66 protein-coding genes and 4 pseudogenes (1 of these 70 running past the window's edge) are annotated in these 83,076 nt (G+C 62.9%); 40 read left to right on the forward strand and 30 right to left on the reverse strand.

Annotation, left to right across the window (positions count from 1 at the left end; genetic code table 11):
• On the forward strand, positions 1 to 457 hold the 3' portion of the coding sequence (locus tag AC5RT3_RS06210) for a GntR family transcriptional regulator (protein WP_494123760.1). Its footprint begins 311 nt before the window's first position; only the last 457 of its 768 coding nucleotides appear in the window; its start codon lies beyond the left edge, outside the window; the stop codon is at positions 455 to 457.
• Positions 458 to 961: 504 nt separating this feature from the next.
• On the opposite strand, the gene AC5RT3_RS06215 is transcribed toward AC5RT3_RS06210, so the two are convergent.
• The 8 genes from AC5RT3_RS06215 to AC5RT3_RS06250 all read right to left on the reverse strand — a co-directional run bounded on the left by AC5RT3_RS06215 (position 962) and on the right by AC5RT3_RS06250 (position 11,175).
• Positions 962 to 1,774, reverse strand: a complete 813-nt coding sequence (locus tag AC5RT3_RS06215; protein ID WP_494053214.1) for an ABC transporter ATP-binding protein — start codon at positions 1,772 to 1,774, stop codon at positions 962 to 964.
• 36 nt (positions 1,775 to 1,810) lie between these two features.
• Positions 1,811 to 2,572, reverse strand: coding sequence for an ABC transporter permease (locus AC5RT3_RS06220; RefSeq protein WP_494011136.1), 762 nt, complete (start codon positions 2,570 to 2,572; stop codon positions 1,811 to 1,813).
• 72 nt (positions 2,573 to 2,644) lie between these two features.
• Positions 2,645 to 3,451, reverse strand: a complete 807-nt coding sequence (locus AC5RT3_RS06225; protein ID WP_494053213.1) for an ABC transporter permease — start codon at positions 3,449 to 3,451, stop codon at positions 2,645 to 2,647.
• Positions 3,452 to 3,466: 15 nt separating this feature from the next.
• On the reverse strand, positions 3,467 to 4,450 hold the full coding sequence (locus AC5RT3_RS06230; RefSeq protein ID WP_494123761.1) for an ABC transporter substrate-binding protein: 984 nt from the start codon (positions 4,448 to 4,450) through the stop codon (positions 3,467 to 3,469).
• A gap of 1,021 nt (positions 4,451 to 5,471) precedes the next feature.
• Positions 5,472 to 6,764 carry an NtaA/DmoA family FMN-dependent monooxygenase gene (locus AC5RT3_RS06235; RefSeq protein ID WP_494011139.1) on the reverse strand — a complete coding sequence of 431 codons (1,293 nt, stop codon included), beginning with the start codon at positions 6,762 to 6,764 and terminating at the stop codon, positions 5,472 to 5,474.
• Positions 6,765 to 6,931: 167 nt separating this feature from the next.
• Positions 6,932 to 8,329, reverse strand: coding sequence for an MmgE/PrpD family protein (locus tag AC5RT3_RS06240; RefSeq protein WP_494053212.1), 1,398 nt, complete (start codon positions 8,327 to 8,329; stop codon positions 6,932 to 6,934).
• A gap of 9 nt (positions 8,330 to 8,338) precedes the next feature.
• The gene (locus tag AC5RT3_RS06245) at positions 8,339 to 9,799 is read right to left on the reverse strand and encodes a 4-hydroxyphenylacetate 3-hydroxylase N-terminal domain-containing protein (protein ID WP_494123762.1); all 1,461 of its coding nucleotides are present in this window, start codon (positions 9,797 to 9,799) and stop codon (positions 8,339 to 8,341) included.
• Positions 9,800 to 9,927: 128 nt separating this feature from the next.
• Positions 9,928 to 11,175 carry a flavin reductase gene (locus AC5RT3_RS06250; RefSeq protein WP_494011142.1) on the reverse strand — a complete coding sequence of 416 codons (1,248 nt, stop codon included), beginning with the start codon at positions 11,173 to 11,175 and terminating at the stop codon, positions 9,928 to 9,930.
• Positions 11,176 to 11,759: 584 nt separating this feature from the next.
• On the opposite strand from AC5RT3_RS06250, the gene AC5RT3_RS06255 reads away from it, so the two are divergent.
• A complete protein-coding gene (locus AC5RT3_RS06255; RefSeq protein ID WP_494011143.1) occupies positions 11,760 to 13,742 on the forward strand; it encodes a flavin-containing monooxygenase in 1,983 nt (660 codons plus the stop codon).
• Positions 13,739 to 15,142, forward strand: a complete 1,404-nt coding sequence (locus AC5RT3_RS06260; RefSeq protein ID WP_494123763.1) for a carboxylesterase family protein — start codon at positions 13,739 to 13,741, stop codon at positions 15,140 to 15,142. Before AC5RT3_RS06255 ends, AC5RT3_RS06260 begins: the two co-directional genes overlap by 4 nt.
• A gap of 437 nt (positions 15,143 to 15,579) precedes the next feature.
• Here AC5RT3_RS06260 and AC5RT3_RS06265 read toward each other — a convergent pair whose 3' ends face one another.
• Positions 15,580 to 16,656 carry an NAD(P)H-quinone oxidoreductase gene (locus AC5RT3_RS06265; RefSeq protein ID WP_494123764.1) on the reverse strand — a complete coding sequence of 359 codons (1,077 nt, stop codon included), beginning with the start codon at positions 16,654 to 16,656 and terminating at the stop codon, positions 15,580 to 15,582.
• Between the two features lie 201 nt (positions 16,657 to 16,857).
• Positions 16,858 to 17,106 (reverse strand): annotated as a pseudogene (locus tag AC5RT3_RS06270) (aldehyde dehydrogenase family protein); the annotation flags it as partial.
• Positions 17,107 to 17,479: 373 nt separating this feature from the next.
• Between AC5RT3_RS06270 and AC5RT3_RS06275 the strand changes: the two are divergent.
• The 3 genes from AC5RT3_RS06275 to AC5RT3_RS06285 all read left to right on the forward strand — a co-directional run bounded on the left by AC5RT3_RS06275 (position 17,480) and on the right by AC5RT3_RS06285 (position 21,408).
• Complete coding sequence (locus AC5RT3_RS06275; RefSeq protein WP_494123765.1) at positions 17,480 to 18,373, forward strand: VOC family protein; 894 nt, start codon at positions 17,480 to 17,482, stop codon at positions 18,371 to 18,373.
• A gap of 180 nt (positions 18,374 to 18,553) precedes the next feature.
• On the forward strand, positions 18,554 to 19,915 hold the full coding sequence (locus tag AC5RT3_RS06280; protein WP_494123766.1) for an MFS transporter: 1,362 nt from the start codon (positions 18,554 to 18,556) through the stop codon (positions 19,913 to 19,915).
• 185 nt (positions 19,916 to 20,100) lie between these two features.
• The gene (locus tag AC5RT3_RS06285) at positions 20,101 to 21,408 is read left to right on the forward strand and encodes an NtaA/DmoA family FMN-dependent monooxygenase (protein WP_494011148.1); all 1,308 of its coding nucleotides are present in this window, start codon (positions 20,101 to 20,103) and stop codon (positions 21,406 to 21,408) included.
• Positions 21,409 to 21,431: 23 nt separating this feature from the next.
• Here the strand turns inward: AC5RT3_RS06285 and AC5RT3_RS06290 are convergent, their stop codons facing one another.
• Positions 21,432 to 22,367 (reverse strand): LysR family transcriptional regulator, encoded by a 936-nt coding sequence (locus AC5RT3_RS06290; RefSeq protein ID WP_494123767.1) that lies wholly within the window; start codon positions 22,365 to 22,367, stop codon positions 21,432 to 21,434.
• A 147-nt stretch (positions 22,368 to 22,514) separates the two neighbouring features.
• Between AC5RT3_RS06290 and AC5RT3_RS06295 the strand changes: the two genes are divergently transcribed.
• The 4 genes from AC5RT3_RS06295 (at position 22,515) to AC5RT3_RS06310 (ending at position 26,728) form a co-directional block, all read left to right on the forward strand.
• The gene (locus tag AC5RT3_RS06295) at positions 22,515 to 24,107 is read left to right on the forward strand and encodes an FAD-binding oxidoreductase (RefSeq protein ID WP_494011151.1); all 1,593 of its coding nucleotides are present in this window, start codon (positions 22,515 to 22,517) and stop codon (positions 24,105 to 24,107) included.
• A 417-nt stretch (positions 24,108 to 24,524) separates the two neighbouring features.
• Complete coding sequence (locus tag AC5RT3_RS06300; protein ID WP_494123768.1) at positions 24,525 to 26,033, forward strand: 4-hydroxyphenylacetate 3-hydroxylase N-terminal domain-containing protein; 1,509 nt, start codon at positions 24,525 to 24,527, stop codon at positions 26,031 to 26,033.
• A gap of 8 nt (positions 26,034 to 26,041) precedes the next feature.
• Positions 26,042 to 26,485 carry a hypothetical protein gene (locus AC5RT3_RS06305; RefSeq protein ID WP_494123769.1) on the forward strand — a complete coding sequence of 148 codons (444 nt, stop codon included), beginning with the start codon at positions 26,042 to 26,044 and terminating at the stop codon, positions 26,483 to 26,485.
• Between the two features lie 93 nt (positions 26,486 to 26,578).
• Positions 26,579 to 26,728 (forward strand): hypothetical protein, encoded by a 150-nt coding sequence (locus tag AC5RT3_RS06310; protein WP_494011154.1) that lies wholly within the window; start codon positions 26,579 to 26,581, stop codon positions 26,726 to 26,728.
• A 566-nt stretch (positions 26,729 to 27,294) separates the two neighbouring features.
• Here AC5RT3_RS06310 and AC5RT3_RS06315 read toward each other — a convergent pair.
• Complete coding sequence (locus AC5RT3_RS06315) at positions 27,295 to 29,949, reverse strand: trehalase-like domain-containing protein (RefSeq protein ID WP_494123770.1); 2,655 nt, start codon at positions 29,947 to 29,949, stop codon at positions 27,295 to 27,297.
• Between the two features lie 557 nt (positions 29,950 to 30,506).
• Positions 30,507 to 31,046, reverse strand: a complete 540-nt coding sequence (locus AC5RT3_RS06320; RefSeq protein WP_494123771.1) for an NUDIX domain-containing protein — start codon at positions 31,044 to 31,046, stop codon at positions 30,507 to 30,509.
• A gap of 340 nt (positions 31,047 to 31,386) precedes the next feature.
• Here AC5RT3_RS06320 and AC5RT3_RS06325 point away from each other — a divergent pair, with 340 nt between their 5' ends.
• From AC5RT3_RS06325 to AC5RT3_RS06405, 17 genes and pseudogenes are all read left to right on the forward strand, one after another.
• On the forward strand, positions 31,387 to 32,238 hold the full coding sequence (locus AC5RT3_RS06325; RefSeq protein WP_494011157.1) for a fumarylacetoacetate hydrolase family protein: 852 nt from the start codon (positions 31,387 to 31,389) through the stop codon (positions 32,236 to 32,238).
• A gap of 54 nt (positions 32,239 to 32,292) precedes the next feature.
• Complete coding sequence (locus AC5RT3_RS06330; protein ID WP_494053205.1) at positions 32,293 to 33,909, forward strand: FAD-dependent monooxygenase; 1,617 nt, start codon at positions 32,293 to 32,295, stop codon at positions 33,907 to 33,909.
• A 38-nt stretch (positions 33,910 to 33,947) separates the two neighbouring features.
• Positions 33,948 to 34,184 (forward strand): annotated as a pseudogene (locus AC5RT3_RS06335) (carboxymuconolactone decarboxylase family protein); the annotation flags it as partial.
• A pseudogene (locus AC5RT3_RS06340) lies at positions 34,144 to 34,393 on the forward strand (thiolase family protein); the annotation flags it as partial. The pseudogenes AC5RT3_RS06335 and AC5RT3_RS06340, both read left to right, overlap by 41 nt.
• Positions 34,394 to 34,634: 241 nt before the next feature.
• The gene (locus AC5RT3_RS06345; protein ID WP_494011159.1) at positions 34,635 to 35,321 is read left to right on the forward strand and encodes an HD domain-containing protein; all 687 of its coding nucleotides are present in this window, start codon (positions 34,635 to 34,637) and stop codon (positions 35,319 to 35,321) included.
• Positions 35,322 to 35,381: 60 nt separating this feature from the next.
• Positions 35,382 to 36,176, forward strand: coding sequence for an IclR family transcriptional regulator (locus AC5RT3_RS06350; protein WP_494123772.1), 795 nt, complete (start codon positions 35,382 to 35,384; stop codon positions 36,174 to 36,176).
• A 156-nt stretch (positions 36,177 to 36,332) separates the two neighbouring features.
• The gene (locus tag AC5RT3_RS06355; protein ID WP_494123773.1) at positions 36,333 to 37,610 is read left to right on the forward strand and encodes a cytochrome P450; all 1,278 of its coding nucleotides are present in this window, start codon (positions 36,333 to 36,335) and stop codon (positions 37,608 to 37,610) included.
• A 4-nt stretch (positions 37,611 to 37,614) separates the two neighbouring features.
• A complete protein-coding gene (locus AC5RT3_RS06360) occupies positions 37,615 to 38,730 on the forward strand; it encodes a PEP/pyruvate-binding domain-containing protein (RefSeq protein WP_494123774.1) in 1,116 nt (371 codons plus the stop codon).
• 93 nt (positions 38,731 to 38,823) lie between these two features.
• Entirely contained in the window at positions 38,824 to 40,695 is a 1,872-nt protein-coding gene (locus AC5RT3_RS06365) for a PEP-utilizing enzyme (protein ID WP_494053202.1), read from the forward strand.
• Positions 40,688 to 41,464: an SDR family NAD(P)-dependent oxidoreductase gene (locus AC5RT3_RS06370; RefSeq protein ID WP_494053201.1), complete on the forward strand. Its 777-nt coding sequence runs from the start codon at positions 40,688 to 40,690 to the stop codon at positions 41,462 to 41,464. Before AC5RT3_RS06365 ends, AC5RT3_RS06370 begins: the two co-directional genes overlap by 8 nt.
• Positions 41,465 to 41,509: 45 nt before the next feature.
• Complete coding sequence (locus AC5RT3_RS06375; RefSeq protein ID WP_494053200.1) at positions 41,510 to 41,830, forward strand: 2Fe-2S iron-sulfur cluster-binding protein; 321 nt, start codon at positions 41,510 to 41,512, stop codon at positions 41,828 to 41,830.
• Positions 41,831 to 41,832: 2 nt separating this feature from the next.
• Entirely contained in the window at positions 41,833 to 43,137 is a 1,305-nt protein-coding gene (locus AC5RT3_RS06380; RefSeq protein WP_494123775.1) for an NAD(P)/FAD-dependent oxidoreductase, read from the forward strand.
• A gap of 30 nt (positions 43,138 to 43,167) precedes the next feature.
• Positions 43,168 to 43,905, forward strand: coding sequence for an HD domain-containing protein (locus AC5RT3_RS06385; RefSeq protein WP_494123776.1), 738 nt, complete (start codon positions 43,168 to 43,170; stop codon positions 43,903 to 43,905).
• Positions 43,902 to 45,407: an aldehyde dehydrogenase family protein gene (locus AC5RT3_RS06390; protein ID WP_494053197.1), complete on the forward strand. Its 1,506-nt coding sequence runs from the start codon at positions 43,902 to 43,904 to the stop codon at positions 45,405 to 45,407. The genes AC5RT3_RS06385 and AC5RT3_RS06390 overlap by 4 nt, the downstream gene beginning before the upstream one ends.
• A gap of 139 nt (positions 45,408 to 45,546) precedes the next feature.
• Positions 45,547 to 46,767 (forward strand): 4-hydroxybenzoate 3-monooxygenase, encoded by a 1,221-nt coding sequence (locus AC5RT3_RS06395; protein ID WP_494123777.1) that lies wholly within the window; start codon positions 45,547 to 45,549, stop codon positions 46,765 to 46,767.
• A gap of 344 nt (positions 46,768 to 47,111) precedes the next feature.
• Positions 47,112 to 47,732, forward strand: a complete 621-nt coding sequence (locus AC5RT3_RS06400; RefSeq protein ID WP_494123778.1) for a TetR/AcrR family transcriptional regulator — start codon at positions 47,112 to 47,114, stop codon at positions 47,730 to 47,732.
• 120 nt (positions 47,733 to 47,852) lie between these two features.
• Positions 47,853 to 49,058, forward strand: coding sequence for a fatty acid desaturase family protein (locus tag AC5RT3_RS06405; protein WP_494123779.1), 1,206 nt, complete (start codon positions 47,853 to 47,855; stop codon positions 49,056 to 49,058).
• Between the two features lie 654 nt (positions 49,059 to 49,712).
• On the opposite strand, the gene AC5RT3_RS06410 is transcribed toward AC5RT3_RS06405, so the two are convergent.
• Complete coding sequence (locus AC5RT3_RS06410) at positions 49,713 to 50,744, reverse strand: aldo/keto reductase (protein ID WP_494123780.1); 1,032 nt, start codon at positions 50,742 to 50,744, stop codon at positions 49,713 to 49,715.
• A 406-nt stretch (positions 50,745 to 51,150) separates the two neighbouring features.
• The gene (locus tag AC5RT3_RS06415) at positions 51,151 to 52,131 is read right to left on the reverse strand and encodes a Gfo/Idh/MocA family protein (protein WP_494123781.1); all 981 of its coding nucleotides are present in this window, start codon (positions 52,129 to 52,131) and stop codon (positions 51,151 to 51,153) included.
• Between the two features lie 329 nt (positions 52,132 to 52,460).
• On the opposite strand from AC5RT3_RS06415, the gene AC5RT3_RS06420 reads away from it, so the two are divergent.
• Positions 52,461 to 53,210, forward strand: coding sequence for an NAD-dependent epimerase/dehydratase family protein (locus tag AC5RT3_RS06420; protein WP_494123798.1), 750 nt, complete (start codon positions 52,461 to 52,463; stop codon positions 53,208 to 53,210).
• 151 nt (positions 53,211 to 53,361) lie between these two features.
• On the opposite strand, the gene AC5RT3_RS06425 is transcribed toward AC5RT3_RS06420, so the two are convergent.
• Positions 53,362 to 54,297: an AraC family transcriptional regulator gene (locus AC5RT3_RS06425; protein ID WP_494123782.1), complete on the reverse strand. Its 936-nt coding sequence runs from the start codon at positions 54,295 to 54,297 to the stop codon at positions 53,362 to 53,364.
• A 276-nt stretch (positions 54,298 to 54,573) separates the two neighbouring features.
• Here AC5RT3_RS06425 and AC5RT3_RS06430 point away from each other — a divergent pair, with 276 nt between their 5' ends.
• From AC5RT3_RS06430 to AC5RT3_RS06450, 5 genes are read left to right on the forward strand one after another with little or no spacing between them, the layout of a single operon-like run.
• The gene (locus tag AC5RT3_RS06430) at positions 54,574 to 55,926 is read left to right on the forward strand and encodes an ABC transporter substrate-binding protein (RefSeq protein ID WP_494123783.1); all 1,353 of its coding nucleotides are present in this window, start codon (positions 54,574 to 54,576) and stop codon (positions 55,924 to 55,926) included.
• A 20-nt stretch (positions 55,927 to 55,946) separates the two neighbouring features.
• Complete coding sequence (locus AC5RT3_RS06435) at positions 55,947 to 56,915, forward strand: carbohydrate ABC transporter permease (protein WP_494123784.1); 969 nt, start codon at positions 55,947 to 55,949, stop codon at positions 56,913 to 56,915.
• Positions 56,912 to 57,832, forward strand: a complete 921-nt coding sequence (locus AC5RT3_RS06440; protein ID WP_494123785.1) for a carbohydrate ABC transporter permease — start codon at positions 56,912 to 56,914, stop codon at positions 57,830 to 57,832. The genes AC5RT3_RS06435 and AC5RT3_RS06440 overlap by 4 nt, the downstream gene beginning before the upstream one ends.
• Positions 57,833 to 57,871: 39 nt before the next feature.
• On the forward strand, positions 57,872 to 58,930 hold the full coding sequence (locus AC5RT3_RS06445; protein WP_494123786.1) for an NAD(P)-dependent alcohol dehydrogenase: 1,059 nt from the start codon (positions 57,872 to 57,874) through the stop codon (positions 58,928 to 58,930).
• Between the two features lie 45 nt (positions 58,931 to 58,975).
• Positions 58,976 to 59,965, forward strand: a complete 990-nt coding sequence (locus tag AC5RT3_RS06450; RefSeq protein ID WP_494123787.1) for a carbohydrate kinase family protein — start codon at positions 58,976 to 58,978, stop codon at positions 59,963 to 59,965.
• 477 nt (positions 59,966 to 60,442) lie between these two features.
• Here AC5RT3_RS06450 and AC5RT3_RS06455 read toward each other — a convergent pair whose 3' ends face one another.
• Positions 60,443 to 60,775, reverse strand: a complete 333-nt coding sequence (locus tag AC5RT3_RS06455) for a CBU_0592 family membrane protein (RefSeq protein WP_494053185.1) — start codon at positions 60,773 to 60,775, stop codon at positions 60,443 to 60,445.
• A gap of 129 nt (positions 60,776 to 60,904) precedes the next feature.
• Between AC5RT3_RS06455 and AC5RT3_RS06460 the strand changes: the two genes are divergently transcribed.
• From AC5RT3_RS06460 to AC5RT3_RS06475, 4 genes are all read left to right on the forward strand, one after another.
• Entirely contained in the window at positions 60,905 to 61,837 is a 933-nt protein-coding gene (locus AC5RT3_RS06460) for a LysR family transcriptional regulator (RefSeq protein ID WP_494053184.1), read from the forward strand.
• A gap of 384 nt (positions 61,838 to 62,221) precedes the next feature.
• Positions 62,222 to 62,581, forward strand: coding sequence for a BatC protein (locus tag AC5RT3_RS06465; protein WP_494123788.1), 360 nt, complete (start codon positions 62,222 to 62,224; stop codon positions 62,579 to 62,581).
• Between the two features lie 3 nt (positions 62,582 to 62,584).
• The gene (locus AC5RT3_RS06470) at positions 62,585 to 63,790 is read left to right on the forward strand and encodes a cupin domain-containing protein (protein WP_494053182.1); all 1,206 of its coding nucleotides are present in this window, start codon (positions 62,585 to 62,587) and stop codon (positions 63,788 to 63,790) included.
• Positions 63,780 to 64,709, forward strand: a complete 930-nt coding sequence (locus tag AC5RT3_RS06475) for a ferredoxin family protein (protein WP_494053181.1) — start codon at positions 63,780 to 63,782, stop codon at positions 64,707 to 64,709. The genes AC5RT3_RS06470 and AC5RT3_RS06475 overlap by 11 nt, the downstream gene beginning before the upstream one ends.
• Positions 64,710 to 65,275: 566 nt before the next feature.
• Here the strand turns inward: AC5RT3_RS06475 and AC5RT3_RS06480 are convergent.
• From AC5RT3_RS06480 to AC5RT3_RS06500, 5 genes are read right to left on the reverse strand one after another with little or no spacing between them, the layout of a single operon-like run.
• Positions 65,276 to 65,737: a DUF4383 domain-containing protein gene (locus AC5RT3_RS06480; protein ID WP_494053180.1), complete on the reverse strand. Its 462-nt coding sequence runs from the start codon at positions 65,735 to 65,737 to the stop codon at positions 65,276 to 65,278.
• A complete protein-coding gene (locus AC5RT3_RS06485) occupies positions 65,734 to 66,312 on the reverse strand; it encodes a MarR family winged helix-turn-helix transcriptional regulator (protein ID WP_494123789.1) in 579 nt (192 codons plus the stop codon). Before AC5RT3_RS06485 ends, AC5RT3_RS06480 begins: the two co-directional genes overlap by 4 nt.
• Before the next feature lie 50 nt (positions 66,313 to 66,362).
• Positions 66,363 to 67,058 (reverse strand): DUF3618 domain-containing protein, encoded by a 696-nt coding sequence (locus AC5RT3_RS06490; protein WP_494123790.1) that lies wholly within the window; start codon positions 67,056 to 67,058, stop codon positions 66,363 to 66,365.
• Positions 67,055 to 67,465 carry a phage holin family protein gene (locus AC5RT3_RS06495; RefSeq protein WP_494011191.1) on the reverse strand — a complete coding sequence of 137 codons (411 nt, stop codon included), beginning with the start codon at positions 67,463 to 67,465 and terminating at the stop codon, positions 67,055 to 67,057. The genes AC5RT3_RS06490 and AC5RT3_RS06495 overlap by 4 nt, the downstream gene beginning before the upstream one ends.
• A 17-nt stretch (positions 67,466 to 67,482) precedes the next feature.
• Complete coding sequence (locus AC5RT3_RS06500) at positions 67,483 to 68,283, reverse strand: hypothetical protein (protein ID WP_494011192.1); 801 nt, start codon at positions 68,281 to 68,283, stop codon at positions 67,483 to 67,485.
• Positions 68,284 to 68,725: 442 nt separating this feature from the next.
• On the opposite strand from AC5RT3_RS06500, the gene AC5RT3_RS06505 reads away from it, so the two are divergent.
• On the forward strand, positions 68,726 to 69,187 hold the full coding sequence (locus AC5RT3_RS06505) for a hypothetical protein (RefSeq protein ID WP_494011193.1): 462 nt from the start codon (positions 68,726 to 68,728) through the stop codon (positions 69,185 to 69,187).
• Positions 69,188 to 69,238: 51 nt separating this feature from the next.
• On the opposite strand, the pseudogene AC5RT3_RS06510 reads toward AC5RT3_RS06505, so the two are convergent.
• Positions 69,239 to 69,424 (reverse strand): annotated as a pseudogene (locus AC5RT3_RS06510) (DUF2382 domain-containing protein); the annotation flags it as partial.
• 222 nt (positions 69,425 to 69,646) lie between these two features.
• Here AC5RT3_RS06510 and AC5RT3_RS06515 point away from each other — a divergent pair.
• On the forward strand, positions 69,647 to 70,096 hold the full coding sequence (locus AC5RT3_RS06515; protein WP_494011194.1) for an SRPBCC family protein: 450 nt from the start codon (positions 69,647 to 69,649) through the stop codon (positions 70,094 to 70,096).
• A gap of 960 nt (positions 70,097 to 71,056) precedes the next feature.
• Here AC5RT3_RS06515 and AC5RT3_RS06520 read toward each other — a convergent pair.
• On the reverse strand, positions 71,057 to 71,605 hold the full coding sequence (locus tag AC5RT3_RS06520; protein WP_494011195.1) for an AMIN-like domain-containing (lipo)protein: 549 nt from the start codon (positions 71,603 to 71,605) through the stop codon (positions 71,057 to 71,059).
• Positions 71,606 to 72,645: 1,040 nt separating this feature from the next.
• Between AC5RT3_RS06520 and AC5RT3_RS06525 the strand changes: the two genes are divergently transcribed.
• Positions 72,646 to 73,416: a hypothetical protein gene (locus tag AC5RT3_RS06525; RefSeq protein WP_494123791.1), complete on the forward strand. Its 771-nt coding sequence runs from the start codon at positions 72,646 to 72,648 to the stop codon at positions 73,414 to 73,416.
• A gap of 288 nt (positions 73,417 to 73,704) precedes the next feature.
• Here AC5RT3_RS06525 and pntB read toward each other — a convergent pair whose 3' ends face one another.
• From pntB to AC5RT3_RS06555, 6 genes are all read right to left on the reverse strand, one after another.
• Entirely contained in the window at positions 73,705 to 75,177 is a 1,473-nt protein-coding gene (gene pntB, locus AC5RT3_RS06530; RefSeq protein ID WP_494011197.1) for a Re/Si-specific NAD(P)(+) transhydrogenase subunit beta, read from the reverse strand.
• Positions 75,174 to 76,739 carry a Re/Si-specific NAD(P)(+) transhydrogenase subunit alpha gene (locus AC5RT3_RS06535; protein ID WP_494053173.1) on the reverse strand — a complete coding sequence of 522 codons (1,566 nt, stop codon included), beginning with the start codon at positions 76,737 to 76,739 and terminating at the stop codon, positions 75,174 to 75,176. Before AC5RT3_RS06535 ends, pntB begins: the two co-directional genes overlap by 4 nt.
• A gap of 794 nt (positions 76,740 to 77,533) precedes the next feature.
• Complete coding sequence (locus tag AC5RT3_RS06540; protein ID WP_494053172.1) at positions 77,534 to 78,574, reverse strand: AAA family ATPase; 1,041 nt, start codon at positions 78,572 to 78,574, stop codon at positions 77,534 to 77,536.
• A 193-nt stretch (positions 78,575 to 78,767) separates the two neighbouring features.
• Positions 78,768 to 79,985: a formaldehyde dehydrogenase, glutathione-independent gene (gene fdhA / locus AC5RT3_RS06545; RefSeq protein ID WP_494011200.1), complete on the reverse strand. Its 1,218-nt coding sequence runs from the start codon at positions 79,983 to 79,985 to the stop codon at positions 78,768 to 78,770.
• A 50-nt stretch (positions 79,986 to 80,035) separates the two neighbouring features.
• The gene (locus AC5RT3_RS06550; protein ID WP_494123792.1) at positions 80,036 to 82,354 is read right to left on the reverse strand and encodes an FdhF/YdeP family oxidoreductase; all 2,319 of its coding nucleotides are present in this window, start codon (positions 82,352 to 82,354) and stop codon (positions 80,036 to 80,038) included.
• Between the two features lie 145 nt (positions 82,355 to 82,499).
• A partial coding sequence (locus AC5RT3_RS06555) for an aminomethyl transferase family protein (protein WP_494123793.1) occupies positions 82,500 to 83,076 on the reverse strand: 577 nt, incomplete at its 5' end.

Genomic DNA, 83,076 nt, shown 5'->3' on the forward strand with positions numbered 1-83,076 from the left:
GTTCGGCATCCAGCTCGCCATCGAGCGGGGCGACCTGCACTGGGAGTCTGAAGTCTTCGCCGCCCATCATATGTTGGAGCGCATTCCACGCTTCTTGGAGGGGAGCCTGGAGCTAAACCCTGACTGGGTCGAGGCCCATGACAATTTCCACAAGAAGATGCTCTCGGCGTGTGGGCTGCCCGTACTGATCGACCTGACCTCCGTGCTGGCCGATGAGAACTCCCTGCATCGACGCTGGTCGGCGCCTTCGCAGAAGTCTGTGAGCCGCGACATGGACCAGGAGCACCGAGAAATTCTGCAGGCAGTGGTGGATCGAGACGCCCAGTTAGCAGGACGGTTACTGCGAGAGCACTACACGAAGTCCATGAATAACATCCTCGAGGTGGGGTTCCTTCCGGAGGCACAGCGAATCGCCCAGGCTGAAAGTCTGTTGGATGAGGCGCAGACCCCAGCTTGATTGTGCATCCTCATCCTCATGCTCCAGAGGTACCGTCCGTGCCCCGAACCCGTGATTAGCGGAAGGGCTTGCAGCCCAATGTTTTCTTTCGCAGATACGTTGGACCCCAGGATCCGGACATCATCGGGGATGATCTTCATATTTTTCCTGCCTGCCACGTAGGCATTAAGGGGTCACACTAATCAGGGCAAGGGCACAACATCGCCGCCCACAGTGTGTCGAGCGCACCGGAGCTTTCGTGGAGTCCCCACACGGACCTGGAGCAGATCTATGACGAGGAGCCCCTGCCCATCTATCTGGCCGGGCGACGACCGGGCCTTAGCCAGGAAGGGATCGATCTATGATTTCAGTGAGTATCGCTCGCATGGCATCGGCCCGGTCGAGGAGGCCATCACGGTCAGGTGAAACGGCTGCGAACACTGTCGCAACCTCCTCACCTGCGCACATCGCACCTGTTCCGACGGCCGACCTCACGCCCCCACGTAAGCGTTTGGACGCCCGGCGCTACTTGCGGAGTCGGGTCAGGATGCGCCCGCGGGCGTCCTGGAACCGCGGGTCCGCCTTGGTGGCAACTTGATCACGGTGCGTGCCGAATCCGGTCTCGATCACGTCCACGACGGTCGCTGGCTTCTCGGCGATGACGATCACCCTGTCAGCTAGATAGATGGCCTCGTCCACGTCGTGAGTGACGAGCATAATCGTCACTCCGAGCTTCTCCCGGAGGTCGATCACCAGGTCTTCGAGGTCGAAGCGTGTTTGCGCATCGACGGAGGCGAACGGCTCGTCCATCAGCAACACTTTGGCGTTGTACGCCAGTGCACGGGCTATGGCCACACGCTGCTGCATGCCACCGGACATCTCCCACGGGTACTTGTCCCCTTGGCCTCCCAGCCCTACGGCATCGAGGGCCTCGTCTGCGGCCTTGTTGCGCACGGGCTTCTTCTGGCCGCGCCCTTGCAGCGGGAAGGCGATGTTCTCGCGGGTGGTCATCCACGGCATCAGGGATCGTGAGTAGTCCTGGAAGACTACTGCCACATCACGGTGCGGTCCATCGAGGATACCCCCACTCACCATGACTTGGCCGGCCTTGGGCTTGAGCAGACCGGACAGGCCTTTAAGCAGAGTCGTTTTGCCGACGCCGGACGGGCCGACGATCGAGACGAACTCCCCGTTGCCGACAGTGAGGCTCAGGTCCTCGATGATGCACTTCTCATCAGCACCCTCCCCGTAGCCCAGCGAGAGGTCTGTGACGCGCAGCAGGACATCTCCGCTGATGCTTGTCAGCGTACCGGCGGAGACGCTTTCGGTGTTAGACATGGTTCAAACTCCTTGTAAAAGACGTGTCGTGGCCCATCAGCGGGCGCCGGATTTGTAGTACCAGGCCAGGATCTGCCTGTCGATAAAACTGAAGCCGATCACGAGGATGTAGCCGATGACACCCACCAGCAGTGCCCCACTCCAAGTCTCCGGGATCTGGAAAGTGCTGGAGGAGTTCAGGATGTAGAAGCCCAATCCGACGTTCGAGGCGAAAAGCTCGCTGACTACCATGACGACGATGCCGATTGGTAGGGCTACGCGGATGCCGGCGATGATCTGGGGCATGGCCCCGGGCAGCACCACACGACGGTAGTAGAGCATCCGCGGGATACCGAAGACGCGGGACACTCGTCGCGCCCCGACCTCCACGCCCAGACTTCCATCGATCGCGTTCAGCAGGATCGGCCAGACGCAGGCGAGGGCCACGGCGTAGATCTTCGAGGTCGAGCCCAATCCGAAGATGCCGATGATCAGCGGAACCAAGGCCGACTGTGGCACGGAGCGCACGAAGTGTATATAGGGGTCGAGAACCAGCCGCAGTCGTTTTGTCTCGCCCAGGATGAGCCCCAGGGCCACGCCCACCACGCTCGCGATCAGCAGACCTATCGCCAGGTTGAAGAGACTCGCGCTCATGGCCTCGAGCAGTACGCCGTTGGTAAGGTCCCGGACCATAACGTGGAGGATCCGCGAGAGCGGGGGAACGAACAGGTTGGTGCTGTTCGCCGAGGCGAACCACCAGAGGACGATTAGTAGGACGGGCAGCCAGAGCCACCACAGCACGTTTGTCAAAGTTCTCATAGGATGCTCCCGGACGGTTCGGGGTTGATGCACTGGAGGTTATCGGAGGGGGAGGTGCTGATCGTGGAAGGGTCAGTCATCACTCTGCCTGTTCCATCGGAGCAGCCGGCCCTCGGCCCGGCCCAGTAGAGAGGCCACAAGCCAGCCGAAGATGCCCGCGAAGAACAAGTAGGCGAACGCGTTGTCCCAACGCTCTGCTTCCTGGGCCAGTGTGATCAGTCGTCCCAGCCCTGGCACCTGGGTCAGGACCTCGACTCCGACTGCGGCCAGGATCGCGATGGACGCTGAGATCCGCACGCCGGTAGCGATGAACGGCATGGCTGCCGGCAACAACACTCTGCGGAACCACAGGCCCCTCGGGATCTGAAAGACCTTCGCGGTGGATACGATGCCCGGATCCAGTCTCCGCGATCCGAGGATCGACTGCACCAGCACGGGCCAGACCGCGGCCAGCACCACCATTGTGATCTTCATGTTCGTGGTGGCACCCAGCACCAGCATCATCACCGGCATAAGCGCGATGGTCGGGAAGGCGCGGCCAAACTCAACGATCGACGCGGTTGAGCGGTCCAGCGGACGGATCGTCCCGATCAGCAGCCCCAGGACGACGCCGATTGCACAGGAGAGCAGCCAGCCCGCCGAGGCGGCGAAGAGCGTGTGGCCGAAGCCGTCCCAAAAGTTCGACGTAGTGACCACGGTAGAGATGGAGGTCAGGATCTCGGGGATGCCGGGGGTGATCTTGGGTAGGATCCCGCTCATCACGGCCAGTTGCCAGATGAGCAGGATCGCTGCCAGGGCAGTCATTCGCTGGAGGGTCAGCGTCCAGTCAATGCTCGGCTGGCGGCTGAACGCCATTGGGGTGGTTGTAGTTGTAGCCATAGGTCACATCTCCGCTCAGGCGCGGGGAGTTCCTTCCCACAAGATCTCGTCAACGCTCTTGGGGCTGGAGATCATGCCGAACTCCTCCAAAGCGTCAGTTGTTTTCTGTGACACCTCGGGATCGACTGCCACCTGCTGCTCAACCAGCGGGCCCTTGGAATCCTCGATGGAGTTTCCGGTCACCTCGCTGCGCACCTCGTAGACGGCGTCCACGTTGGCCTCGTCGTTGTAAAAGTCAACGGCCTTGGCCATGGCTTCATTGAACTTCTTGGCCGTCTCTCCATTCTGCTGTAGCCATGGGTCCGTGGCGGCCCACAAAGTGATGCCGAGCCCGGAGCGATACTCACGGGAAGGATTGGCAATTACGTGAAACGAGTCATCGGAGATGACCTGGTTGTAGAAGCTGTCCGACGGGAAGATGGCATCCACCTGGGAACTCGACAGCGAGGTACGCATCGAGGCATAGGGCAGTGCGACCTGCTTGACGCTGTCCAGGTTCACGCCAGCGTCAGTCAGAGCCTGCAATACCGGGACGTTGCCTCCGGAGCCGAGAGAGTTGAAGGCGATCGTCTTGCCTTCCAATCCGGACAGGTCGGTGATGCCGCTGTCCTTGCGTACAACGACTCCGGAGGTGTCGACCACCTTCGAGATGAGACCCGCGCCGGAGATCAGCTTGATGGGGAGGTCCTGAGCAGTAGCGGTCACGGCGGCGTCCCAAGAAACCGTGCTGATGTCAGCCGATCCTCCTACAAGCTGGCTCAGGTTGTCCTGGGCCGTGCCGCCAGGGCGGATCTCCACATCCAAGCCGACCTCATCGAAGAACCCTTTTTGTTCGGCGATGTACAGCGGCTCGTAGTTAATGGGTGCATGCAACACGGTGATCGTCTTCCCCGCGGCGGACTCAGCGGCGTCGCCTCCACAGGCCGTGACCGCCATGACACCTGCACACGCCATGGCAAGAGCAGTCCAACGGGGCACCATACGGTTCATCTTCTTCATGCGCCTATTTCTCCTGATTCCAATATGACTGGATATAACACTCTCGTGGAAAGAATGCATAACCCACACCATAACGTAAAAGCGAGCTACTGCACAGCACTTTTCGTGAGGCACGTCATAGTGGTCCAGCAGCGACAGCAAAAGTGCGTGTAGAAGGGCGTGCTGGCCAGTCGGTTTCGGCGAGGTTGTTGCCCCATAGCGACAGGATTGCAACCAAGTCCAGCGGATTAGATGTCCCGGCCGCGCACCGGGCCGTGGCGATGCCCGGACCCTGGGAGCCTCCACAACCTGGTAGTCGGATGTATGACGGTTCCGGTGAGCAGCGCGCCGTAACTGCCGGCCCCTTTAATGGCCCAGAGAGGCCCCGACGTCTCCTCCGTGCGGTTAGCTACCCGCGTTTGTACTTGATCTGCCCGTGCGCGTGTCCGTGAACCGCTCCGTGCCCAGATGCTCAGCGGCGGCGGCATGCACAGCATAGGTGTGGGTGAGGGCGTGCGTGTCCACGCCGATGACGAAGGGGACAACAGGCCACAGTGGTCATTGTGATGCGGGGTTCATTCCTCGCAAACGGGTAGATATTCCTGGTTGCGGTACGGCCGGCGCCGCCCGGACGAAGTTCAGTCCGAGGCATTCCTGTATGGGTCACAGTCCTGAATCAGGGCTGGGCAGCCTTCTGATCAAGCGGTCGGTGTGACCCGAGCAGGCCGCCGGTCGCCATCCCCAAAGCAGGGGAATTCGGAGCCAGCCCTCCAAGCCACCGGGTCCGGCCCGGCGGGAGTTGATCGCTGATTAAGGCACGGCTTGCGGGGCCATGAATAACGTCGATGCCGTGAGGAAAACGAAGGTCGCAGGCCTTGCACCGGCGTGGCTCAAGTCGGCCGACCCTGGTGGTACACGCACTAACGGCTGCAGCGCTTATCTGCTGCTGGAGAGACTGCTTATCTGCCCATAAGCCCACCCGGGCACAGACAAAGTCCGAGCCCAGCGGCTGGAGCGCGGCGGCAGTTTCGATTAGAGCAGATCAGGCAGCAGGACGAGGTAGGCCGAAATGCTCGCGCAAGGTAGTTCCCTCGTACTCTGTCCGGACGTAGCCGCGGTCCTGCAGCTCCGGAATCAGCAGGTCGCACATCTGACGCATACCGCCCGGATTGTAGGGCGAGTTTAGATTGAAGCCGTCACAGGCTCCGGACTCGAACCAGTCCACCATGTTGTCCGCAATCGTCTGGGGCGTGCCGATGATCCATTGGTGACCGGCTGAACGTGCCATGTCAATGATCAGTTCGCGCAGGGTCATATTCTGGTCGATGACCTTGCGCCGGTACACGTGGTAACGGCTTCCCAGTTCCGGCTCATCTCTTAGCCACTCGGAAGGGATCGTGTCGTCATAGTCCAACAAGGACAGGTCCAGTCCGGCGAGGCCGGAGGAGACCTGCTGTCGCCCGTACTCCAGATTGACGTAGCTGCCCAGCTCTTCGGCCAGCTCCTCTGCCTCCTTCATGGTGTTTCCGATGATCGGAAGGATGCCGGGCAGTATTTTGGTGTGGTCAGGATCCCGCCCCTTGTCCGCCAGCATCTTCTTGAACTGGGTATAGAACTCGACCGAGCGTTCCTTGACTGGTTGGGCGGTGTAGATCGCATCGGCCACCGAGCTTCCCAGCTCCAACCCAGGGCCCGAGGATCCCGCCTGGACGATCACCGGGTGGCCTTGGGGGGATCGTGGGCCAGGGGCCGGACCCTCCACCTGGAAGTACTCGCCCTTGTGATTGATTCGACGTACGTTGGTGGGATCGATGAAGTTGCCAGAGGCCCGGTCGCTGATGACGGCGTCATCACCCCAGGAGTCCCACAGCGCTTTCACAACGTCCGCGAACTCTCGGGCCCGGCGGTAGCGTTCGGCCGGTTCGGGGATCGCGTCGAATCCATAGTTCTGGAATCCGTCGAAGGAGGTGACCAGGTTCCACCCGGCACGTCCCCCGGACATGTGGTCGACGCCTGCGATCTGGCGGGCCACCGTGTACGGGCTTTCGAAGGAAGTCGACATGGTGCCAATCAGCCCGATGTCGGTGGTCCGGGCGGCAATGGCGGATAACGTGGAGATCGGCTCGAAGTAGCCGTTGGTCTTGATGTCGCCGCGCAGTGTGGGGTTGGCATTGGCGATGTCACCCAAGAAGACGGCATCAATCTTGGCCTTCTCGGCCATCTGTGCAAGCTCGACGATGAAGTCCAGATTTGGGACCTCCTCGATTCGGCTACCGTCCCGGCGCCACGAGTCTTTGTGGTGGCCTGCCGGGATGAGGAATGTTGTCAGCGCCATGCGGCGAGTGGGCTTCGCAGTCATTGTGCGGTAGGCCTTTCCCTTGACGTCGGTGGTGTCTGCCAGGAGCGGACACCCTGGATAGGTGCTCAATTTGGGCTGGGCCGCCAACGGTCCTGCAGACCCTCAGATCAGTGGACACCGTGGTGTGTCTGGTTCGTTCGTGGTCAGCGGTGTCCGGCCGGCTCCGCCAGCAGCGCGACCAACTCGGACAGGTCCTCCAGCTGTTCCAAATGGTGGACCAGCTCCAGCACACGGTCAGCAATGGAGTCCTCCAGAGTTCCGTTCCACGCGATGTTGTTACGGAACTTCGCCTCGATGCGCTCACGGCCCAACGGGGCGAAGTGGATGTCCCCAAGGACCTGGTCGACACGAATTCGGTGGCGATCACCGGAGACGAGCCGCGCCTCGACCTCGGCCGTTCGAGCCTGTTCCCGGGGCAGCGAACCGACGATCTCAATCTTGTCCAGCGTCCTCTGCAGCGCTGGATCGCGCATGTGCGCCTCGTTCATGTGCTGCAGTCCAACGGTTCCGTACATCAGCGCCGTGGCGACAGCGAACCTGATACTGAAGGCGCCGGAGACCTCCGGGCAGCTTCCAACGGTAAACTCCTGCCCGACGAACCCGGCCTTGGTCTGCGGATTCACATGGATCTCGATGCTCTCCACGTCGTCGGGAGTGAGTCGATGCGCCTCGACCAGTTGCACCGTGGCATCCAGCGATGCCTGGCTCGCCCGGCAGGTCGGCCACGGCTTAATGACGGCGTCGGCGTAGAACTCCTGACCCAGACCATCGGTGATCTTCTCGGGTTGCGGCGCGGCGCTCCACTGGGCAAGGAAGCCGAAACGTCCCCCGATTGGGTCTTCTGGCCCCCCGAACCCCGTCCCGGCCAGCTCAGCGGAGAACACGGCGTTGCGAGCGGACAGGGAGATCGGCAGCTTGAACGCCAGGGTCTTGTCATTGATGTTGTCGATGGTCCCGGAGACCTGGTTGATGGCCAGACCGAGTCCGTGGTGCAAGGTGGCAGCGTCCTGCTTCATAAGCAGTCCGGCCGTGGCCACGCCGCCGAGAGCATTGATCGTCCCGGTGTTGTCTCCGCCGCCGTAGACGTCGAAGCCGGTGGCATGACCGAGCCTGGCGGCCAGATCGTCCCCGTAAATCAGCGCGGTGAGCAGGTCCCGGCCACCGCGTCCGCGTGCCTCGGCCATGGCAAGCGCCACCGAGACGGTAGTGCCGGTGATGTGCGAGGGGATCTGCACTCCCTCGGCGTGGTCAGCCCCGACCGGCTCGAAATCGTATGACCTCATCAGCGCCGCATTGGACAGTGCGGCATGCATCGCGGGCACCTTGGCGCCTGTGGTCAGCACGGTCGCCTCTGGACGGCCACCCCAGCCGGTGACCAGGTCGATCAATGAGGAGCTGCCCTCAGCCTGAGTCCCGGCGGCAATCAGCCCCAGAGCATCCAGGACGCGCGTCTTGGCCCGGTCTACCGCTTCCGAGGGCAGCGATTCAAAGTCCGCTGCCGCCAGATGGTCGGTCAGGACCGCCGTAAGTGTCTTGTCCATGGCTTTGGATCACGCCTGGCCTGCGGTCGGAAGCTTCTGACGATCGAGGAACTCCCACACGGTTCCCTTGTCTCCGTTGCGCTGTCCCTTGATGTGCTCAAGCATGCGCGCGCGTCCGACCGAACCGAGGTAGAACCGCTCATACAGCTCGATACGCGAGCCCAGGGCCGAACCGGCGAAATCCCAGGCAGTTCGGAAGATCCGGGAACGTTCCTGGGCGCTGATGTCCCCCGCTCCCGGAAGGTACTTCTCGAGCATCGAAGCCAGCTCCGGATTATCGAACGCCGCTAGGGAGGGGGTGGCCAGCAGATTGTGCGACCCGACAGTTTTGATGATGTCGTTCACCCGGATCATCCACTCCGGCATGATCGTGCGCACCACCCCGATGTCATCGTGCACAAAGTAGGCACCACCGCCCCAGTTATGGGCTCGGCGCTCAGCGGAGTCGATGATCGCCCGGGTCATCACCAGGAAGCTGTGGACCTCACCGAGCATAGTGATCACGTCCTGACGCGCATTTGACCCAGTGACCCGAACCATCTCGGTGAGCAAATCATAGGCAAACTCCAGCTTCACCGCGGCACGGATGGCCGTCTGCTGCTGTGTACATCCTGTAGCGGTTCCCTGATTTACCGAGTTGTAGAGATCCAGCTCGCCATCAATGAAGATGCGGTCATGCGGGATGAGCACGTCGTTGAATATGACCACCCCGTCCTGCTCGTCAAACCGGGACGAGAACGGCCGGTCCTCGCGGGAGGCATCCACACCGTAGTGATCACGGCAGATAATTGCGATGCCCTCGGCCTCCACGGGGATGGCGAAAGACAGGGCGTACTTCTCGTATCCGGGCTTGATGGGAGTTGCCGGGTAAACATAGATCTCATCGGCTATCGGGCCAAGGGTCGCCAGAACCTTCGCGCCGCGCACGATCACGCCCTCATCGGTGCGGTCCACTACCTGAAGAGTGAGGTCGGCGTTTTCCCCGTCCAGCTCACCGATCGATTTGTCGATGTTGGCGTGGACGATGGTGTGCGTCAGGGCCAGATCGTTCTCGGCCACGTACTTCTGGTACGCCTTGATACGCTCGAAGTACACCGTGGCGGAGGCGGCCTTCTCCCACAGATCTGTGCGTGAGACGTGTCCAGCCAAGACCACATTCACGTAGTCGGGAGTGCGGCCGAGCATGCCCATGGAATAGCGGGCGAACCGGTCAAAGGCACGGTGCCGGCGCTCGATGTCCTCTTGGTTGGCGGGACGCAGGTGAGATACAGAGATCAGGTCGCCGGTGTCGGGACTCTCGAACAGGCAGTCGTCCCAATGCTCCCACTGGTAGTCGAAGTACTCGGCCATTCCCGCAAGGGAGCCGGCGAAGTCCGGATGTTCAGTGACATCGATCTGCTCGCTTCCGTACCAGACCTTGCGTCCGTCCTTCAGTCCCGCTAGGTATTCATATCCACGTCGTGCTCCCACTGAGCTCTCCTTTATCTCTGACGTTGGCTGAGACACAGATCGCATAAGCGAGCCCCCGATCGTTCTCATGTGTGGTTGTTCTGTTGCTGACGGCATCCGGCCGGCTGCTCCGCCGGCCTTGCGATGGCTCAGGCCGAGCGCAGGCCGGCTGCGGCGTACCGCCGATAGTCCCTGGCAGCCGGACCCGCCAAGGTGCGACTGACTTCTGCTGCTGCCTCCTGAAGGGCCGACGCCCATCCCCGGACCGTGGCTACATCCACACCAGAGGGCAGGTTGCCGAGCCGAATAACAAGTCCGGAGTTGGTAGGTTGGTCAGCCTCGGGGGCGAAGACCGGTACGACCACGGATGCCAGGTCGATATCGGTCTCCCCCTCGTCCAGCGAGCATCCGAAGTACTGGCGGCTCTGTGCGATGGTGGTGCGGACCGCGCGATCACGGGCGGGCGTCAGCTCAGCGTCGGCCCACTCGGCCAGGGCCTCACTGAGTGCGTCATAGCCGGCCGGATCCTGGTCGATGCGGGAGATGGCGTATCCCTGTTCGCGCACGCGGGTGAGAGCCTGCCGATAAAAGGTGATGACATCCTCGTCCTGCGGGAAGATCCGGCCCAGCCAGGCATCGACCTGGTCTGGGCTCCATGCCACCGCCGCCTCGCCCAACGGCGGGATCAAAGGAATCCGGACGCCGATGCGTTCGTCAGCGTCGGTGTTGCCGCCGTACGACGTGGCACCGATCGTTTGGTCCAAGGAACTGATCTGGACCAGGGCTGCGGCGGAGCAGCCGAACCTCTGGGCAAGTGCGTCGAGCTGCGGGCGAGTGGCCTCGGCCAGCCGGACCGCCGAAATCAGCGACTCGTCCACGTGAGCGGACAGGCCGGTGGTCGAGAAGCCGCCGTAGCCGCCTTGGAAGAACAGCAGCGGGGTCACGCCTCGGTCGATGGCCATGTCGTCAACCGAGACCAGGGTGATGTAGTGGTCACCGGCCTCCACCTCCTCGGTGATACGCCCATGGATATGCGCGACGGCGCCGTCGATCATGGGGGCGCCTGAGGGCGAGAGAGTCCATCCGACCTTGTCGAACTTCTCCGGATCCTTGGAAGCCAGAGTGCGGCAGGCCTGCATCTGGTCGTGGGCGAACACGGAGATGCAGACGTGGTCTGCTCCACGCAGTTTCGGGTAGGTCGATGACGTGGTCATGGGCATGAACGAAACCAGCGGCGGCTCCAGGGAGACTGAGCTGAAAGTGCCCACCACCATACCCACGGGGGCGTCGTTGACCATGGCTGAGACCACGACGACGCCGGTCGGGTAATGGCCCATGACATCGCGGAATGCGCGGGGGTCGAATTGTGGCGTCTGGTCCACCCTAGCAATGCTCATGGTGTGCTCCTGGGAGAGTGTTCGTGTGTTGTCGGCTTCCCGGGCAGTTTGCAATATCTGACCAAGAATATATTTGAGACACTCATGAGGATAGTCCGTTCGCCCCTCGGAGTCCACCACCAGTTTTTTCGATATGGGTTCGCGTTCATGGAGATTGGGATAATACATTATTGCTTGCAGTATGCATCCTGGGTGGCATACTGTTCACCAGGTGTGATGTGCAGGACTAGGGCTCGGGCGCGCTGGCGTTCCGTCCCATGTGGCGCCTACGGATTTTCGACGCAAGGAGAACTGTGAACAGCATCCAGGCTGTCCAGCGAGATGAGAGCGTGATCGGCACCCGACCGATCGCCTCACGGAGCCCCTGCGGCAAACCTCTGCCGGCATCCGGGCAACAACGTTTAAAGCCACCGCCCCGGCGGATCTTCAACCGGATCGCAATGTCCCTGCCGCGTTCTGACGAGTAAGAGCAGACTGTCCGGGGACGACGCACCTTCCTCGACGAACGGCTCCCCGGTCGACGGCTTAGCGCCGTCCGACCGCGCTTCGACCACCCTAACCACGTTTCATCTCGAGGAGATCTAATGGCAAGCAAGCCCACCAACGGTGATTTGTACTGGACCGAGGAGTACCCGGCGATCACCGAGTCAGATAAATCGCTGCAGGAGTACGCCGCAAGGGCTGAAGCTCCCGTGCTGCTGGCCGCGTTGGCCACAACCCTCCAGGACCTGTCCTATGTGCCGGCTGAACTATCCCCGCCGCTTCCCCCGCTGGGCACGGCGCTGCTGCCCCACGGAGGAATGTCGCCCGAACAGGTCAAACGTGCCCAGGACCTGGCGCTGACCGGACTAAAGCGGCTTAGAGATGAGGGAATCCGCAGCGTGCAGCAGCTGAGCGCCGAAGACGCGTCCGCGATCCTGGACTGGTTCACCGGCGGCCGCGCCGCCCGGGACCGGTCGTGGATGGGACAAATGAAGCATGAATTCGCCCCTGCTGCGGATCGCAACGGCTCCGCAAAGTGGAACTATGCTGACTACCCCGACCACCGGGCCGAGGCACCATTCACGACCCTGATCGTTGGCGCAGGAATCTCCGGCATCGCCGCCGCCTATCGCCTGCAGGAGGCTGGGCTGCCGTACCGCTGGATCGAGGCTTCCCACCGGTTCGGCGGCACCTGGTGGAAGAACCACTACCCGGGTGTGCGTTTGGACACCCCCACCTACGGCTACAGCTTCTCCTTCGCACAGCGGGTCGACTGGCCAAACCAGTTCGCCACCGGCGCGGAGGTTCTGGATTACTTGGAGTCCCTGGCGGACAAAGCCGACTTCACAGAGGCGATCGAGCTGAACACGTCCCTGACGCGCGCCGTGTGGGATGAGGAATCAGCCACTTGGAAGGCCACCACGCGCACCAAGGCAGGCCATGAGACCACCGAGAGCTACAACGCGATCATCACCGGTGTGGGGCAGCTGGACCATCCCTTCATTCCGGTATGGCCCGGGCAGGCTGACTTCAAGGGAGTCCAGATGCACTCCCAGGAGTGGGACCACTCGGTGGACCTGAAGGGCAAGAAGGTGGCCGTGATCGGCACAGGCGCCTCCGCCTACCAAATCGTCCCAGCCGTCATCGGGGACGTGGACAAGATGTACCTGTTCCAGCGCAGTGCTCCCTGGATGCTGCCGGCACCGACCTACCACGAGCGAATGTCCGACGCTGCCCAGTGGCTGCACGAGAAGGTCCCGGCATACGGACAGCTGTTCCGCCTCTTCGTCACAGCCGGCGGTATTGAAGGGCGCATCCACATCGCAACGGCTGAAGAGGGCTGGGACGGTGCGCCACTGAGCGTCTCAAAGGCCAACGAGGAATTCCGGCAGGCCATCATTGAACGGATGCGCGAGCAGTATGAAGGCCGCCCTGACTTGCTGGAGAAGGCCATCCCGAATTACCCACCCTCGGCCAAGCGCATGCTCCGCGACAACGGCGTATGGGCCGCAGCCCTGCGCGAGCCGCAAACGGAGGTCATCACAGAAGGTTTAAAATCCTTCACAGAGAGCGGAGTGGTCACCGACGACGGACGAGAGCTCGATGTCGATGTCGTCATCTACGCGACCGGGTTCCGTCCGTCCGATTACTTGGACCCCATCAAGATCGTAGGCCGCAACGGCTTGGAGATCCATGACTACTGGGGCGGAGACGCCAAGGGCTTCGCGGGCATCACTGTTCCCAACTTCCCGAACCTGTTCATGCTGCTCGGCCCCAACACCGGCGGAGTGGTCGCCGGTGGACTGCACTTCATGATCGAACGTGCGGCGGAGTACGCCGTCGAGGCCATCCATCAAATCCTGGAACGCGACGTGCGTGCCCTGGACCTGAAGCAGGAAGCCCTCGACGAGCACATGGCCTGGGTCGACGCGGAGAGCGAGAAGATGACTTGGGGTCAGCCGTACGTCAAGACCTGGTATAAGAACAGGTTCAATCGGGTATCTCAAGTGTGGCCGTTCCACACCACTGAGTACTGGCGTATTACCGAGAATGTGAACAGTGCTGACTACGAGTTCCTGAAATGACTGCTCTCGATGTGACAGTCCAGTATGCCCGGCTCTCCGACCCGGATTACAGGTTCTCCGAGGCCGAGCCTGTCCCGGTAACGGCGGAAGGGCTACAGGCTTCCGTCGAGCCTCTGGCCTTCCTGCAACTGCCAGGCGCCCTGAACGCCCTGCTGGGGGCAGCAAACACCGAGCCCGCACAGTCGCACGATGCCTTCCAGTTGCGCGTGCAGGCACCGGAGATGGCGGAGGGGCTGCCTGTGGTGGTGTTTATTCCCGGCGGCGGGTTCACCACGGGGACGGGCAACGCCCGCTGGTTCACTGCCCCTTCCCTGGTCCACAATGACCGGTGCGTGTTGGTAACCGTCAACTACCGGATCGGCATCCTGGGACATCTGGGAATCGATGGAAACCCGCTTGACTCCCAGCGGCCGCTGCGTGACCTGACCGTGGCACTGCGTTGGGTGAAGAAAAACATCATCCTGTGCGGCGGGGATCCAGAAAAGATCACTCTCGCCGGCGACTCTGCCGGCGCATGGTATGCGTATGCGCTGTCCACTCTCGAGGAGACCCGGGGCTTGTTCCGTCGCACCGCACTGATCAGTCTCCCATGGGAGCCAGCATTGACAGCCGAACAGTACCGGGACAGGTGGGCACTGGCGACCAGCTCGCTGTCCGACTGCGGCGGACTCGCTGAGGCCTCGTGGGAATCGGTCCTTGGTGCCCAAGCTAGCCTCGCTCAAGCTTACGCCGGTCGCGGGATGCCATTGATGCCGGCGGTCGGCGGCGAACTGGATGAGGATCTGCATAATTACGCCACCACTGCACCGAAGCTACACGTGGAGTCCCTGGCGCTTCTCTCGACGTCCGAGGAATCCGCAGCTTTCCTGCTCTCTGCCCCTGAGACGGCCTTCTCGGATGAAGCCGCCGATGGCTTCACCCAGACCCGGTTCGAGGACCCGGAGGCGGTGCGCGCCTGGATCGACCTCAAAGTCCCGGGGGCGTCCGGCAAGGCCCGGATGGTGGAACTGATGACCCTACACCAGTTCCGGCTAGCGCACCTGGAGCTGGCCAAGGCCGCTGCAGTTGCCGGCATCACCGTGTATCTGGCTGGGTTCTCCGTGCAGAGCCCGCTGCCAGGCGCAGGCAGTCCCCACTGCATGCCGATGCCATTCCTGTTCGATTGTCTCCAGCAATGGAAGGATGCACCCATGCTGGAGGGGCTGGACCCGGAGAAATTTGCCACCACCTCGGAAGCCTTGAGGGGCTGGTTCGCCGGGTTCGTCCAAGAAGGCCGCATCCGGGTGGCCAACGGATATGGGAATCCCTTCACTGCCTCCAACCCCCTCCGTCTGGAGTTCGACGGCGGCCGACCCCACTACGAGATTCCCTCCGAGCTGGGGCTGGTCGCTCGGCGCTGAAAGAGAGCCCCGCCGCCTGGTTCGTGAGCCGGAAACCCGGCAAGGCCCAGGACCACGCTTCTTGTTCCACAATCCAAGGGGAGAGCCGTGGGGATGTCCCTATGACTTTTCTATGTCTGCCAGAGCACTGTCCGGTTCGGTGGCGGCTGTCGTGGGTCCTGTAAAGGCGCGGGCGAGGTAGCGAGTGAGAAAGTCCTGGTCACAAGGCGTCGACCTTTTGCCGCGAGGCAAACATGCGCAAAATCTGGTCCGCCAACGTCGAGGTCAACGGCGGCGGAGTCGCCGCAGAAGGCTTCCTCCGCGCAGTCTCGGACCTGATCCGGACCACAGCTACACCAACGTCTCCACCTCCTCCGGCAATTCCGGATCCAGCCGATCCCGCCAAGAGGCCAAGGAAAGAGTCTTCGACGTCTCCAACATCGCCGAAGTCGGAATCTTCACGTCGCTTTCCGCCGCCGAAAAAGATCGCCGGCGGCAGAGACAAGCAACGGGTGCCGCCTTCGAATACCCAATACATGCGACACCCTCCACTGCTCTAGTCGGTGTCGGCAATCCAGCAGAATCTTGCCAATGTGGGCCTTGGTTTCGAAATGGGCGTGCGCCCTGGCTGCTTCAGAAAGTGGGTACACCTTTTCTGTTACCGGTCTGATGGCCCCGGCTGTCAGGAACGGGAGGACAAGACGTTTCACGCTTGCCATAATGGCTGTCTTCTGTTCGGGGGAGCGGTCCCGCAGCAGGGTCCCTGACACGGACGCCTTCTTCTTCATCAGGGCCGCTAAGTTCAAAGTGCCTTCGGGCCCGCCCTGCATGCCGATGGTCACGATCCGTCCGAATGGCGCAAGGGCCTCAACATTTCTCGGCAGATACTGTCCTCCGACAGTATCGAGGACGATGTCTGCGCCGCCTTCAGCGAGCATCCTTTTGGCAAAGTCCTCCTTCTCGTAATTAATCAAGACGTCCGCGCCGAGACGACGGGCCACCTCGAGCTTCTCCTCGCTGGATGCGGTGACTGCTACCCGCCCTCCCAGGGCCTTGATGAGTTGGATGCCGAAGACTCCGATACCCCCTGTGGCTCCGTGGATCAGAACAGTCTCACCGGGAGCGAAACGGCCTGTGTCACAAATATTCGAAACCAGTGTGGCTGCAACCTCTGGTACGCCCGCCGCTTCGATCAACTCGATACCCCTCGGGATCGCGAGGACATGGCCCGCGTTCACGGCGACGTATTCTGCGTATCCGCCGGAGGCGAGAAGCGCCATGACTTGGTCGCCTTGGACGAAGCCGTCGATACCCGTGCCCCCTTCTGCAATGGTTCCAGAAACTTCCATTCCAAAAATTTCCGAGGCGCCTGGAGGAAGGTTGTATCGTCCGAGCCGCTGCAGTGAGTCGGCCCGGTTCAAACCTGCTCCTGCTACGCGAATGAGAACCTCTCCGTCCTGTGGAACCGGGTCCGGGAGCTCCTCCACAACGAGGGTTTCCGGGCCGCCGGGTGACCTAAATCGAACAGCTTTCATGATTCGTATTCCTAGTGCCTAAGAAGCTTCGGTAGTCATCACCAACGGGCTCGAACACGTCGAATGGTGGGCGCATTCTGATCCGGCTGCCGCCTTTTGCATGGAGGCCGCGGCAACTCCGACAACGCAGATTATTCGAACATTAGTTGGTGCTGCCTTAATGAGGTCAAACAGTTCCCCGTTGCGGGCCAGCATCCGCAGTTACCGTTGCGGCGGGCCGGTGCCGACTTCGCGGCTGAGGCCGGATTGTTTGACGCCGCCGAAGGCTGCTGCGGCGTTGGAGACGACGCCGGCGTTGAAGCCGACCATGCCGAACTCGATCTGTTCCGCGGCGGTGCAGGCTTCGCCCATGTTGCGCATCTTGGCAGCCATGGCTCCTTCCACGGCTTTGTCCAGGTCTGCGTCTTCGAAGACGATGAACGGTGCGTTGCCGCCAAGTTCCATCGAACTGTACGCGTCCTCCCGCTGCAGGTCATCAACTGTGGGCCCGGCACCAAAGCATGCGAACGGCGTCGTGCCTTCCACGTGGTGGTGGCCAGTCGGCCCGTGGTGAGGTTCCCGGCGGAACCTTCCACCCCGAGCACATCGCCGGGCTTGACCACGGACGCGCCGGCGGGGGTGCCGGTGAGGATGAGGTCGAGTCCGAATCGTATACGAAACTCTGCAGGACGTTAGGGCCCTAGTCAAGCGGGGACTTGCACCGTTCTTCGACGTTTTGTTTTTTTCCTGGATTATCTATTCTGACTACGATAGTGTTTTATATTGATGATGAAGCGGGTATCACGCTATCCGTAAGGGCTGTGCGAACGAGTAGGAGACAAGGATGTCTTGGGGATTGATAAGTGCCATGGGGCACGTAAGCATTCAGACGACGGACCTCGCTAACTCGGTATTTGACGCGACCCAGATCCTTGGACTCCGGGAAACGGAACGGACCTCCGATGCCGTGTACCTCGCCGCCGGCAACGTCCACCATGAACTGGTTTATGTCGAGTCTGATGTCAACGGCGTTGATGGTTTCGGCCTGCTCGCGGCCAATGGCGATGCGTTGCGGGAGATCCGGCGGCGCGTGGAGGACGAGAACTTGACGATCCTCAGCAACAAGCCCCGCGGGGCTGGTATTGAGGACGGTTTTTCTTTCATCGGGCCCGAGGGCTTCCTGTTCGAAATTTACGTAGGCATGCAGGAGAACATCGCCCTCCAGCAGTCCTTCGGCCCGGACCGGTACGGCCACTTCAACTTCCACCCCCGGGACGTCGGCGGCATGATGCGTTTCCTGCAGCGGGTGCTGGATTTTCGCCTTTCGGACGTCATCGGTGACGACTTCGCCTATTTCATGCGCTGCAACCCTGACCACCACGGTATTGCCCTGGTCCGCGGCGAGGGAACCCTGCACCACCACGCATGGCAGACGCAAAGCATTTCCGATCTCGGAAAGCTCGGTGACCGGCTGAACAAACTGGGCCGGGAGCTGATTTGGGGCCCGGTACGACACGGTGCCGGCCATAACATCGCCGCATACTACGTCGAGACCTCCGGGGCTGTCGTCGAGCTTTACACGGATCTGGAACAGATCTACGACGACTCCCGCCCTCCGGTCGTGTGGGGCGAGGACGAAAATTGGTACAACATGTGGAGTTCCTACCGCCCTTTGGACTTCCGCAATTTCGGCCTCTCACCCGTAGATCGCCGGTCCCTCAGCAGCCTCCACCGCTGAGTATTTCGTCATTCCGGCTGTGCCGGCCCCTCCTCCTGCCCGCTTAAGCACTTTGGCCAGCGTTATGCTTTCTTGAGTAGCCTCGCCCTGTGATCTGCATCATGCGTACGGGGGATGAAGGTTCGGGACGTAACCAACAATGCCGTCGGAACGAACTCTCACAGCTTTCGAAAAGAGATCATGTTGAACCCGAAAACCACCCGGAAAAGCCAGATGCTGGTGGACGTTGACTCAGGCAGGAAAGTACCTGCCGTCGACTCACTGAACACTAAGGACATGCGCCGCATCCTGGGTTCCAGCCTCATTGGCAGCATTATCGAGTACTACGACTTCATTCTTTACGCTACTGCTGCTTCCCTGGTGTTTGACCGGGTTTTCTTTGCCAACTTGGGCCCCGGCCTATCCCTGTTTGCCTCCTTTGCGACCCTTGCGGCCGGATACGTTGCCCGGCCTCTCGGCGGTATCGTCTTTGGCCACTTCGGCGATCGCCTGGGCCGGAAAAAGATGCTGGTGCTGTCGATGCTCATGATGGGCGGCGCCACCGTCCTTATCGGGCTCCTGCCCACCACGGCGCAAATCGGCGTTGCGGCGCCTATCATGCTTGTCCTTCTGCGCGTCATTCAGGGCATTTCCGTTGGCGGAGAGTGGGGCGGCGCCACTTTGATGGCCCTGGAGCACGCGCCTGCAAAAAAGCGCGGCCTCGCCGCAGCGTTCGCCAACGCCGGCGGACCGGCGGGCGGGCTGCTGGCCACACTGGTGGTTTCCGCCGTTTCCGCGTTGACCGGGGACCAGTTCCTGGTCTGGGGCTGGCGGATACCGTTCCTGCTCAGTGCCTTCCTGATCCTCATCGGCATGGTCATCCGCCTCAGGGTGGCAGAGACGCCCGTATTCCAGAAGCTCGAAGCCGAAGCCGCTAAAGTCAAGCACCCGCCTTTGCTGGAGGTGCTCCGGCATCATCCGCGTGTTGTCGTGGTCACCCTCGTTGCTACGTTGGGATTCTATGCCTGCCAGGGGCTGCTAACGGTGTGGGGCGTCTCCATGGCTGTTGGAAGCGGCGTTGACCGCTCCGGCGTCCTGAACTGGAAGGGAGTCGCCGCCGTGGTGACGGTGGCGGTCTGCTTTTACTCCGCACGCCTCAGTGACCGGATCGGCCGGCGCACTGTCCTTACGGGCGCGGGCGTGGCGGGCATCGTCCTGGCATTCCCACTCATCTTGCTGCTTACAAACGGGACTATGTGGGGCTTTGCCGTGGCAGTCGTGGTCGGCAATGGGCTGGTCCAGGGGGCCCTTGCCGGACCAATCGGCGCCTACATCTCCGAGCAGTTCCCCACCGGCGTCCGCTATACCGGGGCGTCCCTGTCCTATCAGGGCGCCTCAATGATCGGCGCCGGTTTCACCCCCATGATCGCCACGGGCCTGGTTCTCGCAGCCGGTGGGAGCGTGTGGATGGTAGCCGTGTTCTGGATCGTCATCTTGGCAGCAGGTCTCGCCGCTGTGCGCCTCACCCGTGAGGGCTCACGCCTCAAACTCGACGCGGTCTAAACCTGCACAAGGGAAGGCTTCCAGGGCTGAAACATGATGCCCCGAGTGCTTCCGCCTCAGGTGACTCCATTGTCAGTTTTTTTGAACTCATTATGCTGAAACTTCTGCCTTTACGAGGGTACCGGTTGCCCGCATGCTGGAGACAGCGAGGCGCTCGGATTGGCGCCTAACGAAAGGAACCACGCATGAAGCCTAAGAATCACATGGTGCTCACTACCTTTATGCTGCCGGCGGGTTATCACAAGGACAGCTGGCGGAAGGAAGGAAGCCGGGCAGAAGAGCTCGGCAACCTGGACTTCGTGGCAGACCTAACCGCGATGGCCGAGGCCGCAAAGCTTGACGCCGTCTTTTTCGGCGACATCGTGCACGCCAACACGGTGATGCGGGGCGACATCAAGATGAACGGGTTCTACGAACCCATGACCGTGCTCGCAGCCTTGGCGGCCAGGACAAAAAACATCGGCCTGATCGGCACCATGTCCACTTCCTTCTGCGAGCCGTACAACCTGGCCCGGCAGCTGTGCGGCCTGGACCACATGTCCAATGGCAGGGCTGGCTGGAACATCGTCACGTCGTCTGACGGTTTCAGTAACTATGGCGTGGAGGACGTTCCGGACCCGGCGGTGCGTTACCGGCGGGCCACGGAGTTCGTGGACGTGGTGCAGCGTCTCTGGGACAGCTGGTCCGATGACGCCGTCATCGTGGACAGGGAATCTGGTGAGTACGTGGACCGGAGCAAGCTCAAGGCCATCCGGCATAAGGGCGAGTTTTTTGAAGTCGAAGGGCCCATCAACATGCCGCGGTCGCCGCAGGGGCGTCCCGTGCTGGTCCAGGCGGGATCCTCAGGCCCGGGCATGGACCTGGGTTCCTCGGTGGCGGACGGGATTTACACCGCCCAGCCGTTCAAAGAACCGTCCATCGAGTTTTACACCAAGTTTAAGAACATGGTGGCTGAGAAGGGCCGGAACCCCGACGACGTCAAGATCATTCCGGGTATCCTGCCCATTCTCGGCGACACGGAGAAGGAAGCGCAGGACCTTGCCAACGAGCTGGCCAGCTACGTGCACCTCGGTAACGGCCGCAAGCAGGTGGGTGCTGACCTCAAGATGGACCTGACCGAGTTGGAGTTCGATGAGTCGATCCCAGCCGAGTGGTTTTCCGATGACCCCCGGCTGGGCAGCAGGTACCAGATATACCGCAAGAAGAGCGTGGACATGGGCATGACGCTGCGCGAGCTGATCGTGGACCTGGCCCGGTCCACCGGGCACCAGTGGATGGCCGGCACTCCCTCGCAGGTGGCTGACCGCATGGTTGACTGGTTCGAGTCGAAAGCGTGCGACGGTTTCAACCTCAACGCTCCCTTCAACCCGGGCGGATTCAAACTTATCTGCGACAAGCTCGTCCCGGAACTTCAGGACCGCGGCTACTTCCGGTCCGAGTATGAGGGCAACACCCTGCGTGAGAACCTTGGGCTTTCACGCCCCTCAGCGTAGAGGGGCGGCGCAGGGCCGGCCGCTTAAGAGTCGGCAGATCTGAAGCGTTCGACGGCCACATCCACCCAGGCCTGTGCGCGTGCGTTCAACCGCATGCTCCGCGTCCAGGCCAGCGACACAGTGGCTTGGGCGCGGGTATGGATCCGCGGCTCGGCAACCCGCTTGAGCACAACCTTTAGCTCCTCGTATGGCGCGTCCAGCATGGGTTGCTGGAAGAGCACGGCAACGCCACGGCCACTCGCTACCAGCGATCGGACTGTGGCGTAGCTGCGGGAGCGGTGCCGGACGTCCGGTGTCAGGCCGGCAGCGCGGTACATCTCCAGGATGCGCGTGGAGATGGGAGGAGCGTCGAAAAAGATGAGCGGACTGTCGGCTACGTCCCTGAGTGCAACCACCTCCGCTTCGCGCTGGGGATGGTCCGCCGGAAGCAGGATGTACGGCTCCACGGACAGCAGCGGCGCCGTCTTGAGCGCAGGGGAGATGTCCATGTCGAAAACGAAGGCGGCGTCGATGGAACCGTTGAGCAGGCGCTCCTGCAGATCCTCGTGGTACCCCTCAATGAAATCGACCTCCACGTGCGGGCACTGTTCCGCAAAATCGGCCAGCATCGGCGGAATGATGGTGGGCCCCAGCGGCATAAAGCACCCGACGGTCAGTGGACCGCGGATGTCAGTCCTGGCGCGTTTGGACAGCGACGCGATCTCATCCGCAAGTTCAAGCAGTTGGCGCGCCTGCCTGAACACCACGATGCCCGTCGATGTCAGGGTGAGCCCCTTGGACTTGCGCTTGATGCACAGCTGGGCCCCGACAATTCGCTCCAGTTCCGCGATGGACATGGAGATGGCCGACGGCGCCATGTGTAGCCGCCGTGCTGCCTCGCTCATCGTTCCGGTTTCGGCCGCCACGACAAAGTGCAAGACCTGGCGCAGCGTAATCGAGGGGTTCAGGGCGATGTTCACATTGTCAATATTACTGACGACCAAGAGCGGAAATAGACGATTTACTTGAGCAGTTCAGCTTGCCATCATAAAAGAAACGGCGCCGACGACGGCGTCCCCGCCGTCGCAGCAGCGGCAGCACCCCTTCCCGAAAGTGACGTAACGTAAATGGACGCCCAAGCCACCTTCCTCGACCAGGCAGAAGCAATTGTCGGCCCCGGCAACGTTGTCCGTGCCACGCCCAAAGACGGCTACATCGACCCGTATCCCCTCAATCCCGGGCGGGCTAAGTGGCCTGGCGTGCGTCCTGGGAGCGTGGAGGAGGTCCAAGCCGTGGTCCGGCTCGCCAACGACACCGGCGTTCCGCTGTGGTCCTTCTCCAAGGGCAAGAACCTAGGTTACGGGGGACCGGAACCGCGCAGCCGCGGCATGGTAGCGCTGGACCTGAGCCGCCTCAACAAAATCATCGAAGTGAATGACCATCTTAACTACGCCGTCATCGAGCCCGGTGTCAGTTTCTTTGACCTCTTCGAACACATTCAGGAAAACGGGCTGAAGCTTTGGATGTCCGTTCCCGCCCTCGGCTGGGGATCGATCCTTGGCAACGCCCTCGACCGCGGCTACGGCATGACCCCGATGGGCGACCATGTGCAATCCATTTGCGGTATGGAGGTGATACTGCCGGACGGTGAGCTGGTGCGTACAGGAATGTGGGCCATGGACGGAACGGAACTCGGCCCCATCTTCAAAGGCGGATTCGGACCCACACTGGACGGTATCTTCACCCAATCAAATCTCGGCATAGTCACCAAGATCGGCCTTTGGCTGATGCCCTGGCCGGACGTGTACATCAACGGCGACGTTGTGGTGGAGCGCGAGGAGGACATGCCCAAGCTGGTGGACATCCTGACCCAGCTCCGGCGCGAGGACGTCATTCAGAACAACGCCCTGTGCGGCAACGTGGTTCGGGCGGCCACCATGAACGGTCCGCGGTCACGCTGGTACCAGGGGGAGGGGTCCATTCCGGATGACCGTCTGGAGGAAATGCGCCAGGAAATGGGCATTGGCCAGTGGAACGCCAAGTTCGCGATCTACGGCGACAAGGGACTCGCCCAACGCAGGCTTGAGATCATTCGGGAACGCTTCGCCGGGCTTGAAGGGTTTACCGTCAAAGCCAGGCTCTATGAAGGCGCCGAAGGCGTACAGGTCGCCTATGACGACATTGCGGACATGGACCGCACTCAAATGGCCGGAGTGCCCACCCTGAAGCCCTTGTCCACGGTGGCATGGGCGGCGGAAAACGGCGGGCATATCGACGCTGCCCCCATCATTCCCGCCCGAGGGGAGGAAGTGTGGGCGTTCTATCGAGAAGCCAAGGAGCTGTACCGCCGGTTCGGCTTTGACCTGTACATCGGTTACCACCTCTACCCGCGCCATATGGTGCACGTGACCATGATCTTCTTCGAAAACGATAACCAGGAGCAGTTGGCGCGCGCACGGGCTCTCTACTCAGCGTTGCTGGCAGCAGCCCGTAGCCACGGGTACGCGCCCTACCGCAGCCATGTGGACTACATGGATGTCATCGCTGACGGCTTCGACTACAACAACAACGCCATCCGTCGGCTCCAGGAGACACTGAAGGACGTGCTGGATCCCAACGGCATCCTGGCGCCCGGAAAGCAGGGGGTGTGGCCCCGGCGGTACCGCGAGGTCGGGGCGGAAGCCTCGGACGGCGTCGCCGAATCGGCTGTCCCGCTTTAGAACGCCTGTCCAAAGCAGCTTCCGACAGGTTGCGGCGACGGAAGCCATCACGGAGAAGGGGCCGGACGCTGGTGAAGCAAACCAGCGTCCGGCCCTTTTCGCTACAGGACCGCCAGTAGTAGCCCCAGGGTGCGCTCCTGGAGGTGGACGCGTGCTCCTTTTGCCTTGCAGCGGCGTGTCCAGGGCTTGTACATGGATTCGAACAGCATCCGCCGGGAAATCCCCCTACGTCGAGTTGTTCTTGCACGGCCGCCTGTACCTCGACGATTTGATCGCCTGGAAGATTCCGCTCAAGGACATTGATGAGGCATTGTCAATTTCCAGCTTTTTATATAATATTCCATCAGAATGCATTTTGCATGGGGAGTGTTGGGCTATCTCGTCCAATTACTTGCGCCAGCTGAGAAGGAGTTCGAAGTGACAGCACGCACCGGAGCAGAGTACAAGCGGGGCCTGGACGACGGCCGAGAGGTATGGCTGGGGTCGGAGCGCATCTCCGTCCTTGAGCACCCGGCCTTTAAAGGATCGGTTGAAGGCATGGCCGGCTACTTCGACTACCAGCACAAGTACGCGGCGGACTGCCTGAGCACCCACCCGGAGACCGGCGAGGCCATGAACGTCAGCCACTCGCTGCCTAGAAACGCGGAAGACATAGTGCGCCGCCACCGCGCCTTCGACCGCCTGGCCCGGTACTCCAATGGCATGCTCGGCCGCACGCCGGACTACGTCAACGTGGTCCTGGCCGGGCACGTGGTCCGCAAGGACATCTTTGACCGCTCCGGGGACCCGGTGTACCACCAGCGGCTGGCGGCATACCAGCGCGAAGTCATCGAAAAGGACCTCGCACTGACCCACACCATTGTGCACGCCGCGATCGATAAGAGCGTCGGCGAACTGCAGGGCATGAACGAGGAACTCACCCTGCGCGTGATGAAACGGACTGAGCAGGGCCTCATCGTCAAGGGCGCGAAGATGCTCGCCACCCTCGGCCCCATCGCCGATGAGCTGTACGTCTACCCGGCAGTGCCCATCCAAAAAGGCTCCGAGGAATACGCAATCTCCTTCGCTATCCCCGTGGCCACCCCCGGCGTTGTCGCCATTTGCCGGGACCACTACGGCGTGGACGCGGCCCTGGAGGACAAGCCGTTCTCCTCACGTTTCGACGAACAGGACGCCGTCATCATCTTTGATGACGTCTTGGTGCCTTGGGACCGCGTGTTTATTGACGGCAACCTGGACGTCTACAACTCCATCAACGCAGGCACCGCTTCCGGCAACACGCAGCAGCAGACGGCCATCCGCGCGGCCGTGAAGCTGGAGTTCGCCTACGATCTGTGCACGCAGATTGCCAAGGTGACCGGGACTGAGGGCAAGCCCGATGTCGGCGCGATGCTCGGTGAAATCTACACCTACCTGCGGCTCACCCGGGCGGCCATCCATTCGGCGGAACTTCGGGCCTCGGACTGGGGCGGCGGAGCGTACTTCTGCCACGACGACATCAGCTCCCTGCGGGCCATCATGCCGGGCTGGATGATTCGGATCAACGACATCATCAAGTCCATGGGCTCGCACAACCTGCTGGCAACACCCACGGGCGGTGCGTTCCACGATCCCCGGCTGGGCCCGCTGCTGGAAAAGTACCTCCCCGGTGCCAACGGCATCAGCGCCCAAGAACGCGCCCGCATTATGCGCACCGCCTGGGACTTCGCCGGCTCGGCACTGGGCAGCCGGATCGAACTCTACGAACGTTTTTACCTCGGCAGCATCGGCCGCGCCCGCGCCCTGGACCACCGCAAGGCCCAGGCAGCGGGGGAGACCGGTGCCTACCATGCCATGTTCGCGGAAATCGACGATACCCCCGCTGGGCCCGAAGGCGAACCTGACGCGTCCGCCGGTGACCGGATCACCGTCGGGGCCAGAGTCTAGGTTCCGCCATGCCGGCGCAGACAGAGGAGGCCGCCGGCCCCGGAAGCAGCCTGGAAAACACGACAGGCATCGTGGCCAGGCATGTCACTGGCACCGGCTTCGAGGCCTTCGACGCCGCCAACGTGGCCGGGGCCAAGAGCCGGATCATCGATTCGCTGGGCAACATCGCCGCGGGCCACTACGCCCAGGGCAACGACGCCACCCTGAACCTCGCCCGAGGCTGGGGCGGCGCTGAGGAAGCAAGCGTCTGGTCCACGGCATCCGCCTGCCAGCGCACAACGCGCGGTGGTTTACGCGGTGATGATGCGGTCCTACGACCTCGAGCCAATCGGTGCGCAGTACGGGGAGCGGACGCCGTCCGCGGCCCAGATCAGCGGGACCACTATTCCAGTGGCCCTGGCGGTCGCCGAGCAGCAGCGCTACTCGGGGCGGGGACCTGCTCACCGCACTGATTCTGAGGGACCACCTCGCCTCACGCCTCGCCGCAGCTTCACCGCTGCGGACCTGGAACGGCTGCTGAACTCCGCTTGGAAGGGAAATACCGAATGATTTTTCTGGCACATCAGCTGAGACTGCTGTCCCACCTCAGCTACAAACAGGACCTGGCCCTGTGGGAAGCCGAACTGGCGGCCCCCACCATCAGATTGATTTCGTCCGCCTGGGTGGGCTGGTATGAAGCAGAGCCCGAAGCCTGAGAGGGAAGAATTCGGCGGCGGATGCCGCCGTCGCCTCGGGAGCAACTTAACCGCTCATCCAGGTGCATATCAGCCTCGTCCGCCCGCCTCGCCCACAGCGGTGGACAAGACGTTCAAGCATCCGCTCGGCTGCGGGACCTAGCGTCCACGTGGAAGAGTAAACTGCGAAGCAACGCTGAGCTCCTCTCGTTCCGGTCCGGCGAAGAAAGTGATGAGGCTCTCCTCGAAGCCCGGAACGGATCGGAGTACTGGAAGGATCAGGTCACTGGCCAGTTCCGACGGTGTCATGAGTCGTCCGGTCCTGGTGCGCAGCGCCAGAACGTTTAGTTGGGTGATGCCGCATCCGGCCAGCACGTGGTCAATTTGAAACTGAATGAGGTGGGCCGCCGTCGGGTCCGCCCGACGATCGCTGCCGGAGTACTGCTGATGTCCAGATCGATTCGGCACCACTGGTCCTGGACGTTATCTATCTAGTCTATGGATACAGCCACCCTCCCCTCTCGCTGGCGGGCGTATGAGTCGCTGTTCCTTGAGTGGCGGTGTGCCAGGGGTTTGCGGAGTGGGGTTCAGCTCTCTTTGCTTTGGTGCCGGTCCAGCAGCTGGGCGCAGCGGATCAGGCCCAGGTGGGAGTATGCCTGAGGGTGGTTGCCCAGGTGCGTTTCGCTTGTGGGGTCATATTCTTCGGGCAACAGCCCGGTGGGGCCGATGAGATTAACAAGCTGGCCGAACAGTACATCGGCGTCATCGGTGCGGCCTACCGCGAGATAGGCCTCGATCAGCCAAGTCGTGCAGATGTGGAAGCCGCCTTCCAACCCGGGCAGCCCATCGTCGTAGCGGTACCGAAAAACGGTGGGTCCTACTCGCAGTACGCGCTCGACGGCATCTACTGTTTTCAGGAACCGTTCATCGGTTACATCTAGCAGGCCGGAGAGGCCAATATGCAGGACGGCCGCGTCCAGGTCGGGGCTGTCGTAGGCCACGGTGTACGACGCGGATTCCTCGTTCCAGCCTTGTTGGAGGACTTCGGTTCGGATGGTGGCAGCGGTGGTGCGCCAGAGCGGATCAAGTACCCGTCCGTGACGCTCGGCGGTGCGTACGGCGCGGTCCAGGGTGACCCAGCACATCACCTTGGTGTAAACGTGGTGGCGCGGTGGCCGCCGGGCTTCCCAGATTCCGTGGTCTGGTTCGTGCCAGCGAGCCAGGACCGCCGCGGCCATCTGCTCCAGCAGTTGCCATTGGAAATCGGTCAAAAGACCGTGGTATTCACTGAGACTGTGGATCAACTCTGCTATTGGCCCAAAGACGTCCAGTTGCACTTGGTGGTCTGCAGCATTCCCAATCCGTACCGGGCGCGACCCGGCATAGCCTGGCAGGCTTTCGATGGTTGCCTCGCTGGCCATCGAGTTCCCAGTTACGGAGTAGAGCGGGTGTAGCCATTCCGGGCCTGGAGCCTGGTGCAAAATTCGGCCTAGCCATCCCAGGAACCCGTCGGCCTCGTCGGTGGAACCAAGATCCACGAGTGCTTTAACGGTCATGGAACCGTCACGCAGCCAGCAGTACCGGTAGTCCCAATTACGGATTCCGCCGATTCCCTCGGGCAGGGAGGTGGTGGGGGCCGCCAACACTCCGCCGGTCGGTTCGTGCACCATGGCTCGGAGCACCAGCGCGGAACGCTTAACCAGCGAGGGTTTGACCGCAGGGAGCTTCAGCTTGCGTACCCAGGCCCGGGAACTAGCCGCGACATCGGCCCGGCGCGCTGGCTCGCCGACGGTATCGAGCACAAAAGTTCCGGTGTCCCCGCAGCGCAGGTTCAGGACGACCGGCCCGTTGTGTAGGTCCACGTCTGCAGTGGCGGTTGCATGGCGGTTATCGGTTCTGACCGTGAAACTGACTCCAGGGGCGTGCAGGATTATTGGATCGGCGGTGCCGAGCACGTACAGGTCAGTACCGCGGACCTCCATCGTGAAGGGGGCGTTCGTGTAATCCGGTCGTGGCGCAAAGACGATCCTGGCCGCGCCTGTGCCGGCAAGCACCCGCACCAGGCTGGTGAGACCTTCCGGAGAGGGTTCCAGGTAGTCCGTCACGGTTATATCCGCCCAGCGGGTCTCGACGATCATCGTGCTGTCCACATAGCGTTGCCCGAGCACCCGCGATGCCTGCACGGGCTCAACGCTGAAATGCCCGGCCGCGTCGCCGCCAAGAATGTGCGCGAACACGGACCCGGAATCCGGCAGCGGATGGGTCATCCAACAGATCTTCGCATCCGGGGTTACCAGTGCGGTGGAGGAGCCGCTCCCCAGTAGCGAATGGCGTTCCAGGCCCACGGCCTCCTCGCCGAAAAGCCAGGCCCTGCGCAATTCGAACAGCACGGCCAGGACCATAGCGAAAGCATCCGGATCCGGCAGCCGGTGTCCGTTCCCGGGCCCGGGCCCGACCCGCAGGCCCAGGTCCGGACCTCGCAGTGTGGTGAGGGCGTCCTCGTCGCTGGGGCCGTCCCCGGCATAGAGCGTGGCGCTGATGCCCAGCTGGGATCGCAGGCGTTCGAGGGCTCGGCCTTTGGCTGGCTCCACCAGGGACAAATCCAGGACGGACCCGTCCACAATGAAATACATCCCGCGGTCCCGGGCAATCCGTTCCGCTTTTGCGGTCACCCGGGCAGCGACGTCCGATGGTTTCCCCATCAGACGCACTGACACCCCTGCGGGTTTCCGATGGATCCTCTCGATCCTGAAATCCTTTTCGGCCCTCACTACTTCCGCCAGGGCGTCGGTGACTTCTTGCAGGATTGGCGTTGTGGTAGCAGGCTGGTCATAGACAAAATCCATGTCAAATTCGGCACCGTGCGAACCCACAAGGTGGACTTCGGCCGGCAGCCGAGACACCGCCGCCAAATCCCGCAAGGAACGGCCTGAAATTACCGCTGCGTGCGTGTTGGGCAGCGACGCCAGGGCGCGGAGGGCAATCGAGGCATTGCCGACCTGCAAGGACACCTTGGAGGTCCCCTCGTCGGCAGAAAGTGTCCCGCCATAGTTGCAGGCCACCAGCAGGTACGGAGTGCGTGCCAGCATCTTCAGCTCATTGAGCAGCTGCGGCGACAGCTTATTTCCCGTCGGATCAGACTGGATCAGATCTCTTAGCAAGTCCTGCGGCAAGGAGTTGGAAAGCAGCCCGGAATATTCCGCGGACCGACTGGCCGGCCGCCAGCCACCAGACGTGGTCATGAAGGTTCTAGCCCTCAGCCAACGGCCCGGCAGCTGAAGTGGCCGCCGGTCAGAACCGAGTTATGCCTGCGTCCGACGGGGATCATGTAATAAACTTTCACGGCCAACCATCGTCTCAGCGTGATTCGTTGAAGGCATCGGTGTCAAGGGTTCGGGCTCAGGAGCTCAGGGTCGGGTCCGCACAGGAAACGGGCAAACTTCAAGGCAGAGTTCCCGAGACGAAAAGAGGACGGCCAGAAAGACTAGTCGCTGCCGCGAACACCATGACCTTCCATCGGATTCAGCGGACAGGCGTACAAGGTTGAGCCAACCGGTGGATCCGGAGGTACTCAGCAGAAGCACCAGCTCCGGGTCCAGTTCAACAGCCGGACCGGTGACCGGACGCTGTGGCCACAGTGGATGTGCAGAACGGCCCTGTACAGGGGCGGATGGCGCCGCTGAATCGAGCCCCGGCGTCGGCGGGCATGCCAAGAACTGACACGGAGGGTCCACCGACTCTGGTTCCGTTCATTGACTCACTCGCTGGCCTAGCTTCGAGCTTAGGAGCTAACCCGCGGTTAAGGGCCGGGACTGTCGGGGGCGCCGTGACCGGTTGCATCGAGCACGCTGTCTAGCCAGGTGACGCGATTAGTAAAGCGCTTCGCCTTGCGAGGATCGGTCCACCGGTAGGAGTCGTGCTCCCAATTGATTTTCAGCCGCCTTCGGGATGTTAGGGCGGTGAAAGTGTGAATGAGCCACGGGGTTCCAAAGCGGTCGGTGACCACGAGGTCCGGTCCTTGACGGAGCGCCTGGAGGTCTTCGGCCCGCAGCCCCGCTTCTTCGAAGAGTTCTTCAAGAGCCTGCTGTTCCGGTGTCGCCCCGGGTTCCAGAAATCCGGTGATGCAGTGCCAAAGGCCGCTGTCGTGGCTAGGGCGGCGGCTTCTTCTAAACAGGGCAATCCTGCCCCGCCATTGGATGACGGCGGCGATGACAATGTGATTCAGGGGAATGTCAGATGCAGCGCCAGAGGGAACCTTGGTGCCAAGGACTGTATTGCTGGGGCCATGTTCCTCTCCTTTACTACGTGCTCTCGAGGGGCTGGCACTTATAGTGCACAATTCTTGATCGATCCCGCCTCCTCAGCTGTGGACTACTGCCGGCGCCGTGTCAGCTAGGAGATAGAAATTTTCGAGAAAACCGGAGACGCGCACCGGCGCGCTGCACGACGCGGCGGTCCAGCTTGCTCGGTTGTTCCTAGGAGAGTCGCGCCCAGTCGGTCACCAGGGAGGTCACCAAGTCCTTGCCGATAGCCTAACAATCCATAACTATAGCAATAATGCCTAAAGACAGGATAATGTATTGTCCGTATCGATGTACCCCTTTAGCCGGCGGCGCCGCCGCCCAAAGAGAATCAACATCACCTCCCGGGGCGCTCCGGCGCCGTGAAAGGAACCACACATGAACTACGCAACCTTCGTATCCGCAGACGGCTCCCCCACTTGGGGCATCATTGCCGACGGACAGGCGTACGATCTTGGCCCCAGCGGAGCCAACCTTGCCCGCACGCTCCGCGTCGCCGTCGAGCAGGGCATCTTCGGCACCGTTGGCGAGGAGTTCCGCAACGCCCCGTCCCGACCGGAAGCGGACATCGAGTTCCTCCCGCCCATCACGGATCCCGGCAAGATTCTTTGCATCGGCGTGAACTACCGCAGCCACCAGGAGGAATCCGGCAAGACGGAACAGAAGGCACCCACTGTCTTCACCCGCTTCGCTGACTCCCAGATGGGCCACCTTCAGCCTGCCCAAATGCCTGCCACCACCGCCAAGTTCGACTACGAAGGCGAAATGGCCCTGGTCATTGGCAAGGAAGCATTCCACGTCGCCGAGGAGGACGCCTTCGACTACGTTGCCGGCTACGCTGCCTACAACGACCTCAGCGTTCGCGACTGGCAGCTCGCGGCCTCCCAGTGGATTCCCGGCAAGAACTTCCCCGGCACCGGTGGGTTTGGCCCCTACCTTGTCCCGGCCGCCGAGCTGGGCGACGTCAACAAGCTCACCCTGGAAACCCGGGTCAACGGTGACATCCGCCAGAAGGCCTCCGTTGCCGACCTGTACTTCACCATTCCGCAGCTGATCGCCTATGTCACCGGCTTCACCAGGCTCTCGCCCGGAGATGTGATCGTCACCGGCACACCCGGCGGTGTGGGCCTGTTCATGGAACCGTCCGGGCTCCTCTCGGCAGGTGACGTGGTGGAAGTGGAAATCACCGGTCTGGGGACCCTGAAAAACACGGTGGAACTCGTCCCCTGACCTGCCCTGCTCCCGCCCAGCCTGCACCCTTATAGGAACGGAACCCACATCGGCATGGACACAATCATCGAAACCGACGTACTTGTCATCGGCGCAGGCCCCATCGGCCTGGCCACGGCGAACCTGCTGGCGGACCAGGGCGTTAACGTGATGCTCGTTGAACGTCATGCCGGTACCAGCGACGAACCGCGGGCCATCAGCGTCACCGACGAGACCCTGCGCGTTATGCAGCAGATCGGGATCCTGGACCGGTTGGCACCTGAAATGCTTATGGACACCGGCGCCCGCTACTACGGCCGGAGGAAACAGCTGCTGGCGGAGGTCCACCCGGCCGCCCCGCGGCTAGGCCACCCCGGCAAGTCCCAGTTCGACCAGCCCGTCATGGAATCACTGCTGCTAGAAGCCGCCCGGAGCCGTCCGTCGATCGACATCCGCTTCACCACCGAAGCGTTCCGCATCACGGACGGCCCCGAGCATGTAGAGACGGTACTGATCGACGGCGAGGGCAGGTACACCGTCCGCTCCAAATGGGTGGTGGCGTGCGACGGCGGCCGCAGTCCGGTCCGCTCCCAGCTCGGCATCCCTATGGAAGGTTCCACCCAGACCCAGAAATGGATCGTGGTGGACATCATCAATACCCCGGGCGAACCGGAGCGGTTTTCCGAATTCCACTGCAACGGGACACGCCCCGTCGTGGTGGTCCCCGGAGTCCACGGACGCCGCCGCTACGAGTTCATGCTCCTGCCCGGTGAGGATGCGGCGGAGATGACGTCTCCGGAAACCATCATCAGGCTCATCGCGCCGTTCCAAGAGATTGCTGCGGCCGATATCCGCCGGGCGGCGGTCTACGTTGCGCACCAGCGCGTTGCCCTAAGTTACCGCGTGGGGCACGTGCTCCTCGCAGGCGACTCGGCCCACATGATGCCCCCGTTTGCCGGCCAGGCCCTCAACGCCGGCATCCGCGACGCCGCCAACCTCACATGGAAGATCGCCGCGCACGTGCGCGGGACCGGCACTGACGCCCTGGTGGACACCTACCAGACGGAGCGGCGTCCGCACGCGGTGGACATGGTGCGCCTGTCCCACAGGATCGGCAAAGTGGTGATGAACGTCAACCCGGCGCTCACTGCCATCCGTGATGCCGCCATTACCGCCTCCGGCATCGTTCCCGCTGCCAAGGCATGGCTAGCCGGTATGAAGTTCCTCAAACAGCCGTACTTCACCGAAGGATGCGTGGCTCACCTGAGCACTGAAGCTCCAAAGTGGGCAGCCATGCTGGTGGGCCGTTCCCTGTCCCAGCCGCAGGTCAGGCTGTCCACCGGAAGCGCCGTCCCACTGGATACCCTCCTCGGTTCGGGCTGGGCACTGCTGCACTTCCCCCATGATCGTAGTGCGCCCATTGAGGTCAAGCGGCTGGGTACTGATAGCAACGGACCCGCGAAGAACGACGACAGCGGCCACCACCCCGCGCTGATCGGCGTAACCGACACCAGCGGCGCTTTCGCGGCTGCTGCAGGCAGCGGCATGACCATTGTGGTGCGGCCCGACCGCTACGTTGCAGCAGTTACCACCCCGTACACAGAGCAGGGGGCCTTCGAAGCATTGGCTGCCTACGTGCCGGCGCTGCCGCTCTGGCTGAAAGCCGAATCAGGGGAACATGCCACCCGCTGACAGACATCAGCAAATCACGCAACACGCTAAGGAGCTTGGGCCTGTCCCGGCAGATGCGTTCCGCCGTGACCCTCACCGCGATGGTGGCGCAGGGGCACTGGGACGAGCTGGCCATCCACGTCCGCGCGGCCCTCACCAACGGCCTGAGTAGGGACGAGATCAAGGAGATCCTGCTGCAGACCGCCATTTACTGCGGGGTCCCGTCGGCCAACGCGTTCAAGACCGCTTGGCAAGTCCTCGCTGGATGCGGCGATTATCGCTTCGCGCCAAATTAACGCCGGTGATGCGGAGTTGGTGCTGGTGGGCGGGGCAGAATCGATGTCCCGCGCGCCCTGGGTGCTGCCCAAGACGGAGAAACCGTACCCCGCGGGGGACATGACGCTGGCGTCTACGACGCTGGGCTGGCGCCTGGTGAACAAGGCGATGCCGAAGGAGTGGACCATCTCGCTGGGTGAGGCCATCGAGCGTTTGCGTGAGAAGTATGTCCCTACCGGTGCGGATCACTGCGACGTAGAGGGCGGTCGGTGGAACCTTCCCAGCCGATTCAGGCCAAAGACCAGCAGGACCCCGTTCGCCCCGAGCGGTCCCTCTGGTCGCGGCCGAGCCAATGATCCGGGACGGGATGAAGTCATTTTTTCGCACCCGGGGTCTCTGGCCCCTGGTGGCTTCCACTCAGTGGTTGTTTTCGGTTGCCGTGAGCGTAGGCGACGACGCATTGTTGCAGCATGACTAAGTTGCAGGCGACGGCGAACCATTACGGGCGGGATGTCTTGACTTACATTGAGGCGGAACCAGAAGGTGTAATCACCCTGGATCCTGCTCTCGTTGCAATGTGGGAGCTTGCAGCGCCTTTGCTTCGTGTGCGAGACAACGACGCGCACACACTGTACGCACTTGGTCTCGCCTGTGCCTTGCTGGAATCGCACCCCGAGGCCGACCCTGCCATCGTCCTCCCGGCCATAATGCTCCACGACGTGGGGTGGTCCGAGGTGCCGCCGGAGGAGGTTCTGCAGGCCATTGCTCCAGGGGGCGGAAGGCCGGATCTGGTCCTTCTCCACGAAAAGGAAGGCGCCAGACTGGCTGCCGACATCTTGGTGCGGACAGGTTATGACGCCTCGAAGGTCCCTGAGATTCTTGTCATCATCGACGGTCACGACTCCCGGCGGACTGCGCTCTCTATAGAGGACGCGATCGTGAAGGACGCGGACAAGGCCTGGCGGCTCAGCCCGCACGGCGTTGACACCGTCATGGACTGGTTCGGGCTGGACCGGAATCAGGCCCTGCGGCTGTGCAGCCAGCGAGTCCATGGTTACCTCTTCACTGAGGAAGCGAAAGCGATGGCCAGCGCGCTGTCAGCGCTGGAGTCCGTCACGTTGTGGCCTCAACGACAGGCACTGCTGAGCGCAGACTAGACTCTGATGGAACTGCCGGGAGGCGGTTTGCAGTGGACACACAGCGGATAAGGAGTCGCGATGGCCGGCGGCAGCCGCGAACCAGGCCGGACTGTGACATCCAAGGTTCTGGCCATTTTGGAGGCATTCGAGAAATCGCGCGGGGCCTTGAGCCTGACCGACATCGCAGCGAAGTCCGGCCTGCCCTTGAGCACGACTCACAGACTCGTCAATGAACTGACGGAATGGGGCTTCTTTTCGCGCGAGCCAAACGGGCGCTACCAGCCGGGCATCCGGCTGTGGGAGCTAGCCCAGAACACCGGGCGGCAGCTGCGCGACGCAGCCCGCCCCTACGTCCAGGATCTGTTCTCCCTGACGGGTGAAACCGCACACCTTGCCGTCAGGGCCGGCCATGAGGTGCTCTACATCGACCGCGTCTACAGCTCCAGGAGAGTCCCGCGCGCCTCCCGCGTCGGTGGCAGGCTCCCGATGCACGCGACCGCTGTCGGAAAGGTCATCCTCGCCTTTGACGAGGACTGGGTCCGCGACGCTTACCTGAACCGGCAGCTGGAGCGACACACCGCGCACACTCACATTGACCCCAAGCGGCTGGCCGAGGAACTTGTCCAAATTCGTGAGCAGGGATATGCCACCACCCTGGAGGAGGTGCGGCTAGGTTCCTGCTCCATCGCCGTCCCGGTGTTCCACACCGGAAGGATCGGGGCGTCAATCGGCCTGGTGCTGCCCACCAGCCAGGCTGCCACGATGACCCGGCACCTGCCGGTGCTGAAGGGAATTTCCGCCCAGATCGAGCGCGCCACCGCCCGGATCCCGCTCGAGACCCTGCTCGGGAATCAGAACGTACCAAAGGACTGACCGGAACTTCTGCCGGGAAGACCAGGGCAAGAACGCATTGGCTTCTACTCAGTGGAAGCATTCCCTGTCACGTCGCGGTGATGAGGGACACACTGGTGAGTAGAAACCGCCGCCGTGCCTGACGCTGCCGGCGGAACCAAACCACCAGGAGTCCAGATGTCATCGTCGACAGAAACGGCCGGGCGCTGTCCCTTCGGGTACGGCGCCGAAGCCCCCGCCGGGCACCACGGCTACGAGCCGTTCCAGATGAAGGATCCCTTCCCGGCCTACGCCAAACTCCGGGCGGAACAGCCCGTCATGTTCGATGAGCGCGTCGGCCTCTACGTTGTCTCCCGCTATGACGACGTCAAGGCTGTCTTCGGGGACTGGGAGACCTTCTCGAGCGACAATGCCCAGGCGCCGGTCCGGGAACGGGGCCCCGCTGCTAAAAAGATCATGGAAGACGGTGGGTTTACCGCCTATTCAGGCCTATCGGCCCGTCGACCCCCGGAGCACACCCGGATCCGCGCCGTAGTGCAGAAGGCCTTCACCCCCCGCCGCTACAAGGCGCTGGAACCCTTCATCCGGCAGAACGTGGTGGCGTTGATCGAAAAGATGCTGACCCGCCCCGAAGGCCAGGGCGACCTGGTCCGCGACCTTGCCTATGACGTTCCCACCATCACCATCCTGACCCTGATCGGCGCGGACGTTTCCCAGGTGGACACGTTCAAGCGCTGGAGTGACTCGCGTGCAGCCATGACCTGGGGAGACCTCAGCGATGAGGAGCAGATCCCGCACGCTCACAACCTGGTGGAGTACTGGCAGGAATGCCTCCGTCTGGTCCGGGTGGCCCACCAGGACGGCGGCGACAACCTCACCGCAGACCTGGTCAAGGCACAGCAGGACGGGGCGGAAATCTCCGACCACGAGATCGCCTCCGTCCTCTACAGCCTCCTGTTCGCCGGCCACGAAACCACCACCACGCTCATCTCCAACGCCCTGCGCGAACTCCTTGTACGGCCCGAACAGTGGCAGCAGCTGGTGGAAGATCCCAAAAAGATCCCGGCAGCGATCGACGAGGTCCTCCGTTACGCAGGATCGATCGTCGGCTGGCGCCGCAAGGCCCTCAAAGACACCGAGGTGGGCGGCGTCCCCATCGAGGAAGGTGCCCAGTTGCTCCTGCTGATGGGCTCCGCAAACCGTGACGAGAACAAGTTCGAAGCCGGCGAGGACTTCGATATCACCCGCCCCAACGCCCGCGAGCACCTCTCCTTCGGTTTCGGCATCCACTACTGCCTGGGCAACATGCTCGCCAAACTCCAAGCCAAAATCGCACTCGAGGAGGTGGCCCGGCTCGCCCCGGCGCTGCAGCTGGAGGACCCTGAATCCATCGACTTTCGCGAAAACCTCTCCTTCCGCGTCCCCGAAACCGTCCCCGTCACCTGGAAGGGCTAAAACCATGGAAAGCAACGACTACATCCAGTTTTTCGACGGCGGGATCGAGCCGAAACTGGAATACCTCGGCGGCAAGGGCGCTTCCCTGGTCACCATGACCTCCGCGGGCATGCCCGTCCCGCCGGGCTTTGTTGTCACCACCGCCCAGTTCGATGCCTTTATGGACGAGGCCGGCATCACAGCGAAAATCAACCAGCTGCTCGCCGACCTGGACCCAGAGAACACCGCCCAGGTGGACAAGGTCTCCGCCATCATCCGCGAGGACATCTGCTCCCGCCCGGTGCCCCAGGCCCTGCGCGACCCGACCATCACGGCCTACGAGTCATTAATGTCCCGCTTCGACGCCCCCGTCCCAGTGGCCGTCCGCTCCAGCGCCACGGCGGAAGACCTCCCGGACGCCTCCTTCGCCGGGCAGCAGGACACCTACCTCTGGCTCGACGGCGCCAAGGCTGTCACTGAACACATCCGCCAGTGCTGGGCGTCCCTCTACACTTCGCGCGCCATTATTTACAGGTTGAAGAACAGCATCCTCAACGAGGGCCTCTCCATGGCCGTCGTGGTGCAGAAGATGGTCAACTCCCGCGTTTCCGGCGTCGCCATCACCATGGATCCCACCAACGGTGACCGTTCAAAAATCACCATCGATTCCTCCTACGGTGTGGGCGAAATGGTCGTCTCAGGCCAGGTCACGCCGGACAACATCGTCTTGGACAAGGTCACGCTCGCCGTCGTGAACGAACACCTCGGCGACAAGCACGCCGAACTGGTTCCCGACCTCGGCGCCAAGCGCCTCACTGAACGCGAGGTCGACGCCTACCGCCGCGGCCGCCGCAGCCTCACCGACGCGGAACTCACCGCGGTCGCCCAGATGGCCAAGCGGGCCGAGAAGCACTACAAGTGCCCGCAGGACATCGAATGGGCCCTGGATTCGGACCTGCCAGACGGCGAAAACCTCCTGCTGCTGCAGAGCCGTCCCGAGACCGTGCACTCCTCTAAACCGGCCGCACAGCCCACGGCCACCACCGGCGGCTACTACGGCGGACTCTCCAGCCCCACCCCAGCCACCGGCGGCTTCAGCCTCGGCAGCATCACCGCCTCCCTGTTCAAGCCCCCCGTCTAAGCACTCCACAAAGCCCCACCGAAGCTCCTCGAGCTCCTCAGGCCAAGCTCCACACACCAAGGCTCAACGCCGAGCCCCATTGAAAGGACCGCCATGTCCCTCAAGTCCTTCCCCAAACCCTCCGAGCTTCCGGTCCCCGCCGGGGCCGAGGGCTGGGAAAAGATCTACCCCTACTATCTGGTCTTCCAGGACAAGCTCAAGGAGCAGGAAGACGCCAAGTTCTGGTTTTGCGACAGCCAGCACTGGCCCACGGTTTTCAAGCCTTTTGAGACCATCGGCGGCGAATTCGCGGTGAAATGCCTGGGCCAGTACAACGCCCGGCACCTGCTGATCCCCAACGCCAACGGCATCGAGTTCCGCATCCACCTTGGCTACCTCTACATGTCGCCCATCCCCGTGCCTGAGGACCAGATCGCAGCCCGCGTGCCCCTGTTTGAGCAGCGGGTGGGCCACTACTTCCAGAACTGGGAACAGCTGCTCAAGGAGTGGCACGTCAAGGTCAAGGGCACCATCGCGGAGATGGAGACCATCTCCTTCCCCAAGCTCCCGGCACTCGTCCCCATGGAGGACATCGTTGCGGGCAAGGGCAAGGACGGTTCGGAGAAGCTGCTGGAAAGCTACGACCGCCTCATCCAGCTTGCCTACCAGAACTGGCAGTACCACTTCGAGTTCCTGAACCTCGGCTACATCGCCTACCTGGACTTCTTCAACTTCTGCAAGCAGGTTTTCCCCAACGTTCCGGACCAGTCGATCGCCACCATGGTGCAGGGCGTCGACATGGAACTGTTCCGCCCGGACGACGAGCTCAAGCAGCTGGCCAAGCTCGCCGTGGAACTCGGGCTGCAGGCCCACTTCGGAAACACCGACGACGTGAACGCTACCTTGGGTGCCATTGCCTCCGCTTCCGGTGGGGAAGAGTGGATGGCCCAGTACGAGGGGGCCAAGGACCCGTGGTTCAACTTCACCGTCGGCAACGGCTTCTACGGCCACGACAAGTACTGGAATGAGCACCAGGAAATTCCGCTGGGCTACATCGCGGACTACATCCGCCGCGTGGACGAAGGCCAGGAAATCATGCGCCCCGTGGAAGCCCTTATCGCCGAACGCGACCGCATCATCGAGGAATACCGCGACCTGCTGGAAGGCGAAAACCAGGCGATTTTCGACGCCAAGCGCGGGCTTGCCGCCACCGCCTACCCGTACGTGGAGAACCATAACTTTTACATCGAGCACTGGACCATGGGTGTCTTCTGGCGCAAGATCCGCGAGCTGTCCCGCATGATGCAGGCGGAAGGCTTCTGGACCGAGCCGGACGACCTGCTGTACCTGGGCCGCAACGAGGTCCGCGACGCGCTCTTTGACCTGGTCACCGGCTGGGGAGTTGGCGCCAAGCCTATCGGCCCGGACTATTGGCCCGAAGAGGTCGAGCGCCGCCGTGGCATCGTGGACGCCCTCAAGACAGCCCGCCCCGCCCCTGCCCTGAACACCCCGCCGGAATCCCTCACCGAACCGTTCACCCGGATGCTGTGGGGCATCACCACCGAGCAGGTCCAGCAATGGCTGGGTGCCGGCGAAGCGGTTGAAGGCGGCGGCCTGCGCGGCATGGCCGCGTCACCCGGCGTGGTGGAAGGCCTGGCCCGCGTCGTCACCGACGCAGACCAGCTCTCCGAGGTCCGGCAGGGCGAGATCCTGGTTGCAACGGTCACCGCACCGTCCTGGGGCCCGATCTTCGGCAAGATCAAGGCTACAGTCACCGACATCGGCGGAATGATGAGCCACGCCGCGATCGTGTGCCGCGAGTACGGACTTCCGGCCGTCACCGGCACCGGATCCGCCTCGACCACCATCAAAACCGGCCAGCGGCTGCGCGTGGACGGAACCAAGGGCACGGTCGAAATCCTTGGTGCCGAGGACGAGCTGCTGGCCACCGGCCCCGGGGCCGCCCACAGCCACAGCCATGTCTGAAGAGACAGTGCCCGCAACCGGGCAAGAAGCGGGAAAAACCGTCCTCATCACCGGTGCCGCCGGCGGGCTGGGCAGGGCGTTTGCGATCGGCTTTGCCGGCCGCGGATACCGTGTGGCAGTAGCTGACATCAACCTCGAGGGCGCTGAACAGACGGCGAAACTCGTCCGCGAAAGCGGCGCCGACGCGGCTGCCTTCTCCGCGGACGTCACCAGTGTCGACTCCACCGAGAACCTGGCGAAAAGCTGCGCGGAGTTCGGGAACGGGAGCATCGACGTCGTGGTTAACAACGCCGCGGTGTATGCAGGCGTGACACGCAGCCCGTTTGAGGACATCGACCCGGCGGAATGGGACCTGGTGATGAACGTAAACCTCAAGGGCCCCTGGCTGGTGACCCGCGCCGCGAGTCCATATCTGCCGCAGGGCGGGCGCGTCATTAACCTCTCCAGCGCCACCATTTTCAGCGGCTCCGAGCAGTGGCTGCACTACGTCGCCTCCAAGGGTGGCGTGGTGGCCCTGACCCGGGTCATGGCCAAGGAACTGGGCCGGCGGGGGATCACGGTCAACGCGATCGCCCCCGGTTTCACGCTCACGGAGGCCAGCTACGGGCTGATGGAGAACGCTGAGAACTACGGCGTGGACCGCGGTGCGATTAAACGCGCCAGCCAGCCCGAGGACATCGTGGGAGCCGCGCTGTTTCTCGCCGGACCCGACAGCTCGTATTACACCGGCCAAACCATGGTGGTCGACGGCGGCCGGCAGTTCATCTAGCCCCCCACCTCCAAGAAAACCGACTTCAACCCCAAGGAGAGCCACATGCCAACGGTTCATTTCACTGACGCCGAAGGCGTTGTCCGCGACGTCCAAGGCAATCCCGGCGACTCGGTCATGGAAACCGCGGTGCGCAACGGCGTTCCCGGAATCGTCGCCGAGTGCGGCGGCTCGTTGTCCTGCGCCACCTGCCACGTCTTCGTCCGGGAGGACTGCCTCGAGCAGCTTCCGCCGATGGAGGACATGGAGGACGAGATGCTCTATGGCACCGCCGTGGACCGCGAGGAGAACTCCCGGCTGTCCTGCCAGCTCCGTCTCACCGAAAGCTCCGAACTTTTCATCACCACCCCGGAAACGCAGGTGTAAAGATGGGCACCACCATGGCGGCGGAACGGAACGCATCCGGCAGCGAAACCCGCACCCGGACCGGCCTGCTAATCATCGGCGCGAGCCAGTCCGGCGTTCAGCTTGCGGTGTCCCTGCGCGCCCTCGGCTTCGACGAACACATCACACTGTTGGGAGACGAGGACCACCGCCCATACCAGCGACCCGCACTGTCCAAGGAATTCCTCCAAGGAACGGTCGAGAGCGAGTCCCTGATATTCCGCTCCAACGAGTACTGGGCGGAACACAACGTGGACCTGGTCAAAGGCGAATACATCGTCCGAATCGACAAGGAAGCGGACGGTTCCGGGGTGGCGCATGCGTCCTCCGGCCGGCAGTTCCCCTTCAAACGGCTGGCTCTGACCGTCGGTGCACGCGCCCGCAAGCTGGAGATAGACGGCGGGGCCCTCGACGGCGTGCTGTACCTGCGCAACGCCGACGACGCCCTGGCGCTGAAGGCCCGGGTGGGTGAGGCCACGGATGTGGTGGTGATCGGCGGCGGGTTCATCGGCCTGGAGGCCGCGTCCAGCCTGCAGAAAATGGGCAAGAATGTCACCGTGCTCGAGTTCGGTCCGCGGCTGGTGGGCCGGGCAGTGGGGGAGGAGACTGCCGAGTACTTCCTGCAGGCCCACCGCTCCCGCGGCCTGGACATCCGGCTCAACACCAGTGCTGCCCGCTTCACTGCGAATGACACCGGCACGAAAGTTGCCGCCGTCGAGCTCCAGGACGGCACGGTGCTGCCAGCGCAGATTGTGCTGATCGGCATCGGCGTCATCCCCAACACCGACCTGGCCGAACAGCTGGGCCTGGAAGTGGACAACGGGGTGGTGGTGGACCGGTTCGCCCTGGCCTCTGACGGCACCACCGTTGCGGTGGGGGACGTGGCCAACATGCCCAACCCGGTCCCCGGTTCGGAGCCGGGTGAGCGGATCAGGCTGGAAAGCGTCAACAACGCCATCGAGCATGCCAAGGTGGCCGCCTACTCGCTGATGGGCAGGCGCGAGGAGTACGCCGGGATCCCCTGGTTCTGGTCCAACCAGGCCGATCTGAAGCTGCAGATCGCGGGCCTCTGCAACGGTTACGACCAGACCGTGATCCGGCATGACGGGGAACGCGGAAAGTTCACCGTCCTTTACTACCGGCAAGGCCAGATCATCGCCGCTGACTGCGTCAATGCGCCACTGGACTTCATGGCCGTGAAGAATGCACTGGCCAAAGGACAGAACATCCCCGCCGGCGCCGCTGCCGACACCGCCACACCTCTCAAGACCATCACCACGGACAGCTAGCCGCCAGGCAGGCCCACCCCAAGGAGCACTATGAGCACCCCCAAGACTCCGGTCGCCTCGGCCGGCCCCACCGCTGAAACCGACGAGCTGGCCCAGGCCTTCGCCGCCGAATACGGCGTCCGGCCAGTCCCGGCGCCCGGCCCGGTGGACACCACCCCCATCAGCACCACGCCGGCCGCCCTTGAAGAACTCGACGCGCTCTGGAAGGCCGTTGTCCACGAGACCCGGACCCGCGGCAACGACATCCACCTGCCGATCTCGCTGGCTTTCGCCGAACGGCTGTGCCGGGCGTACCCCGACGCCGATGCCGAACTGGTGCGGGTTGCCACCCTGCTGCATGACACAGGCTGGGCCTACGTTGATGAATCCCGCATCATTTCCGAGGGTTTCGCCGGAGACTGGCGCAAGGCGGCCATCCGGTTTGAACACGAGGTGCAGGGCTGCAACGTGGCACGCCGGGTGCTCCCTGGGCTGGACTATTCTCGGGCTTTCGTCGAACGCGTGTGTGACATTATCGACGGGCACGACACGCGCCTGGAGGCCCGTTCGCTGGAGGATGCACTGATGCGCGATGCTGACAGGCTGTGGCGGTTCGACCACGCAGGCATCGCGCTGGCCTCATCGTGGTTCGGCATGGATCCGGCCACTTACACCGACAGGCTCGCCATCGAGATCGTGCCCGAACTCATCACCCAGGCCGCCGTGGATATGGCCACCGCCGACCTCAACCGTTCCAACGCCCTGCTCAAGACAGGAGTCATCCGATGACCGCAGCCACGCACGACGTTCCAGCCCTTGCCGTCCGGGCGGGCCTGACCCTGCCGTACACCCATGTGGACGACATCTTCGTAGACGGAGCCTGGACCCCGGCCCGCGGCACCGGACGCAATCCGGTCACCGACCCCGCCACTGGCCAAGTCTGGGGATCAGTACCAGACGGAACTCCCGAAGACGTTGATGCCGCCGTCGGCTCCGCCCAGCGGGCGTTCCAAGGAAAGTGGCCCCGGTTGACTCCGTCGGAACGTGCCGCCTACCTGGTCCGGATTGCGGAGGAAGTCGAAAAGCGGGCCGAGGAACTCTCGCTGACCAACTCGCGGGAAAACGGATCTCCGGTAGCCGAGTCCGCCGGCGCGGCGGCCAACGCCGCGGGCATTCTCCGCTACTTCGCCACACTCGCCCAGTACCTGGAATACGAGGACGTCCGCCCCTTCCCAACAGGCGGCGGGGAATCCGTCGTACGGCGCGACCCTGTGGGAGTGTGCGCTCTGATCGCGCCGTGGAACTACCCCATCAACCTGGTGGTCATCAAGCTCGCACCTGCGCTGCTGGCAGGCTGCACCGTCGTGATCAAACCCGCCTCACCCACCCCGCTGTCTTTCCGTGTCATCATCGACGCAGTGGCCGCCGCCGGCGTTCCGGCAGGCGTCGTTAATCTGGTCACAGGATCCGGGCGGCTCGGAGACACGCTGGTAAAGCACCCTGGTGTAAACAAGGTCGCCTTCACCGGCTCCACGCCGGTGGGCCGGAAAATCGCTGCGGCCTGCGGGGAACTGTTGCGCCCCGTCACCCTGGAGCTCGGTGGCAAATCCAGCGCCATCGTGCTTCCGGACGCCGACCTGGATGCCATGTCCAAGGTGCTGATCCGCTCCTGCATGCGCAACACAGGGCAAACCTGCTACATCTCCACCCGCATCCTGGCTCCGGCAAACCGCTACCAGGAAGTCGTGGACATGGTCACGTCTACAATCGCCGCCGGAAAGCAAGGGGACCCTCTGGACCCGGACACCGTGTTCGGGCCGTGCGCCACCGAAGCCCAATACCGGACCGTGCTGGAATACATTGAATCCGGACTCGCAGAAGGCGCCCGGGCCACAACCGGAGGACGTGCACCCTCTCTGGGCGGCGGCCTGGAAAAGGGGTACTTCGTGGAACCCACCGTGTTCGCCGACGTCACGCCCGAGATGCGGATATCCCGCGAGGAGATCTTCGGCCCGGTAATCTGCATCCTTAAATACAACGACGTCGACGAGGCAGTGGCGCTGGCAAACAACACCGAGTTCGGTTTAGGCGGATTGGTTTTCGGGGCGGACTCTGAAGCTGCCCTCGCTGTTGCTGATCGGATGGACACCGGGTCCGTAGGCATCAACTTCTTCGCCTCCAACCATGCCGCACCCTTCGGCGGCCGGCACAACTCCGGCCTGGGTACCGAGTACGGGAAAGAAGGCCTGAACGCCTACCTAAGCTACAAGTCCATCCACCGCCGCGCATAGCACGTTCCGGCTCCGTCCGGCCCCCGGGGGACTGCACGCCAGCTAAACCCAAGGTGTCCCCCCAACTCCCATTCCATATAACGCCAAACAGGCAACCCGACGCACTGTTGGGCAGAATCAACATCAGCCCGCCGTATTGATGCCGAGGGCCCGCAACGAAGCGAGGAATATCGTGGCAGCACGCAAAACCATCAAAACGCAGGTCGCTATCATGGGCGCCGGCCCGGCCGGCCTCATGCTTTCCCACCTGCTGGCCAAGGCCGGCATTGCATCAACCGTCATCGAAATCCGCAGCCGCCGGGAGATCTCCGAGACGGTCCGCGCCGGCATCCTCGAGCATGGAACCGTGAACATGCTGGTCAACAGCGGCGTTTCGGACCGCGTGCTGCGCGAAGGTGATCGGCACGACGGCATTGAGCTGCGCTTCAATGGCGAAAGCCACCGTATCGACTTCAAGGAACTGGTGGGGGAGTCGGTCTGGCTCTACCCGCAGACCGACGTTTTCATGGACCTGGCGGCGCGGCGGGAGGACGACGGGGGTGATGTCCGGTATAGCGTCACGGACACCACTGTTCATGATCTGGAAGGTTCGCCCAAGGTCTGGTTCACCGATGCCGACGGTGTTGACTATGAACTGCAGGCCGATTTCGTTGCCGGCGCGGATGGCTCCCGCAGCCACTGCCGCTTCCAGATCCCGGAGGCGCAGCGCAAGTGGTACTTCCATGAGTACCCGTTTGCCTGGTTCGGAATCCTTGCGGAGGCTCCCCGCAGCTCGGATGAGCTGATTTACGCCAATTCGGAGAACGGCTTCGCGTTGATCAGCCAGCGCACCGAGACGGTGCAGCGGATGTACTTCCAGTGTGACCCGAACGAGGACGTGAACGACTGGAGCGAGGAGCGCATCTGGGAGGCGTTCCGGAGCCGGGTCAACGGCAACGGTTTCGAGCTGAAAGAGGGGCCGGTCATTGACAAGATGGTCCTGAAGTTCCGCAGCTTCGTACACACACCGATGCGGCACGGCAAGCTGTTCCTGGCGGGGGACGCAGCGCATACCGTGCCGCCGACCGGTGCCAAGGGCCTGAACCTTGCCATCCACGACGTCAAGGTGCTCTTCGAAGGCCTGGACGGCTACTACAGCACCGGCTCCACGGCGCTTCTGGATTCCTACAGCGACCGCGCCCTGGAGCGCGTGTGGAAAGCGCAGCAGTTCTCCTACTGGATGACGTCCATGCTGCACACCCCGGTCGACGCCGATGACTTCTCCCGGGCGCGCCAGCTCGGCGAACTTAACTCCGTGGTGTCCTCCCGCCATGGCCAGGCCTACCTCGCCGAAGCCTACACCGGCTGGCCCTCCGCCTAGATCTGCTTCATCCTGTAGTCGCCGCATGGGCGGCATGAGTATCCCTCCACCTGCATGAAACTCCTGTGGCACTATCCGGTATCAGCATTAAAAGCAGGAGAGTCGCTTTGAAGGCCAAAGCTTCTGCGCGAACTTCATGCCGTCAACACTTCCTACGGCAGTTCAGAGGGGCCTGACTAGGCAACAAACAAAAGGCCCGCGATACCTCCTCCCCGTCAGACCTAATTGCCCGAAACAGAACGCCGGCAGGGCAATCGGACTTCTTTACGCCTAGTTACTGCACATGTGTGCTGTAACTCCCCTAGGATGGGTTCATGGCACAGTACGGACGTAGTCAGACCCGGGTGACGCGGAGAGGATCGAATGATCCTCGAGCAATGGCGTCGCAACGCCTTCTGGTGGAGGCGCTGACGAGGGTAGTCAAGGCGGAAGGCTTCGGCGCCGCCTCCGTGACCCGTATCGCGCGTGAGGCGGGGCTGAGCCGGAGTGGGTTCTATGAGCAGTTCGCCAGCGTCGAGGAGCTCGCGTTATTCGTCCTTGATGACCTGGTGGTCAGGATTGCTGCCCTCGATGTTGAGGCCCGGACCGTGCACGGCGCCGACGGGCCAGCTGTCTCCGAGTTCGCATTGGAGCTCATTCTTCAGACGGTCTTCGAGAACCGGGAGCTCTACGAGCACCTGCTGCTCTCCGAGCGCGCCAGTGGCACCGTTGCGAGAGCCATCCAAGGGTTCGCGCGGGGCTGCCGCCCGATCATGGTGATCGCCCGACCGCAATGGCCCGACGCGCGAATCGATCTCATGGCGAGCTCGTTTGCCGGGCTGATCGTGAGTGGAGTAATGCACGCCTTCAGGACAGGCCAGCCTGATACCGCCCACGACCTTGCACGTGAACTGATCAGCTTCATGCCGCCATGGCTCTTCGTTCCGGACGGCAGCGACCGCCCAGATGGAGCAGTCCCGGGTTAAACCTTAGTGACCGCTAACTAGGGCTGGTCCCTACGACGGGCCAGCCGGAACAACCAATCCAGCAGGGGCTTTCGGCAGAAGCCGGGCCCGTGAACCTTGACCTAGGAGGAGCACCACCGCATGACCGTAGTTACCAACAAACCTGGATATTCCGGGGATGCCGTGGAAGACGGTAACTCCACGAAGAAGGGGCCGGGTCGGGTGAAAATCCGCCCGGGCGCTCTCGCCGAGTCCGGCGGCCCGACACGCCGGCCCCCGTCCGCGGCGCATCTCTCGGACGAGCAGGTCGCTGAGCTGGGCCGCGAGCTCGACGCCATCCGCGACGGCATCCTCGCTACACGGGGTGCTGCTGACGCCGCGTACATTCGCCGCCTGATCAAGATACAGCGGGGCTTGGAAATTTCCGGTCGCGCCGCGCTGCTGGTCAGCAAGAACAAAGCCGCCTGGGTCACCGGCATCGCACTGCTTAGCCTGGCCAAGATCCTCGAAAACATGGAAATCGGGCACAACGTCCTGCACGGCCAGTGGGACTGGATGCGGGACCCGGACATCCACTCCACGACCTGGGAGTGGGACTTCGTCACCCCCTCCCGCGCCTGGCAGCACACCCACAACGACTCGCACCACCGCTGGACCAACGTGGTGGGCAAGGACAACGACGTCGGATTCAACCTGCTGAGAATGGACCCTGAGCAGGAATGGACGCCGTTCAACCTGGGCAACCCGCTTTATAACGCGATTCTGGCCCCGGTCTTCGAGTGGGGCATCGCTATTTACGATCTTGAGCTGACCGAATACAAGGAAGGCAAAAAGTCCAAGGAGACCCTCGTCAAGGACCTTAAAGCTCTCGGGCGAAAGGCCCTCAAGCAGTTCACCAAGGACTACGCCGCGACCCCCGCCGTGGCCATGCTCACCGGCTCCGGCAAGCAGGCGCTCTACGGCACCCTCACTGCAAACGCCGTCCGCAATTTCTGGGCCCACGCCGTCATCTTCTGCGGCCACTTCCCCGAAGGCACCGACACCTTCACTGAAGAAATGGTGGAAGGCGAAACCCGCGGCGACTGGTACGTCCGCCAGATGATCGGATCCGCCAACATCTCCGGATCCAAGTTCATGCATCTGATGACCGGCAACCTCTCACACCAGATCGAACACCACCTCTTCCCGGACTTACCCTCCAACCGGTACGCAGAAATCGCTCCGAAGGTCCGCGAAATCTGCCAGCGCTACGGACTGATCTACACCACCGGCCCCATCTGGAAACAGGTCGGCTCCACCTGGGCAAAGATCTGCAAGCTCGCACTGCCGCCCAAAAAGAATAGGTAGCACTCACAGCTTGGCTGTCCTGCCATCGTCTTTTCTGCGCCTGTTTGAGACACAAGGAGCCAGCAGGGTTTTCGAGCTTTCACGAGTTTTGCAGTGAGTGCAGCCACGGCAGTGCGCAGGAGTTCGCCCAGCTACTTCTACTCCCGTTGTTTCAGCGCCGATAACCGGCCTTCTGTCCGTTGTGGCAGAGGTCGCCTGATGCTGTGGCTGGGGGAAGGCCGTTCCGGAAGCTCCTGGCGCAGCATATAGAGCTGCCGTGCCCCGGGCTCGGGAGGGGACTTCCCAGTGTTTGTAAGGGCTGGAATGCAGTTCGAGTCCCACCTCGGGCACGACGTATTCCCTCGTCAGAGGCGAATTCGCTGTGACGTGCGTACAAAGCTTGTGGTCGCGTCAGCTGACGGGTTGGTCGCGGCGTGTGGCCTGGCCGCCGTGGTGGCTTATTGAAGTGTGTGGGTGCGGGCTCAGGGACCTGGCTAGTGGGCCCTCCGCCTGCTCTGTACTGCATTTATGCCGTTTCTCGTTCAGGTTCTGTCGGGTTGGGCGGGAGTGTCCAACACCAGTTCATGGTCCGGAGTTATGGGTACTACATGACCTCTTAGGGGTATGCCCCTGCCTCACGTCGAGGTGACGCGGCCTCATGCGGGTGGCCTTGGGTTACCTGCCGCCTTCAATCTTCCGGCTGCGCTGTTCCTGAGCCATGGGGCCATAGGGATACACCCCGACGCGGGGTTGGCTGGCCTGGGTTAGCCGCTCTGATTCCTCGGGTGTCAGTTCGAGGTCGGCAGCGGCAAGGTTATCGGCCAGTTGCTCGAGGTTGCGGGCGCCAAGAATCACGGACGTCACCGCGGGCCGATCTGCCAACCATGCCAGAGCCACTTGCGAGGCGCTTACACCATGGTCAGCGGCGATCTTTTCCACTGTTCCGATGATCTCCCAGCTGCGGGGATCGTCGTTGTGGGCCTGCCAGGCCTCCATGCCCCGGTTGGGATTCTCACCGAGCCTGGTGGCACCGGTGGGAGGCTGGTCGCGCTTGTATTTGCCGGACAGCCAGCCGCCGCCCAGTGGCGACCACGGAAGCAGGCCGATGTTCGCGTCCAGGGAGGCCGGGACGATCTCCGACTCGATCTCACGGACAAGCAGGCTGTACTGCGGTTGGAGGGTTACGGGGGCGCTCCAGCCGTGGGCTTTGGCCAGGTGGACGGCCTTGGTCAGCTGCCACCCCAGGAAGTTGGAGAACCCGTAGTAGGCGATCTTGCCGTTGCTGACGGAGTCGTGCAGGAAACGCAGCGTCTCCTCCAGCGGTGTTATGGGGTCCCATGCGTGCATTTGGTAGAGGTCAATCTGCTCCACCCCCAGACGGCGGAGGGAATCATCTAAGGCCCGGGTCAGGTGGCGGCGGGACGTGCCTACGTCGTTAGGCGCCTCGCCCATTGGGAAGCGCCCCTTGGTGGCCAGTGCTATGCGGTCCCTGGCTTCGGGCCGCCGCGTGAGCCAGCGTCCGATGATTTCCTCCGATACCCCGGCAGTGTAAACATCGGCTGTATCGATGAAGTTGCCGCCGGCGGCAACGTAGTCATCAAGGATGGCATGAGACGTTTCCTCCGTGGTCTCCGCCCCGAACGTCATGGTTCCCAGAGCGTAGTTTGAAACTACAGTGCCGCTGTTGCCCAGTGTGCGGTATTGCATGATGTTCCTCAGTTCTTGGTTGGGGGTGTTGATCCGCCCTCTTTGCACCGCCACTAAGGTCACTACGGCGGCTGCGTCGCGCGGGAGCCAGTTCCTAGGGACTACTCCGTTGACGTTACGCACGTCCTCCGGCAATGTCAGCAGGTTTTCCTGTCCCTGCTTTTCCTAGGACGACGAGTCCTACCGTCCCTGCAGTTGGGATATCCAAGGGAGGACTAGCATGAGGACCCGCCGCCGCAACGCCTAAATCCCTACTCCAAAGGCAGACCGCGTAGGGCGGTGATCCCATTTGCAGCCGAAGTTGGAGGAGGTGGCGTAGCAGTAATCCGGCTCTAATTCGAAAGCCGGCGGTGGGCCCTCGTTCAGCATCGGCGTCCCGGTACTGCCGCTTCCGGGAAAGCTGTTTCTACTTCATGGGGCTGAACCCTGCTGAGGCGTAGATTCCGTCGATGACTTTCATGTTGAAAAGGCTGTCGGGGCCCTCGGTGAGTAGTTGGATGCCTGACTGCAGACCCTGGACGATCGCCTCCAGTTGATGGTCGTAGGTCTCAAGGCCTCGTACGGTCCACGTGCGGTCCAGCCCGTTATCGCTCTGGGTGATGGAGTGCCCCTTGGAAGGGAACACCAGATTGTTGACGACCAGCCTTCCTTCGGTACCGAGCACTTCGAGGGAGGAGTTCAGGTGCCCGGGCTGTTCCAGCATTGCTGAAGTGATGAGCGCTTTTGCTCCTGAGGGGAACTGGAGGTCGGCCGCTACGCTTAGGTCCGCGCCGAGGGGATTGAGGGTCCCGCTGGCTCGGACTATGGTTGGTTCTTCGCCCATGAATGCCCGCACCCAGTGAACCGGGTAGCAGCCGAGGTCCATAAGCGATCCGCCACCCAATCGTGGGTCATGCCGCAGCGACGCGGGATCGAACGGATTTGAACTGGAAAAGTCTGCCCGCAGTGTCAAGATTTCCCCGAGCACGCCGGAGGCCTTGACGGCATCGAGTTCAGCGCTTAGCGGGTGGTACCGGTCATGGAAAGCTTCGATGAGGCGGTAACCTGTCGTTTGCGCAGCTTCCAGCATTTGCGCAGCCTGATCGGCATTCATCGCGAAGGGTTTTTCGCAGAGCACGTGCTTGCCTGCTTCGAGTGCGGCAATCGACCACATAGCGTGCTCGGAGGGTGGCAGCGCGTTATAGACCAGATCAACTCCGGGGTCGGATAGCAAAGCAGTGTAGTCGCTATAGAAACGGTCAATCCGGTGGCGCTCTGCGAACCGCTGTGCAGATTCTGCACGGCGGGAGGCTACTGCGACGACCTCGACGTCAGTTCGTCGCCTGGCGGGCCGGATGACCGCCGCGGGCGCGATGCCGGCTGCGCCCAGAATTCCGATTCGTAACACTGCATTTCTCCTTGCCGCGGCCCCAAATTTTGCTACGTACCCGCACACTACTCGCGTCAACTTGTGAGGGTGTCCCTCTCACGCCCCGTGACATAGCGTGACTCCTCTGCCACCTGCATAACTCAACGCAGCGGGACGCAGAGAGGAACAAACGGCAGCCTCGTGGCAAACAGCGGACGTTGACCCTGACGCGTCCAACTTATATAGTTCAAGCTATAAACTAATTCTAGTTCTAAAGCTCCAGCACGTGCAAGGACGCAGCATGATTCCAGACACCGGGGCCGGCGCGACAGGGCTGTGCCACCACCCGGTACCGAGGTTTCACCCATATCAAATGGTGGCCAGTCGGTGAGGTCGCAGGGGAAGCGTATGCCGTCGTCCGCGGAGTTGATGCCGTCGTGCACGTCGCCGCGATTCCAGAACCAACTGGCAATCCGCCTCACGTCGTATTCCAGACGAATCTCATGGCGACCTTCAATGTCCTTGAGGCCGCCATACGATTTGGCGTGAAACGCTTTGTTTACATCTCCAGCGAGACGGTCCCCGGGTTCTTTTTTCCAGAGCGCGACTTCCTACCCGACTACGCGCCCGTGGACGAGGAGCACCCGATCCGCCCGCAGGACCCCTACGCGCTCTCCAAGCACTTCGGCGAGCAACTCATGGACGCCGCCATCGCCCGGTCCGACATCCGTTGCATCTCCATCCGGCCCAGCTGGGTCCAGTTCGAGGGCAACTACGAGGTTAACCTCGGACCGCAGATCCGTGACGCCTCGGTCCTCAGCCCCAACCTTTGGAGCTACATCGACGCCTACGACCTCGCCGACGCCATTGTCCTAGCCGCCGAGTCTGACCTACCCGGACACGAGGTCTTCTACATCGCTTCCCCTGACAATGCGGGCGGCCACGACTTCGCCGAGATCCTGAACAAGTACTACGGCCACACAATCGAGCTACGCGAATTAGACCGTACCGATGCTTCGGGGATCTCTAGCGCGAAAGCCCAACGGATGCTCGGCTGGACCCCAAAGCGATCCTGGCGCGACTACCTCGACGCCCAAGGACACACGGTCAACCACTAACCAGCAGAGGGAAAGGGCGGGAGTAGTCCCTCCCGCCCTTTCCCTCCCGCTAGGTTAACTTTGAGGTCCACGGCTGGGGTCAATCGGGGTTATCCACTGCTTGGTATCGGGAGCCGTTGGGCCAGCTGCCTGCAGGAAAGTGCGATTCGGGTCAAGCCTCACCCTCATTTTGGATACGTTGGCGGTATTGCCGCGGCGTTTCCCCGGCATCGTTGAGAAAATGCCGGTTGAAGTTGGAGAGATTAGAGAAGCCCACCTCGTAGCAGATGTCAGATATAGCCTTGTCAGTGCGCTCCAGGAGGCGCCGGGCGTGGGCCAGCCGCAGTTTACGGACCAGGTCGCTGAAGTTCTGGCCGGTAGCGCGTTTGAAGTATTTCGAAAATGACGCCTCCTGCATGCCCACCATGCCGGCGGCCTCCGACATTTTGATGGTGCCGGCATGGTTGCTGAACACGTACTCGAGGACTATATCGACGACGGCGGCGGCCTGGCCGTCCAGCTGGGGCCGGAACCATTCCTCCGCCAGGTAGCGCCGGTCTTCCTGGGGTGCGCGGGTCAGGACGGCGAACAAGTCAAAAAGGTGCTGCAGCCGCGCCAATCCGCTGGTGGTCCCCATCGCCTCGATGGCTGATGCCGCGGCTTTGGCTGAGGGTCCCAGAAACTCGATGCCGCGCTGGGACTGTTCCAGCAGCGGCTTCACCTCCGCCATTTCGGGGACCAGGGAAGCGGTTTGCTCCACCCACTTGCCGTCGAACTGGATGACGGCGTCCCTGTTCTCCAGGAACTCACCGGGCTGCAGGTCACTGACCCAATCGTGCGGCAGCCCTGACCCGACAAGGGCAACATGGCCGGCCTCGAAGGTGCCGATGTGGTCACCGACGATGAACTTTCCCGTGCCCTTCCGAATGAGGTGGATCTCGTACTCGGGGTGGTAATTCCATCGTGCGACCGGGCTTGGATAGCTGTGCTGGTGCCACCGGACAGAGTGGTTGGGATCAGGCGGAATAACCTCGCGGTTCGCCCGCATCCCCAGCAGCCGTTCGGCCAGCCTGGCCGTCGCTCCCTCAGCAGTATCCGGGGCAGTCATCGTGGTGCTCCCAAGGCTCGGCGGTTTATGAAATCTGGACAGTGGATCCTGTTCCCGATCCCAGAGTAGCGCTTGCTGCTTCCGCAGCTCCGGAAAATAAGTATCAGAAAGTGGCAACCACGACGCTAGTTGTGACCTGCACCCCGCGCCTAATGTTGAAGAACATCAGCGCGGGACCCCGGATATCCGGTGGCAGTCCCCGCCCCGGTCCAGCATCCTGACACGGCAGTCGAGGTGTGGTGACCTTGCATCCCTTGAAGAACAAAGGAGTCCTTAATGCGCCCGAAAACGCGTGCTGCGACCCTGGCCGCCGGTGCTTTGTGTGTCGCGCTGGGTGCCTCGGCCTGTGCAGGTGCCGGCGGCAGCAATTCCGCCGGCGACCCGAACAGCATCAGTGTCCTGATGGTGAACAACCCCCAAATGGAGGACCTGCAGAGGCTCACGGCAGATAACTTCACCAAGGAAACCGGGATCAGGGTCAACTACACGATCCTGCCGGAAAACGATGTGCGGGCGAAGATCAGCCAGGAGTTTTCCAGCCAGGCCGGCCAGTACGATGTGGCATCTCTGTCCAACTACGAAATCCCGTTCTATTCCGCCAACGGCTGGCTCGCACCGCTGGATGATGTTGCTGCAGATCCCGGCTTTGACCAGGACGACATCCTCCCGGCCTATACCGCTTCACTCACCGGCGAGGACGGCAAACTCTACGGCGAACCGTTCTACGGCGAATCGTCCTTCCTGATGTACCGGAAGGACATCCTGGAAGCCAAGGGCCTGACGATGCCGGCAAAGCCCACCTGGGATGAGGTCGCGGAGATAGCGGCGAAGGTAGACGGGGCGGAACCGGGCATGAAGAGCATCTGCCTGCGCGGCCAGCCAGGCTGGGGCCAGGTCTTCGCGCCGCTGACCACCGTGGTGAACACCTTCGGCGGAACTTGGTTCGACAAGGACTGGAATGCGCAGGTGAACTCCCCGGAATTCACCGAAGCGGTTAAGTTTTACACCAAGCTGGTCCGCGAGCACGGCGAGGCAGGCGCCGCGCAGGCAGGTTTTACCGAGTGCCTGAACAACATGAGCCAGAGCAACGTAGCCATGTGGTACGACGCAACGTCGGCTGCAGGCGCCCTGGAAGCCGAGAATTCGCCGGTGAAGGGCAAGATCGGTTATGCCCAGGCTCCCGTGAAGGAAACAACGTCCTCGGGATGGCTGTGGACCTGGTCCTGGGCCATGCAGGCCGCATCCAAGAAGCAGGATGCTGCAGAGAAGTTCATAGCCTGGGCCAGCTCCAAGGACTACGAGGAACTGGTCGCCTCCGAGCTTGGCTGGGCGAAGGTCCCCTCCGGCAAGCGCATCTCCACCTACGAGAACGCCGCGTTCCAAGCAGCGGCGCCGTTCTTTGAAGCTGAGCGCTTCGCCATTGAGAACGCGGACCCGAAGAACCCCGGCGTGCAGGAGCGTCCCGCCGTCGGCATCCAGTTCGTGGGCATCCCCGAATTCGCTGCGTTGGGCACCAACGTGTCCCAAGGCGTGAGCTCGGCCATCGCCGGCCAGGGCAGCGTGGCTGACGCGCTGGCCAAGGGCCAGGAAGCCGCCCAAAAGGTCGGCGACAAGTACAAGCAGCCCTAACCGAACCGCAGGAGAACATCATGACTACCGCAACGGCGCGCATCTCCCGCCCGGGACGCAATGCAGCCACCCCCTCACGAGACGCGAAGTCGCGCGAACGTGCCCTGGCTTGGGTACGGCGGGCGCCACTGCTTCCGGCGCTGATCTTCCTCATCCTGGTCACCCAGCTTCCGTTCGTGGCAACGCTGATCATCTCGTTCATGAACTGGAACAGCCTCAGCCCGGACAAGACCGCTTTCGCCGGCCTGGAGAACTACGCCACCGTCCTCACGGACCCTGACCTGCGCCAGGCAATTTTCACCACCATCCTCCTCACTGTCTCCGTCGTGCTGATCAGCCTGCTCATCGGGCTGGGCCTGGCCCTGCTGCTGGACAAGAAGTTCACCGGCCGCGGGCTGGCGCGGACACTGCTGATCGCACCGTTCCTGGTGGTCCCCGTGGCCGCCGCGCTCATCTGGAAGCATGCCCTGCTCAACCCTACGTACGGGCTGATCAACGGCATCCTGACCTGGCTCTGGTCCCTGTTCGGCAGCGCCACGGCACCCCAGCTGGACCTGCTCTCGCAGGCACCCATGATGGCCGTGATCCTCTCCCTGGCATGGCAGTGGACGCCCTTCATGATGCTGATCCTGCTGGCCGGCCTCCAGTCGCGTCCCATGGACACCGTGGAAGCGGCGCAGATGGACGGGGCCACGCCGTGGGGGATCTTCCGGCACCTGACGCTGCCGCACCTGCGCCAGTACCTGGAATTGGGCGGGCTGCTCGGAGCGATCTACATCGTGCAGAACTTCGACGCCGTCTTCACCCTCACCGCCGGCGGGCTGGGCACAGCCAACCTGCCGTACGCCATTTACCAGACGTTCTACTTCGCCAACGAATACGGCCTGGCGTCCGCCGCCGGCGTCGTCGTGGTCATAGGCACCATCATCGTGGCAACCTTCGCCCTCCGCACCGTCTTTTCACTCTTCAAGAAGGAGGCAGCACGATGAGCATCCTCACCCCCGCTGCACAGCAGAGCACACCTCCCGGTCCCACCGCGCTGAACACCGGCCGCACCCCGCGCCGCGGCAAGGCACGCATGGACCCCACCCGCAACAACACCGCCGCCGGCATCGCGGCCTGGCTGCTCGCCCTGCTCTTCGCATCCCCGGTCCTGTGGATGATCCTCACCTCATTCCACTCCGAGACGGATGCAGCAACGAACCCGCCCTCCATCGCCGCGAACCTGACCTTGGACGCCTACCGGGAGTTCTTCGGCGAAACCTCCGGCGTCAGCCCCTGGCCGTCCCTGATCAATTCCGCCACGGCCTCGATCCTGTCCACCGTCCTGGTGCTGCTCCTGGCCTTCCCTGCCGCATATGCCCTGTCCATCCGGCCGGTGAAAAAGTGGACCGACGTCATGTTCTTCTTCCTCTCCACCAAGATGATGCCCGTGGTCGCGGCCATCCTGCCGCTCTACCTCTTCGCACGGACCGTGGGGGCGCTGGACAACATCTGGTTCCTGATCCTGATGTACACCTCCATGAACCTGCCCATCGCCGTCTGGATGATGCGGTCGTTCCTGGCCGAGGTGCCGGAAGAAATGCTCGAGGCGGCACAGATCGACGGCGGCAACCTCCTGCTCATCCTGCGCAAAATCATTGCACCCGTGGCTATGCCCGGCATCGCCGCCACCGCCCTGATCTGCTTCATCTTCAGCTGGAATGAACTGCTCCTGGCCCGGGTCCTGACCGGCGTCGTGGCAGGCACCGCCCCGGTCTTCCTGACCGGTTTCGTCTCCGGCCAGGGACTGTTCCTCGCCCAGGTCTGCGCAGCCGCCGTCGTGATCTCCCTGCCGGTGCTGTTCGCCGGGTTCGCAGCCCAGGACAAGCTGGTCCAGGGCCTCTCCCTCGGCGCCGTGAAGTAACGCGCCGGATCCACACCAACTCTTCCAAGGATTGCTTCGATGACAACAACAACCACACAGGCTCCTCCCACCGGTTCCGATCTGCCCGCCACCATGCGGGCCAATATCCTCAAGAGCCAGGGCGACATGGCCATGGAGACCCTGCCCCTTCCCAAGCTCGACACCGACCAGGTCCTGGTGCAGGTCGCCGCCGTCGGCGTTTGCGGCAGCGACGTACACTACTACGAGCACGGCCGGATCGGCCCGTACGTGGTGGACCACCCGCTGATCCTTGGCCACGAGCTCTCGGGCCGGATTGCCGCTGTCGGCAGTTCCGTTGACCCTGCACGCATCGGCCAGCGCGTCGCCGTCGAACCCCAACGCCCCTGCCGTAAGTGCCAGCAGTGCAAGGCCGGCCGCTACAACCTCTGCCCGGACATCGAGTTCTACGCCACCCCGCCGATCGACGGCGCCTTCGCCGAATACGTCACGATCCAGAGCGATTTCGCCTACGACATTCCGGACAGCGTCAGCGACGAGGCAGCCGCCCTTATCGAACCGCTCTCGGTGGGTTTGTGGGCATGTGAACGGGCCGGGATCAAGCCCGGCAGCCGGGTTCTGATCGCGGGTGCCGGACCGATCGGCATCATCGCCGCCCAGGCAGCCCGCGCTTATGGTGCCACCGAAATCTACATCAGCGACATCGCCCAAGACCGGTTGGCTTTTGCGCTGGAGCACGGCGCGACGCATGCGCTCAACGCCCGGACCGACAACGTGGAAGGGCTCGACGTCGACGCGTTCATTGACGCGTCCGGCGCACCGCAGGCGGTCCGTTCGGGAATCAAGGCCGTGGCACCGGCCGGGCGCGTGATCCTGGTTGGACTGGGGGCCGACGACGTCGAACTGCCCGTCTCCTACATCCAGAACCGGGAAATCTGGCTCTCCGGCGTCTTCCGCTACACCAACACCTGGCCGCTGGCCATCCAGCTGATCGCCGACGGCAAGGTGGACCTGGACGTCCTGGTCACCGGAAAGTACACGCTCTCCGAGTCCGAGGAGGCGCTCAAGGCAGGAAAGCAGCCCGGCCAGCTCAAGGCCGTGGTCTACCCGGGCCGCTGACCCCTGCACCACATCCCCGCCAAGAAGCACTCCGAGGAAGCAGCCATGCCAACACCCTTCAACCCCTCTGATCCCACGCCCGGCGGACCCTTGGTGACCGTGATCGGCGAGTCCCTGGTGGACATCATCGATGACCCGCACCGGGGGACCGCCGGCCGTCAAGCGCACCCGGGCGGCAGCCCCTTGAACGTTGCCGTGGGAACCGCACGGCTGGGCCTTCCGACAACCTTGGTGACGCATTACGACGACGACGCGTTCGGGCTAATGGTCGACCAGCACCTGCAGTCCAACGGCGTTTCGCCGGTCCGGGGCGGTGCTTCGCCCACGTCCACAGCAATCGCAACCCTGGGCAAGGACGGCGCCGCAACCTATGCCTTCGACATCACCTGGGACATCAACGGCGCGTCGCTTCCCGCCTTTGCCGCCGTGCAAGCCTCCACGCACGTCCACACCGGCTCCATCGCCACCATGCTGCAACCGGGCAACCACGCCACGCTGGCCCTGGTGGAAGCGGCTCAGGCCGGCGCCACCGTGAGTTTCGACCCCAACTGCCGGCCAGGCATCAGTCCTGACGTTGCCGCCGCCCGGCGGCAGGCTGAAGTGTTCGTCGCTGCCAGCGACATCGTCAAGGCGAGCGATGAGGACCTGGCATGGCTCTACCCGGACAGGACTCCGGACGAGTCATTAACTGCCTGGCTGGAGCTCGGTCCGGGGTTGGTGGCCCTGACCCGCGGGGCACAGGGCCCCGTGCTCCTGAGCAGGCAGGGGCGCGTGGACCTGCCGGGCGAAGCCGTTGACGTAGCGGACACCGTGGGGGCGGGCGACTCCTTCATGGCCGCCCTCATCTCCGGCCTTGCCCAGCTGGATTTACTCGGTGCTGCCGGCAGGGAACGGTTGCGGAGCCTTGCTTCCGATGATCTTCGCGCACTGGCCTCCTACGCCAACAGGGCAGCAGCGATCACCTGCTCCCGCCAAGGTGCCAGTCCACCCTCGTCCGGGGAAGTGGACCCCATTACGACCTTAGGGACCGCTTAGGTTCCTCGGTCATTCATCCGAATCCCCATGCTCTGGCCCTTGGGGGGCTCTGGCATAACCCGTTTCATCAGGGACTCCCGCCCGCCACTATGCCTGTGGTGTGCTCGAAAGGACGACGAAGTCCACATACGCAACCGACGACCCACGAGCATGAACACGATGAGCACGGACTCGAACGTAAACAACGGGGCCAAGCCACAGGCTGGCGTGTCTCGGCGCAACCTGATCCAGCTGACAGGGGCCGGCGCGGCGGCGATCGGGCTGGCCGGCGCTGCCAGCTGGGCTCTCCGCTGCAGAACTGGATGCCATCGATGCGCTTGCTTGACCGCGGCGTGCGCGGCGGACCCGACCCCGACGACGTCGACCCCTCAACGTGGGCCTCGAGATCGCCGAACCCTGACCCCCACGTTCGACCAAAGGAAACTGTCCACACACGCATTCCGGCCGCAGCCTCCAACGCTTTGGGCACGACAGGTCTCAGACTGCTCGACTTGGTCCAACAATCGGCAGTTGGCCTGTTGCGTCAGGGACGCCGGGAAGCTGCGTCGGTTGAACTTCGCCAACGGCCGGCTCATGAATTACGCGCATGCGAAAGAGCGCTATGCCAGAGATTAGGAACCAGGCAACGTTCGTCACAACCGACGGCCATGCCCCATGAAAGACGCCATTGACTATGAGGGCACAGGCTCCGATAAGATTCGCTGATTGGAAGCCCTTACCGGCCTTTAACCAGCCCATGGAGACAGCCAAATAGGCACTCAGGATTGCAACTGCGCCGCCCCAGCCAGCAGCTTCCCACAGCAGTTCCATGATGTCCTTTCCACAGCGGCACCCCGCGTCTGCCAAGCGGCAATGTGTGCGTCCTACGCCAAATATTGAGTGACGAGCACCTTCAGTTCAATTGCATTCTGCTGAAGGTGTGGTTTAGAACTGCTTAACATGGACATCGACCCGCGCCGGTTGCGCGTTCTCCTTGCTGTTGCACGTACCGGCGGCATCCTTGCAGCTGCAGACGAACTCCGCATCACACCATCTGCAGTATCCCAACAGCTCAATAAATTGGAGGCGGAAACGGGCCATGCCCTGGTGGTACGCACACCCAAGGGATCGTCGCTGACACCTGCGGGAGTCGCGATGGCTGAAGCCGGCGAGGAGATCGAACGGGCAGTCAGCGTTGCCCTCGCCAGGATGCAGGGTGGGGCGACCGTCGAAGGCGTCGTTAAGGTAGGCGCATTCACGAGCTTTGTGCGAACGCTGGTGATCCCGCGTCTTCCCGAATGGCGATCCCAGTACCCGCAGCTGAAGATCCAGATTGTGGAAGACGATTTCCCGGTCCTGATGCGCCTCCTGCGTCAACACCAGCTCGACGCCGTCGTGGTCGAACTGGACTCGAGAACGGCAGGGCAACAAGCATTGGGCGCCGGAATGATTGAGCAACCGCTGCTGGACGAGCCATGGAAACTGGTCGTTCCTTCCGGGACACTTATCACTACCGAGAACGTCAATCTCGGCCGGCTGCCCCTTCCCTGGCTGGGAGTAGAGCCTTCTGCGGCTAATGCTTCCGTACTCGATCGACTCCGCCGCACGGGCGGCGCAGCGGAGACTGTTCATCAGTACCAGGAAACCCTGACCGCCCTCGCGCTGGTAGCCGCTGGGGAGGGTGTCGCCATTGTACCCACGCTGGCTCTGGCCGGCGTCGTTCAGGACGGTGTGGACGTCCTGGACATTCCTGGGTTGGGGACCAGGCGTATCGTCCTGCGGCGGTTCGACCGGCGCAGGACGGCAAACTTGCCTGTAGATACAGTGGCACGCCTCCTGCGGGAATCAGCCGCCGCATTTGATACCCGTGGGCATCGTGATAATGCCACTTAACCGAGGCTGGCAACGCCGTCGCAGGAATCATTATGATGCCCGCGAGCGTAGACAGCCGATTCATTACAGGCACAGAGGTTCGACGGCGGCGCGAACGATGTCGGCGGTATTGCCCACTGCGTAATCCGGGTATCTGGTTTGAGCCGCCTCGGAACCTGCGGCGGTACCACCACAGACGGGTCCGGCGGGGCCGTGACGGGCCCCGCACGGTGATTCCATCTTTGTACCAAGATGCCGGGGCCTGAGTTGTAGAAAAGGGTTGTTCCCAGGGCTGGCCCGTGCGGTTAGGGTGATCACGGGCGGTGCCGATGAAGGATCGCCCGGTTGGGTGATCAGGTGCCAGTAACGGAGCTGATCCAAGCGATTCGATTCTCGGGAGGAAGCATGACCAGTCCAGAGCAGGATCCAAGCCAGCAGGAAGGCCCCGCGGACGGTGGCGCGGCCGGCGTCCCCGGCATGCACGACGGCGGTGCCGACGGGGGTGCCGACAGCGGTGCCGACGGTGGAGCTGACAGCGGTGCCGACGGTGGAGCTGACAGCGGTGCCGACGGGGGAGCTGACAGCGGTGCCGACGGGGGTGCCGACGGTGAAGCTGGCAGCGGTGCCGACGGGGGTGCCGACGGTGAAGCTGGCAGCGGTGCCGACGGGGGTGCCGACGGTGGGGCTGACAGCGGTGCCGATGGTGGGGCTGACGGGGGTGCCGACGGCGGTGCCGATGGTGGAGCCGCGGAACGGGGCATCTGAATTTTGAGCACCACCCGCACGGACTTCCAGGACCCCGGCGCCGTGAAAAGCGGCGGGGTCCTGGAAACACGCCTGATTAAGATAGGCCGTGAGAGGTTCGCCGGCGACGTCTGGGGGCGCACGGCGCTTCTCACGCGTGGCGCCAGTGACTTCTCCGATCTGTTCTCTGCCGGGGCCGTCGACGAATTGGTCTCGCGCCGGGGTCTGCGCACGCCTTTTCTCCGCGTTGCCAAGGGCGGCTCTACATTTCCCGACTCGTCGTTCACCTCGCCCGCCGGCGTCGGCGCCACCATCTCTGACCAGCTCGACGACACAGCGCTTTGGCGCAAGTTTGCGGACGGTGCCACGCTCGTGCTGCAAGCACTGCACCGCACATGGGCGCCTGTCTCTGACTTCAGCAGCAGTCTGAGCACTGAGTTGGGACATCCGGTGCAGGCGAATGCCTACATCACGCCGCCCCAGAACCGTGGGTTCGACGATCACTACGACGTGCACGACGTCTTCGTCCTGCAGATCGAAGGGACAAAACGCTGGATCATCCATGAGCCGGTCCACAGGGACCCGCTGCGTGATCAGCCTTGGACCGATCGCCGCTCCGCTGTGGCGGAGGCCGCCAAAGGCGAGGCCTACATCGACACGGTGCTTGAGCCGGGGGATGTCCTCTACCTGCCGCGGGGCTGGTTGCATGCCGCCCAGACGCAGGGCGCGGTTTCCATCCACCTCACGCTCGGCATCCACAGTTGGACCCGCTACGCATTGGCCGAACAACTCGCGCAGGCCGCGCTTGCAGCGCTGTGCGATGATCCCGAGATGCGCCGTACGTTGCCGTTGGGCGTCAAAGGGCCTGGTGCGGAGCTCGACATCGTCCGTGAACGCCTCGCCGCTGCTGTCGTTGAGGCTGAAACCAGTTCTTTGTTCCAACGTACCCGGCGTGGTCAGGGTCGCCCGGGACCGCTGGGGCCGCTGGCCCAGCTCGCGGCTGTCGGCGGCCTAAGCCCCGAGTCTGTGGTCCGGCTTCGCGGTTCACTGGAAGCGCGTCTGGAGGGACTGCGCCTCACCACGCGCGTGGGTTGGCTCGACTTCCCAGCGACCGATCTGCCTTCCGTCACGCGACTGCTCGACGGGGAGATTCACACCGCGGGTGATCTCGGCGTCGAACTCGTTGAAAGACTGTTGCGCGCGGGGGTCCTCGTTCCCGTTGAACAGTGATCTAGACAGCGACTTCGCCACAGCGGCGGCCACAAAGCGCTTCTTCTGCTCTGAAGGCGCCCGGTTGCGCGGCGACCCGATTGCAGGCACAGCGCCGCACGGCGTCGTCTGGGTCCTCATCGAGTACCGGGGCGGGTGGCCTCTCAATGGCTTTGAAGGGCTTGATCTTGAGCCTGAAACCAAAGCACTCGTGCTCTCCGCCGCGAAGGCGGCGCGGGCGCGGGTGCTGCTGGTGAGACGGCCCGGCCCCCGCCGCCGTGAAGGTAAGAGCCATTGGGCAGTACTGCACCATGAGGATTCGGGCGCCTATCGTCAGCAATGGGGAACGTGGGGCAAGGATGAGGATCTGGCGGAGATTGCCAAAGCCCTGAGCCTCCCCGGAACGCTCGACTATCCACCCCTCATCCTGGTCTGCACTCACAGTCAACATGACCAATGCTGTGCCGTGTGGGGACGGCCCGTGGGACGAGCGTTGAGCGAGCGGTGGCCGGAGCTGGTGTGGGAATGTTCGCATGTAGGAGGTGACAGGTTCGCAGCCAACGTCGTGGTTGCACCAGACGGTGTCTACTACGGAAATCTGGACGAGGAGTCGTCCGTCGCCACGATCGAAGGACACCTCGCTGGCCGTATCAGCGCGGAGCATTTGCGCGGATACACGGATCTCTTTCCAGCACAGCAGACCGCCGTCGCGGCCACGCTCAGGCGGTTCGGCCCGGCCGGCCGGAATGACTACAGAGTGATCGAGACCTCCAGCAGCGGTGATCACTGGCGGATCCACATCACTGGATCTCCTCCTCACCCCGCGCGGATCGACATCGAACTCCGTACCCACCGCGGCCCGCCATGCCGGCTAACCTGCCGCGGACCGGCAACAAGCTCGGCCACGGTCTACGAGCTCATTTCGATCCGTGCCGTCTAAAGGACCGGGTTTATCGAAGGCAGTTCCTTTATCGGCGAGTCGATGGCGGTGCCAATCGACCCGGCGAACCAAGGCATCGAGCAAAGGGTAGGCGCCCGTTCCCGAGTTAGCTGGACGCCGTCGCCGCGATGCCGGGCACGAGGTCCAGGACGAGGAGTGGGGCTGCGGCGTAGGCATGCCTGTTTTCGACCTTTGCTGCGGAGAGTCGTTGGCCCGCGACACCCGACGCTCTACCGTATTCCTGTTCCTGGTCATGACCGGCACCCGGTTCGCCGAGGCTAACCGCTTTGACCGTTGGCAGAGGTGGACGTGCTCTCCAGGCCTCCAACGTCCCGGATCAATAAGACCTGGAAAAGTGACGGTCAATCCAAGCTTATAAGCTGCTCCACGGGGACCCCCCCTTACTTCGGGATTGCCCTGCGTCTCCGGCCACTTGCCTCGTGATTGCTCTTGCTTCACGGCACCAGCGGGAAGTGCCTGTAGACACCCAAGAGGGGGCCGGGCAGTGCCCGGACCCCTCTTTACGGCTGAGGCTCAGCGGCGGCTGAACCGTTAAGTATTCCGTGCTAGCGGGTGGCGGCGCCGCGGGTGCGGTTGGCGTTGCGCGAAAGCAGGATGGCCAGAGCGATCATGGCGATGCCGAGGACGAAGTGGAGCCAGTTGTCCGCGGTGTTGACGGGCACGAAGTTGGCCGGAGTATCGTGCCCGATGATGAGGCCGTAGAGCCACAGGACAAGGTAGACGACGCCACCGTAGAGCAGGTAGTTGCGGGACTGTCCGTGGGTGCGGGACATCAGGATCCCGGCGACGCCGAAAAGCAGGTGAACAATGTTGTGCAGGATCGAAACCTGGAAGATGCCCAGCAGAAGTGCTCCGGATTCGTGCCCGGCGAACGAGAGCGTTTCGTAGTTGCTGGTAATGCCCGGGATGAATCCCAGGACTCCCACCAGGAGGAAGACAGCGCCTACTGCCTGCGCTGCCTTTTGGAGGGTTGTTTTCGGCCCGGTCACGCGGTTGGTCGCGGTCATTGGGGTGCTCCTGTTTTCTTCACGTGTGGGTCGATGATGTTTTCCGGCGTGGAGCCTGAAGACCTTCGGTGATGGCCTTGGGCTGCACGCCGGCGGGGGAGTGGGATGTGCTCCATGTTCCTGAGTTGGGTTATGTGGTGTTCCAACTGGTGCCGGAACTCGGCATCAGCAACAGACTCGGGAATGGCTGCAATCAGGTCCTCTGCTGTTGAGAGGGCGGTTCTGCCCGCTTCGGTAAGGCGGAGGTTGGCGCTGCGGCCATCGATTCCCGGCTCCTTGGCCAGATACCCGAGACCATGGAGGCGGTACAGGACTTTGCCGAGGCTCTGCTTGCTCACGCAGAGCAGATCGGCGACGTCGGACGCTGTGGCCGGTTCCAGTTCCGCCACGGCCTCCAGCGTCTCCAGGCCGCCTTTGGTGAGCCTCAGGCGAGCGAGCTGACGGTTGAGCCGGCGCTCGGTAAGCCGTGCGACGATGCCCAGAAGACGGTGTGTGGCCCACCGCTCCGGCCCCGCCGGGACTGACGCGCTCATATGCCGCGGACCGCCGGCGGAAAGGTCAGGGTCGGGGCCCACGGGTGGCTCCGCCGCTACGCGGGGCAACCCGCGGGCCCTGTCCTCGCCGCTCACGTGTTTTGGACGTTGTCCTTGGCGTCGGCGGCCCGGTCCTTGACGTCGCTGACGGCTCCCTGACCCTCTGCCTTAACGTTCTGGGCGCCGTCGGCCGCGGCGGCCTTGACGTTCTCCACCGCTTCCTGCGCTGGTTCTTTCAGGTCCTGGACCACGTCCTTGGCCGCCTCGGTGACCTTGCCGGCCAGCGGCTGGGCCGCCGTCTTGAGCTGGTCCGCAGCTTCACGTTCCCTGGTGCTTGCCGGGATCAGGGACGAGAGGAGCATGCCGGCGCCGAAGGCGATGAGTCCGGCGGCCAAAGGGTTGCCCTGGGCCTGGGCTTTGACCTGCGCCGGAGCGTGTGAGATCGCCGTACGTGCGCCGGAGAGCTTCGCCGCCACGTTATCCTTGGCCCCGTGCAGCGACTCACCGCTGGAATGCAGTGCACCCCCGGTGTGGCTGGCGCCGGAGGAGACCTTGTCATGGACCGTGGACGTAGCCGAGCCGACCGTATCCTGAACCTTTGAAGTAGCGGTGTCGGCTGCGCCCATAATCTTGTCCTTGACCCCGGCTACGGCATCTTTGACCTTGTCAGTCTGGCGGTGGACGATGTTGGACGGGGTGACCTTGTCCGCGACGGCGTCCACATCGGTGCTCAGGCGTGCGCGGGTAGCTTCAATTTCTTCGCGGATTGCATCCGGGTTCTCGCTCATCGGTTGACCTCACCTGGTTTCAGAGTTGGGGGAATTTCGGAAAGGGTTTCGCCCGTCTGCGGCAGGCCCTTGACTTGCTTGAGTTCCTTCCGGCCAATGCTGGCCAGGACCGCGGCGATGATGCCCCAGACCACGGCGACGATCACGGCAGCCCAGCCCAGCGGCATCAGGGCGCCGAGGGCGAACATCAGTGCCAGGGACAGGAAGACCAGGACGAAGTGCCCGGCCACGCCGGCGCCAGCGAGCATCCCGCCGCCCTTCCCTGCCCTCGTCGCTGACTGCTTCGCTTCGGCCTTGGCCAACTCCACTTCCTGGCGCATCAAGGTGGACAGGTCCCGGGTCACATCACCCAGCAACTCACCCAAAGAGGCGTTATCGGCCTTCTGATGCGCCTCACTCGGCGGCATCTCAGGAATCTGACTACTCACAGCTGCCGACCTCCACCGGGAGTGTTGTTGTACGGGTCATCCAGGTCATTGAGTGGAACGCCACCTGCCTCGGTGCCGGAAAAAGCCGGCCGCCCCGGTTCCCCGTAGATGGTTTCGCCATATGCCGCGGGCGCTGCCGCTGCCTCAGGAAAGGGTTCGCGGACGCCTGCTGCGACAGCCGTTTCGGCCTTGGGTGCCTGCACTGGAAGCGGGGGAATGGAGGCAGTTTGGGACGCAGGAGCGCCTGCTGTAAGGCCGCGGGTCAACCGCCCTGCCAGAACACCTGCACCGGCGGCCAGCAGCAGGAACGTGCCGGGGCGGTTGCGTGCGAACCGCTGAACCTCGCCCAGCAGGTCGCCCGGCTCCTTGTTCTCCAGCCAGGAAGCAACGGATTCGCTGCGCTGTGCAGCTTGCCTGATCAGGCCGCTTGCCAAGCCCTGCTGGTCCGGGGCGTCCGCCATGCTCTGCAGCTGGCTGGAGATAGTCCGGATACCCTCGGCCGCCTTCTGCTGCTGGGTCCCGGCCTGGCTGGACAGGCCCTGCTTGGCCTGGCCAAGCAAGTCCTTAGCGCTGGACGTCGCCTCTGCGGCGACGTTCGCTGCCTCACTCTTGGCCTTCTGGGCCACTCCCTGCGCCGCTGAGGCTGCCTGCCCCGCCACCTGCGAAGCCTCCTCCTTGGCGACGTCCTTCTTCGAATCCGAGCTTCCGGCCGACTCCGCGGTCGTGGCCGGGGCAGTGTTGCCGGACTGGTCAAGGGTGCCAGGCGTTGAAGCGCCGGACCACTGGTTCTCAGTCATCATCGCTCTCCTTCAGTTGATGCACGGGCAGCAGGCCAGAGAATTTCATGCCACCTGCAATTAGTAAGCATGGTTACTAGTTAGATAGTAAGCACACTTGCTATTAGATCCGCAAGCACAGGTGCGCTAATGCCGGCGCCAGCGCGGATGCGTTGCAGAGGCTTTTGCCCCTACCTGGTGGTTCCTGTACCTGGGGCTCTTGGGTACCGATAGCGTGTCCGTCTGCTGTTTGCGCAGGGGTCGCGGAGGTTGACGATCAGAGAGCGCCCGTCAGGGCGCATTTATCCTTGAGGTCATCCGGGTGGGGCTGGCCAGCCTCAGGGCGCAGAGTTGGATGTCAGGAATCAGCGGTTGTGCCAGGGCCTGTTTCCGGTGGTGCTGTCCGCCGTAGGCTATGGGCATCCATCTACCCCGGGAGGCACTCATGCGCACGGCACAACCTTTGACTGAAACCGAGCAGGTCCACCGTCTTTCTGAGAACCTCAGGATCCAACTGGCCAGGGGGAAGGAGTGGGCCACGCCGGGGGTGCAGGCCGCTTTGCAAAGGGCGGTTGACGGTCTCGATACCGGCATTGAAGCGGCCTCCCCGCGCCTTCAACTGGTATTGCGCCGGCTCGCTGACGAGCTCGCAGGCGGGGTGGAGACACTGACTCCGCGGGTCCAGGAGCAATTAAGGAGGGCAGGGCGGAAGGCCGCGACTGAAGTTGCTGAGCCGGTCGAGGCGCGGCGACCAGGGGCACGGAAGTGGTGGTGGATCGGTGGATTGCTGGTCATGGCAGCAGGAACAGTCGCCTGGCGTTCCATGCAGGCAACCGCCCGGGAACCCGAGCCGACACCGGCGCTGGAGAAAAGCGACCGGACAGAACCTGACGCCGCCGCGGACCTCGCCGCCGGCGCTATCTAATAGGAGGTACAGGAGGGCCCGCGCTCATTGCGCGGGCCCTTCCGCTGCTGTTTAGCGGCGGGTGTCGCCGATTCCGTCAGCTTCGATGTTTTCCTTGCGGACTTCCTCGTTGACGGTGACGTCTTCGGTCAAGGTGTCCTTGTCCAGCCGGACCCGCTCGACCGGGACGGCTTCCTTCTGGACCACGGGGCGTTCCTCGTGGAGGATGACTTCGTGTTCTTCCTCGCTGATCGCGGGGTAGTGCCGCCGCCCAGGTTGTAGTGAGCGTACAGCCGCTCCTCTTCAGCCGGTTCAATTGCGACGGTCAGCGGCGGTTTCTTGCTCGGCCACTCGTCGCGCTTCCAACGGCATCGACTGGTGATCCGTGGTCTACGGTCGTGGGAGTGGCGGCGCGGGTATGGGTAAGGGGTTGTCAAAGGCGGCAGCTGAGGCCCGCCCTTCACTAGAAGGAGAGCAAGCATGCAAACAGTCGAAGAGACCATTGACGTCACGGTTCCCGTGCGCGCGGCATATGACCAGTGGACCCAGTTCGAGCTCTTCCCCAATTTCATGTCCGGGGTGGACTCCGTAGCCCAACTCGACGATCGGACGAACCACTGGGTCGTGAACATCGGTGGAGCCAGGCGTGAGTTCGACACTGAAATCATCGAACAACGCCTTGATGAGCGGATCGCCTGGCGCAGCATCGACGGCCAGACGCATGCCGGCGCCGTCACGTTCACGCCGCTTGAGACCGGCGTGACGCGCATCTGGGTCCGTCTTGAATGGGCCCCGGAGTCCTTCATTGAAAAGACCGGGGCCGTTCTAGGATTCGACAACATGCAGGTCAGGGCGGACCTGCGCCGCTTCAAGGAGTTTATTGAGGCCAGAGGTACCGGAACCGGCTCCTTGCAGGGAGAGGTGCATTAGGCGTTTCCGGTATGGCGTGGATGCATTCCGTTTGCCTGCGCCCCTCCAGGTATGAAAAAGCCCCGCCGATTGAGGGTTGGGCGGGTTCAGTTCCAAGGGTGTGATTACGAGGGTCAACTTTGGACATCGAGGACGAATTCGTGCCGTGACCGGCTTGGGCCCAGTTTGGACTCATAGGGAAGGAACAGCGGCACTAATGCAACCGTGTAGCAGAGTGCGGCGGGATCCAGCGGCGGGACCACTCCGATGAAGCTGCCACTCTTTAACGGCAGTCTGACTGCACGCCGGAAGGAAGACGCCGCAATCATCGTCGCCGACCGAAATCATGAGCCACGGGCGAAGCTGCCTCAGAAAGCACTCTTTCCACTGGCAGAACCGGACGCGGGACAGGCCCGGCTTTCTTATTCGCAAGCAGTTGGACGGGGATTTGGGGGTTAGTCGGTAACCCGTTTCTTACGTGTTCGCCGCTGGGTGGAATATGAACATGCTCAGTAGGGTTCCACGGCACGACCGGCTTCCTGGATGAACCATCCGGGGTGCTCGGAAAGGGCTAACGCTTCGGCTTCCGCCTTGTTAGCGGCCAGCCCGGTCCACACCGCGGTGCGGTCGAAGCCATTTGAAACGACTACACGCCACCGATACCTTCTAGCCACCATTAAGGATGCACATATGCCCAACCTGACGGCAATCGATTTTGGGTTTCCTCGCGGTATGAGTGCCCTAAAGGGTGACTGAGAGGCAACAGCAGCCCAGGCACAAAAGGGGGCACACCCCTCGCTTGTCGCGGCGTACGCTGAGCTCAACGGCGGGCCGATCTTCGCGGGTGAATGACTCTTTCCCAAGGAAACATCCAGTTCCCTCGGAAGGTTGTAAAGGCTGATGAACGAAGCCGGCAGGGCCGTTGGCACATAGAGAGGTGCCACACCCCGGGTCACCGGCATGCGGCACCTCTCGTGCCCGTCACCAGAAGTGGGCGACGTCCACAACTAGCCGGGAACCGGATCCCGGTCCGTCCAGGGTGAAGACCCGGAAGGGCAGCCGGGCACGGACGCCCAGGCCGATGCTGGTGGAACCCTCGAAGCTTCCGGCGTAAACGACTTGCCGGAACGTCTGGTAGCCGGCAACGTTGGACAGCTCAGCCTTCGCGGCAGGGTTGTAGGTGACGTTGCCGTTGCTGTCATACGAGGGTGCGTTCACGACGACCTGCAGGCGCGCATTGCCATACACCGGAATCGTGTGGCCGGTGCCGTCCTGGACAATATCGGGGACGTAGCGCACTGTGTAGCCTGTTGCGGGGCCGTTGAGGTCCACCACCATCCGGTCGAAGCAGGGTTGCTGCCCTGTCCGGACGTTGATGACGGATGCTGAGCTCATCTCGGGCGCTGCTTTGTCCTGAGATCCCCATGCGAGCCCGCAATAGGAGGTGGCTGCCGAAGCGGGCCCCGGCGCGACGATACCCAGCCCGACGGCCGCGAGGAGCGCCGTGAGCCAGAGGAGGAGTTTTTTCATTGGTGCCATCCAAGGGGGAGTGGTGCGGTTGGACAGCTCAAGATTAGGCAGTGCCAGGCCCCCAAGACGAGGGTTGTTGCGGGTTCGGAGCGGAACCGTGAAGAACGCTGCATCCGGGTCACGTGGCAGTAAATTCCGAGGCTCTTTGCCGGCCTTTTTGATCGTTTCGGTGTCGTTTCTGGACCCGGCCGTGATGCTTGGTAACAAGGCCATGGCCAGGCAGCTTGATGGTGGGCGCCAGGTGGGTATCTTGTTTCATACTCGTGGTTGAGCAGTCAGCCGGTACGGCACTCGAAGACAGTCACCCACCAGGGCATCAGACGCTGACCACTTCCATCAGTCATTCGGGTGTTGGCGGCCGCAGCGCAGGACCTCCGTCACCTCAAGGACACGCAGCCTACCCGCCGCTCCGCCCCCTGGGGCTCGTTCCGCCCGCGCCTGCAGCGAGTGAGGACCGTGCCCGGAAGCGGGCTAGGATCGCCTGCTGCCCCAAAGATGTGGCAGTAGGTGATGGCGGCCCCGAGCAGCACGCTCCTGTGACTGAGTCCACACGCCCGAGCTCGCCACCTCTACGTCATCTATTCACAGCACGTCTGCCGAGGGTCAGTGGGGCGTGCGGAGTCGGACCGGCAGTACGGGGACGGATTACATCTTCGCGGATTCGCCGTACCTCATCTAAGGCAGGTGCCTTCTCAAGGCTGCAGTCGCGAAGCCTTCTGATAGCGGCTGTCGGCCTCTTCGCTTTGGTTCGGGCTTCTGGCTTCAGCCGGCGACCTTTGGCGGGATTTCGCCAAGGCAATCAACAAAGTCAGGACGGTACCCATCCAGGCAAGTCCAGTAAGGAATACCAGACCGACCGCCACTAAGGGGTGCATGGCAAGAGTTTAGGCCGGTGCGGCTGACAAAACCGGACGCAACTCCGCACGATCAGAGCCGGGAATATGCAGGTGGGCACCATGAGCAGGCCACAAGGCCCGCGGGCACGAAAAAGCGCGCTCCGTTTGCCGGACGCGCCCTTCCCGGTTCTTCACTGGATTTGGATGAGCAACAGGGAACACATGGCCGACGCGCTTCTTCAGCAGGCGGCTGAGGCCACCATCGTTGTCATCACGCTGATTCTGGCTGCGCCGTGGAGTGTTCCTCGTCGCCGCATCACTCTTGCCGTCGCAGGTTTCCGCAGCGTCAAGGACCGGGAAAGGAAAGGCATCGACCTGCCGTCCTGGTTCGGGCTGTGGACGGCTTTCCCGCTGGGCGTCCTCACCACTGTCGCTGACCTGCCCAACGCGTTCCCCTACTTCATCGCGATCGAACGGATGGTCGCAGCGGACGGCGACATCCCCGTCGGCCTGTTAGTGCTCACCGGCTACGCCCTCGTGTTCTGCATCCCATGCCTGATTCTGCTCGTCCTCGGCATGCACACGGCGACAAAGTCAGGACACGTCTGCGGAAGGTGCTGGATCGGTTCTCCACCGGAACCGTCAAGCGATCCATTCCGGCAGCGCCCGCCCTGTTCGTCCTCGCCGCCGCAGTCCTCATTATTGCCCTCTGGCCATAACACTGGGGAAGTCCCAATGCGGCTTCTGGCTGGGCGTGGTTCCTCGCTCCCGTTCTCTCGGGTTAGCAGAGGAGGTGTGGACAGTGTCCACACCTCCTCTGCTATACCGGACTGGCCGTACGGCGGCGCCCGTTGTCAGGTTCGGGTCCATGAGTTCCTGGCGCCCGGTGTCAGAGAATGGACTGACCGAGCCCAACCGGACATCCTTCACCCGGGCCTCGTGCCAGCTTGGCGTGCCTCGCTGACCGGCTCCTAGCCCCTGGAACTGCTGGTGAGGCGATGGGCGCAGATCCGGCCCTAGTCCTTCAGATGCTGATGCTCCAGCAATTCGTGATTGCAGTGCAGTAACAACTCGTGCCTGTAGTGAAGGCCCAACCAAGGCGATGCAGCGTAGTCGTCGATGCCAAAGGCTTGCGCAAAGGGTGCTTCCTCAGCGCCCATCAACTGATTGGGCCTACGTGGAGGAAGTGTTGTCAGAACCACGCTAGGAAGTGCTGTTCGATGTCTGGGCATGGTCTCTCCTCGTCTTGGAAGGTTCGTTGGGTCAGAAGGCCCGGAGGATGTCTTCGACGCGTTGTTTGGCGTCGCCGAAGAGCATTTGGGAGTTGTCGCGGAAGAACAGGGGGTTTTGGACTCCGGCGTATCCGGCGGCCATGGATCGTTTGAAGACGACGACGTTTTCGGCTTCCCAGACGCGGAGGACGGGCATGCCGGCGATGGGGCTGCCCGGGTCTTCCGCCGCCGCGGGGTTGACGGTGTCGTTGGCTCCTATGACGAGGACGACTGACGTCCCGTCAAGGTCGTCGTTGATTTCATCCATTTCCATGACGATGTCGTAAGGAACTTTGGCTTCGGCGAGGAGGACATTCATATGTCCAGGCAGGCGCCCGGCGACGGGGTGGATCCCGAATTTGACGTCTACGCCGCGGTCACGGAGTTGCTGGGCGAGTTCGGCGACGGGGTATTGGGCCTGCGCCACTGCCATGCCGTAACCGGGGGTGATGACGACACTGGAGGCGCTGGTGAGCAGTTCGGCAGTTGCTTGTGCGGAAATTTCCCGGTGCTCTCCGTAGTCCGTGTCTCCGGTCTTGGGCGCTTCGATGCCGAAGCCCCCGGCGATGACGGAGATGAAGGACCGGTTCATGGCTTTGCACATGATGTAGGAGAGGTAGGCGCCGGAGGAGCCGACGAGGGCGCCGGTGATGATCAGCAGGTCGTTGTTGAGCAGGAAGCCGGCGGCGGCTGCTGCCCAGCCGGAGTAGCTGTTGAGCATGGAGACGACGACGGGCATGTCGCCGCCGCCGATGGAGGCTACGAGGTGCCAGCCCAGGCCCAGGGCGAGGATGGTGACGACGATAAGGAGCCACAACTGGGTGTCGTTGACGTACCAGACGGTCAGGACGACGAAGGCGGCGAGGGCACCGAGGTTGATCGCGTTCTTGCCCGGCAGCATCAGCGGTGAGGACTTCATTCGGGCCGAGAGTTTCAGGTAGGCGACGATGGAGCCGGTGAAGGTGACGGCGCCGATGAAGACCCCGATGAACACTTCTGCGTGGTGGATCGCTTTGAGTGCGTCGGGCAGTTCGGGGCTCTCGAGGTGCCCGTTCCAGCCGACCAGCACCGCGGCAAGGCCGACGAAGCTGTGCAGCAGCGCGATGAGTTCAGGCATTCCGGTCATCTGGACCACGCGGGCGCGCCACAAGCCGATCGCGGCCCCGACCAGCACCGCGGCCACGAGCAGGATGAGACCGGTGAGTACGTGAGATGAGCCCCAGGCGTTTTGGAGGGTCAACCAGATGGTCGCTGCCAGGGCCACCACCATTCCGGAGATCCCGTAGATAACCCCTGCGCGGGCCTTCTCGTGCCTGCTCAGCCCTGCGAGGCTGAGGATGAACAGCAGGGCTGCGACAATGTATGCCGCCCCGGCTACGGACTCTGCGGTCAAGGGACCGGAAACGGTATCAGTCACTGTACTGCTCCTCGTAAGAATTCCTGTTGCTTCGCGTACGGCGCTCATCCCTGTGCCTTATTTCCCTTGGAGAACATCGCGAGCATGCGCCGGGTGACGGCGAATCCGCCGAAAATGTTGATGCTGGCAAGCAGAACAGCAACCGCCGAGAGGGCCTGGACGATGATGTTGTTTGAGGTGATCTGCAAAAGTGCTCCGACGACGATGATTCCGGAGATCGCGTTGGTAACGGACATCAGGGGAGTGTGCAGCGCGTGGTGCACTTTCCCGATGACATAGAAGCCCACGACGATTGAGAGCATCAGCACTGTGAAGTGCTGAGGCAGCGGATCCGGCGCCACTGCATTGATCCCGAAAAGCACGGCGATACCCGCAGCAATCAGACCGGCTTTACCGGCAGCGCTCAGCCCGGTCTTCTTGTCAGCTTTGCCGGCAGGTTGTTCACTGGCTGGCGTGACCGCCGCCTGGGCCTGGGGTGCCGCTGAGACCTGGACGGGGGGCGGTGGCCAGGTTTTTTCTCCCTCGCGTACGACCGTCACGGAGCGCTGAACCACGTCATCGAAGTCAAGGGTCAGCTGGCCGTCCTTGTTCTTGGTGAGGAGCTTCAGGAGGTTCAGCAGGTTGGTCCCGTACAGCTGTGAAGCCTGGGCCGGAAGCCGTGCCGGCAGATCGGTGTAGCCAAGAATGATGACACCGTTTTCCGTCACCACCCGTTCGCCTGCCACGGAGCCTTCAACGTTGCCGCCCTGCCCGGCAGCCATATCCACGATCACGCTGCCCGGTTTCATCCCGGCTACGTCATCGGCCGTGAGGAGTTTCGGTGCGGGCCGGCCCGGAATCAGGGCCGTGGTGATGATGATGTCCACGTCACGGGCCTGCTCGGTGTAGATTTCGGCTGCGCGCCTGTTGTACGCCTCCGACGTCGCCTTGGCGTACCCGTCAGAGGACTTCATCTCTTCCTCTACCTCAACCTTGAGGTAAGTACCACCAATTGACTTCACCTGATCCGCCACCTCGGGCCGCGGATCCGTCGCGCGAACGATCGCGCCCAGGCTGCTCGCCGCACCGATCGCCGCCAGGCCGGCGACACCCGCGCCGGCAACGAGAACTTTCGCCGGCGGGACCTTGCCCGCCGCGGTGACCTGCCCAGTAAAGAACCTGCCGAACTCATGGGCGGCCTCGACCACGGCACGATACCCGGCGATGTTCGCCATCGAACTCAGGACATCCATCGACTGCGCCCGCGAAATCCGCGGCACGGCATCCAAGGCAAGGGCGGTGATGGGCCGGGCTGCCAAAGCCTCAACAAGCTCCGGCCGCAAAGCAGGGCTCAGCATCCCGATCAGGGTGGCGCCGTCACGCAGCCGCCCTATCTCTTCGTCAGTTGGCGGATTGACCCGCAGCACTACGTCGCTGCCCCACGCATCGTCGGCGCCGACGATTAGAGCGCCCGCCGCAGCGTATGCCTCGTCCCGGAAGGACGCGGACTCACCGGCTCCCTTTTCGACTACAACGTCGTAGCCCAATTCCAACAACTGCTTCACGGTGACAGGCGTTGCCGCCACCCTCGTCTCGCGACCTAACTCGGCCACGATGCCTATACGCGTCACTATTCTCTCTCTCTAGGATGTGGTGCCTGGGGAATTCCGCTGCCGGGGGACAGCATCTGCTGTGCCCGCTGGATGCGCGACAAATTCGGTGCTCCTGCGGTTGGGCAAACAGGACCTACTGCATTGGTCCGCTTAGGCCCGGTCAAGGAGTCCTGCTGGAGAAGGTTGCTGAATGTTGTCCTTCAGGCAGTCGGACAGGGCGGACATGCTCCTTCGCCCTGCTTATATTTGCAGGACCTGCAGATTTGGCGGAACCCGTCCCCAGCTCCTCAGCGAGGGCCTCATGCAGTTGCGGAATTCCAAGGCTGGGGCAGTAGCCCGGGTAACCATCGGCGGTCGCCCTGTTCGTAGCGTCCACAATGTGCGGGGCTGTCGGAATGCTGAGGTCGCCACCATGGAAGGGAAACACGCAGTATCCCCGGCTCTTCCGGGTGGCTGCGGCGTCCGCGACGCTGAAGGCAGTCTCGGTGCCCAGCCCCCGGAGACGGTGCGCGAGTTGCTGCATCTGTTCTACTCCTCATCGAGTTAAGAATCGATCCTTCAGCGGACCCCGATCTAGTATAGAACTTATATATCAAAGATTGAAATAAGATATATCTGAACTTTTTGCTGGCACCACGACGCTGATTCATGACAGCGCTGATCGCGGACCCCAGAACATGTCCCGGGGTGGCGGCGAGGCAGCTTGGGGTGGACAGGACAGCTGCGGGCCGCTTGCAAGACAACGGGATTGGTTGTGCTTCTTCCCGCTCGTGGGCGGAACGTGCGTTCGCTTGGGAGCCGGCCGGATACGGTCAGACCAGCCAGCGCCACCAGCGTGGCTGCTCCAGTTCCGGCGTCGGCTCCGGCTCCGGCTCCGGCGCCTCGCCCAGGGCCAGCGCGGCCTCGATGATGTCGTTTGCGGTGAGCGTCATGACGGCCTCACGATCGAGCGCGTCGAGACTTCGTTCCTTGTCGAGCGAGAGCCGCAGCGCCTGGCGGTTGAGGGATTGCTCGAAAAGCGTGCGGGCGAACCGTGCGTTGCCGGAGTCCTCGCTCGCGTGGAGCCCGGTGAAGATGCGGCGCAGCATCTCGTCCGCACCCGGCTCCAACACGTACTCGTGCTGGGCCAGCATACGGTGGAAGATCGTCTGGAGTGAGTCGACGGAGTAGTCGGGGAACGTGATCTCCCGGGCGAACCGGGAGCGCAGTCCGGGGTTCGAGAGCAGGAAGGACTCCATCAGCCGCGGGTATCCGGCCACGATCACCACCAGGCGGTGGCGGTAGTCCTCCATCCGCTTGAGCAGGACTTCGATCGCCTCTGGACCAAAGTCCATCCGGCCGTCCTCCGGGGCCAGAGCGTAGGCCTCGTCGATGAACAGGACGCCGTCCAGCGCACGCCGGATCACCCGGTCTGTCTTGATGGCGGTCGCGCCTACGTACTGCCCCACCAGGCCTGAACGGTCCACCTCGACCAGGTGGCCCTTCTGCAGCAGTCCAACCGCGCGGTACATCTCAGCCAGGAGCCGCGCCACGGTGGTCTTGCCCGTTCCCGGGTTTCCGAGGAACACCAGGTGTTGTGATGTGGCCACCTCCGGCAGGCCGTGCGCCTTACGGCGGGCCTGGACCTGGAGCAGTGCGACGAGGGCCCGTACCTGTTCCTTCACGGTCTCCAGGCCGACCAGCGCGTCGAGTTCGGCCTGCACCTCGGACAGCGGCCGGGCCGGACCGGGCCTTGCACCGATGAGATCGCCGACGAGGTCGTCGACGCGCTCCGCACCGGGCAGCTTGAGCTGATCGGCCAGGTGGCCGATGGTTTCGCGCAGGTCGTCGAGCGGATGGCGGCTGGGAGCCATGCATCTACTGTAGTACTCGTTTCGGGACCGGGGTTGGGTTGGCCTCGTTATCACCGCGGCTTATCGGCGCGCGCCTCCTAACGGATCGCCGCCGGAAACTTCGACGACGACGGCGATGCGGTGGCTGGCAGTTTGCGCGGACACCGAGGGCCGCAGGACATTCGCCCTGCGGCCCGGTATCCGTTGATCGGTACTAAGCCTTCACGTAACCGTTGGGGTTCAGCACGAACTTTGTTGCCGCTCCGGCGTCGAATTCGGCGTAGCCGCGCGGGGCGTCTTCAAGCGGAATGGCCTGGGCATTGACTGCCTTTGCGATCTGGACCTTGTCGTGGAGGATGGCCATCATGAGCTGACGGTTGTACTTCATGACAGGGCACTGGCCTGTGGTGAAGGACAAAGACTTAGCCCAGCCGGTGCCCAGGGAGAGCGAGAGCGAGCCGTGCTTTGCAGCCTCATCAACTGCACCCGGATCCCCGGTGACGTAGAGGCCCGGAATACCCAGGGAACCGCCGGCCGCGGTGATGTCCATGAGGGAGTTCAGAACGGTGGCGGGCGCCTCGTGGGTGGCGTCCTTGCCGTGGCCGCGGGCTTCGAAGCCGACGGCGTCCACGCCGCAGTCCACTTCCGGGACGCCGAGGATCTGTTCAATCTGGTCCTTCGGGTCGCCCTTGGAAACATTGACGGTTTCACAGCCAAACGAGCGCGCCTGCGCCAGGCGGTCTTCGTTCATGTCGCCCACAATGACGACGGCGGCACCCAGCAGTTGGGCGCCGACGGCGGCGGCGATGCCAACAGGACCTGCACCGGCGACATAGACGGTGGAGCCGACGCCGACACCGGCCGTGACTGCGCCGTGGAATCCGGTGGGGAAGATGTCGGAGAGCATGGTCAGGTCCATGATCTTCTCCAGCGCCTGGTCGCGGTCCGGGAAGCGCAGCAGGTTCCAGTCGGCGTAGGGGACCAGGACATACTCTGCCTGGCCGCCGACCCAGCCGCCCATGTCCACATAGCCGTAGGCGCTGCCCGGCCGGTCAGGGTTGACGTTGAGGCAGATTCCGGTCTTTTGCTCCTTGCAGTTGCGGCAGCGGCCGCAGGAGATGTTGAAGGGTACGGAGACGATGTCGCCGACCTTGATGAACTCGACGTCGGGCCCAACCTCCACCACTTCACCGGTGATTTCGTGGCCGAGGACAAGGTTCTGCGGAGCTGTGGTGCGGCCCCGGACCATGTGCTGGTCCGAACCGCAGATGTTGGTGGTCACGGTACGGAGAATCGCGCCATGCGGCACCTTGCGGCCGACGTTGGCCGGATTGACGCCGGGGCCGTCCTTGAGCTCAAACGTCGGGTACTCAGTGTCGATGATTTCGACGACACCGGGTTCCTTGTAGGCGACTGCTCTGTTTCCTGACATGGTCACTTCCTAATCGTTGGTGTTACTGAAATGGAGAACTTGAGAGGGATCTAGGCCTTTTCCAGCCGGATGATCACGGACTTGGAGGTAGGCGTTCCGCTGGTATCCGCCACGGAGTCCAGAGGTACCAGGACGTTGGTCTCGGGATAGTAGGCGGCGGCGCAACCCTTCGGCGTCGAATACGACACGATCCGGAAGTTTTCGGCCCGCCGCTCCGTCCCTTGGAACTCGGAGATCAGGTGGACCATCTCCCCGTCGGCAAAACCGAGATCACTGACATCCTGGGCGTTGATGAGCACCACGCGCCGGCCACCATGGATGCCGCGGTAACGGTCGTCCTTGCCGTAGATGGTGGTGTTGTACTGGTCATGTGAGCGCAGGGTTTGCAGGACCAGCCGGCCGGAAGGGACTTTGATGAACTCCAGCTCGTTGCCCGTGAAGTGGGCTTTCCCGGACGCGGTGTCGAACTTCCTGGCGTCGCGCGGCGGGTGTGGCAGCACAAAGCCGCCCGGATGCTGGATCCGCTCTTCAAAGTCTTCAAAGCCGTCAACGACCGCTTCGATGTGCTTCCGGATCAGCGAGTAGTCATCCCGCATGGCGAGCCAGCTGGCCTGGGGCGTGTTGGGCAGACGGCCGTGCCCCTCGGCAAACACCCTGTGCGCGAGGTTGCACACGATGGCTACCTCAGAGTGGAGGTGTTCGCTGGCGGGCTTGAGCCGTCCCCGTGACGCATGGACGGCGCTCATGGAATCTTCCACCGTGACCCGCTGGTCGCCGGTCTGCTGGGTATCCTTCTCTGTGCGTCCGAGCGTTGGCAGGATCAACGCCCTGCGGCCTGTGGACAGGTGCGAGTGGTTCAGTTTCGTGGAGATCTGAACGGTCAAACGGGTATTGGCCAGGGCCTGCTCGGTGACCTCGGAGTCCGGGGCGGCGCGCACGAAGTTGCCACCCATCCCCATGAAGAAGCGGACCTTGCCGTCCCGCATGGCGCGGATGGCGGCCACCGTGTCAAAGCCGTGCTCCCTGGGAGACCGGAACCTGAATTCCTGGTCAAGCCGGTCATGGAACGTCTCCGGCATTTTTTCGAAGATGCCCATGGTGCGGTCGCCCTGGACGTTCGAGTGACCGCGCACCGGGCAAACCCCTGCGCCGGGCTTGCCGATGTTGCCCTGGAGGAGCAGGACGTTGACCACGTCACGGAGGGTAGGCACGGAATGCTTGTGCTGGGTCAGTCCCATGGCCCAGCACACGATGGTGGCATTCGATGCAAGCAGCCGTTCTCCCGTTGCGTGGATCTGCTCCAAGGTGAGACCCGTGGCCTCCACGATGTCATCCCACTCCACCTTCTCGAGGTAACGCAGGTAGTCATCAATGCCCACTGTGTGGTTGGCGATGAAGTCGTGGTCCAGGACCGTTTCCAGGCCCGGGGTGTTCCGGCCGGCAGCTTCGGCTTCAAGCAGGTATTTGCCCAGGCCCTGGAACAGGGCCTGGTCGCCGCCGGCACGGATCTGCAGGAAGTCGTCCGTCAACCGGATCCCCGACACCATGCCTGATACATGCTGCGGATTTTCAAAGTGCAGGAGTCCGGCTTCGGGTAGGGGATTGACGGACACAATGATCGCGCCGTTCTTTTTCGCCTTCTCCAGTGCACTCAGCATGCGTGGGTGGTTGGTACCGGGATTCTGGCCCGCCACGAAGATCAGCGACGCCGTTTCCAGGTCCGTCAGGCTGACAGAACCCTTGCCGATTCCAATGGTCTCCACCAGCGCCGATCCCGAGGATTCGTGGCACATGTTGGAGCAGTCAGGAAGGTTGTTGGTGCCGATTCCCCGCACCAACAGCTGGTATACGAATGCTGCTTCATTGGAGGTCCGGCCGGAGGTGTAGAAGACCGCCTGGTCGGGGTGCTCCATGCCCCGCAGCTCCTCCGCCATGAGGTCGTAAGCCTCGTCCCATTCAATGGGCCTGTAGTGGGTTGCGCCTTCATCCAGGAACATCGGGTGGGTAAGCCGGCCTTGCTGGCCCAGCCAGTAGTCGTCGCGGGTCTTGAGATCAGCAACTGAATGTTGGGCAAAGAATTCCGGGGTGACGCGGCGACGGGTGGCTTCCTCGGCCACTGCCTTGGCGCCGTTTTCGCAGAACTCGGCGGCGTTGCGCTTTTCGTGTTCAGGCCAGGCGCAGCCCATGCAGTCGAACCCGTCCAGCTGGTTCACAGCCAGGAGCGTGTGGACACTGCGCAGTGGACCCATCTGTTCCAGCGAAATTTTCAACGCGTTGGCAACGGCCGGGATGCCTACGGCCTTGGTCTTGGGCTTGGTGACGGTCAGCTTTGACTCGTCGATGTTTTCGCGGGGGGCTTTGGATGCCACGGGTGTTATCCCTTTCAGATCCTGGAAGTGAAGCAGCCGGCAAATGCTTATGCGGCTTGCGGAAGAGGCGGAGTTAGCGGCCCGGACCCGGTCGTTGCGAGGGAAAGGATCCGGGCCGCTTGCCTTGTTGGCCGCAGGGCGCGGCTTAGCCCCGGAGCCTGGTCATGGTGGGGTCGTAGAGGGGGTCTTGGGTGATGGTGGCTGGGATGCGGCGGCCGAAGTATTCGATTTCGACGGAGTCTCCGATGGAGACTTCGTTGGGGAGGTAGGCGTAGGCGATGGGTTTTTGGACGGTGTAGCCGTACGCGGCGCTGGTGACGTAGCCGAGGGGCTGGTCTTTGTAGAACACGGGTTCTTTGCCGAGGACGATGGAGCGGCCGTCGTTGATGGTGAGGCAGCGCAGGCGCCGTGCGGAGTTTTCCTCGGTGCGGCCTTCGAGGGCGGCTTTGCCGACGAAGTTGTCTTTGGTCATTTTGACGGCGAACCCGAGGCCGGCTTCGTAGGGGTCGTGTTCGGTGGTCATGTCGGTGCCCCAGGAGCGGTAGCCCTTTTCCAGGCGGAGGGAGCTGAACGCGGCGCGGCCGGCGGCGATGATGCCGTGGGGCTGTCCTGCTTTGAAGAGCGTGTCCCAGAGGCGCTGGCCGTTGTCGGCGCTGGTGTAGAGTTCCCAGCCGAGTTCGCCGACGTAGGACAGGCGCATGGCCGTGACGGGTACGCCGCCG

Source organism: Arthrobacter sp. Y3221159, from assembly GCF_059089885.1.

Coding starts and splice junctions, on each gene's coding strand:
- AC5RT3_RS06365 (WP_494053202.1), top strand. CDS start 38,824: ATGTCCCTCAAGTCCTTCCCCAAACCCTCCGAGCTTCCGGTCCCCGCC.
- AC5RT3_RS06315 (WP_494123770.1), bottom strand. CDS start 29,949: ATGACCACGTCTGGTGGCTGGCGGCCGGCCAGTCGGTCCGCGGAATAT.
- AC5RT3_RS06350 (WP_494123772.1), top strand. CDS start 35,382: ATGGCCGGCGGCAGCCGCGAACCAGGCCGGACTGTGACATCCAAGGTT.
- AC5RT3_RS06525 (WP_494123791.1), top strand. CDS start 72,646: ATGAGCAACAGGGAACACATGGCCGACGCGCTTCTTCAGCAGGCGGCT.
- AC5RT3_RS06275 (WP_494123765.1), top strand. CDS start 17,480: ATGTCTTGGGGATTGATAAGTGCCATGGGGCACGTAAGCATTCAGACG.
- AC5RT3_RS06285 (WP_494011148.1), top strand. CDS start 20,101: ATGAAGCCTAAGAATCACATGGTGCTCACTACCTTTATGCTGCCGGCG.
- AC5RT3_RS06450 (WP_494123787.1), top strand. CDS start 58,976: ATGCCAACACCCTTCAACCCCTCTGATCCCACGCCCGGCGGACCCTTG.
- AC5RT3_RS06515 (WP_494011194.1), top strand. CDS start 69,647: ATGCAAACAGTCGAAGAGACCATTGACGTCACGGTTCCCGTGCGCGCG.
- AC5RT3_RS06330 (WP_494053205.1), top strand. CDS start 32,293: ATGGACACAATCATCGAAACCGACGTACTTGTCATCGGCGCAGGCCCC.
- AC5RT3_RS06445 (WP_494123786.1), top strand. CDS start 57,872: ATGACAACAACAACCACACAGGCTCCTCCCACCGGTTCCGATCTGCCC.
- AC5RT3_RS06295 (WP_494011151.1), top strand. CDS start 22,515: ATGGACGCCCAAGCCACCTTCCTCGACCAGGCAGAAGCAATTGTCGGC.
- AC5RT3_RS06250 (WP_494011142.1), bottom strand. CDS start 11,175: ATGAGCATTGCTAGGGTGGACCAGACGCCACAATTCGACCCCCGCGCA.
- AC5RT3_RS06345 (WP_494011159.1), top strand. CDS start 34,635: ATGACTAAGTTGCAGGCGACGGCGAACCATTACGGGCGGGATGTCTTG.
- AC5RT3_RS06235 (WP_494011139.1), bottom strand. CDS start 6,764: ATGGCGCTGACAACATTCCTCATCCCGGCAGGCCACCACAAAGACTCG.
- AC5RT3_RS06220 (WP_494011136.1), bottom strand. CDS start 2,572: ATGAGAACTTTGACAAACGTGCTGTGGTGGCTCTGGCTGCCCGTCCTA.
- AC5RT3_RS06375 (WP_494053200.1), top strand. CDS start 41,510: ATGCCAACGGTTCATTTCACTGACGCCGAAGGCGTTGTCCGCGACGTC.
- AC5RT3_RS06305 (WP_494123769.1), top strand. CDS start 26,042: ATGCCGGCGCAGACAGAGGAGGCCGCCGGCCCCGGAAGCAGCCTGGAA.
- AC5RT3_RS06260 (WP_494123763.1), top strand. CDS start 13,739: ATGACTGCTCTCGATGTGACAGTCCAGTATGCCCGGCTCTCCGACCCG.
- AC5RT3_RS06500 (WP_494011192.1), bottom strand. CDS start 68,283: ATGACTGAGAACCAGTGGTCCGGCGCTTCAACGCCTGGCACCCTTGAC.
- AC5RT3_RS06360 (WP_494123774.1), top strand. CDS start 37,615: ATGGAAAGCAACGACTACATCCAGTTTTTCGACGGCGGGATCGAGCCG.
- AC5RT3_RS06460 (WP_494053184.1), top strand. CDS start 60,905: ATGGACATCGACCCGCGCCGGTTGCGCGTTCTCCTTGCTGTTGCACGT.
- AC5RT3_RS06405 (WP_494123779.1), top strand. CDS start 47,853: ATGACCGTAGTTACCAACAAACCTGGATATTCCGGGGATGCCGTGGAA.
- fdhA (WP_494011200.1), bottom strand. CDS start 79,985: ATGTCAGGAAACAGAGCAGTCGCCTACAAGGAACCCGGTGTCGTCGAA.
- AC5RT3_RS06240 (WP_494053212.1), bottom strand. CDS start 8,329: ATGGACAAGACACTTACGGCGGTCCTGACCGACCATCTGGCGGCAGCG.
- AC5RT3_RS06310 (WP_494011154.1), top strand. CDS start 26,579: ATGATTTTTCTGGCACATCAGCTGAGACTGCTGTCCCACCTCAGCTAC.
- AC5RT3_RS06435 (WP_494123784.1), top strand. CDS start 55,947: ATGACTACCGCAACGGCGCGCATCTCCCGCCCGGGACGCAATGCAGCC.
- AC5RT3_RS06480 (WP_494053180.1), bottom strand. CDS start 65,737: ATGACCGCGACCAACCGCGTGACCGGGCCGAAAACAACCCTCCAAAAG.
- AC5RT3_RS06325 (WP_494011157.1), top strand. CDS start 31,387: ATGAACTACGCAACCTTCGTATCCGCAGACGGCTCCCCCACTTGGGGC.
- AC5RT3_RS06355 (WP_494123773.1), top strand. CDS start 36,333: ATGTCATCGTCGACAGAAACGGCCGGGCGCTGTCCCTTCGGGTACGGC.
- AC5RT3_RS06465 (WP_494123788.1), top strand. CDS start 62,222: ATGACCAGTCCAGAGCAGGATCCAAGCCAGCAGGAAGGCCCCGCGGAC.
- AC5RT3_RS06490 (WP_494123790.1), bottom strand. CDS start 67,058: ATGAGCGAGAACCCGGATGCAATCCGCGAAGAAATTGAAGCTACCCGC.
- AC5RT3_RS06495 (WP_494011191.1), bottom strand. CDS start 67,465: ATGCCGCCGAGTGAGGCGCATCAGAAGGCCGATAACGCCTCTTTGGGT.
- AC5RT3_RS06380 (WP_494123775.1), top strand. CDS start 41,833: ATGGGCACCACCATGGCGGCGGAACGGAACGCATCCGGCAGCGAAACC.
- AC5RT3_RS06215 (WP_494053214.1), bottom strand. CDS start 1,774: ATGTCTAACACCGAAAGCGTCTCCGCCGGTACGCTGACAAGCATCAGC.
- AC5RT3_RS06370 (WP_494053201.1), top strand. CDS start 40,688: ATGTCTGAAGAGACAGTGCCCGCAACCGGGCAAGAAGCGGGAAAAACC.
- AC5RT3_RS06255 (WP_494011143.1), top strand. CDS start 11,760: ATGGCAAGCAAGCCCACCAACGGTGATTTGTACTGGACCGAGGAGTAC.
- AC5RT3_RS06440 (WP_494123785.1), top strand. CDS start 56,912: ATGAGCATCCTCACCCCCGCTGCACAGCAGAGCACACCTCCCGGTCCC.
- AC5RT3_RS06225 (WP_494053213.1), bottom strand. CDS start 3,451: ATGGCTACAACTACAACCACCCCAATGGCGTTCAGCCGCCAGCCGAGC.
- AC5RT3_RS06425 (WP_494123782.1), bottom strand. CDS start 54,297: ATGACTGCCCCGGATACTGCTGAGGGAGCGACGGCCAGGCTGGCCGAA.
- AC5RT3_RS06280 (WP_494123766.1), top strand. CDS start 18,554: ATGTTGAACCCGAAAACCACCCGGAAAAGCCAGATGCTGGTGGACGTT.
- AC5RT3_RS06265 (WP_494123764.1), bottom strand. CDS start 16,656: ATGAAAGCTGTTCGATTTAGGTCACCCGGCGGCCCGGAAACCCTCGTT.
- AC5RT3_RS06395 (WP_494123777.1), top strand. CDS start 45,547: ATGCCGAGGGCCCGCAACGAAGCGAGGAATATCGTGGCAGCACGCAAA.
- AC5RT3_RS06520 (WP_494011195.1), bottom strand. CDS start 71,605: ATGAAAAAACTCCTCCTCTGGCTCACGGCGCTCCTCGCGGCCGTCGGG.
- AC5RT3_RS06230 (WP_494123761.1), bottom strand. CDS start 4,450: ATGAAGAAGATGAACCGTATGGTGCCCCGTTGGACTGCTCTTGCCATG.
- pntB (WP_494011197.1), bottom strand. CDS start 75,177: ATGAGCGCCGTACGCGAAGCAACAGGAATTCTTACGAGGAGCAGTACA.
- AC5RT3_RS06390 (WP_494053197.1), top strand. CDS start 43,902: ATGACCGCAGCCACGCACGACGTTCCAGCCCTTGCCGTCCGGGCGGGC.
- AC5RT3_RS06385 (WP_494123776.1), top strand. CDS start 43,168: ATGAGCACCCCCAAGACTCCGGTCGCCTCGGCCGGCCCCACCGCTGAA.
- AC5RT3_RS06540 (WP_494053172.1), bottom strand. CDS start 78,574: ATGGCTCCCAGCCGCCATCCGCTCGACGACCTGCGCGAAACCATCGGC.
- AC5RT3_RS06430 (WP_494123783.1), top strand. CDS start 54,574: ATGCGCCCGAAAACGCGTGCTGCGACCCTGGCCGCCGGTGCTTTGTGT.
- AC5RT3_RS06455 (WP_494053185.1), bottom strand. CDS start 60,775: ATGGAACTGCTGTGGGAAGCTGCTGGCTGGGGCGGCGCAGTTGCAATC.
- AC5RT3_RS06410 (WP_494123780.1), bottom strand. CDS start 50,744: ATGCAATACCGCACACTGGGCAACAGCGGCACTGTAGTTTCAAACTAC.